This is a genomic window from Psychroflexus planctonicus (assembly GCF_014640195.1).
Taxonomy (GTDB): Bacteria; Bacteroidota; Bacteroidia; order Flavobacteriales; family Flavobacteriaceae; genus Psychroflexus; species Psychroflexus planctonicus.
This window is the reverse complement of record NZ_BMGM01000006.1, coordinates 1-115,343: the sequence shown is the minus strand read 5'-3', so window position 1 is coordinate 115,343 and position 115,343 is coordinate 1. Positions and strand designations below refer to the sequence as shown.

The window sequence follows — 115,343 nt, the reverse complement described above, 5'->3', positions numbered from 1 at the left end:
TAGGCAACAGTCTGGTAATGTTCGCTCTTTTTTTAGGCATTGGTTTTAGTTTTGCCATTACACCATTAATTGCAGAAGCAGATGGAGAAGAAGACTACATTAAAGGAAGACAGGTTTTTCAGCATGGTTTATTAATGTGTGGAGTGCTAGGCATTCTTTTACTCTTAATCTTAGTTTTTAGTAAACCTGTTTTATACTATTTAGATCAACCTGAACATGTGGTAGAACTTGCTATGCCGTACTTGAATATCATAGCTATGTCTATGTTTCCAATGATGCTTTTTCAGGGATTTAAACAATTTGCAGACGGTTTGTCGCTTACTAAATATGCAATGTATGCCACTATTGGAGCTAATTTATTAAATGTGCTTCTAAATTATTTACTCATCTATGGCATCTGGTTTTTCCCTAGATTGGAATTGGAAGGCGCCGCAATTGGAACCTTAGTTTCAAGAGTGTTTTTATTGGTTTTTCTATTTGTAATATTATTTAAAAAACCAAAACTCAAGCCTTATTTTGTGTTGATGAAAAAGTCCTTGCAAAAAATAATTTTTAAACGTTTATTCAATCTTGGTTTTCCAACAGCTTTACAAATGATTTTTGAAGGGGGAATTTTTACCGCCACCGTTTTATTAGCTGGAACATTGGGTGCGCAAGCACAAGCCGCCAATCAAATTGCTTTAAACCTGGCTTCTATGACATTTATGATTGCTGTTGGTTTAGGAGTTACAGCAACCATTCGTGTTGGCAATCAAAAAGGCAAAAAAGATTTTGAAAGTTTAAGAAGAATTGCTTTTTCCATTTTTATGCAAGTCTTTATCATTATGGCAGGTTTTGCTCTTGGTTTTATTGTATTAAAAGACTTTTTACCAACACTTTATATAGATGATATTTATGTAGTAACAATCGCTAGTCAGCTATTGATTATTGCTGCTATTTTTCAATTAAGTGACGGTTTACAAGTAACTATTCTTGGCGCTTTACGTGGAATGCAAGACGTGAAAATCCCAACGCTTATTTGCTTCATCGCGTATTGGATAATTGGTTTCCCTATTTCTTATTTCACAGGAAAAGCCGATGTTTTAGGAAACATTGGAATATGGCTTGGTTTATTGGCAGGTTTAACGGCTTCAGCTATTATGCTTTTCTTCAGATTTAATTATTTAACTAAAAAAATGTTACATTAGCCAACTAACTTTTACTTATGAAAATCCCACGTTTTATTTTAGGAGATGCAACAGAAACTCCAGACGCCATTTTTGTTGTTCATACCGAATTCCCACGCTGTATAATAGATTTAGCGACCGATGAACTCCAATTTTGGGACGATATTTCTAAAGAAGACGAAGACGATTTGCGTCAAGAAACCGAAAACCTTGTTAAAGAAGCCAGCGAATTTTACGATGCTGAGGTTCGTTTTTACGGAGCAGAAGAAAACTAAACTAGCTTATTCTAATGATTGAAAGCTTAGATCAAGAAATCCTACTTGCCTTCAACGCATCAAATTCTTCCTTTTGGGATTACTTTTGGTTGTTTTTTACCGATAAAATTACCGGTACTTTGTTTATAGGAATATTCATGCTTTTCATGTGGAAAAAATCCAACTTTAAAACTGCTTTTATTATTGGTGTTTTTGTAGTAGTAAGCGTAATATTTACAGATTTGTTGGCCACTTTGGTAAAAAATGTAGTAGCTAGACCACGTCCTTGCAGTATAAATTCGGAAATAGCTGACCAAATTAGGTTATTGGCAGATGGCTTGTTTAAAGGAAAAATGATAGATAGCAATGCCGTTAAATGTGAAAAATACAGTTTTTTTTCAGCCCATGCAGCAGTTGCTTTTGCCATGGCTAGCTTCTTGGGAAAATTGTTAAATCGCATTCACAAAGCTTATTTTGGTGTGATGCTGATTTGGGCTTTTTTGGTAAGCATTAGCCGAATTTACTTAGGTTTTCATTACCCTAGCGATATTATTGTAGGTTCTATCTTTGGTTTTGGAGTGGGAATTTTGGTTTATGAATTTTACGACAAAATTCAAATTGCTTTTTTGAAGAATTACCGCTTCAATCCTAATAAATAATCTGCAGCTTCAAAAGGGGTAGTTTCTTGTAGATGAATTTTTTCCAACTGAATTTTCAATTCTTCTTTGATTTTGGGATGATTGTAAAAACGGTTTTTCAGCTGTTCATTGATGCTTTGCAGCAACCAGTATTTGTTTTGCAACTTTCTGTTTTCTTCAAAAAAACCATTGGACTTGGTTTTTTCAAAATAGGACGATAGCATTTTCCAAACATCTTCAACACCTACGTTATTCAATGCAGAACACAACTTCACTTTAGGTGTCCATTGGCTTTGTTTTTCAGGATACAAATGCAATGCGCGTTTAAATTCGGCTTTGGCATGTTTAGCGGCTTTTTCGTTGTTGCCATCGGCTTTGTTGATTAAAATAGCATCTGCCATTTCTATGATTCCTCGTTTAATGCCTTGTAATTCGTCTCCAGCGCCAGCCAGTTTCAATAGCAAAAAGAAATCGGTCATGCTATGTACAGCAGTTTCACTTTGGCCTACGCCAACGGTTTCAATTAAAATTACATCAAAACCGGCGGCTTCACATAAAATAATGCTTTCTCTGGTTTTTCTTGCCACACCACCAAGTGAATCACCTGAAGCAGTAGGTCTGATAAAAGCCTGTTCGCTTTTCACCAATTCTTCCATGCGGGTTTTATCGCCTAAAATACTTCCACCTGAAACTGAACTCGAAGGATCGACAGCCAAAACCGCAACTTTTTTTCCTTGGTTGATTAAGAAATTCCCGAAACTTTCAATAAATGTACTTTTACCAACTCCAGGAACACCGGTAATTCCAATTCGTATTGATTGATTGGCATGTGGTAAACAAGCTGCAATAATTTGCTTCACTTTAGACTCGTGTTTCTGTGCGCTGCTTTCAATTAACGTAATGGCTTTACTGAGTTGCGTTTTGTTTCCGGCCAGCAAACCTTGAATAATTTCATCAGGATTTACTACTTGCTTCCTAATAGCACGGATGCGTTTTTTACTTGCTTCGCTAATATGGTTTTGCCTAGAAGTAGCTTCAGAATTACCCAAAGCAGAAGTAAAGTCAGATTTCTTTTTAGAAGTCAAATTTATGGTGTTTAGCACAAATTTATGAATTCATTTTTGTTCTCAGCAGCTTAAGTTTCTATATTGAACAAAAATAATTTTAGACATGAAAACAATTTATAAAGCAGCAACAAAAACAACAGGAGGAAGGTCTGGACTTGTAAAGTCTGAAGACGGACCTATTGACATGAAGTTAAGCGTTCCCAAAGCCATGGGTGGTGATGGAGGCGACGGAGCCAATCCAGAACAATTTTTTGGAGCAGCGTATTCGGCTTGTTTTGGAGGAGCAGTTAAAGCTGTAGCCGACAAACACAAAATAGATATTGGAGATTACGAGGTTACAGCACACATCAGTTTAGGAAAAACCGATGAAGGTAATTTGCAGCTAGCAGCCGTTTTAGACACCTATTTACCAAAGTTAAAAGATGTTGAAACAGGTGAAAAATTAATCAATGAAGCTCATGAAATGTGTCCATTTTCTAGAGCAACTCGCGATAATATTGATGTTACACTTAATTTGATGTTGGACGAGTAAAAGTGATTACATACTAAACTACAAGCCTCAATTTTATTGGGGCTTTTTTTATGTTGAAATTTTCTATGAAATAATGTAAATGAATCTGAAACTCTCTTTTTAGTGAACTGACGAGCTTTTTCCAACCATAGAATAAATTTGTAGCTTTGTTTTATAAATTTAGCTAAATGTCTTATTTACCAAAACTTAAAGATAACGAAGTCGTCAAAATTTCAGAAAAAAATGAAATTAAACGCTTTACATTTTCAAGTTTAAGTAATCAGGTTTTTCAGTTTTTTAATTTAGAAAAGGGTTTTTTAAATACCATTAAATTACTCATTCAGAATCCAGGGAAACACATCCAGGCTTATTTGAGTATTCATCGAGACCGCTTGGTCAATCCGTTTAAGTTTTATTTTGTCTCGGCTTCACTTTTTATTTTTGTTTTCTTGAAATTTAATACTCAAGAAACTTCCTTAAACAGACCAGAAGCAGAAGAATTTGCTAAAATATTTTACAATTATTTGAGTTTTTGGATTGTGCTTTTTGCTGTATTTATTTCATTTTTTTCCTATTGGTTTTTTAGAAAAAAATCGGGTTACAACTTAGTGGAAAATCTTATTTTAAATCTTTTTGTAATGGGACAAGTACTTGTGCTTGGTCTTATTTTCTTTCCGCTAGCTCTCCACTTTAAACCCTACGGAGAACTATTTGTAAATCTAGTTTCTTTAGCATACTTCCTATATGCTTACATTTCTTTTTTTAAGCAATCTTATTTCGTAATTATACTTAAAACCATTGCAAGCATTATTTTAGGTGTCTTACTAATGGCAATTACCACTGTTTCTATCGGTGTTACTTATGGTCTTTTCCTTGCTTATTTGGAAGCTTAAACTTTCTCGTTTTTCGTTAGTCTTACTATCTGAAATACACACAAATCATGCTTTTTAAAACCTGTTTAAAAGAACTCGATGTTCAGCTTTTGCTCATAGAAAAGGCTACGAACATCAATGATTACGCTGAAGTAGATTTAAGCGAAAACACACTAGCCAATCAAAATATTGATGCGCCTAATCATCAACAGCTTCAAAATTATTTAAATGAAATTCAGCAAAAAGCAAATACAAAAGTTTTGTATGGCGGTTACTTAGAAAAGCGAAATTTGTATGCTAATTCTGCCTTGTTTAATTCAGAAACAATTCGGAATATACACTTGGGTGTCGATTTTTGGGCTACTGCTGGAGCAGGAATTTTAGCTCCTTTAGATGGAACGGTACATTCAGCTTATTACAATGAAGGTGAAGGAAACTATGGCGGAACCATTATTTTGAAGCATCAGTTTCAAGATTTCAGTTTTTATAGTTTGTACGGACATTTAAGTAAAGCTTCCTTACACATTGAAGAAGGAACGCAAGTTAAAAAAGGCAAAGTATTTTGTTATTTAGGGGAAGCGCATGAAAATGGAAATTACGTTCCGCATCTTCATTTTCAGTGGATTTTAACACTTCCAAACGATGCAAAAGATTATCCCGGAGTATGCAGTGCAACTCAAGTTGAGAAATACGCAAAAAACTCTCCTAAACCCGAACTCATAATCAAATAAAGCTAAGTTAATTTACTTATTTTTGCAAAATAGTAAAAACACAATATGCAACTACAGGTTACAAACGAAACAGCAAGATTAAAAGCTGTTATTTTAGGAATAGCCAATTCAAATGGTCCTGTTCCAAGTATAGAAGAAGCTTACGACCCCAAATCTGCTGAATTCATCAAAAAAGGAGAATATCCTAAAGAAGAAGATATGATTCAAGAAATGGAATCGGTTGCTGCGGTTTTTAGAAAATATAATGTAGATGTGTTTAGACCCAAAATTATTGAAAATTATAACCAAATTTTTACGCGAGATATCGGTTTTGTAATTGAAGATAAATTTATGAGAGCCAATATTTTACCCGATCGCGAACAAGAAATTGAAGCCATACATTATGTAATCAATCAGATGAATCCTGAAAATGTAATCGTCTTGCCCGAACAATGCCATATTGAAGGTGGCGATATTATGCCGCATGGCGAATATATTTTCATCGGAACTTATCGCGGTGAAGATTATTCCACTTACATTACAGCGCGAACCAATTTGGCAGCGGTAGAAGCCATTCAACAATTATTTCCACATAAAAAAGTAAAATCCTTCAACTTGAGAAAAAGCAATACCAATGCAAAAGCCAATGCGCTTCATCTAGATTGCTGTTTTCAACCCGTTGGAAAAGACAAAGCCATTATTCATAGAAATGGATTTCTAGAAGAAGCCGAATACCAATGGCTAGTTGATTTCTTCGGAAAAGAGAATATCTTCGAAATCGATGCACAAGAAATGTATGACATGACCAGCAATATATTTTCCATTTCGGAAGATGTGGTTGTTTCAGACCGACATTTTACACGATTAAATACGTGGTTACGAAGTCACGGTATAACTGTTGAAGAAGTTTCCTATCGCGAAATTGCCAAGCAAGAAGGCTTGCTGCGTTGTTCCACTTTACCCCTAATTAGAGCATAACATGAAAAAACAAATAACAGATAGCGTTTTAATGATTCGTCCAGCTTCGTTTAGAATGAATGAAGAAACAGCGGTCAACAATTATTTTCAACGTAAAACCGAAGACATTCACTTAGCAACTAACCACAAAGCACAAGCTGAATTTGATGGATTTGTAGAATTGTTGAAAGCCAAAAACATCAATGTAATTGTGGTGGAAGACGACCCAAAGTTGGACACGCCCGATGCTTTGTTTCCAAACAATTGGATTTCTTTTCATCAAGACGGACGTGTAGCTTTGTACCCGATGTTTGCCGAAAACCGAAGAAGAGAACGCAGAGAAGAAGTCTTACTTCAACTAGAAGAACATGGTTTTAACATTGAAAGCATTGTAGATTATACTTCTGCTGAAGAAGAAGATTTGTACTTAGAAGGAACCGGAAGTTTAATTTTAGACCGCGAAAACCGAAAAGCTTATTGTGCAATTTCAGCCAGAGCAAATGAAGATTTGGTCATTGAGTTTTGCGAAGACTTTGAATTTACTCCCATAATTTTTGAAGCCTACCAAAGCGTAGAAGACAAACGTTTGCCCATTTACCACACCAACGTAATGATGTGTATTGCAGAACATTTTGCCGTGATTTGTTTGGCAAGTATAGACGACAAAAAGCAACGAAAGTTAGTAGTCAACTCATTAAAAAGTGATGGCAAAAGTATCATTGACATTGCCGAAGCACAAATGCACCAATTTGCAGGAAACATGTTGCAGGTAAAATCGGCTACTACAGACCAAACTTATTTAATCATGAGCAAAACAGCCCATGAATCTTTAACGAAAAGTCAAGTTGCAGAAATAGAAAAACACACCCAAATTTTAAGCTCAGACTTAAACACCATTGAAGTAAATGGTGGTGGAAGCGCAAGATGTATGTTGGCTGAAGTGTTTTTACCTAGATAAGCGCTGCAAAGTCTTAGCTTTAACCGTAAAAAAAAAGTTTAAAATGCATAAATCGATGTTTAAAACTTAGATATGCTAATTGGTTAAACAAATAAATAATTCAAAAAACCTCCGCTCAATTTAGAGCGGAGGTTTTATTATTTTTAATTCACTATTTCACTGATCAATTTCAGTTGGTAGAACCAAAACTTACCAAATAATTGACTTAGCAAATAGAAAGCTTACTACTGTATAATTATTTAAAAATAGTTAAGTATCTATAAATCAATGCTAAAGATAAAATGTTAATTGCAGATTTTCTGCAATGTAGATAGAAATAAAGCTTTTATGTTAGTAACATGAAATTTAGTTTTATGTTTTACTTCACACACATACACAAACAGCGATGCTGGATTTTTCAGCATTTGCGGTATAGGTTTTTTACTTAGCATTTTTATTTAAAAGAGAAAACCCAATTTAAAATCTTATCCTAAAATAAATATTAACACTCACTGAATGTGGGTATAAATCTTTTTAAAATGAAAAAGTTTAGAAAACCTTATTTTGCAGCATTGATGTCTACTTTAATTTTATTTGTTTCTTGTGAAGATTACTTAGATGATAGTACGAATGAAACCTTTAAATTTAACAATGAAGTTTATATTGCAAGCTATAATAGTGACTTATTGAATAAAGTAACTATTAATATGAATGTCAATAACAAAAATATTGATGATACATATGAAAGAAATAAAGCTATTTTATCAAGTATAAATATTGAATTAGGCACAAACATAGAACTGCCAGATGAATACTTGAAACTTTCACTTGAAATAGGCGCAGACTCTATTTATAGTGTAGCACTTTCAAATAATTGGTTAAAACAAAGTACAGTTGATCTTACTGAAGATTTTTCTTCAAATATATTTAATTATGGTTTTAACGATGCTTTAAATATTTATAAAGATAAAGTATTAGAATTAAATCTAACAAGTGAAGAATTTGAGAAACATAACCTATTTGTTAATATTGTAACTTCACTTAACGATAAAAGTCCTTTTGTAGCGGCAGATCCTAATAGTAGCTTTGGAAGTGGCTATAGATGTGCACTAGCAACTTTAGCTTTAGCAATAACAACAGCAAATATGTTAAGTTGTGCTACAATTATAGCTTGTGGTGTAGCGATGTTATTACAAGTAAATGCAATGTATGCATTTAACGATCACTGCTTAAAAGATTAAGTTATGATTAATTTTAATAAATATGTATTATTTCTTTTGATATTAATAAGTACGATTGGTGCAGGTATTTCTCTGATTTTTATTGAATGGAACAACATAGTAGACACTTTGACTTTTATCAAAGAAGTGCACTTAACATTAGTATTGTTTTTTGCGGGTTTATTTTTTGTTTTTCCTTATATCAAGAAAATTAAAGAAGAAAATAAAAATAATAAAGAATAAGAATAGATAATATTAGTAATTATTACTCTTAAATACTGATTTATTAAGGTTACAGCTTGGATTTTATCTTACGTAACTTATATTGACAATTGTACTGATTTAACTTAAAATTTGAGAACATGATTAAATTACCAAAAAAAATCGCCTTTGTGTTATTTGTGGGAGTTACTATTTTACTGGCAATAACTTTAACAAATATAGACTGGAGTATTTTTAATGCTCATGTAGATTTAACTGTAAAGTTCAAAGAAATGCGTGAACCCCTTATTTTTTTAATCCTAGCTATTTTTTATATCAATTATTATGTGGCTAGGTTAAAAGGAAGAAAAGTAATATTATAGTATAATGAAGCTCAGCGATGTCTGAGATTTCGCAGCGAATCTTAAAAGCTTAACGAGAGTCAAAAAATTATAATTAAAGTATAATTCATGATTTCAATTATGTCTATAGAAAACATCTTAGCATTAATTGCTTTTTTTCTTTTGTGTATCGTGTTTTATGTTGAATATAAAACGCGCTACCAATCCAATAAATTAAAAATGTATAAAAAGCATAAACGTACTTTTCTTATTTTTTCATTAGTTTTAGTTGTAGCTGCATTCATTATTTTAAGTCTTTTAGATGTAAGTTATTCAATAGGTGAACGCTTATATTTAACAAATCTATTTTTTGTACTTTTTGCAGCTTTGTTTTATTTGTACATACATAGAACTAGAATCAGAAAACTTTTCCAATTTTAAATGAAAGTATAGATTTTAATTCAAAACCCCCGCTCAATTTCGAGTGGATGTTTTATTATTTTTAATTCGCTACTTCGCTGATCAATTTCAGTCGGTAGAACCAAAACTTACCAAATAATTGACTTAGCAAATAGAAAGCTTACTACTGTATAATTATTTAAAAATAGTTAAGTGTCTATAAATCAATGTAAAAACTAAAATGTTAATTGCAGATTTTCTGCAATGCAGTGAGAAACAAAGTTTTTATTTTGATGCCATGAAATTTAGTTCATGATCAACTTCACACACACACACACACACACACATCGCTACTGGATTTTTAAGTATTTGCGTTGTAAAGATTATATGTAGTTTTAGCATCTGTAAATTAGATCTATCTGAAAATTCATATCAAAACTAAATTCTTAGGCTCAAAAGAAAAGAGCAATAAACATATATCAACATGAAAAAAACACTAATTTTAAGTACAATGATATTCTTTTTTCTCGCATGTTCATCAGACGACGATGCTGGAAACACCCTTACTTTAGAGAGCCAAATGTTAGGCACTTGGAAGTATACTGCTGTACAAGTTAACGACACAGATGCAGGTTTAGAAGAAGGAGATTGTATGTTAGAGAATAAGATTACTTACAGAGCTAACAATCAGTTAACTTATGAAGTACATAATGAAGACGCTTCGGGAGATTGTCTGCAACAAAGCTTTACAGATGCTTGGTTTATTGATGAAGAAAATTCCTACATAAGTGTGCAGCCTGGCGACGACGTGGTGATTGAGTTTTTTGTAGATTTCATCGATGAAGATTCTATGTTACTTTCTTATAACGATGATGGCCCCGATATAGCAATTACGCTTGTTAAACTCTAGCATCATGATTAATAAGACCTGTTTTTTATGCGTTGCAATGCTTTTTTTGGGTATTGTTGTAAGTGCTCAAAGTCAAGAGAAAACGACTGATTTCAGCCTTCTTGAAAAGAAAATTTTCAGGTTGAATGTTTTGAGTCCGGGTATGGGCTTTGAATTGAGGACTGGAAAATTTTCCAGTTTGAGTTTTTCTACTGGTGTTACCTATATGGGAAGTGTTAATGGAATGAACGTACGAAGAAAATCTGGGCCAACAGGCTGGAATTATTCTTTTGAACCCTTTTTAAACATAGAGCAAAAGTTTTTTTATAATCTTGAAAAACGCTCAAGTCAGGGAAAAAATACTTCCTTCAATTCTGGAAATTTCGTGGCATTACGCTCCCTTAGCTTAGGGAAGCCTATTGAAGGCAACTTGATTAGGCAAAGTGATTTCGATTTTATGTTTTTAGCTTCATGGGGTTTTCAGCGAAGTTATAATCGTATTCATTTTTTATTTGATACAGGTCCATTGTTTGTTTTTGACGGAAAAGGAAACAGCGGTTTCTTCCCTATTTTTTTTAGAATCAACTTGGGCTATAATTTTTAATGCTTACTTTTATATTATGAAACTACCCAAAAAAATACATGTCGCATTAATTTTACTATTGTTAGTAGGCTTAATTTATTTTACAATGCAAATTGAGTGGTCTAAAATATTAAATCAAACTTTTGAGTGGAAATCACTTCAAGGTTTCCTAGTTACTTTGTTAGTACTATTGGTATTGATTTTTCAATATAAATTCACACATACTAAACAAAAACCGAATGACGGAAATTGAGTATTAATCCATTTAAAACCACATTTTAAATTAAAACCCCCGCTCAATTTAGAGCGGGGTTTTAATTTTTAATTTGCGACTTCACTAATAAATTTCAGTCTGTATAGGCGGAGTTCTTCTTCTTCATAATCTCCGTCAAATTCATCTATAGCATCATTAATGCTATCGCTTTCGGCTTCTAAAAAGTACTCGTGTATTTCTTCTTGTTGCTCTTCGTCTAGAATTTCATCAATCCAATAATTGATGTTTAGTTTGGTACCGCTGTACACAATGGCTTCCAATTCTTCAATAAACTCGGTCATGTTCATGCCTTTACCACTGGCAATATCCGTAAGTGGCAGCTTTCGATCTACATTTTGAATAATGTACAATTTATTGCTAGAATTGGCTCCGGTAGATTTAACCACCATGTCTTCAGGTCTAAAAATATCGTTGTCTTCAACGTAGTTTCTAATTAAATCGATAAACTTCTTTCCAAATTTTTTAGCTTTTCCTTCGCCAACACCATGAATGTTGACCAGCTCTTCCATGGTAATAGGATATTTGAGCGCCATATCTTCTAGAGATGGGTCTTGAAAAACCACAAATGGCGGAACTTCTTTTTGCTTGGCTACTTGTTTTCGCAAAGACTTCAATATTTTAAGCAACTGCTCGTCTGTTGTTGCAGAAGTTTTTCCTACTGGCTCGCCGCCTGTTTCAGAGAAGTCATGATCTTCTGCCATTAAGAAAGAACTTGGGTTTTTTACAAATTCCTTACCAGCATCAGTAACATGAATTACACCGTAAGTTTCAATTTCTTTTTTAAGTAAACCCGCTACAATCACTTGTCTAGTAAGCGCCATCCAATAGGCCTTGGGTTGGTGTTTTCCTTTTCCAAAAATGGGTTTAGCATCAGTTTTATGCGATTTGATTAAAGCGTTGGGATTTCCAATCAACGTGCTAACTACATCTTTTGTTTTGTAAATTTCACCAGTTTCCAATATGGTTTTTATCAGTAAAACCACATCATCTTTAGCTTCTTTTTGTTTTTTAGGATAACGCACATTGTCATCCATATCGCCTCCATCTCCAGTTTCATTGTCAAATTCTTCACCAAAATAATGCAGGATAAACTTTCTTCTGGAAATACTGCTTTCGGCAAAAGCCACAATTTCTTGGAGTAGGGCGTGACCAATTTCTTGTTCAGCCACAGGTTTTCCGCTCATAAATTTTTCTAACTTTTCTACATCTTTGTAGCTGTAAAAAGCAAGGCAGTGGCCTTCGCCGCCATCTCGACCAGCGCGACCCGTTTCTTGGTAATAAGATTCTATGCTTTTCGGAATATCGTTATGTATTACAAAACGCACGTCGGGTTTGTCAATTCCCATTCCAAAGGCAATGGTTGCTACCACTACATCTGCATCTTCCATCAAAAACATGTCTTGATGTTTGGCTCGGGTTTTAGAATCTAAACCAGCGTGATAAGGAATGGCATTTACACCGTTGACTTGTAAGGTTTGGGATAATTGCTCAACGCGTTTTCGGCTCAAGCAATAAATAATTCCGCTTTTACCATCGTTTTGTTTTACAAATTTAATTATATCTGCATCTACGTTGGCGGTTTTTGGGCGTATTTCATAATACAAGTTTGGGCGGTTAAAAGAAGCTTTAAATGTATTTGGGTTTTCCATGCCCAAATTTTTAATAATATCTTCCTGCACCTTAGGGGTTGCTGTTGCTGTAAGCCCAATAATCGGAATATTATCTCCAATTCTTCCAATAATTTTCCGCAGATTTCTGTATTCAGGTCTAAAATCGTGACCCCATTCTGAAATACAATGCGCTTCATCTATAGCTAAAAAGGAAATGGTCTGTTGCTTTAAAAAATCAACATATTCTTCTTTAGTTAAAGATTCAGGTGCAACATATAACAGCTTGGTTACGCCATTGGCAATATCGCTTTTTACTTGTTTAACCTGTGTTTTATTCAAGGAAGAATTCAATACATGCGCAACGCCATTCTGGTCTGAAAGCGCTTCAATAGCATCTACTTGGTTTTTCATTAAAGCAATTAAAGGAGAAACTACAATAGCGGTTCCTTCTTGAATTAAAGCTGGCAATTGATAACAAAGTGATTTTCCGCCACCCGTGGGCATAATCACAAAAGTATCATTCTTACCAATAATGCTTTTAATTACTTCTTCCTGTAGTCCTTTGAATTCATCGAATCCGAAGTACTTTTTCAATTCCTGATGTAAATTGAGTTCTGACAATTTTATAATACTATTTTGTTTTAACTACATTTGCATTTTTAAAGATACGTATTTATTTAAAATGTACAAATGCATAATTCATCTAAAATGAATTCCGATGAAATTCTTCACTTAGCCAAAGATACAATTTTCACGCAATCTAATTCTATTAAGGGGCTAGCCAGTTTGTTAACTACCGATTTTAGTGAAGTTGTTCAGCAAATATATTTTTCTAAAGGAAGAGTAATTATTACTGGAATTGGTAAAAGTGCCATCATTGCAAACAAAATTGTAGCCACGTTAAATTCAACTGGAACACCAGCCATTTTTATGCACGCCGCAGATGCCATTCATGGCGATTTAGGAAGCATTTTAAAAGATGATGTGGTAATTTGTATTTCAAAAAGTGGCAACACTCCTGAAATAAAAGTTTTGGTTCCACTTATTAAGAACTTCAAAAACAAATTGATTGCTATTACAGGTAATGTTGATTCATATTTGGCGAAACAAGCCGATTTTGTACTAAATTCTTATGTAGACAAAGAAGCTTGTCCGATTAATTTAGCTCCAACTACTAGCACTACAGCTCAACTAGTTATGGGAGATGCTTTAGCGGTTTGTTTGTTGAAAATGCGCGGTTTTTCAAGTCAAGATTTTGCAAAATACCATCCTGGCGGTTCACTAGGAAAAACACTTTATTTAAAAGTAAGCGACATTACGCTTAATAATATGAAGCCTCAAGTTACACCTGATGCAGATGTGAAAGAAGTAATAGTAGTGATTTCGCAAAATATGCTCGGAGCTACAGCTGTTCTTGAAAATGATAAAATTATTGGGATAATTACCGATGGAGACATTAGAAGAATGTTGACAGACAATCAAGATTTTATGCATTTAAAAGCTAAAGATATTATGAGTAGTTCGCCTAAAACTATCTCTAATTCAGCACTAGCAGTAAAAGCTTTAGAGTTGCTTGAAAACAACAGTATTTCTCAGGTTTTAGTTGAAGAAGATAATAAATATGCTGGTGTTGTTCACCTTCATAATCTAATTAAAGAAGGCATTATTTAAATGGCAAAAAAGCAAAAGAAAAATGTTAACGAAATGTCTTTCTTAGATCACTTAGAAGATTTACGTTGGCATTTAATCCGGGCTACTTTGGCCATTTTGGTTGCATCTGGACTTGCTTTTGCAGCTAAAGGATTTATTTTTGATGTTATTTTATTTGGTCCAAAAAGTGCAGACTTTTTTACCTACAGAATATTTTGCAATATTTCTCAATACCTTGGTTTAGACGAAAGTCTTTGTTTTTCGGAGTTGCCTTTTCGCATACAAAGCAGGACAATGGCAGGCCAATTTAGCGCTCATATTTGGACATCGATTACCGCAGGATTCATCATGGCTTTTCCGTATGTAATTTATCAGTTTTGGTTATTTCTTTCACCAGGCTTGTACGCCAATGAAAGAAAAAGCTCCAAGTGGTTTATTTTTGCAACATCACTTCTGTTTTTTTTAGGTGTGCTTTTCGGATATTACGTTATAACACCATTATCAATTAATTTTTTAGGCGGTTACCAAGTCAGCGGCGAAGTTTTTAACGATTTTGACTTAAGCAGTTATATTGGTTTAGTGCGCGCATGTGTTCTGGCAAGCGGTTTAATTTTTGAATTACCTATAATTATTTACTTTTTATCTAAGTTAGGTTTAGTAACTCCTGAATTTTTAAGAAATAATAGGAAATATTCTATTGTTTTAATTCTAATTTTGTCTGCTATTATAACTCCACCTGATGTAGCAAGCCAAATTATTGTTACCATTCCGGTTTTAATATTGTATGAAATAAGTATTTTTATTTCGAAAGCGGTTGTGAAAAAAGAAAAACAAAAAAGATAAAAATGAAGGATTTAGTAGATGAATTTGAAGCCTACAGAGCTAGAATGAACGATAAAATTATCAATGATAATAATCGTGTTTTAAAACGAATTTTTAATTTAGATACCAATTCGTTTGCTGAAGGTGCTTTAGATAAGAAGACAAAAGAACTTTTAGGTTTAGTGGCATCTTTAGTTTTACGTTGCGACGATTGTGTAAAATATCATTTAGAATCTTCCCATAAAATGGGTTTTACTAAAGCACAAGTAGTTGAAGCCTTAAGTATTGGAACATTAGTAGGCGGTACAATTGTTATTCCGCATCTCAGAAGAGCCTACGAATATTGGGATGCAGTAGAAGAAAAATACGGTGCCAATGTCTAAACCATCCATTAAGCTAAGAGCAGAAAATCTCGTAAAAGAATACAAAGGTGTTCCCGTTGTAAAAGGCGTTTCGTTGGAAGTAAACCAAGGCGAAATAGTGGGTTTGCTCGGGCCAAATGGGGCTGGAAAAACCACAACTTTTTATATGATTGTGGGATTGGTAAAACCAACTCGTGGTTCTATTTTTCTTAATCAAACGCAAATCACCAAATTCCCGATGTATAAACGCGCCCAAAACGGAATTGGTTATTTGGCACAGGAAGCTTCTATTTTTAGAAAACTGAGTATTGAAGAAAATATTATGAGCGTCTTAGAGCTTACTAAAATGAGTAAAAAGGAAAGACAACTCAAGATGGAAAGCTTAATTGAGGAATTTGGTCTTGGTCACATTCGTAATAATCGTGGCGATTTACTTTCAGGTGGCGAAAGAAGAAGAACTGAAATTGCTCGTGCCTTAGCTACCGATCCAAATTTTATTTTGTTAGATGAACCTTTTGCAGGAGTAGATCCCGTTGCTGTAGAAGATATTCAAAAAATTGTTGCACAGTTGAAGGACAAAAACATCGGAATTTTAATTACCGATCACAACGTACAAGAAACTCTTGCCATTACAGACAGAACCTATTTAATGTTTGAAGGAAATATATTAAAACACGGTAAACCCGAAGAATTAGCCGAAGATAAAATGGTAAGAAAAGTGTATTTAGGTCAAAACTTCGAGCTTCGTAAAAAGAAGATATTTCAATAGGAAACTTACTTTTGTCCTACTAAACAAAATGAAACATTGTCAATCCTTAACTTAAGACTTTAAATGAATTTTTATTTTTTTTCGGATAATGTTGAAATTAACAAGCTATTTTTCTAAGATTGAAGTGAGTGTAGATAAAATTTTGTAGCTTTATTTTCAGAAATACGCTAATGAAACAGAAATTTTATCTAGATACATCGGTTTTTGGTGGAATTTTTGACAAGGAATTTGACAAATTTACGCTACAACTGTTTGAGCGGATTAAACTTGGAAAAGTAACTTGTTTATACTCAGATTTGGTTGAAGCCGAGCTAGTGAAAGCACCAAAAAATGTAAAAAGTCATTTTTACAAGCTTCCAAATAAGAGTATGGAAAAGGTCGAAATAACAGATGATATACTAACTCTTGCAAAAAAATATATTGAATAAGGAGTTGTTGGAGCAACAAGTTTTGACGATTGTGTGCATATAGCAACTGCAACAATTAATCGAGCAGATATTTTAGTAAGTTGGAATTTTAAACATATTGTGAATGTCTATAGAATAAGAGGATATAATTCAATAAATTTGAGAATGAATTATCCAACATTAGAAATTCGTTCTCCAGAAGAAATTATAGATTATGAAGACTAAAAACGAAGAACAAACAAAAGAATTTGATACGGTAAAAACATTCCGTAAGATTAAAGACCAAATTTCAAAAGATTTAAAAGATTTGAGTTTCGATGAAATCAAAGAGTACTTAAAAAAAGAAAGCTCAAAGCTACAAGTCAAGTAGAATTATTCAAAATATTGCAATACACAAAGACTTGTTAATTTTTAAATAGCTTATTCTTTACGAAATAGTAAGGATTAGAAACGAAGCGGTCTTTTATCTATAAATAGCAATACTTAATAAAAAACTACGTCTTCTGCTTTTCCTTTTCAGCAGCAGGAAATAGAATGTTGTTTAAAATTAAACGGTAACCTGGTGAAGTTGGATGCAATTCTAATTCTGTTTTAGGATCGCCTACTCGATGTTGATAATCTTCTGGATCGTGACCGCCGTAAAAGGTAAAAAAGCCTTTTCCTTTAATTCCGTGTATGTATCTCGCTTCACCATTCACTTTATTTTCTCCTAAAATAAGTACATTCGATTTGATTTGGCTTCTTTCAAAACTGGTGGTCTGCCCCATAAAACCTTTTACTAAAGCAGTATGATTCTGATTAAGCATCGTAGGAATTGGATCCCATTTTGCTGAAAAATCCATCAAGGTAAAATAATCTTTGTCTTTTTGAATCTTTCTTTTTTCGGTCATATCTATAGACGAAAATTCATACACATTTGGGTCTTTCACTAAATTAAAATCCTTAAAAGCAAAAGTTTGACCAAAATCTAACTTATTTTGGTAACCAGGATCGCTAGCATCACCATCAAACATGGGTTCGCAAATATCGGTTTGGTGTGCAGCTAAAGCAATATCAAAAGAATCGGTTGCACTACACATGGCAAACATAAATCCACCACCAACTACATAATCTCTGATTTTTTGAGCAACGGCTAATTTTGCTTCAGAAACCTTGCTATATCCTAAACTCGATGCTAACTCTTCGGCTTTCTTTTTTTCTTCAATATACCAAGGAGTTGCTCGATAAGCTCTATAAAATTTTCCGTATTGACCTGTAAAATCTTCGTGATGCAAGTGCAACCAATCGTATAAAAGTAGCTCGTCATTTAAGACTTCTTCATCATAAACTTTATCGTAAGGAATTTCAGCATAGGTAAGCACTAAAGTTACTGCATCATCCCAAGGTGCATTCCCTTCTGGAGTATAAACCGCAATTCTTGGTGCTTTTTCTAAGGTAACGGATTCTTGATTTTTAGATGGACTTTCAATTTCCTTCAAAATGGAAGTTGCATTTTGGTTGCTGATTACTTCGTAGCTCACACCACGAATAGTACATTCTTTTCTCAATTTTTCTGAATCGGGCATTAAAAAACTACCTCCACGGTAATTGAGTAACCATTGTACTTTTTGTCCGCGGTCTAAAGTCCAATAGGTTATTCCATAGGCTTTTAAATGGTCTTTTTGCGATTCTGCATCCATTGGTATAAGTACAAATGAAGCATTTGCAGCCAAAGAAAATAGGAAAAAAAGAAAGATAAAAATTCTGTGAAGCATAAAATTGATTTCTAATTGGGTTAAAAATACAGAAATCTTACCCAAAGCTCTACCGAACAAGTTTTTTTTAAGATTTAAAACGGAAATGGGTCATCATCATCCTGAGTTTCACCAAAAGCTTCACTTGGATTTGAAGTTTTAGGTGTACTAAATGGATCATTTTCATTATTGATTTTAGAGCCAAATTCCAAGTCTTCCGAAATGCTCTTCAGATTTTCAAATCGACCTAAGTTACCGATAAATCGAAGTCGAATATTGTCTAAACCACCGTTTCTGTGCTTAGCTACAATAAACTCACCTTGACCTTCTGTTGGGCTTCCTTCTTCGTCATCCCATTCTTCAATATCGTAATATTCAGGTCTGTAAATAAAGGATACAATATCGGCATCTTGTTCAATTGCTCCAGATTCTCTCAGGTCACTTAAGAGTGGTCTTTTGGTTCCGCCACGTGTTTCTACAGCTCGCGATAATTGAGAAAGCGCAATAACAGGAATGCTCAATTCTTTGGCTAAAGCTTTCAAGTTTCTAGAAATGGTTGAAATTTCTTGCTCTCGGTTTCCTCCTTTGTTATTTCCTCCACCAGTCATCAATTGCAAATAATCTATCACAATAAGTTGAATGCCATGCTGTGAAGCCATTCTGCGTGCTTTTGCTCGTAAATCAAAAATAGAGAGTGAAGGTGTGTCATCTATAAACAAAGGCGCTTGTTCTAAAGCTTTCACTTTTACATTCAGTTGCTCCCATTCGTGTTTTTTTAAATTTCCAGTCCTTAATTTTTCTGAATTCAATCCTGTTTCAGAAGAAATAAGTCGGGTAATCAATTGTACTGAAGACATTTCTAATGAAAAGAATGCCACTGGAATTTTATGTTCAACCGCCATGTTTCTAGCCATAGAAAGTGTAAGCGCGGTTTTACCCATACCTGGACGAGCAGCAACAATAATTAAATCTGAAGGCTGCCATCCTGAGGTAAGTTTATCTAAATCGTCAAATCCTGACGGAATTCCACTTAAACCTTCTTTATTTGAAATTTCTTCTATTCGGTTTAAAGCTTGTTGTACTAAGTTTTGAGCGGTTTCTGAAGACTTTTTGATGTTACCTTGAGTAACTTCATATAATTTTGATTCTGCATGGTCTAATAAATCAAACACATCTGTACCTTCATCGTAAGCTTCTTCAATTATTTCATTAGAAATTTTAATCAAACTTCGTTGAATGTATTTCTGTAAAATGATCCGTGAATGGTATTCAATATGTGCAGAAGATGATATTTTTTGGGTTAGTTGAATCAGGTAATATTCGCCACCGCAAATCTCTAATTTTTTTTCTTTTTTAAGCTGACTAGAAACGGTTAACAAGTCAATTGGTTGCCCTTCTTGAAATAAAACATGAATGGCTTCAAAAATATGTTTGTGTGCATCTTTGTAAAAAGCATCAGGGCTAAGTATGTCAATTGCTTCATCTACCCCTTTTTTATCAATCATCATGGCGCCAAGTACAACTTCTTCTAATTCAGTTGCTTGTGGTGGAAGTTTTCCTTTTTGAAGGCTAATAACGTTGCTTTTTTTGGTTTGATTTTGCGAATATTGTTGTTGTGACTCCATGTTGCGAATGTAAAAAAAAGCTTTCCTAAATGTAAATATATTGTTTCTTTGGTAATCAACAGCTTATCAACATTTTGCGGTTAATAAATTTATTACTGATGTTGATAACTAAAAAAATCCGAAGCAAAAACTTCGGACTTTTTACTCTTGTTGGTTTTGTAATTTATGCTTCTTGAAAAACACCCATTTGGATAAATTTATCCATGCGTTTTTCTACTAATTCTTCTGGTGATAACTTTTTTAATTCTTCATAAGATTTCAAAATACACTTTTCAACACTCTTGAAAGTTTTTTCTCTATCACTATGTGCTCCGCCAGTTGGTTCTTTTAAAATTTCGTCTATTAGCTTTTGCTTTTTCATGTCTTTTGCTGTTAGTTTCAGCGCTTCAGCAGCAATTTGCTTTTGTTCCCAGCTTCTCCATAAAATAGAAGAACAAGACTCTGGAGAAATTACAGAATACCACGTGTTTTCTAACATGACAATTTTGTCTCCAACGCCAATTCCTAAGGCACCGCCGCTAGCTCCTTCGCCAATAATAATTACCGTAATGGGAACTTGAATATTGAACATTTTTTGAATGTTTCTGGCAATGGCTTCACCTTGACCGCGTTCTTCTGCTTCTAATCCTGGAAATGCTCCTGGAGTATCGATCAAGCAAACTATAGGAACACCAAATTTATCTGCAGATTGCATTAAGCGTAATGCTTTTCGATAGCCTTCAGGACTTGCCATCCCAAAATTTCGGTATTGTCTGGTTTTGGTATTAAATCCTTTTTGTTGACCGATAAACATGAAACTTTGGTCTTTCACTTTTCCTAAACCACCAATCATGGCTTTATCATCGCCAAAATTTCGGTCGCCATGCAATTCTAAAAAAGTATCACCACAAATGGCATTTATATAATCCATGGTGTACGGACGATTTGGATGCCTAGACAGTTGAACGCGTTGCCAAGCACTCAAATTTTGATAGATATCTTTTTTAGTTTTCTCTAATTTTTTTTCAATCTGCTTGCAGGTGTCAGAAACATCAACATCGCTGTCTGATCCTATTTTACAAGCCTTTTCGTATTGTTCGTTTAATTCTTTTATAGGTAATTCAAAGTCTAAATATTCCATAATTTAGCGTTGTGATTTGGTAAAGAGTGAGCAGACAAATATAGCAAACTTTAGAAGATGCATTCAATTTTGCTTTCTTAAAATTCAGATTTCAACTTCACCTAGATTGTTGAATTAAAATTATCGTTTTGCTTTTTGAAGCAAATAAATTGATAATATTCCAAATACTACGTTAGAAAACCACACGGCAATAATGGGGGAAAAGGTAGATTCTTCTGCAATGCTTCCAAATACCTTTTCGAAAAATATGTAGCCAAAACCAATTACAATTCCTATGGCTAAGTTTATGCCCATCCCGCCACGGCGCTTGATTGCGGAAACCGAAACGGCAATTATGGTTAATATAAACGCAGAAACAGGAATGCTCCATCTTCGGTAGGCAACTACTTCGTAACGATTAATGTTGGGTGAACCGCGTTTTTTCTCTTGTGCTATAAACGACTTTAACTCATTATAGTTAAGTGTTTCAGCAATATATTCAACAGGGGTTAATTCATCAAAATCAAATGGTAAAATAGTGTCTAATTGATCTTTTTTGATAAAGACATCTTCGCGTTCGCTAACTATTCGTTTTACGTAATTTTTTAAAGTGTAAGTAGAATCTTGGTTTAAAGTTAATCTGCTTGCTTTTATTTTAAATTTCAGCTCTGTGCCTTCAAAATGTTCTAAGGTAAAATTAGAAGCTGTTTTACTTTTTTCTCTGAAATTGCTAGCATAAATAACTTCGTTGTCATTGATTTGCCGGTACACATCTCGTGCTTGGTCACTGGGTTTGGAACGTTTTAAATATTTGTATTTGTATTCGTTAAATCCTTGGCTTGCCGATGGTACAATGTACATGCTTAAAGCAATTGCTAAAGCACAGACAATACTTGCTCCTATAAAATAAGGTCTTAAAAACCGATAAAAAGAAACGCCCGAACTTAAGAAAGCAACAATTTCGGTGTTGTTAGCAAGCTTAGATGTAAACCAAATTACCGATAAAAACAGTAAAATAGGGAAGAGGAGATTGGCAAAATAAATAGTGAAGTTTCCGTAGTAAGCCAAAGTTTCATCAAGCGGAGCTTCATTTGCAATAATCTTGTCTACTTTTTCAGAAAAATCGATGATAATTCCAATAGGAATAAATAGCAATACCATCATGAAAAAGGTAAACAAGTAGCGTTTTAATATGTACCAATCTAAAATTTTCAACTTACAATCGTTTGTTCATTTGTTTTACCATTTTGTCTTTCCAAGGTCTAAATGTACCCGCAATAATTTGCTTTCGGGCTTCTCTTACTAACCATAAATAAAATCCTAAATTGTGTATGGTGGCAATTTGTTTTCCTAATAATTCATTTACGGTAAATAAATGGCGCAAATACGCTTTTGAATATTCAGTATCTACCCAAGTGATGTCCATTTCATCGATTGGAGAAAAGTCGTCATGCCACTTTTTGTTTTTGATGTTTATCGTTCCGTTGGCAGTAAATAACATTCCGTTTCTTGCATTTCTAGTTGGCATCACACAATCGAACATATCTACTCCTAAAGCAATATTTTCTAATAAGTTTATTGGTGTACCAACGCCCATTAAATAACGGGGTTTATCTTCTGGTAGTATTTCAGTTACCACTTCGGTCATGGCATACATTTCATCGTCTGGTTCGCCCACCGAAAGTCCGCCAATGGCGTTGCCTTCAGCTTCTACCGAAGCGATGTATTCTGCCGATTGCTTTCTTAAATCTGTATACGTACTTCCTTGTACAATCGGGAAAAGTGTTTGTTGGTAACCGTATAATTCAGGACTCACTTTTAATTGAGCAATGCAGCGTTCTAGCCAACGATGCGTCATGTGCATCGAACGTTTGGCATAGTTATAATCGCATGGATAAGGAGTACATTCATCAAAAGCCATGATGATGTCTGCACCGATTTCTCTTTGAATGTCCATTACATTTTCCGGTGTAAACCAATGCATAGATCCATCGATATGCGATTTGAATTTTACGCCTTCTTCCTTAATTTTTCGGTTTGCTGAAAGTGAATACACTTGGTAACCGCCACTATCGGTTAAGATGTTGCGATCCCAATTCATGAATTTATGCAAACCACCAGCTTGTTTTAAAATGTTGGTTTGAGGACGTAAATATAAATGATAGGTATTTCCTAAAATAACATCGGCATTGATGTCGTTTTTCAATTCGCGTTGATGCACGCCTTTTACGCTAGCAATTGTGCCAACAGGCATGAAAATTGGGGTTTCAATTACACCGTGATCTGTAGTGATTTTTCCAGCTCTCGCTTTGGAAAGTGGGTCTTTGGCTTTTAAATCAAATTTCATTCAAAAAAAATTCTCGGCAAAGATAGTCTTTTTAAAACGTCTGTGCCTAGATGCTAATTAGTCGTTCCTTAAAAAGTTATAAACATCAGCCTATCAATAAAATATTTTTTTTATTGCTTAAAATTATAAGTTTTGTCTCTTAGGAACTTAACTTGTTCTTTTAAATGAAAGCAAAAAAACATACTACAAATCAAGCTTTTTTCTTCGGTTTTGTAGATGCCCCAAATCAAAACCATCCACTTTATATTCTTACTAAAAAAATTTACTGGGATTTATTTGAAGTATCTTTTTCTTCAAAATACAGTAAAATTATGGAAATAAGCAAAGCCAACTATTGGATGAAACTGAGCAAAGCTCGAAAAGATTTATACCATTTTATGCAAAACAAATGCAGATTTGCCAATAAACTGAATCTACCATCAAGGTGTCAAAAAAGTTAAATAAGCATTTCAAAATGCTTTCAACGGCTAACTTTTCTCCATAAACTCCACATCATCAATCTCCTTCATCAGTCGATCCGTTTCGGTTAAGGCGTCAATCATTTTTTGGTAGTGTATGATGTCCACAAATTTGGAAGTTTTTAAAGTATAAATTTATGTATTTAAAACCTAAGCTTATTGGAGTGATTTGTTTTATTGGAGTTGAAATTTGTTTGAAGTCTAGTTGAAGCCTTGATATCTAAGGTGAAATTTAATTAACGGCTTTTATAAATAAAAGAGTTATTCAAAATAATTTTTTATTTTAAATTGTATATTTTCATAAAGTTGTAGATTTATTTCATGAAACCAATTTTCTATTCAATAATTTTTGCAATACTAATTTCTTCCTGTGCAAGTTTTACAAACCCCAATTCCTATATAGCCGAATCTATTGAAAATGTAGATGAACTTCAGCAATTAAACGGAAAATTTGCTGTTTTTCAAGAAGATTGTTACGAAAGGAACTTGGCATCAATGCTTCATTTTGATACAGAAGTTATATGCATTGAGGAACAAAAAGACAGATATTTTATTGAATTGTCTGTAATTGACAAAAAAGAAGTTTTAGCTAAATTATTTAAAGGTGATTTTCTCTTAGAAGAGAAAAATCTAAAAGGTGGAATTAAGGATAATTATTTTAGAAAAAGAACTGATTTTTATTTTAACATTGCATATGTTATATTCAATATATATACCGAAGACGATACGAGAATCGGGATTCTACAAAACAAGAATTTAACTGTTGATACTACGGGTGGTACCTGTGGTTTATTTATAGTATTCCCTATTTTTTGTGCAGGCGGTGATTCTAATAATAACGAATTTGAACGCTTATATGAATACTAGATTAATCCGTTTTACATTTTTTATATAACTTGTATGTTTTCAGCTACTTTCAAAAAAGCTTTACTGGTTTATTTTTAGTGAATAAGAATGTTTAAAATTTTTCCCTTAAGGGAAATGCCGAAAGGCAAAGGGTGTTTTCGTATTTTAGTTTACACTCATCCCTACTTCCATCAGTGGAAGGGAAGCAGCTTATGCATTGTTTAAATGAAAGATTTTGTTTCAAGTGCCGAAATGAGCATTCTCTTAAAATTCAACCAATTGTAAATTGGTTACTTTACGGAATTCGATCGAAGTCGAGAACCACCATTATCTCGAAGGAGTTTATCCTGAAGAATTGAAGGGCTCGATGCTAGAACAGTACTAAAGTTCTCCCTTTATATTAAATGAAATTATCAAAATTTCCTGAAGTTCGAACATCCATGACAGAATAGGCAGCAGGCTGACATTAGGCAATATATTTTAACTCAAAAAGCACAACGGGTTAGCTTATACTTTAAGCACAAGAATAAATTACTTTGTTGTTTTTAAATTCATATCAGTGAAAACATGATCAACTGGTTCCCAAAGTTGAATTTTGTTTCCATCCAAATCCAAAATGTGTACAAATTTTCCGTATTCAAAACTTTCAATTTCATCTAGTATTTGAACTCCATTTGCTTTCAGTTTTTTTACAAGTCCTTCTAAATTCTGAACTCTATAATTCACCATAAATCCATTTTCAGCAGGAGAGAAAAAGTCTTTTGCATTTCCAATTGGACTCCATTGCAAATAATTGATTTCTTCGGGTCGGTTGGCATTTCTAAATTCAAAATTTGCGCCCCATTGGTCCACTTCTAATTTTAAATTCTTTGCATACCAATTTTTAGTTTCTTCTGGATTTTTTGTTGCAAAAAAAACTCCGCCAACGCCTGTTACTTTTGGTGTTAAATCTTCAGATGAATAACAGAATTTCTCGTTCTTATCTTTTTTCATTAAATGAAATTATTTTTTGGTCTTTACAAACAAAGCAACTAAAGCTGAAGTAATTATACCCATCACCAAAGCCCAAATGGTACTTTGCACTATATACGTTTCTAAATTGAATTGCGCTTCAGCTTCTTCCATATTTTCGTGATAACCTGTTTCAACCGAATAAGCAATTACATTTTTAAAATAATCAGGCGTGATAACTTCCGAAATAATCCATTGATTTAAAGGAGAAAAAAGCGTAACAATTAGGCTAATGATTAAACCTGAGATAAATCCTTGCTTAAAATTCATTTCTCCGTTGTAAAAATTCCTTTTTTTGTCTTTTAATGCCAGGACATAAATCCAAATAGCAGGAATTATATACAATAGGGTTACATATTGGTGCCACTCTAAATATTCATCATGTAACCCAATTTGTTTTTCTAAGACCATTCATAAGAGCAAAGTGATCATGAATATCACAGCCCATTTAATTTCAATTTTAATATTTTTCATCTTTGTTTCATTTTGAGTCTAACAAAAATAGCCAGCTATTTGGAATAACTGGCCAATTTTTTAAAAATAGACAATTCTTAATAGTATGTAAATCTCCTTACTTGACTAACGTATTTTGCAAGACGCATAACTTGATGGCTGTAACCGTATTCATTATCATACCAAACATACAAGACAGCGCTTGTTCCATTTTTGTGAAGTATACTAGCTTTACTGTCAAAAATACTTGGAGCTGAAGAACCTACAATATCACTAGATACTAATTCATTATCTATAGAATATTTAATTTGTTCAACCAATTCCCCATTTAAAGCATAATCTTTTAAACTTGAGTTGATGGCTTCAACATTGGTTTTCTTTTTCAAATTCAGTTTCAAAATAGCTAAAGAGCCGTTGGGAACAGGAACGCGAATGGCGTTGGAAGTTAACTTTCCATCTAAAGCAGGAAATGCTTTGGCAACTGCTTGTCCAGCACCGGTTTCTGTAATCACCATGTTGAGTGCAGCAGCACGACCACGACGGTATTTACTGTGCATATTGTCTACCAAATTCTGATCGTTGGTGTAGGCATGAATGGTTTCTAAATGTCCGTCTTTGATGCCAAAACTTTTTTCCATAGCATACAAAACGGGAGTTATGGCGTTGGTAGTACAGGATGCAGCGGAGTAAATAAATTCTTTGTTCGGGTCCACATCTTTGTGGTTTACGCCGTACACAATATTCGGGATTCCTTTTCCTGGAGCAGTTAAAATTACTCTTTTAGCTCCATTAGACTTCAAGTGACGGCTCAAAGCTTCTTGATCTCGAAAGGCTCCGGTATTATCCATAATTAAAGCATCATGGATTCCATATTTGGTATAATCGATGTCTTCGGGTTGTTTTGCTGAAATAATGTAGACGCTAGTTCCATTAATTACCAGCGCTTTATTTTCAACATCAACATTTACCGTTGCAGAAAAATCTCCGTGAACCGAATCGCTTTTTAAAAGTGAAGCACGTTTTTCTAAAACAGCTTCGGTTATTTCTCCACGAGTTACAATGGCACGCAAACGCATTTGGCTTCCTTTACCTGTTTTGGTCATCAATTCGCGTGCTAACAAGCGTCCAATTCTACCAAAACCGTACAATACTACATCTTGCGGTTTAATTTCGCCTTGTTTTTTTGCTCCTTCCAATTTTTCAGCAACAAATGCAAATGCATTTTTATGACTCGGATTATCGGAGTGAAATTCATAAGCTAATTTTCCGATATCTAATTTCGCAGGCGGAAGGTCTAATTGCAAGATGGCATCAGCCAATTCTACCGTGTCGTAAATCGAAATATTTTTGCCTACAAATTTGCCAGCATATTCGTGCAAATCCAGAATATCACTTACATTTTTGTTGATCAGTGCGTTTCTGAAAATCACCAATTCAATAGATTTATCATACCATAAATCATGAATAGTTTTAATGAATTTCACGCTAGCTTTGCGTTTGTCTGCTTGCAATTTTAGTTGCTTTTCGTACTCATTTTTTGGCATTGGTATAGCTTTTTAAGGTGTTGAAATTATTTGCAAATGTATATATTTCAAACGTTTTCGTTAATAAGTTTTGTGCAGATTTTCTTTCGATTTTTTACTTCTTGAAAACTTTAATTTTTTATGCTAATGAATGCTAAATTTTTAGCAGTAGCATCTACATATTTATTCCTTTTGAAATGAAAAACAGTGAAAAATGTATTTTTGAAGAATTTGGATATGCTAGTTTTTTGATGTGTTATTCTACATTTAGTTTAGGCGAAGTTTTTTCTCAAACTAAGTATTACATTATTGACTTAGACGCATATTTAATAGGTAACTTATTTGCTCTCTATCCATGCATGACGATTTTACTGATATCTATTTTCACCACAGAGACACAAAGTACACAAAGATTTATACATCTAGTATAAAAAATCATATATAAAACTAATAATCAGTATTTTGAAACTAGCATTTAAAAGACTAAGTTAATTAACTTAAATACCGTTTTTTTGAAATGTTGCTAATTCATTTTAATTTTTTGTTCGATTCATCAACTGTTTTAATGCGCCAGTAGACCATAAAGCCCAAAAAATTAATACAGGTTGAAAAAACAAGCGCAGCAAACGCTTAAAGTCGGTATCTAAACCAAAAGCATCAATTGAGTTGGTATATTGAGATATGTTACCCGGAAAGATAAGCACATAAAAAATTGCCAAAGCAATGCCTACTTTTTCTTGGTGTTTCCAAAGAAGTATCATTGCTAAACCCAGCGTGATTTCAACTATTCCAGAAGAAATGACCACAAAATCCATTAAGGCTTGACTTTCTGGGAGCCATTTTGGTACTTGCGCTTGAAACTCTTCTCTTTGAAAAGTGAGATGTCCTATACCTGCAAAAGTCATTAATGCACCTAATAAGATGCGCATAATTTTTTGAAACAAACTTGTTTCCATAAGTCGTTATACATTAAATCGTTCGCAATGTAAATGTGCAAATTAAAATACTTCTTGTATGTTAATATTCTCTTTTAAATTATTCGAATCTATTTCCCGTATATTTGAAGCAAAAAACAATGAAATACGCAATTTTATTCTCCATCTGTTTTTTGTTTGCTTGTTCTTCTGATAATCAAAAAGTGGAAGGAGAAGTAAAGGATGAAAACGGCAAAGCACTTCAAGAAGTTATGGTGCAAGTTATGGGTACAGATTTGTACACCTACACCAATGCAGATGGCTATTTTGCCATTAACACTAAATCCCGTGGAAACGAACTGATATTTAACCTAGAAGGTTACAAACTAGGTAGATATGATGTAAAAGAAGACGAGTTGATGCAAGTTAGCTTAGAAGCTTTACCTCCTAAAATGGAAGTTGAAGCAAAAGTTGAACAAGATTCAATTTCATATTAATTATTCTAGTTTGTTGACCTTATTTATTATTTTGTAGGATTCACCTAGATCAATGATAAAGAATGAATTAACCCTGCAAGCCTTCTAAACGCTTGCAGGATTTTATAATTAAGCAACTCAACCTGCAAGGTTTCTGATACCTTGCAGGTTTCCTATTTATTGCCTTGTATCCACCATGTTAATAATCTTCCAAGCATCATTTAAATAAGCCAGAGTAAACAAATTGATGCCGCTGTGCGATTGTTCATCGTTAACGTAAAATGTATAATCTGTAAACACATCAGCTAAAGGAAAACGCAGGTTTATTTTAACATTGTCAATTTCTTCACGAATAATCAAGTCGTCGGTAAGTCTCCCAATTTGTTTTAAAAACTCGTGTATATTTTCTGAAAATAACTGTTTTTCTCCATCTTTAATCATTAAACTTTTTAAACTTACATCATTCCCTAAAGTAGATTTAATAACTAGCGTGTCTTTGGCATTTAATCCTTTAAAAAAAGTTTCAACTTGTTCAGATATTTCTTTCTCATGATTTTTAGTTTGTGCTGAAGTATTTGCAGAGCATAAAAGAAAAAAGCTAAGACTTAAGGCGTAAATTGAAATAGAAATATTTTTCATAAAGTTGATTTTTTTCTTCAGTTAATGTCGTTTTCCATTCCATGTACCACCGTAGCGGTAATGGGGTTTGGGTTGGTGTTTTTCAATGCAATTTTTGCAAACAAAAAACCATTTTCCAGATTTTTCTATTTGTATCCTGTATAAAATTAAGTGATTTTCATCACAATCAGTACATTTTTTTGTTTTCATCTTTCAAATTAAGCAAAAACTAAATTCATTTTTAAAAAGAATACTGTAAATTTATTCAGAATCAAACCTCATATGGAAAATGTAATTGTAGAACGTGTTGCTGATTTTTTGAAGCAATTTCCACCTTTTCAAGAAATACATTCAGCCGATTTGCATAAAATTGCTGCTCAAGTTCGGGTGCATTATGTGCCTAAACGCAATTTTGTTTTTAAAGAAGGCGACCCCGCGCATACCGAATTTTATGTGGTGCAACAAGGAGCGGTGGGTTTGCGCTCCAAAAGCAGAAGTGCCACAGCATGGATAGACATCTGCGATGAAGGAGATATTTTAGGTTTACGCCCTTTGTTTGCAGACCAAACCTACGCCATGGAAGCCGTTGCCAGAGAAGAATGTGTTCTGTATGCCATTCCTATTGAAGCTTTTAAAAAAGTGTTGGCAAACAATCAAGCGGTGATGGATTTTTTGTTGGAAAGTTTCGCTTCCAATACCCGAAATCCAAAAGCTTCTGAAGCCAAAGGAAAATTGCTTTCTGCCAATTATGCTTCAAATGAAGCACAATCCACCGATTTAGATTTTTTTCAACAAGCCTTCTACACCAAAAATCCCATTTGTCTTACCGCAAAGGCGACCATTCAAAAAGCAGCTTTGTTGATGAACGACCATAAAATCAGTTCGTTGATTATTGAAGAGAACAAGCTTCCCATCGGAATTATAACCGATAAAGATATTCGGCGTTGGGTGGCTACAGGCGAAATGCAAATTGCTGATAAAGTAAGTGAAATCATGTCTAGTCCAGTAAAGTGCGTGCCACCTACAATTCATTTAGCGGAAGTTCAAACTATTTTATTACAACACAAAATCGGACATTTGTGCGTTACCCAAGATGGCACTGACCAAGCTGAAATCATTGGAATTTTGTCTGAACACGACATTGTCACCGCCCAAGCCAATAATCCTGTGGCTCTGTTGAAGCAAATTGAGCGAGTTAGTAAATTGGAGTCCTTAACCCGAATTCGCGAGTCGCTGAGTAGTTTGTTAGAAGCTTACTTAAACACCGCTTTGCCCATGCCATATATCATGAAAGTAAGCGGATTAATCACCCAAGCTTTGATGCATCGCGTAATTGAATTAAGCGAAGAAAAAATAGGAAAAGCACCTGTAAAATTCGCTTGGTTAGGAATTGGAAGTCAGGGCAGAGGCGAACAACTATTACTCACAGACCAAGACCATGCCTTGGTTTTTGAAGATGTTTCTGATGAAGAATTAGAAACTACACAAGCTTATTTTTTGAAATTAGCTAAAGACGTAAGCCGCGTTTTAAATGAATTGGGTTATGTGTTTTGTCCCGCAGAAATGATGGCGAGCAATCCCAAATATTGTTTGAGTTTGAGTCAGTGGAAAAGCCAATTTTCAAAGTGGATTGATCAAGCTTCAACGCAAAATATCATGATGTGCAGTATCTTTTTTGATTATGCAAAAGTTTACGGCGAAGCGGATTTGGTGAAGCAAATCAGCCAACACATTCTTCAAAAGTTGAAAGGCAATCAGAAGTTTTTTGCTTATTTGGCAGAAGATGCGGTAAAAAATCCACCACCATTGGGGTTTTTCAGGCAGTTTATTATTGAAGATGATGGCGAGCACAAAGATGAATTTGACGTAAAAGCGAGAGCTATTCAACCTTTAGTTGATGCCGCTCGTGTTTTAATTTTAGCGGAAGGAATTGAAGGTAAAAACAACACGGTAGAACGTTTTGAAAAGTTGATTGAATTGGAACCCCAAAATGAAGAAGTGTATGCGGGATGCATCAAAAGTTTTCATGTATTGTCTAAATTTAGAGCAGTTGAAGGATTTAAAAACAACTCATCAGGAAGGTATTTGGAACTTTCTAGCTTGAGTAAAAGCGATAAAATGAAATTGAAACGCGCCTTTAAACCCATACAAGAAATTCAGAGTTTGTTAAAAAATCGATTTAAATTATCCTATTTTTTATAATGAATTGGTTCAAAAATTTGTTTTCAAACATCAAAGATTATCCTGAATTTTGGCAGGATTATTTGGCGGAATTTAAACAACCCAACCCGCAAAGAGTAGTGGTGTTGGATTGTGAAACCACAGGCTTGAACCCAAGTGAAGACAAAATCCTTTCTATTGGCGCTGTAGCTTTACACGAAAATGTGATTTGTGTAGAAGATCATTTTTCAGTATTTGTAAAACAAACATTTCATCAAGCTGAAAGTGTAGCTATTCACGGAATTGTTAACAATAAAAAGAACAAATTAGATACAGAAAAAGAAGCCATCAAACAATTGCTTCAATGTATAGGAAGTGCTAAAATTGTAGGACACCACATTCAGTTTGATATTGAAATGATCAATCGAGCGCTTCAGCATATGCAATTACCCAAATTGAAAAACAAAGTACAAGACACTAGCGATTTGTATCTAAAATACAAAGGAATTCACCAACCTATACAAAAAAGCCTTGATGACTTATGTGAAGAATTCAACATTCCGAAGAAAGACCGGCATACTGCTTTAGGCGATGCTTTTTTAACCGCACAAGTGTATCAACGATTGGTTATTCAGTAGCATCTTCGACATTTTCTCTGATGCTTTTTTTGATGTTTTCGGGTAGTTCAAATTCTTCAAAAGAAAGCAAGGTGTCTTTTATTTTCCCCGTTTCATCAATTTCAATATGGTATAAATTGCCGTAGGTTTTTTCGTCTATTTTAGGATATTTTTCATTCCTCAAAATCTCATTGCAAAAATCAGGAGTGGTGTTGTTATGCCCAACAATAACGGTGTTTTGTCCGTATGTATTTTTCCAGAAATCTTTGGTGAATAAACTATCTTCTTCAACTGAAAAAGTTTCTGGACTTTTTTTGTAATGATGCACAATAGGAATTACTGTCTGAAAATTCCGCATGTATTTGGTGGTATAAAATTGATCTAGTGCTTTGTCTTTAAAATATTCTCCCCAGTAGGATGCGCGTTCCAAACCTTCTAATGTAAGTTGTGGGTCATCTTTCGTAGTCAAGTCTTTTTCGGCATGACGGATAAAATAGTAATTGGTTATTTTAGGTTGAATTCCTTCGGGAACTTCAAAATTTACGTAACCTTCTGGAGCTTCCTTGTCAGTTTGACAAGAGAATGAAAGACTTAATAATAGAACTACTGCTAACTTTTTCATTTTAAAAATATATGGTTACAAATATGCAAATAGCATTTCAATAAAAAATGTTTGCTTTGCTTTTTTTGCTTTTAAGAAACTATTCTGCTAACTCCATCCAGATAATTTGCGTAATCTGTTCGCCAAAACTGTTGAAGTTGTTGTCTGATACAAAAAGTAGACTTTTATTCCCATTCGCTAATGTAGGGCCAAAGCAAAGTCCTTCAATATTATCTATTCGTTTAGATGGAAGTTGTTTTCTGGTTTTCTTGAAATCTAAAAGTAAATGTTTATCAGCTGTTTTTACTTGGTCTTTTTTGCTGATTTGTTCCATTTCTAGAGTATTTGAAACGGTTTTGTAGTTGGTAACAAATAATTTCACCCGGTTAGAACGTTTTCCTCTACCAGCGGAATAAGCCCGTTCTATTACCAAAAATTCATCCTGATTTAAAATTAAAATTTCAGTTACACCATTTGTATAAAAAGGTAAAAAAGGTAGGCGCACAATTCGATCTAATTGATATACAAATTGTTGTTGAGCATTACCTGTTGTTGAATTAAACTGAGTAAACCGAACGGGCGAAAAAGTATTCCAAAGTTGTGGTTTTTTGCCGTCATTTTCTAATGGTAATTCAGTTGCAACCCAGATAAAATCTTTATTGAAACTCCATGTCATTCCTTCAAAAACTCGATTATGAAAAGGGAAATTACTTCCATTTACCTGTAGGTGTTTAGGTAAATTCATTTTCATTTTAAAATTGCCATCAGCATCAATTTGAAAAACACTTGCATTTTTCTGTTTTTTGATATTTCCTTCGCTAGTTAACCAAAAGTTTTTGTTTTTGCCAAAACGAATACTTTCTAGATCCATAGACATTTTCCTAAAAGTGGCATCCGTCTCTTTTAAGTTTGTACTTTTTATAAAAACAAGACTGTCTATTTTTCTATCTGAAGCTTCCCATTTTGCGGTATAAATAATTGGTTTTGTAGATCGATCATCGATAAAAATCAGGGTGTCATTTTTGAAGTCAATACCAGACAAACCACCAATTTCGTAGGTATTGAAGAAGGTTTTAGCTGGAATTACATATTCGTCTAGCAGCTTAAGTTGATATTTTGGTTCTTTAGCTATTCTAGTCACACTGCAGGAAATAAAACTAAAACAAATGAGTATAAATAATATATTTTTCATGTTTCAAAAGTAGCGCAAAAGAAAAAGACGGCATATTGCCGTCTTTAACTACATATTAAATTTTGGTAAAGAATTAATCTTCAACAACATCCATTATTTCAACTTCAAACTTTAGTGGAGTGTTGGGTGGAATTGGACCAACTCCACGTTCGCCATAAGCCAATTCGCTAGGAATGATAAAGGTAGCTTTTTCACCTACTTTTAATAGTTGAAGTCCTTCATCCCAACCTGGAATTACTCTTCCAGTTCCTACGTTAAATTCGATAGGTTCACCACGGTCTAAAGAAGAGTCAAACACTTTTCCGTCTAAAAATTGACCTGAGTAGTGTACGCTAATTAAATCTCCAGCTTTTACTTCTTGTCCTGATTCGTTTGCTTCAGTTATTAAGTATCGTAAACCTGAGTCTGTTTTGTCAAAACCTTCAGAAGCTTTGTCTAATTCTTTTTCTAATTTTGCAGCAGCTTCGGCACGTTGTTCTTCAATTTCATTAAACTTAGTTTCAAAAACACTAGTTGCATCAAAGTCTTTTGCTTCACTGCCTTTACGTATGATGTTTACTTTATTAATCACTACATCTTCTTTGGGTTTGTCTGCTTCAGCAGTTTCAACATTACCAATTTTATTAATTATTTCTTGTCCTTTAGCTACTTTGCCAAAAACACTGTGCTTTCCATCCAAGTGTGGTGTTGGAGCAAGTGTTATAAAAAATTGACTTCCATTGGTGCCTGGACCAGCGTTTGCCATAGATAAGATGCCTTCAGAATCGTGACCTAAACCTGAATCTACTTCATCAGGGAATTTGTATCCAGGACCGCCTTGCCCAGATCCAGTAGGATCTCCAGCTTGTATCATGAAATCTTTAATAACCCGGTGAAAAACAATTCCTTCAAAATAAGGTTTGCCTTTAAATTCTTCATCAACCATAGGATGTTTTCCTTCTGCTAAAGCAACAAAATTAGCAACGGTCATAGGTGCTTTGTCGTGGTGTAATTCTACTATAAAATCTCCTTGTGTAGTTTCAAATTGCGCGTATAAACCCTCTTCTAAATCGGGATATTGATCGCAGCTTGTACTAAACAAGCTAAAGCTTAAAACGGCAATTATAATTTTCATTTTGTTCATAATTTAAATTTAATTTACTGATTTCTGATTTTGATTTATAGATTTTAAGGTAATTGTAGATTGAAGTGGAACATTTTTGCCAATGCGTTCTAAATCTCCATAATACCCAAAAGCTTTGTAAGAAGGAAATAGAAAAGTTACTGTTTCTCCTTCACGCATAAGTTTGATGCCTTGTCTGAGTCCTGAAAAAATTCGCTCTTCGTCAATATAATATTCGCGTACTCCAATTTCATCTTTAGAATAAATGGTGTCTCCATCTAATTCTAAAAGGTTGTATTCAAATACAACTAAATCTCCTTTTTCTGGGTAAATACTGTCTTTTTTTGGATTCTTTTCGTGGTAAGTGTACCAAAATCCGTCTGGAGAATTTATATATTCTGTGGTTTTGTTCTCTTCTATAATTTGTAAAATAGCCTTTTCTTCAGCTTCAACTATTTTTTTGTTGATAGCAGCAGATTCTTTTAAGAAGCTTCCTGAACTGTAGCTAACAGGTCTTCTTGCTTCTGGTTGATTGCTAACGCAACTTGCAAAACCGATTATAATGAGTAGTAAACAAACTGTTTTTTTCATCCTTTTAAATCTTCCTGTAAAGATAGTTTTTCTTTGAAATACGAGAGCGTATCTGTTAAATTTTTCATACTTCTCCCGCCTGCAGCGTTTTTGTGCCCTCCACCTTCAAAGTGTTTTCTGGCAAATTGGTTCACGTCAAAATTACCTTTCGAGCGGAAAGATATTTTAATGAGATCTTCATCAAGGCTTTCTATAAAAATGACAGCAAAAACAACATTTTCTAAAGATAAGCCATAATTTACAAATCCTTCTGTGTCTCCTTTTTTATAATTATGCGCTTCTAATTCTTCCTTGCTTAAATGAATGTAAGCAGTTTTGTATTCTGGAATTAAAGTCATGTTTTTTAGCGCTACACCTAAGAGTTGCATCCGCTGATACGAATTAACATCGAAAGTTTGTTGGTGAATTGCCGAATTATCTGCTCCAGCTTCAATAAGTTTAGAAACTACCTGATGTGTTGTGTTTGTAGTTGCAGGAAAACGAAACGAACCTGTATCCGTCATAATTCCTACATAAATACAAGTAGCAATGTCTTTGTCTATTAAATTTATGGCATCCATTTTTTCAAGGAAGTGATAAATCATTTCACAAGTTGAACCCATTTTATCATCGCTGTACATAAACTTCGCATAATCTGCTGGTTGCTGGTGATGGTCGATCATTACAAAATCTGCATTCATATTTTGTAAAGCTTCAGCAACATCTCCACAACGGGATAAATCATTAAAGTCTAAGGTGAAAATCAATTCGGCTGAATTAATGGCGCTTTGACTTTCATCTTTGTTTTTGTCAAAGCGAAGTAATTCTTCTTGATGCGGAATCCATTTTAAAAAAATCGGAAAATCATTGGGTACGATCGCAGTGACTTGATGATTCATTTTTTGAAGTGCCAATTGCAAGGCTAAACTTGATCCAACAGCATCTCCATCTGGATTTTTATGTGTTATAATACAAATTTTACGCGGTGTTTGCAGTAAAGCTTTAAGTTCTGCTAGATTTTCCATGGCTGCAATAATAGTAAAATATCTTTTCTTATGTTTTAAATGATAGGTTAAACTCTTGTAACTTAAAAGCTAATTTAATTTCTAAAATAGAATAAAGACGTGTGTTAGTGTTTTGGTTTTATTACTTTTGCGCAAAATTTTAAAAATAAAAAAATGTCAGGAAACCGTACATTTACTATGTTGAAGCCAGATGCTGTTGAAAAAGGACACATTGGTGCTATATTACAACAAATTACTTCTTCAGGATTTAGAATTGTAGCTCTAAAGTTGACGCAAATGACTGAAGATGATGCTAAAACTTTTTATGAAATTCATAAAGAGCGCCCATTTTATGGTGAACTAGTTGAATATATGACACGCGGACCTATTGTTGCTGCTGTTTTAGAAAAAGAAAATGCCGTTGAAGATTTTAGAAGCTTAATCGGTGCTACTAATCCAGAAGATGCAGCTGAAGGTACAATCCGTAAAAAGTTTGCTGCTTCTATTAGTGAAAACGCAATTCACGGAAGTGATAGTGATGAGAATGCAGAAATTGAAGCTGCTTTTCACTTTTCAGGAAGAGAGCAATTCTAAAAATAGAATTTACTTTTACATAAAAAAGCCTTTTGCTTCTGCAAAAGGCTTTTTTGTTTTAGTTTATTATTCGAATCTTACTTAGCGACGTTAACAGCTCTAGTTTCTCGAATTACAGTAACTTTTACTTGACCCGGATAGGTCATATCGGTTTGAATTTTTTGTGAAATTTCAAAAGATAGAGCGGCTGCTTTTTCATCTGAAACTTTTTCGCTTTCTACCATCACACGTAACTCTCTACCCGCTTGAATAGCATAAGCTTTGTTTACGCCATTAAAACCAAAGGCAATGTCTTCTAAATCCTTTAATCGTTTTACGTAGGAGTCTAAAACTTGTCTTCTGGCTCCAGGTCTTGCTCCGCTTATGGCATCACACACTTGAATGATAGGAGAAAGTAGCGATGTCATTTCAATTTCATCGTGGTGAGCACCAATCGCGTTACAAACTTCAGGTTTTTCGCCATATTTTTCAGCCCATTCCATTCCTAAAATAGCATGTGGTGTTTCCGTTTCTGTATCGGGGACTTTTCCAATATCGTGAAGTAATCCAGCCCGTTTAGCCAGTTTTGGATTCAAACCTAATTCCGCTGCCATGATGCCACATAAATTAGAAACTTCTCTAGAGTGTTGCAATAAATTTTGGCCGTAAGAAGAACGGTATTTCATGCGTCCAACGGTTTTTACCAGTTCTGGGTGTAAGCCGTGAATTCCTAAATCTATTACAGTTCGTTTTCCAATATCTACAATTTCGTCTTCTATTTGTTTTTGTGTTTTCTTGACCACTTCTTCAATTCGTGCAGGGTGAATTCTACCATCGGTTACTAAACGGTGTAGCGAAAGTCTTGCAATCTCTCTTCTTACCGAATCAAAACAAGAAAGGATAATGGCTTCTGGCGTATCATCTACAATAATTTCAACACCAGTAGCGGCTTCAATTGCACGTATATTTCTTCCTTCACGACCAATAATTCGTCCTTTTACATCATCGCTTTCTAAATTGAAAACAGAAACACAATTATCGATGGCTTCTTCTGTTCCTACACGTTGAATGGTGTTAATAACAATTTTTTTAGCTTCCTGTTGGGCCGTTAATTTGGCTTCTTCTACTGTGCCTTGTATTAAAGCCATGGCTTCAGATTTAGCGGTTTCTTTAAGCGACTCCATTAATTGTTCTTTGGCTTCTTCTGCACTTAAACCACTAATTACTTCTAGCTGTTTTATTTTTTGTTGAAGCACTTTGCTAATCTCTTCTTGTTTTTTATCTAAAAAGCTCAGGCGTGTATTGTAATCTTCAGATTTGGCTTCAAGTTGTGTGTTTAAATTTTTGTTTTTAGCTAATTCGCTAGACAGTTTCGACTCCTTATCTTTAACACGTTTTTCAGCATCGGCCATTTTTTTGTCTTTGCTGTTTATTACTTTCTCGTGTTCAGCTTTTAGCTCGATAAACTTCTCTTTGGCTTGAAGAATTTTATCTTTTTTGATGCTTTCGCCTTCTTTTTCGGCGTCTTTTAGAATTCGTTTTGCTTCTTTTTCAGCATTTGCTAGAGTGCTTGTTGCTTTGTTTTTTTCGGCAGATTTGGAAATTAAAAATCCAATTGCAAAGCCTATAATTATAGCAACTACACCAATTATTATAGTTGTTGTTTCCATGGTTGAGTATAGTTATAAAAAAAGCCTGTATTAGTATTTAGTTTTGAAATAAACTCCGTAAAAACAGGATTAGGGCTACACAACTGATCAAGGATCCCCTCAAAGGAGGCTTGCTTTTACAATTGAAACTCACCCTTTTTATTTATTTAAGTGTTGAGTTTATCAAAAAAGGAACTAATACAGGCAGTATTGTTTTTGTTATATGTAAAGAACGTTATTTAATTCAAATTATTTTTCACCAAATTATGTAAAACTTCTAATCTTAAATTTACTTCTTGATCGCCATCGGTTTCACGAAGTTTTTTTTGTTCATTATCTGCAGCAAACTGTAAAGCACACATGGCTAAAACATCTTGTTTATCTTTAACGGCATAACTTTGCTCATATTTTTTAATTACCGCTTCTATATTTTTTGCTGCTTTACGCAAGCTTTCTTCCTGAGATGCTTTAATGTTTAGCGGGTAAACCCGATCTGCAATTGAAATTTTTATTTTTAATTTCTCATCCATAGCATTACTCAGCAAGTTGAACTATACATTGATCTATCTCCTTGATTAGACTATTTATCTTTAATTTGGTTTCCCTTTTAAATTCAGTACTACCTAAAATGGCATTTGCGTTTTTAAGCGTTTGGTTTTCTTTCTGTAAACGTTCAATCTCATTAAATAAAGCTTTTTGTTGATTTGTAACAGACGCTAATTCAGTCTTCAAATCTTCATTTTCAGCTGCCAAGCTTTTCTGCTTATCAATGAGCTTTTTTATGTTAACTTCAAGTAAATCAATATACGCTATGGTACTTTTCATCTTAATTAACACAAATTTCCATTAGCGCAAATTTAGCATTCTTATCTTAATTTGTAGCTTTTTTAGAAAGAAATGATTTTGATTTTTTTAATTATACCAATTTTTCATCCGCTCAGTTTCATATTTTCAATGTTTTCAAGCTTTTAATTTAACAAAACATTTGTTTAGCTTTTTATTTAAAAGATTAAACAATAGCTATCTTTGTAATCAAAGATTTAGATTATGCCAACTAAAACAAAAACCAAGAAAAAATTAGATAAACAAAGTTTAATTACCTTGTATATGGATTATGTGTTGACTCACGAAAAATATCCAAAATCGGTTTACAAATTCGCTAAAGAACAGCATTTTGAAGAAAATGAATTCTATCAATTCTTCGGCAGTTTTGAAGCATTACGTAATGGAATTTGGTCTGCTTTTTATCAGAATACAACAGATTTAATGCATCAAAATGAAGAAGTTGCACAATACGGAAGCCGCGAAAAAATGCTGACGTTCTTTTTTACTTTCTTCGAAATTCTTTCAGCCAACAGAAGCTATGTTTTAATGGCTTTAGACGAGCATGAAGACATGATGAAAAACATGAACCAATTGAAAGGGCTTCGTAAAGACATTAAATCTTTCGCTAAAGATTTAATTGAAGACGACAATGATGAAAAGAAATTCAAATTTTTGAAAAACTCCGAATCCGTATTTTCTGAAGGCGCTTGGATTCAATTTTTGTTTTTGTTGAAATTTTGGAAAGATGATACATCACCAAATTTTGAAAAAACAGATGTGGCTATTGAAAAATCAGTAAACACCATTTTTGATGTGTTTGATAATACGCCATTAGAAAAAGTATTCGATTTTGGAAAGTTCTTATACAAAGAACAAATGAACCGATAATTTACAGATGAAAACTTTAGACAAAATACCAACAGGCAAACTTAGCCGAACTTCCAAGTTAGTTTCTACAGGAGCTAAAATTGGAGGAAATTACCTTAAATATTATTCTAAAAAAGCATTCAATTCTGAACTTACTCGCGAAGAATTAGATGAGAGTAACGCAACAGATATTTATGATGGTTTAAAAAGTTTGAAAGGAAGCGCTTTAAAGGTAGCACAAATGCTTTCCATGGAAAAAAACATATTGCCTAATGCGTATGTTGAAAAATTTTCTTTGGCACAATTTAGCGTTCCGCCGTTGTCAGCTCCTTTGGTTAGAAAAACCTTTAAGCAATATCAAGGCGATTATCCTGAAAATATATACGATCAGTTTACACCAGATTCGGTAAATGCAGCCAGTATTGGTCAAGTGCACAAAGCTGAAAAAGATGGGAGAAAACTTGCTGTGAAAATTCAATATCCTGGTGTAGCTGAAAGTATTAGTTCAGATTTAAAAATGGTAAAGCCCGTTGCTTTAAAAATGTTCAACATTAAGGGAAAAGATTCTGATAAATATTTTAAAGAAGTTGAAGATAAATTGCTAGAAGAAACCGATTACATTCTAGAAGTAAAACAAAGTAAAGCTATTTCTGAAGCATGTAAACACATTTCAAACTTGAAGTTTCCTGTTTATTACCAAGAAATGTCCAGTGAGCGAATCATTACCATGGATTGGATGCAGGGAATACATTTGTCTGAATTTGCTAAAACCGATTTTACGCAAGAGCAAGGCAACAAAATTGGGCAAACTTTATGGAATTTCTATATGTACCAAATTCATCATTTAAAAGAAGTGCATGCCGATCCACATCCGGGTAATTTTTTAATCAATGATAAAGATGAATTAATTGCGATTGATTTTGGTTGCATGAAGAAAATTCCTGATGAATTTTATACGCCTTATTTTGAATTGGCAGTACCCAAAAACATCAATAATCGAGTATTTTTTCAAGAAAAATTGAAGCAATTGGAAATTTTACGACCAGACGATAAGCCTGACGAAGTGGAATATTTTACCGATTTGTTTCATGAAATGTTGAGCTTATTTACCCAACCATTCCACAGTGAAACCTTCGATTTTGGAGATGAAGAATTTTGGGGTAAAATATCCAATTTAAGTGAAAAATACAGTAGTGATAAACAATTGCGTAAAATGAATGGTAATCGTGGAAGCAAACATTTTCTATATATCAATCGTACATTTTTTGGATTATACAATTTGCTAAACGATTTAAAAGCGAATATTCAAGTAAACGATTACAAACAATACATCGATTAAAAGATTGGTTAGGTTGGTTGGGAAGCACGTTGATTCTGTTTAAGATGAAGCGTGCTTTCTTTTTTACATTTCAATTTACTATTGATTTTTAGTTGTTTATCGAAATATTTTTTAAATTCGTTTTAAAATCATCCAATTGTTATGAAAAAACTAACTTTATTGTTTGTTTCCTTTTTCCTATTAAGCTGTAGCGATGATACAGTAGGTTACTACGAGCATCAAAATGTGGGTGCTTATGTGTTAACCAAATACGAAGCCAAAACCCCAATCTATATTTTAAATAACCAAGAAGCTGAAACCGATTTGTTAGCGGTTTGGAATTTACCCGATCTTGCACTTTGGAATACAGATTGGGAAGCTTTAAATTTTATCTGGAGCACTTCAAATAAAACGGATATTTCATTAAATTTACCAGTATATAAAGAAAGACCTGGGCAAGCTTTTTTTTCACATGGCATATTGAGAGTTGGCATACTTTTAGAAGAAAAATATTCCAATGAAATAGTGCATTTAGATATTTCACAATCCTATAATTATACCGACTTGTCCGACGAAGATTTTTTGATGTATGAAGATTTGGAACCTGTACCTTTAGAAATTAATATTATAGATGAAGAGCACATTCACGCCACTTTTTTACTTCGCCTTTTCGATCATCAAAAAGATGATTTTGTTGTTACCGAAGTTGATGCTGAGTTTTTAAAAGTACGCGGTAGATATAGAGATTAACACTCGTGTTTTAAATGCTGTATTACTAAGTTTCATAGCATTTATATTAATGTGGTCAATATTATAATGCAATTAAAAATGCTATATTAGCAATATGAATTTAAGAGAATCCATTAAAAGTAAGATGACGGAATTTTTATCTTTATGTAAATCACATAATGTTAAAAGTTTATATGCTTTTGGTTCTTCAATAACCGATCAATTCGATGAAGAAACGAGCGATATCGATTTATTGATTGAAATAGACAATGAAGATGCTCTAGAACGCGGGGAAAATTTAATCAACATTTGGGATAAATTCGAACAGTTTTTCCAGCGAAAAGTTGATTTGCTAACGAGTAATTCAATTAAAAATCCTATTCTTAAGAAAAATATCGATGCAACTAAAATATTAATTTATGACGGAAAAGAACAAAAAATATCTTTTTGATATTTTATCAGCCATAGATTTGATAGAAAAGTTTACCGTTGATATATCTGATTTCAATACCTACCAAAGAGATTTAAAAACACAAAGCGCAGTAGAAAGACAATTGGCTATTATTGGAGAAGCTTTAAACCAACTTAAAAAGAACAAACTAGACCTTAAAATTGAAAACGATAAGCAAATTATAGGTTTTAGAAATAGATTAATTCATGCTTACGATAGCATCGATAATTCAATTGTTTGGGTTGTTTTAAATCGGCACTTAATGAAATTAAAAGACGAAATTCAAAATATGGCATCATAAATCTCTGTAGTTAATCTTAAAGGCTAATTATTAACCTTATTTAGGCATTCAGACATGCAATTTCTATGTTTTATAGAAATTGATGCTCAGTTTTAAAAGTACGCGGCAGTTACAAAGTTTAGTAACCCGTTGTGCATTTTGAGTTAAAATAGATAGCATAATGTGAGACTGCCTGTTCAGTAAGACAGGATCGAGCCATAGAAAATCTTGGAAATTTTATTTAATGGGAAGTGATAATTAATTTTTTTTAACTAAACTATGTATCAGCTTCTTCCCTTCCATTGATGGAAGGGTAAGGGATGGGTGTAAACTAACATGCTAAAACACCCTTTGCCTTTCGGCATTTCCCTTAAAGGGAAAAATTTTTAATCAAACTTATTCGTTAATGGTAAAGCCAGTAAAGCTATTTGAAAATAGCTGAAAACAGACAAATTATATAAAATATCAATTAGTAGTGATATTTTGATAAAAAAATCGTTTCGAGAACCAATTCATATCCAAAAATTCTTTTTCTTGATACTCCCGACACTTCGGGATCAATCATTTCAAATGTGAAATTCGTTCGAATTGACAGAATTTTATCAAAATGCACAACGGGTTTTAGTAATAAATTTATCTTCACTTACTTTTTAATTTCAACATTTATTAAATATTCTGTCCTTAACTTATCAAAATCATAATATTCCGTATATTGGGAGCTTAATTATTTGAAATTTTTCAAGCTTATGTTTCAGTCAAAAATTGCAGGATTAGGAAAATACGTGCCCGAAAACGTGGTTACTAATCAAGATTTATCCAAGATAATGGATACTACAGACGAATGGATAACCGAGCGTACTGGAATAAAAGAACGCAGACACATCGATAAAAATACGGAAGATACTACAGCGGTTATGGGTAAAAAAGCCGCATTACAAGCCATCGAGCGTGCAAAAATCAACAAAAATGAAATTGATTTAATCGTGTTTGCTACCTTAAGTCCAGATTATTATTTTCCAGGTTGTGGTGTGCAAATTCAAGATATGTTGGGCATAAAAACTTGTCCAGCCCTAGATGTGCGTAACCAATGTTCAGGTTTTATTTACGGATTGTCGGTAGCCGATCAATTTATCAAAACCGGTATGTACAAAAATGTGTTGGTTATTGGAAGCGAAAACCATAGTGGAGGTTTAGATTTTACCACGCGTGGTCGTTCGGTTTCCGTAATTTTTGGAGATGGAGCAGGAGCAGCGGTATTAACTCGTGCCGAAGAAAATGGGAGCGGAATTTTATCTACCCATTTACACTCGCAAGGAGAATTTGCTGAAGAACTTTCGCTGATAGGACCAAGTACCAATTATTGGGTTCCAGAAATCATGAAGGATAACCCACAAGAAAATATTCCATATTATCCGTATATGAATGGCCAATTGGTTTTCAAAAATGCAGTGGCTCGTTTTTCTGAAGTAATTCATGAAGGTTTAGCTTATAATGAACTGGATGTTTCAGATATCAATATGTTGATTCCACACCAAGCAAACTTGCGGATTTCTCAATTTATACAGAAAAAGTTTCAGTTGAAGGATGAGCAAGTCTACAATAACATTCAGCGATACGGAAATACAACGGCAGCTTCTATACCCATTGCTTTAACGGAAGCTTGGGAAGAAGGAAAAATCAATTCTGGCGATGTAGTTGTATTAGCTGCTTTTGGAAGTGGTTTTACTTGGGGAAGTGCTATTATTCGTTGGGCTTAAGATATAGTTAAACAAAAAGAAGGAGTTGAATATTCATCCAACTCCTTTATATAAACAAAAATGAATTTTTAGTTATTTAGAATGGCTAATTCAAATAAGTTGTTTCATTTATTACTTATTAAACGAATCTAATTGCAGAATGTTACAATTTTAACTAATTTTAACTTACTGTATATCAAACACTAAAGATGATTAAACAAAATTTATTTTCATCAGAAACTAAACCCAAAACTCTAATTTTAGGTGCTTCTACCAAACCCAATCGCTATGCTTATTTGGCTTTGCAAAGCTTGTTGAAAAACAATTATCCGGTAGTTGGTGTAGGCATAAAAGCTGCTGAAGTTAACGGAGTAAAAATTTACAAAGACCAAAAAGAGTTCTCAGATATAGATACAGTCACGCTTTATTTGAGTGCAAAAAACCAAACTGATTTTTATGATTATTTGCTTCAACTGAATCCTAGGCGTGTAATTTTTAATCCAGGTACAAATAATCCAGAATTGGAAAATATATTAGAAGAAAATCAAATTGAAGTTGTACATGCTTGCACCTTAGTCATGCTTTCTACGCAGCAATATTAATCCTAAAAAGGTTAATGCTCCGTTTACAATCAGTAATTCGTAATTGAATTGATAGCCACCAAAAAAATCTGCAGGAAGACTACCTAAACCAAAAGTTATGGCCACGGAAATCAATGCTACCAACCAAACCCATTGATCTTTAATTTTGTATTTGGTGAAAATTCCAAAACTAAACAAGCCTAAAAGTGGTCCATAGGTATAGCTCGCTACTTTCAGTAAATTATCAATTACATTGCTATCTAATAGATATTTAAAAGCAATAATTACAATAATCAATACAATACTGATCAACACATGTACTTTTTTACGTAAGCTTTTTTGTTTGAGTGCTTCTCTTTTTTCAATGGCTAAAAAATCTACACAAAAACTAGTAGTAAGCGAAGTTAGTGCGCTATCTGCACTTGAATAAGCCGCAGCGATTAAGCCCAAGATAAAAATGACACTTAATCCCACAGGTAAACCAGCATTTAAAGCAATTTCAGGAAAAAGTAAATCGGTTTTGGCTTTTCCATCTAAAACGGGAACAGCAATGCCTTGTTGTTCAGCATAAATAAAAAGCAAAGCCCCTAAAAATAAGAAAGCCAAGTTTACGGGAATAAACACCAATCCGTAAGAAAGTACATTCTTTTTAGCATCTTTCAAGCTTTTACAGGTTAAGTTTTTCTGCATCATATCTTGGTCTAAACCCGTCATACAAATGGTGATGAACATTCCACTAATAAAGGATTTCCAAAAATAATTTTTATCTAAAATAGAGTTGAAATGAAAAGTTTTGGTATAGGCTTTTAATTCTTCAGCTTGCAAAAAATCAGTCCATTGCCAATTCAACTCTGCACTGATATAATATACCGCAATAACCACCGAGCCTAACATGAAGAAAGTTTGTAAAGTATCGGTCCAAACAATGGTTTTGATGCCACCCCGCGCGGTGTAAATCCAAATGAGTAAAATGGATAAAATAACCGTTACAAAATAAGGAACGCCCCAACTTTCAAATACAAAATACTGTAAAACCGTAGCTACCAAAAACAAGCGAAACGAAGCGCCTAAAACCCTAGAAATAAAGAAAAAGAAAGCGCCTGTTCGGTAACTTACCATTCCAAAACGCTGTTCTAAATACTGATAAATAGAAGTTACATTAAGTGAATAATAAATGGGTAAAAGCACGTAAGCTATAATTATATAACCTACCAAATAACCCATTACCACTTGCATGTAGCTAAATTGTGCATCGCCAACCCAACCGGGTACCGAAATAAAAGTTACGCCAGATAAGGACGCGCCCACCATTCCAAAAGCAACGATGTACCAAGGCGATTTTCCTTCAGCTTTAAAAAATGCAGCATTGGAATCATCTTTTCCAGTTAAATAGGAAATCAAAATTAAAACGCCAAAGTATGCGCCGATTAGCGCCAGAATGTAAATGGGTTGCATAAATGTAAATATGCCTACAAAATTAGCAAATTAGATTAGCAAGGCTAGTATTTATTGTATTTTTGAAACAGAATTAAATGAAATGGATTTTTCGTCGAAATTATTAGAAAACGCAGTTGAAGAAATTGCGTATTTACCTGGAATAGGAAAACGTACCGCATTGCGATTGGCTTTGCATTTGCTTAATCAACCTGTAGAACGAACTACCGATTTAGCTCAAGCATTGGTCAATTTAAAAACGGAGATTAAACACTGTGAAAAATGCAATAATATAAGCGACAGCAAAATTTGTGAAATTTGCGCTAATCCCAATCGCAATCATACATTGGTTTGTGTAGTAGAAGATATTCGCGATGTGATGGCCATTGAAAATACCAATCAATACAAAGGCGTTTACCATATTTTAGGTGGAAAAATTAGTCCGATAGACGGAATTGGTCCCAACCAATTAGAAATTGCGAGTTTGGTAGAAAAAGTAAGCAATGGAAGCGTTGATGAACTCATTTTTGCCTTGAGTAGCACAATGGAAGGCGACACAACTAACTTTTATATTTACAACCAAATCAAGGAATTCAATATCACTACTTCTACCATAGCACGTGGAATTTCGGTAGGTGATGAGTTGGAATTTGCCGACCAAGTTAGTTTAGGCCGAAGTATCGTAGACCGCGTTCCTTTTCAGAATTCACTAAAAAACTAAACCGTGGAGTTATCGGTTATTATTTTAAACTACAAAGTTCCCGCACATTTGTTATTGTGTGTAGATTCTGTGGTGAAGGCAATAGCCGAAATTGATGCTGAAATTATTGTAGCCGATAATCATTCGCAAGATGAAAGTTTAGCACTTTTAAGTCAGTTTTTTCCCGATGTGAAGCAAATTCCCATTCCAGAAAACTTAGGTTTTTCGAAAGGAAACAATAGAGCTATACAACAAGCCAAAGGAAAATACATTTGCTTGCTTAACCCCGATACGGTAGTTGCTGAAAACACCTTTATTGAAGCACTTCAATTTGTAAAAAAGAAGAAAGATTTAGGTGCTTTAGGTGTTCAATTGCTTGATGGAAGCGGGCATTTTTTACCCGAATCTAAACGAAATATCCCTACTCCAAAAGTGGCTATAACTAAATTATTGGGTCGCGATCAATCCTATTATGCAAATCAACTTAGTAAAGATGAAACCGGTGAAGTATCCATTTTAGTTGGCGCTTTTATGTTGATGCTAAAAGATCGCTATCATCAAGTTGGCGGTTTAGATGAAGCCTATTTTATGTATGGCGAAGACATTGACTTAAGTTATCAATTTTTACAGCATAATTTCAAAAATTATTACTTAGGAAATGTTTCGTGTCTTCACTTTAAAGGTGAAAGCACAGTAAAAGATAATGCATTTAGACAGCGGTTTTTTGGTGCTATGCAGCTGTTTTATAAAAAACATTTTAAAAGCAATTGGCTTACCGCATTTGTAGTCAATTTAGGATTGCAATTAGCGCAAAGCTTCAATTTGGGTGTTGCCGCTTCAACTGAAACGAAATTTAGGTTTCAAGATGCTTGGTTGCTTTCCGATAACCAGCAAGTATTAAAAAAAATACCCAATCAATTCAATGTTCAACTTGTTTCCAAAGCAGAATTACTTCAACTAAAAGATAAAAAAGGATATTTGCTTTTTGATGCTACCTACTTGAGTTATACTGAAATTATTCAAATGATTAGCCACTTTTCAACTTCAAATTTACAATTTCGAATTATACCCAGAACCCATAATTTAATGTTGGGTAGCGACACAAGCACTCAAAAAGGCGAAGTAACTTATTTTTAGAACTGAAGCTTTAATTCTATTTACTTATAATGTATAAAGGAAACTTAAAAGCTTTAATTTTGAAATTATTGATTATTTTGAATACTTATGAATTCAGGTTGCAAAAAGACGCAAATAGATGAATTCTTGTAATTCTTTTTATTTTAAAATATTTTAAAATAAAAGACGCGTATTTTTATTAAATTCGCAATTTAAATTTAAAATCACCAGAAAGGTTAAAGATATGGCAAAATTCGAACTTAAATTACCAAAAATGGGGGAAAGTGTTGCAGAAGCAACCTTGACCAATTGGTTGAAAGAAGTGGGCGATACCATTGAAGCTGACGAAGCAGTTTTAGAGATTGCAACCGATAAAGTTGACTCTGAAGTTCCCAGTGAAGTAGATGGAAAGTTAATTGAAAAACGCTTTGAAGTAGACGATGTAATTCAAGTTGGTGAAGTAATTGCCATTATTGAAACCGATGCGGATGTAGAAAATTCAGATGAAGATGATTCAACTGAAAGTAATGAAACCGAAGATACAAGCACACAGGAAGCGGCAGAAGTAGCTGAAACTTTTGTAGACCAAGGTAAATCTACCGCAGAAAATAATTACTCAGATAGCGACCGATTTTATTCGCCACTGGTAAAAAATATTGCTAAAACCGAAGGAATTAGCATAGCAGAATTAGATGCTATTACAGGTTCTGGTTTAGAAGGTAGGGTTACTAAAGATGATATTTTACAATATGTAGAAGATAAAAAACAAGGAAAAGTTACTCCAACAAGTACAAAACCTTCAACCGAAGCTAAGCCAAGTACTGCTGCAACACCTAAACCCGCTTCAACGCCTGTAAATGTAAATGCAGAAGACGAAATTATTGAGATGAGCCGCATGGGTAAAATGATTGCTCACCATATGGTAGCCAGCACACAAACTTCGGCACATGTGCAATCTTTTATTGAAGTAGATGTAACCAACATTTGGAATTGGAGAAATAAACATAAAAATGAATTTCTGAAAAGAGAAGGAGAGAAGCTTACTTTTACTCCCATTTTTATGGAAGCCGTTGCTAAAACCATTAAAGATTTTCCATTGATTAACATAGCGGTAGATGGAGATAAAATTATAAAACGCAAACGCATTAATTTAGGTATGGCAGCAGCTTTACCTGACGGAAATTTAATTGTTCCTGTCATTAAAGATGCAGATCAATTGAATTTATTAGGTATGGCTAAAAAAGTAAACGACTTAGCCAACCGAGCTAGAACGGGGAAATTAAAACCAGACGATACTCAAGGCGGAACCTACACAGTTACCAATGTAGGTACTTTTGGTAGCATTATGGGAACCCCGATTATCAATCAACCACAAGTTGGTATTTTGGCTTTAGGAGCTATCAGAAAAGTTCCTGCGGTTATTGAAACACCAGAAGGCGATTTTATTGGTATTCGTTATAAAATGTTCTTATCGCATTCTTATGATCATCGCGTGGTAAACGGCGCATTAGGAGGGCAATTTGTGCAACGCGTTGCTCAATATCTAGAAGCTTTTGATACCCATCGTGAGATTTAAATAGTACCATTTATATCCATCAAAAAAGCCGCTGAAAAGCGGCTTTTTTAGTTATAACTGAAAAAATTATAAGAACTACTCTTCATCCATTTCTGGGAATAAATTGTCTAAATACATTTCCTTATCAAAATCATATAAATTTTTAATCATGGCATTATCAGGAAAACGAACTTCAAGTTCTTCGATTAATTCATTAGATTTATTTTGTTTTTCCAAAAGTATGTAAGAAAAAATGATATTGATTTCATCTTGAAGCGGTAAGTCATGATTTTCTGTTTCATCAATATTTTGTTTTTCTTCATCTAAACGTTTTTGAAACCATTTGATGCTTTCATTGTAATACGAAAAAGCTTTTTCTTTATCGCCTTTTTTTTCGGTAAGAATTCCTGCTAACACCCAGTTTTCTGCTTCATCTGGAGCTTTTTCAATCACAATTTCGCTTTCATGCAGAGCTGCATCAAAATCAGATTCATTTAAATAGATATTAATTAAGTGTGCGTGAGGTTCAGCGTAGGTATCATCAGCTTCAATTGCAGAATTCAGTAATTCAGTAGCTTCATCAAAGTTTTGTTTTTGAAGTTGGTCTACGCCTTCGTTATTGAGTTGCTCTGCTAATTCTCTGTCGTTTTCTTTTGTATTGCAAGCAGTAAAAATACTTACTACTGCTAGTAGGATGAATATATTATATTTCATTTTTTATTATTCTGGGTAAGTTGAGTCTAGGTAATCAGCAGTTCCATTACCATTGCTATCTGGAAAAACAATTGTTCCATCTTCTTCTATGGTAATTTCATCACGAGTAGGAACACCATCGCCATCGTCATCTTCATCAAGGTAATTAAATATTCGGTCACCGTCTGTATCTACATCGTTTAGTCTTCTTGTTCCGTTGAGGTCTTCCATGTAAGAAGGAATTCCATCACGGTCGTGGTCAATTAATCTAGATCGGTATAATTGATAAGTAAATACAATAGGTTTATATCTTTCAATACCAGAGTTGATAGGTGGTGTAGCAAAATAGGCTAAACCTGATGGTATAATAACTGCACCAATTCCAAAGTCGTCGTTAAATGCAAAACTTCCATCTGGGTTTTCAACAAAACCGCTGGAACCACGATACTCCGTCATTGCTTCTCTAAATCCAACTACAAGGTTACTTCCATCTAACCAAATCGGGTTTGGTGTTCCGTCAAATAATTCATTCTCTATGGTATATCCTTCATAAGTTACCAAAAGCGAATCTGCAAATGTAGGTTTGCGTTCTGAAGCTGCGCCTTCTCTAATTTGGACATAAAATAAATCGTATTCAATGTTATTTTGTGTAATTGTTTTAGATTTTAAAAGCTCAGAGTCTTTTACAGCCACCGCGTCAGAAGGTGCATCAGGAGAGTTAATTGGCTTAAAAACAATGCGATCAAAATTTGGATTGGCTTGGTTGGGTTGCTGTTCTATGTAATGGTCTTCTAAAAATTGATTAATAGTAATCTCATTTTCTAGCCTAACTTCGTCAGCATCACGTAAAGGTTCGCTGGTAGGGCCATCATCGTCATCATCGCAACTAGCAAAAATTAGTATTATACTAGATAAAAGTAATATTGATTTAAACTTATTCATTATTCGTCTTTAATTTGGGCGCAAGATACAATTTTCTCTTATTTTTGTTGGTATAACGAAGTTTAGATGTAAAGATTATGCGAGTAGATAAATACTTATGGTGTGTACGTTATTTTAAGACCCGAACAATAGCTACAAATGCGTGTAAAAAAGGGCAGGTAAAAATAAACGATGAATCTGTAAAACCTTCTCGTGAAATTTACCCGACTGACATTATTCAAGTAAGGAAAAATCAAATTAATTATAAAATTGAAGTATTGGATATGCCGCCATCTCGAGTAGGAGCAAAGTTGGTTAGTATTTATGCTTTAGACATTACACCAAAAGAAAATTTAGAAAAATTAGATTTATTGAAATATTCTAAAGACTATTACCGCAAAAAAGGAGCAGGTAGACCAACCAAAAAAGACAGAAGAGAAATAGATGATTATTTAGATGATGATAATTTAGACTTAGACTGGTAATGATTTTGGAAACAACAAAGAATATTTCTGAATATTGGGATGATAGATATCAACGAAAGGATATAGGATGGGATTTAGGTGTAGTTTCTCCACCACTAAAAAATTTTATTGATCAACTTCAAGATACTTCACAGCACATACTCATTCCTGGAGCAGGAAATGCTTATGAAGCAGAATATCTTTTTAGTCAGGGATTTAAGAATGTATATGTACTTGATATTGCTGAAACCGCACTTCAGGATTTTAGAAGAAGATGCCCCTGGTTTCCTGAAAGTCAACTTCTACATCAGAATTTTTTTGATCTGCAAATGAAGTTTGACTTGGTTTTAGAGCAAACATTTTTTTGTGCTTTAAATCCAAACTTGAGAAGTGAATACGCCTTAAAAATGTCTCAAATTCTTCCAAGAGAAAAAAGCTTAGTGGGTTTATTATTTGATTTTCCTTTATCAGAAAAAGGGCCACCTTATGGTGGAAGCAAACAAGAATACCTTAGCTACTTTGAACCTTATTTTATAATTGAAACCTTCGAGAGAGAAGAATTTTCTCACGTAACCCGAGAAGGCAAAGAACTATTTATTAAATTGAAAAGAAAATGAAAAAAAACAACACCAATATTATTTTAAATGCAATACAAATTCAACAGAAAACCAAACGCATTGCATATCAAATTCTAGAAGACCATTTAAATGAAGACAATCTGGTTTTGGTTGGAATTCAGAAATCTGGTTACGCATTTGCTCAAGCTCTTGTTGAAGAATTACGTACTATTTCGTCTTTACAAATTACTTTAGGAAGTTTGCGAATCAATAAGAAAAATCCCTTAGAAGCAGTTGAGTGTAGTTTAAAACTTTCAGAAGTAGAAGGAGGATCTGTTGTTATTGTAGATGATGTCTTGAATTCTGGTGCAACTTTAATTTATGCGGTAAAGTTTTTTTTAGAAATCTCATTAAAACAATTAAAAACAGCTGTTTTAGTAGATAGAAGCCATAAAAAGTTTCCAGTTAAAGCTGACTACAAAGGAGTTTCCTTATCTACATCTTTAAATGAAATGGTTCAAGTAAAGTTTGGTGAACATGCAAATGTGCAGTTGTATTAGTTGTATTTCATTCAAAAGCAATGTTTCGTGAAATTAAAAACTTAAAAGTAAATTGATCAGAAACTCGTTTTTAATTTAGCAAATTTACTAAGCTGCATTTGGTATATACTGCTTCTCTATTTTTAATTCATTTTCAATTATGGGATATTCAAAATTTGAGACATTTTCTTTTTTAAAACAAAATTTGAAGGCGTTTATATCTTTTTTTTGATAAATAATGCTAAAAAGTATCAATATTTATGCAGTGTTTGTTTTGTTTTAAATAAAAAATTTATATTTACCAAAAATATATACATATGAAAAAAATTACTTTACTATTAGCGCTTTCAATTATTTCAATTGGAGCATTCGCACAAGAAACTTTATCTCACTCAGTGAGTCAAACTTCAGCAGGTGGTGGTGTTGCATGTGCATCAGACCCAGATGAAACTGCGGGATCTGGAGATGAAGGTGTATCAGATAATATCTTTTACAGATCTTACACTCCATCAGATTTTGATTTTACAGGAGATTTTGAAGCTATGGGTGTTGGTTTTGTTGCACGATTTGTAGATGTTGGAGGAAGTAATCCTACAGTAACTAACACAGTTAGATTATTCACAACAACAGGAACATTTCCTAATGGAACTTTGACTGAAGTTGCATCTCAAGATTTTGATGTTTCTGCTGCTGATGATGGTGAGCTTTTTGAAGTTATGTTCGATACACCTTTTATCGTAGATTCTTCAACAGAACTTATTGTAGCTGTAGACATTCAGGCTAGCCCAGAATTACCAAACAACTACGATTTTAGAATTGGAGTGAATGATGCAGGACAAGATGCACCTAGTTATTTATCATCTGAAGCTTGTGGTCTTACTAGCCCAGGAACATTTGCAGCTATTAACTTTCCAGATAACCATCTTATCTTGAATTTAATTGGAGATACAAACTTAAATACTGATGATTTTTTATTATCTCAAATTTCAGTTTATCCTAACCCAGCAGATAATATTTTAAATGTAAAGTTACCATCAAATCTTATACTTAATGATGCTTCTTTACATGATTTATTAGGAAGAGATACTGGAGTGAAAATGAGCAATGGTTCAATGGATGTGGCTAAACTTTCAAGTGGGATTTACATCCTTAATATTGAAACAACAGGAGGTTCTTTATCACAAAGAGTTATTGTTGAATAATTTCAGATTGTAATTTTTATATAATATTTAAAAGACTGCCTATAAGGCAGTCTTTTTTTTGAAGTATATTTTTCTCTTATCTTGGCTTAAAGTAAAATAGACCTATTGACATAACATATGATAAAGAAAATATCTACTCATTAGATTTGTAAGACTCTTAAAATAGGGTTGATTTAACTTTGTTCTTAGGCTTTAATTTTGAGATAGGTATTTGCATTCGCTTCAATAAAAAACCCTTGAAAACTTTTAGGTTTTCAAGGGTTTTTAGCATCTGTACTTTTTAAGAATCTCAGAATGTTATTCTCCCATAAATGGATAACGGTAATCTGTTGCAGGAACAAAAGTTTCTTTTATCAATCGTTGAGATACCCAACGCAATAAATTTAATTTAGATCCAGCTTTATCATTAGTTCCGCTATTTCTAGCTCCACCAAATGGTTGTCTACCTACAACCGCACCGGTACATTTATCATTTATGTAGAAGTTACCAGCCGCGTTTTCTAAAATTTTTGTAGCTAAGCTTGCGGCATATCGGTCTGTTGAAATAATAGAGCCAGTTAACGCATATTGACTTGTTTCATCTACCAAATGAAGCGTTTCTTCAAATTTAGCATCATCATACACATAAATTGTCAACACAGGACCGAATAGTTCGGTTTCCATGGTTTCATATTTAGGATTGGTAGTTACAATTACGGTGGGCTCTACAAACCAACCTTTAGACCTATCATAATTTCCTCCAACAATAATTTCTGCTTCATCTGAAGCTTTAGCTTGGTCGATATATTTTGCCAATTTATTAAACGAACCTTCATGAATAACGGCTGTAATAAAATTACGCATATCTTCTGGAGATCCCATTTTAAAAGATTTTACATCTTCAACTAAGAAATCTTTTACCTTAGGCCATAAACTTTTTGGAATGTAAGATCTTGAAGCGGCTGAACATTTTTGTCCTTGGAATTCAAAAGCTCCACGAGATAAAGCGGTAGCTACTACTTTAGCATCTGCAGAGCCGTGAGCTACGATAAAATCTTTTCCTCCTGTTTCACCTACAATTCTTGGGTAGGTTTTATATTTTGTGATATTTTGTCCAATTTTTGACCAAATTCCTTTAAATACTTCTGTGCTTCCGGTGTAGTGAACACCAGAGAAATCTGGATGGGCAAGTATGGTATCTGTAATCATTTCAGGATCTCCTACAATCATATTAATCACACCATCTGGAATTCCAGCTTCTTTGAACACATCCATCACAATTTTAGCCGAAAACATTTGGCTATCGCTTGGTTTCCAAACACAAACGTTACCCATCATGGCTGCACTTGTAGGAAGGTTTCCAGCAATTGCAGTAAAATTGAAAGGTGTAATTGCGTAAATGAAACCTTCAAGCGGTCGGTGTTCTACTCGATTCCAGGCACTTGAGTCGGATTCAGGCTGATCGTCATAAATTTGCGACATATATTCTACGTTAAAACGTAAAAAATCCGCCAATTCACAAGCTGCATCAATTTCGGCTTGATAAATATTTTTAGATTGACCAATCATAGTCGATGCGTTTAATTTGTATCGGTAAGGACCAGCAACTAAATCAGCCGCTTTTAAAAATACAGCTGCACGTTGTTCCCATGGTAAATCTGCCCAAGCTTTTCTTGCTTCTAGTGAGTTTTCAATTGCATCCTGAACATGTTTTTTTTCAGCAGTGTGATACTTGCCTACAATGTGTTGATGATCGTGTGGAGGAAGAATATCTTTTGTTTTTCCTGACTTTATTTCTTTGCCACCAATAAAAAGTGGTATTTCAACTTGAGACTCCCACATTTTGCGATAGGTGCTTAATACAGCATCGCGTTCTGGTGTTCCTGGAGCATATGTTTTTACCGGCTCGTTAACAGCTGGCGGTACGTGAAAAAATCCTTTTCCCATTATTTATTATTTTTTTTGAATTGACTTCAAAGATAAATATTTTAAAAGGAAACAAAAATCTTAGATGGTAAGGTTTATTTAAGAAGTGTTAAGCTTTTGAAAAGTTCTTACTTTAGTTGATTATATTTCGAGAATTACCACTTCCTACACCTATAAGTCGGTCAAATCTTGCGCCAATTTCTCGGTAGTAAACTAAAACTGTGTAATCGTTTTCAGTTACATCGTGATTTCCGCTGACATAACCACTATCAAAATTACCTTCAGGGCTCAGGTAAACGTACTTAAAATTATAGAAACCTTGTTTGAGTAGCAATTTTGTTTCATAAAGTCTAGAAGCTTCATTGTAAACAAGATGCGTATCATCATCAATTACATAATTATTGAACCTTCCATATAGATGAAATTCTCCACCGTTTTCTTGTTTGTCTTCATTTAACCTAAAATGAACCCAAGCATATTCTGCTTCTCTGCGCTTATCATCTCCTTGTTGTGTATTGATTTTAAAGCCACCGTTAATGTCTGGATTAAAAACGTATTTATTGTTATACCTTGGTCCATGAACACGTAAATAAGTGTTATATAATTCTTTACCCAGTTCGATACGGTCAATTCCTTGTGATGCTAATCTTATGTCAGAATTATCAAAAAATCGATATTCGTTTCCGCCCCAAAATGAAGCTTCTTCATCATATCTGTAAATCAAATTATTTCCAGAAGTGTATTGTGGTTTCAGACCGTAAATGGCTTCATTTAAATCGTTGTTTTGAATGATCGTGGTTTTTATGGTTTGCTCAGGATTTCTAAATATTAAATCTTCACTATTAACACTAAAGTATACTACTTGCTTCTCTCGGATGTACTCTAAATCACGAGAACGTCTAATTTCAACAGGTACCTTGGCTAAGTTTTCATAAACTATAAACCGTCTAGAAAACACGGTGTCTCCGTTGTAATTCAGGATTTTAATTTTATAATTACCACTTACATTTATGCTTCTTACATTTTGATTAGGAATTTTTAATTCGTAATGAGAGTAAGATTGTAGGGTGTTAAAAGAATTGGTGTAATCAAAAATCCTTTGATTATCAAAGCCGTCTATGTATTCATTTTTAGAAAGTTTAGAAGGAGTCCAATCGTAATTAAAGTGCTCAATTACATAATAATAGTCTTCTTCAGCAGCACGGATATCGTCAAAACTCAAGGTGAATCCCGAGCCGAGTCGAATAATAGGTGTACCGTTAAATTCATTTTCACTGCTGAGCAATTGTACAGTTTTAATGTGTTTCGGTGGAATTACTTCAAAAACTTGGGAATTCACTTTACTTAAAAATGTAAACATGAATAGTAATAAGAAAGCTTTTTTCATTTTGATTTTAGTTTTTGTAAAGGTATTAAATTCTAAATAATCTTATTTAGAACAATTAAAAATAGCAGGACATAAATATTTGTTTAAGTTGAATTTGAATATTAAATTATTATTTTTGCAACGCTTAATAAAAAGTGATAATAGATGTCTATAGACGTTAGAGTTAAACGCGGATTAAAGCTTAATCTAAAAGGTGAAGCTGAAAAGATTTTAGTAGACGCACCAATTTCAAAAACAATTGCCGTACAACCACCTAATTTTCATTCCATTGTTCCTAAAATGGTAGTTAAGGAAGGAGCAAAGTTGAAAGCTGGAGACGAATTGTTTTTTTCGAAATATTCGGATAAAACAAGATTTGTTTCTCCTGTTAGTGGCACTGTTAAAGAAATTGTTCGTGGCGAAAAAAGAAGGATATTACAAATCGTGATTTCTCCTGACAAAGAACAAGAATTTAAAGAATATCCTACAATGGATCCTTTAAAAACAGATGCTCAAAAAGTAAAAGATCATGTATTTTCTTCAGGCTTAGGAGCATTGATAATGCAACGTCCTTATGACATTTTAGCAAATGGAGAAGATACTCCAAAAGCTATTTTTGTTTCAGCAGTAGATACAGCTCCTTTGAGCGCTTCTCAAGAATTTATTTTGAAGAACAAAATGAATTTTTTCCAAACAGGAATCAATGTATTAACTAAACTAACTTCTGGAAAAGTTCATTTAGGTGTAGATAAAGATTCAACTGGTGAAATTAGAAATGTCCAAAATGTAGAATTGATTACTGTTAAAGGTCCACATCCAGCGGGTAATGTGGGTGTGCAAATACATAAAGTAAATCCTATTAATCAGGGTGAGCGCGTTTGGACAATTCGTCCAGAAGACGTTGCTATTATTGGTGAACTCTTTGAAACTGGTAAATTTAACGCAGAACGAACTGTTGCTGTAGTTGGTAATGCAGCTAAAGAAACCAAATATTTCAAAACAATTATCGGTGCAGAAGTAAAATCCATTTTGTCTGAAGAACCTGAAAATACTAGAATTATATCAGGTAATGTTCTGTCAGGTCAAAAAATAGATTACAATAATTACATCAATTACCACGCAAACGAATTAACACTAATACCAGAAGGAAATCAATACCGTATGTTTGGTTGGATTCCTTTTACATATAACAATATTCACTCCATGTCAAAAACATCGCTTTCTTGGTTATTCCCCAACAGAAAGTACGATGTAAATACCAACCTTAATGGAGAAGAAAGAGCATTGGTTGTTACCGGTGAAATGGAAGAAGTAATGCCTATGGATATTTACCCTATGCAATTGATTAAAGCTTGTATGGCAGGTGATATCGAGAAAATGGAAAGCCTTGGAATTTATGAAGTTATTCCTGAAGATTTCGCGCTTATAGATTATACAAACACATCTAAAATTGAAGCGCAAGACATTATCAGACAAGGTTTAGATTTAATGATAACAGAAGTTGGTTAAAAAAGAATGACTATGAATTGGATAAGACAAAAACTTGATCAAATTAAAGAACCCTTTCAGCCAGGAAATAAATTTGAAAAATATGCTCCAGCAGTAAATGCTCTAGATACTTTTTTATTTGTTCCTGATCACACTACTAAGAAAGGTGCACATATCAGAGATGCAGTAGACTTAAAGCGAACAATGATAACGGTTGTTTTGGCTTTAATTCCTGCTTTAATATTTGGAATGTGGAACACAGGTTACCAATATTATTCGCAAACAGGAGAAGAATTTGGCTTTATGGACGCCTTTATTCATGGTGCATGGAAAATTGTACCTATGATTGTGGTTTCTTACGGAGTTGGATTAGCTTTAGAATTTGCTTTTGCCATTATGCGTGGTCACGAGGTTAATGAGGGTTACTTGGTAACTGGATTATTAATCCCGATGATTATGCCCGTTGATATTCCACTTTGGATGGTTGCTTTATCAGTAATTTTTGCAGTACTGATTGGTAAGGAAGCTTTTGGTGGAACAGGAATGAATATTTTAAACCCCGCATTAACAGCAAGAGCTTTTGCTTTCTTTGCTTACCCAACCTACATGTCTGGTAACGAAGTATGGGTTTCTGAAGCTGCTAATGTAGATGGTGTTTCAGGTGAAACTATATTGGGCTCTTTAGCTGCAGGTAAAGATGCTATTACTGAAATGGGATTATCTTCTGCACACATGTTTACAGGAATGATTCCGGGTTCAATTTCAGAAACATCAACTCTTTGTATTTTAGCAGGCGCATTGTTAATCGTGCTTACTAAAGTGGCAGATTGGCGAATTATTGTAGGTGGTGTTGTTGGTGCTGCAGCCATGGGATTATTATTAAATGCTTTGCCATCCTTAGGTGTTGATGGAAACGCATTAACCAACTTTGCTTGGTATAATCATTTAATAGTTGGTGGTTTTGCTTTTGGAATTGTCTTTATGGCAACCGACCCAGTTAGCGCAGCACAAACTATGAAAGGGAAATGGATTTATGGAATTTTAATCGGCTTAATTGCTATTTTAATTAGAACATTAAATCCAGCATACCCAGAAGGAATTATGCTTTCTATTTTATTAATGAATGTATTCGCTCCAACTATAGATCATTATATAGTTGAAGCTAACGTGAAGCGACGTAAAAAACGTATGCAAACCCAAACAGTTAAAACAGCATAATATTATGGATAAGAATAGTAATCAATATACAATTTTATTTGCTATTGCTATGGTAATTGTGGTTGCAGTAGCCTTGAGTTTTGCGGCAACTTCTTTGCAGCCAATGCAAGCAGAAAATGTGCGTCAAGAAAAAATGCAAGACATTTTATCAACCTTTATTGGAGACTCAATTGTCTTAGACGGAAAAAAAGTTGAGCTAGATAGAGCAGTGGCATCAAAAGTATACAAAGAATATGTTTCTGAACAATTAACTTTAGACCACGAAGGAAATCAACTTGATGATGTAGATGCATTTCAAGTTAATCTAGCAAGAGAACTAAAAAAACCAGTTGATGAGCAAGTTTTTCCATTATACGTTGCCAATTTTGAAGGAGAAACCTATTATGTGGTACCGTTACGCGGTAAAGGTTTATGGGATGCTATTTGGGGTTATGTTGCTTTAAAAGAAGACATTAACACTATTAAGGGCGTAACTTTTGACCACAAAGGAGAAACTGCTGGTTTAGGAGCGGAAATTACTACAGATTGGTTCCAAGAGCGCTTTACCAACGAAGAGGTATTTAATGACGAAGGAGAATTAGTTGGAGTAATTGTTGAAAAAGGTTACTCAGCTAATAAAAAAGGTGATAATCGTGTGAATTCTATATCTGGTGCAACAATTACTGGAGACGGAGTTACAGATATGATGCAAGAACGATTAAGCAGATATCTACCTTATTTTAAAACAAAGAAGAATTCTAAACTCGCAACTCGATAATTATGAAAGAAACAAACGAGATCAAGTCTGAAAAAAAATATTCAGATGAAGAGAAAAAGAAAGAAATGATATTGTTTCTTTCCAGTTCTGAAGAAAAAGAAGGTTTGCTTTCAAAAGCGAATAGAAAACTTTTGTCAGACCCTTTAAATGATAACAACCCCATTACAGTTCAAGTTTTAGGTATTTGTTCAGCTTTAGCGATTACCGTTCAGTTAAAACCAGCTATTGTTATGTCTTTAGCGGTAATGTTTGTAATGGCTTTAAGTAATGTAATTATTTCTATTTTACGAAATTCTATTCCTAGTAGAATACGTATTATTGTTCAATTAGTTGTTGTAGCTGCTATGGTAATTTTAGTAGACCAAATACTAAAAGCCTATGCTTATGATGTAAGTAAACAACTCTCTATTTTTATTGGTTTGATTATTACTAACTGTATTATCATGGGTCGTTTAGAAGCTTTTGCTTTAGGTAATGGCGTATACAAATCATTTTTAGATGGAATTGGAAATGCTGCAGGTTATGGCTTAATATTAATTGTGGTAGCCTTTTTTAGAGAATTATTTGGATCTGGAAAACTTTTTGGTGTTCCTGTAATTCCAGAAGCATTTTATGAAGGAGGATATGTAGATAACGGATTCTTTTTACTTTCGCCAATGGCTTTGATTGTAGTAGGTATTGTAATTTGGGTTCAAAGAAGTAGAAACCGTTCACTAATTGAAGAAAACTAAATTCTCAAAAAACTATTTTAAATTATGGATTTAATTAATTTATTTACAAAGAGTATTTTCATAGAGAATATGGTTTTTGCCTATTTCTTGGGAATGTGTTCTTACTTAGCGGTTTCAAAAACAGTTAAGACTGCAGTAGGTTTAGGAGCGGCAGTAATATTTGTGCTTTTTATTACCGTTCCAGTAAACTACTTAATTGACAACTATTTGTTACAACCAGGTGCTTTATCTTGGTTAGGTGCTGAATTTGCAGAAGTAGATTTAAGCTTTTTGTCATTTATTATGTTTATTGCTGTAATTGCATCAATGGTGCAGTTAGTTGAAATGACAGTTGAAAAATTTGCTCCAGCTTTATATAGCTCACTAGGTATTTTCCTACCGCTTATTGCTGTAAATTGTGCTATTTTAGGTGGCTCATTATTTATGCAGCAAAAAGATTTTATAGGAATACACGAAGCAGGAGTTTATGGATTAGGAAGTGGAATTGGATTTTTTCTTGCAATTTTAGCAATTGCGGCAATACGCGAAAAAATTGCATATTCTAACGTTCCAGCTCCGTTAAAAGGCTTAGGAATTACCTTTATAATTACCGGATTGATGGCGATTGGATTTATGAGTTTTATGGGAATCGATTTATAAAAGAAAAAATTATGACAGTTATATTATCAAGTATTGTTGTTTTCTTAACCCTAGTTTTATTATTGGTGGTTATTTTATTAACAGCTAAAGCTAAACTTTCTCCTTCTGGACCAGTTACAATTAATGTAAATGGCGAAAAAGATATGGAAGTAGGATCAGGTTCTACTTTGCTTTCTACTCTAGGCGACAATAAGTTATTTTTACCTTCTGCTTGTGGTGGTGGTGGTACGTGTGTACAATGTAAATGTATCGTGAAAGATGGTGGTGGAGCAATACTTCCCACCGAAAAACCACACTTCACCAGAAAAGAAATTGCTGAAGGCTGGAGATTAGGTTGCCAAGTGAAAGTAAAGCAAGACATGAAAATTGAAATTCCAGAAGAGATTTTCGGAATTAAAAAATGGGATGCTACCGTAGTTTCAAACTATAACGTAGCTTCTTTTATCAAGGAATTTGTTGTTGAAATTCCTGAAGATATGGATTATAAAGCAGGTGGCTATATTCAAATTGAAGTACCCAAGTGTACAGTTGATTTTAAAGATATGGATATCACTGCTCATCCAGAAGAACATCCAGATCATAAAGACAAGTTTCAAAAAGAATGGGACAACTTTGGTTTATGGCCATTGACTATGAAAAATGATGAAGTTGTAGAGCGAGCCTATTCCATGGCTTCTTACCCAGCTGAAGGAAGACGAATCATGCTAAATGTGCGTATTGCTACACCACCATGGGATCGCGAGAAAAACGGCTGGATGGATGTAAATCCAGGCGTGGCATCATCTTATATTTTCAATTTAAAAGAAGGCGATAAGTGTGTGATTTCTGGCCCTTACGGGGAATTCTTCATCAACGAGTCTGAAGCAGAAATGCTATATGTAGGTGGTGGTGCAGGAATGGCGCCTATGCGTTCACACTTGTATCACTTATTCAGAACTCTTCAAACGGGTAGAAAAGTAACCTATTGGTATGGAGGTCGTTCTAAACGTGAATTGTTCTACACAGATCACTTTAGAGCTTTAGAGAAAGATTTCCCTAACTTCAAATTCTATTTAGCGCTTTCTGAACCTTTAGAAGAAGACAATTGGAAAGTGAAAAAAGACTTAGAAGACGATGGTGATGGTTTCGTAGGTTTCATTCACCAATGTGTGATTGATAATTATTTGAATCACCATGAAGAACCAGAAGAAATTGAATTGTATTTCTGTGGACCACCATTGATGAACCAAGCTGTTCAAAAAATGGGTGAAGATTTTGGAATCCCAGATGAAAACATTCGTTTTGACGATTTTGGTGGATAAACCTAAAATCATATATAAATTTAACCCGAGCTTTTTATTCGCTCGGGTTTTTTATTTTATTTTGTAATATGGCAATACTCGACGAACAACAACTGCATAATTTAGCAATGAATATTGTAGGAAAAGATTTAGAAAAACAAGGATATGAATTTCTTGGTGTAAATTCTAAATTGAAAAAAAATCCCCAGTTTGTTGCACTTCGTGATAAAAAACTCCATTTCGTAGTGGTTAGGGCAGTAAGGTATCCAAATGATCCTGCTTTATATGATGAAAAATTAATGACTAAAATGAAAGATCATGCTGACAAGTTCAACGCCAGAACCTTTTACGCTGGTGTAGGTTTAGCTCATCAAGCTAACTACGAATTGCCAGTTAATTCTGATGATGATTATGTGGTTCAATATGCAGGTTTAAAAGAAATAGTCTGATATGAAAAAAATATATTTCTTATGTATTACAGTAATTCTATTTTCGTGTGAATTAGATAAAAATCCAAGTCCACAAGTATATTCAGGAAATGCTTTAGGAACTACTTTTCAAATTCAGTTTTTTCATGAAAACGAATTGGAAATAGCAAAGCAAATCGATTCTACTTTTACAGTACTTAATCAGTCTTTGAGTACGTATATACCTACTTCTGATATTTCTAAAATCAACCATGGTGATTCTACTATTGTTGTTGATCAACAATTTGTTACAAATTTCAACACGTCTAAACAAATTTTTGAAATCACTGATGGTTATTTCGACCCTAGTGTAGGAATTTTAGTAAATGCGTATGGCTTTGGACCCGTAAAGTATAATATTCAAATGAATGATAAAAACATCGATTCATTAATGACTTTCGTAGGTTTCGATAAAGTTATTATGGATGCTAATAATCATGTAATAAAAAAGCATCCTAAAACTTTTTTAGATTTCAATTCCATTGCAAAAGGCTTTGCAGTAGATCGTCTAGCTGCTTTGTTAGACCAACTGCAAGTTGAAGATTATTTAGTTGAAGTTGGAGGTGAGTTAGTAGCAAGCGGCAAAAACCTAGCAAATAACAGTTCGTGGCGAGTTGGAATTGATAAACCCAGTTCAAATGAAACTGATCAGAGAGAACTGCTTCAATTTATAGTCCAATTAGAAAACCGTGCCATGGCAACTTCAGGTAACTATAGAAAGTTTAAAACCGATTCCTTAGGAAATAAATTTGTACATACCATCAACCCAAAAACAGGTAAAAGCGAAGCGTCAGATATATTAAGTGCAACCGTTTTTACTAAAAATTGTATGACTGCCGATGCCTATGCTACCGCATTCATGGCTATGGGTTTTGATAAAACAATTGATTTAATTCCGAAACTTGAAGATATCGACGTTATTTTAATTCATGCAAAAGGACAAGAAGTGGAAACCTATATTTCAGATAATTTAGCTGATTTTATCATTGACTAGATCAATTTTTCATTCACTTCAAAATAAATCTTTTAAAGTAATTCAATTTTAAGCCTTATAACAAACCGGTAAAATTTCTCCTTTTGCCAATCGGTATTTTTCAATTTTCTGTTCAGATAATTTTGAAGTGTAATCTACTTTATCTACTGTAAAGCCAACTGTTCTTAATTTATCAAAATAATCTCTTCCATAAACGCGAACATGGTCGTATTGACCAAAAATTTCAGCTCTTTTTTTTGGGTCGGTAATACTATCATCTTCAAAAGTTTCAGCTCTATTTAAATCCTGTGGAATTTGCAAAATCGCCATTCCACCAGGCTTTAAAATTCGGAATAACTCCTGCATCGCTTTTTCATCATCAGGAATGTGTTCTAAAACGTGATTACAAAAAATACAATCGAAGGTATTTTCATCAAAAGGTAAATCGCAAATATCGGCTTTTACATCGGCTAAAGGTGAATTTAAATCGGTTGTGGTATACTCCAAATGCTTCATTTGCTTGAAACGTTTGTAAAATGCTTGCTCTGGAGCAAAATGCAATACTTTTTGTGGTTTAGTGAAAAAGTCGGTTTCATTTTTCAACCACAGCCATAGTAATCGATGCCTTTCTAAAGATAAAGTTGAAGGCGAAAGTACATTGGGTCTTTGTTTTTCGTATCCATAAGGTAAGAAACTCCGAAACTGCTTCCCATCAATTGGGTCTTGGTGTTTATTTCCTTTGTAATACAAAACCAACAACGGCCGAACCCAATAACTCAAGCGAATTAAGAATGGTCTGGGAATGCTATTCAATACAAATTTGAAGATGCGCTTCAATATTATAGTTTTTGCGAAAATACAACTTTCGATTTCAGATTTCTGATTTTCGATTTCTGATTTTTTATAACATTATATTTCACACAAACCTGCCTGCCGGCGAGGCAGGGTTCACAGAGTCTGAGCACAAAGAATCGCAAAGTATTTTTTATCTCCAATAATTTTCTAAACTCTCGCAAAGCCGCAAAGCCGCAAAGTTTATGTCTCATTTCTTATCTCTCACCTCTCATGTCCCCAATCTACAATCAGCAATCAAAAATCTACAATCAGAAATCTACAATTCGCAATCAAAAATCATCAATCGCCAATCCCTAAACCACTTCCAAACTAGAATAACCCTGTCCGTTTTTACTGAGTTTTATTTGCGTTTGAATGCGTTCTTTCAAAGCTTCTACATGGCTGATGATGCCGATGGTTTTGTTGCTTTCGGCTTGCAAGCGTTCTAAGGTGTCCAGAGTTTGGTCTAAAGTTTCTGGGTCCAAAGTGCCAAAACCTTCATCGATAAACATACTGTTTATGCTTACATTTTTCGAAGCCAAATCTGAAAGTGCCAATGCCAAGGCTAAACTCACCACAAAAGTTTCCCCACCCGACAAAGTTCTTACCGACCTGCGCTCATTACCCATGTGGAAATCTACCGCCACCAAATCATCACCTTCATCTTTTGTTGGTCTGTCCAATTGATACCGGTCATTCAATTTGAATAATCGCTTGTTCGCCATACTCAACAAGTGTTGCAAACTTAAATCCTGTGCAAAATCATTGAATTTCTTGCCCGTTTTGTCGCCAATTAGTTCATTCATTAGCAGCCAATTTTCATTTTTAGCTTGGGTTTGTTCAATTTGTTTTTGTAGAGCTTGTATTTCTTTTTTGAACTCTTTTTGGTTTTCAATGGTTCTGGAAAGTTCAAGAAGGAGCTTCTCAGTTTCTTTAAGCTCTAGTTGTTTTTCTTGAATGTTTTGTTGAAGATGTTCAAGGTCTTCAATTGTAATTTTTCCTTTGAGTTCTTCAATGGCTTGTTGTGTATGTTTTACATCAATTTCAGCTTGTTGTTGAGTTTGAGTAAGTTCGGTAAGTTGATTTTGGAGCGCTTGGTAATCCAATTCTTTTAAGCGTGAAGCAGCAGCTTCTTCAATATTTTGGAAGCCTTTTTCCTTCACTTGAAGCAATAAATCTTGTTCTGCTTTTTCAAGTTTTGATCCTAAATTCTTTGCATCTTCTGATATAGTTTGTTGACTTTCTTCTTTTATTCGAAGATTCTCAAGCAACTTATCCCAATTGGATTTTAAGGAATTTACTTCGTTGTCAATTTCTTTTCCATTGTAAATTGAAGCCAATTCAGCTCTCACTTTTTTGCCTTTGATGGCAATTTTCTGCAAATCGTTCAGATTTACTAAAACCGAATCTATTAAACTAATTTGGTTTTTCAACTTGCTTTTTCTTTCTAAGGCAGTTCGTAATGCTTTCAATTTGTCAATAAATTCAGTCCATTGGGAATCTGCTTTTTGCTCAGCTAAGGATTGGAATCTTTCTTTCCAAATTTGTTGACTTTTTTCCAGTTTTTCTAGGTTTGCTTTTAACTGTTTTTGAAAACCTTCCAACTTGGTTTCACCTTGATTAAGCTTTCTTTTTTGCTCTTGATGTTGTTTTTCTAGTGTATTAATCTCTGTTTTTTTCTTTTCAATTTTAGCTGAAATTTCACCTTTATTTTCAGGATTTTCTTCAGCAAACGGATGTTCCAAGGAGCCACAAAGCGGGCAAGCTTCACCATCTTTTAAATTGGCTCGGTGTTTTTCTAAACTGGCTTTTAAAAGTTCTTGTTTTTCTTGAAGTTGAAGGTTTTCCAGTTGAAGCTTACTCAATTTCAAATCGGTTGCCAACTTTTCGAGTTGCTTCGGAAGAGCTGCTATTTCGCCTTCTGTTGCTTTTGATTGTTCATTTAATTCATCTTCCTGCTCTTTCAAATTTGAAATGGTCTGGTCTAGCTGTTTTGCTTCAACTGCCATTTCAATTTGGTTAGAAAGCTGATTTACATCTTGTTCACCAATTGCATTTTGATTTAATAAATTCTCAATTTCATTCAATTCATTTTTTAGCGATGAAGCACTTTGTTTGATTTTGATTTCAGCCTCTTCAAGTTTATTTAAATCGCAAGTGATACTTAAACTTTCCAAATCTTGTTGAAGCGGTTTTTTGATGAAGGAATATTCACTTCTTACTTCCTTTAAATCACTTTCTAAAGCTTTTACTTTTTGTCGAAAATCTTCCAATTTCACACTGAAATTTTCAGCTGATAAATCCGATTGCACCAAATTACTTCCAACTTTTAAACACTTTTCTTTGTCTTCTTTTAGCTTTTCAATTTCATTGGAAACTTGTTTGATTTGTGCATTGATGTGGCGAACTTCTTCGTTCCATTTTTGCCAATCTTGCAAGTCTTCTGCAAAAGCTTGGGTGTGTTGATGCTTCTGCATTTTAGTTTCATTGGCTTCGTTGAATTGTTTGATATTCACTTTTATCTTCGCTAACTTAGCTTCAAATTGACTGAATTTAATTTGCCATTTTTTCTGCTCGTCCACCAACTCTTTTTGCTTTTGCAATGCGGTTAATTCTTCTACTAGTTTTTCTTTTTCATCTTTTTTTAGTTGAAAAGCCTGCTGTTTTTTGTGGTACACTTCATCTTCCCATAATTTTGCTTCCACATCAGATTTGCGTTGTTTGTTTAGTGCGATTTCTTGCTGAATGGCTTTTGCCTTTTCATACGCCAACATGCCCAATTTTCGGTAGATGGCTGTTCCTGTAATTTGTTCTAAAATCTGTTTTCGCTCGCTGTCCTTGGCTTGTAGAAACTTCGCAAATTCACCCTGCGCCAACAAAATTGATTTTATGAATTGCGTATAATTCAAACCGATTAATGCTTCATTTTTAGCTGGAACTTCACTGCGTTTGATGTCCAATTCTTCATCGGTAATCAAGTTTCTAATCCGCATTTCGTATTCATTCAAATTGTTGTTTCTATTGTATTGAATATCCCAATGTGATAGAAATTTCCCAGCTGCAGATTCATACACCACTTCAGCAAATGCTTCTTTTTGGTGCCGAGTAATTACCGCTCCCGTTTTGGTCAATTCTGCTTTTGAAACTTTGTTCATGCGTGGAATTTGATTGAACAGCGCCAAACAAATGACATCCAGTAAAGTGCTTTTTCCGCTTCCGGTAGGTCCAGTAATGGCAAACAAAGAATTGGATTGCAAAGGTTCGGCTTCAAAGTCGATGAAATGCTCACCTTTTAAAGAGTTTATGTTTTTAAATTTGATTTGTAAAATTTTCATTTTTTGATATTTTAAGATGAAACAATTTCATCTTTCTCATAATGTTTAATATTAATTCTTATAATTCAGCCATCCACCCGCCTAAGGCGGGCGGGTCAAAGATGGCTAGGTTCTTACTGGTTTTCTTCAATTTCCTGAAGCAATATTTCAAAATTAGACATCAAGTTTTGTTTTTGTTCGCTGTTGAGTTCCGTTTCCGCAATGCGTTTTTCAAACACATCTTTGGCTTTCATTTCATCTAAATTTTGGTCGGGATGTGCAACTTCGCTCAAGCCTTTTTGCTTTTCTTCAAAATGAATGCGGTGTTTTACAATGCTGTATCCAGCAAGTTGAAAGTTTTCCATCAAGTTATTCAATAAGAATACAATTTGTGGATTGTGTTTTTTTTCAATGAGTTCAATTTCAATAAAATGGGTGAGTCGGTTATTAGTTTCTAAGTTGGCTAATTTCTGTTGAATTTCATTCAAATTTCCTTTCAACTTAATCAATTTTCGGAAACTCGGAACAGCAATTGAAGTGGGTACAAAACCATTTTTTGTATCGATGAGTAAAACCCTTTTTTCATCTTTACGTTCACTAAACGAAAGTTGAATTGGCGAACCGCTGTAGTAAATTGGAATTTCCGCTTTTACTTGTTGGGGTTGGTGAATGTGTCCCAACGCCACATAACTAAAATAATTTCCAAACTGCGAAGCTTCTACACCTGCTTGATTTCCGATTTGGATATCGCGTTCGCTTTCGGAAGTGCTCACGCCGTGGGTAAACAAATGTCCCATGGCAATGCAGGGAATTTCAGGATAGTTGGTTTGGGCAATCTCGGCAGCTTCTGTATAATAATTGGCAATGGCTTCTTTCAAATTTTGCAGTCGTTCTTCGTAGGTTTTGGCTACTTCTGCACTTTGTAAATCCTTGTTTCGTAAAAATGGAATGGCTGCCACCACCAATTCAATTTCTCCATTTTTTGAAGGGATAGGAATCAAAACTTCTTTCAATTTTTCAGGAAGACTTCCCATGACTTGCACATTGAGTTCGTTTAAAATGGCCTGTGGAGCATTCAACATGGAAGGCGAATCGTGGTTACCACCCGTGATGATGATTTGCAATCCTAGGTTTCTGAGCTTCAATATAGATTGATAATACAAGCGTTTTGCTTCGTTTGAAGGATTTGCCAAATCGAAAACATCACCAGAAACCAGTAGTACATCTACTTGCTGTTCATCAATTTCTTTGCAAAGCCATTGTATGAATAACTCAAAATCTTCCGATAAATCTTGTTTATGTAGCTTTTTACCAATGTGCCAATCGGCGGTGTGAAGGATTTTCATCTTGCTTAATTTTGAAGATGAAAATACATAAAAACTATTATTTTACTGAAATTGTCTCCTCGTGTTTTTCAAATTTATACTGGGGCTATTTCATCTCTTGCTTCAAAAACAGAGCGGCAATCAAAATAAATCCAACTCCCGTAAGCAAAGGTGGTAACATGTCGTTTTTTGCTCCTAAAACAATCATTACTACTGCAATCACAATAAGTAAGCTGATTACTATTTTTTTCACTTTTGAGAATTTTGGTTGAATGTAAGGAAAAATATAGGAATTTAATTTTACAGTTCGACTGTAAGAAAAAATTACACTAAATACATATTTAAAGTACAAAAACACGGCAATTATAGTTATTTGCCGTATATACACATCATAATAGTGTAAATGGCTGTTATACATATCACAGAACAAACAATTATGTTTGTAGTCGATATACTTGGTGAGAAAATTGAATTAGAGATAGAAATTAGACAGAATTCAATAACCTATCTTTGCTAAAAATCAACACAATTTGAATTTATCGTATTGGGAGCAAAGAATTTGGTTTAGCAATGTAGATTTTTGCATTGTAGGTAGCGGCATCGTAGGCTTATCTTGTGCACTTCAACTAAAAAAAAGGCATCCCAAAGCTAAAATTATAGTCTTAGAAAAAGGAATTTTACCCCAAGGTGCTAGTACCAAAAATGCAGGTTTTGCCTGTTTTGGAAGCGCAAGCGAATTACTTTCAGATTTAAAAAACCACAGCGAAGAAGAAGTTGTGAATTTAGTAAAACAACGCATCGATGGACTAGAGTTGTTGAAATCTACTTTAGGTGAAAAGCAAATCGATTACCAACAAAACGGCGGTTATGAAGTTTTTTTGAAGAAAGACAAAGCCTTGTTTGAAGAATGCAAAGCCAATTTAAATCGGCTCAATAAATTATTGAAACCTGTTTTTAAAGCGGATTTTTTTCAGTTGAAAACCAACAGCTTTGGATTTAAAAATACATTAGAACAATTGATTTTCAATCCTTTTGAAGGGCAAATCGATACGGGAAAGATGATGCAAACTTTATTGCAAAAAGTGCAAAGCCAAGGTGTTTTTGTTTTGAATTCGGTAAAAGTCAAGTCTTTTTCAACGGAAGCCGAAGCAGTACATATTCAGTTGAATAATTTCAGTTTCAAAACCAAGCATTTCTATATCGCCACCAATGCTTTTGCATCTGAATTACTAAATTTGGAAGTTACTCCTGCAAGAAACCAAGTCTTGATTACTCAACCTATTCCAAATTTACACATAAAAGGTACTTTTCATTTGGATGAAGGTTTTTATTATTTCAGAAACATTCACCATCGGATTTTGCTTGGCGGCGGCAGAAATTTGGATGAAGTAGGGGAGACCACTTCGGTTTTAGCTACCACAGAACGCATTCAAAATGCGTTGGAAAATTTGCTTCATCAAGTAATTTTACCTGATCAACAAGTTGACATTGACCAACGTTGGAGTGGAATTTTAGGTGTTGGAAATCAGAAAAAACCCATTGTAAAAACAGTTGAAAATCGGGTACGTTGCGCTGTGCGTTTAGGCGGAATGGGTGTGGCGATTGGAAGCAATATAGGTAAAGAATTAGCAAATTTAATTGATTAATGAAAAACGATTTAGACCTAGGATTGAAACAAAAAGCAAAAGCAGCTTGTTTAGGAAAATTACAAGTCAGAATGCAAGTCTGCCATAATCAATTGAATGAGATTCAAGCTGATTTGGCCAACGAAAGCAAAAGCAGCGCAGGCGATAAATACGAAACTGGTCGTGCTATGCTGCAAATTGAACGTGAAAAACTAGGGAAACAACTAGCCGAATTGGAACAATTGGAGCAAGTTTTGTTTTCGATTTCAACTGAACAAAAACTCCACAAAATTCAGTTGGGTAGTTTCGTAAAAACTACCCAACATAACTATTTTATTTCGGTAAGTTTAGGTGAAATAAAACTAGATGATATTTCGTTTTATGCCATTTCGAAACAAACGCCCATCGCACAGGAATTATTGGGAAAAGTGGAAGGTGACAAAATAAGTTTTAGGAATACTTCTTTTGAGATTCAGCATATAGTTTAGCTTAACTCTAAAATATTTTTAAAGCTTATTTTTTTCAAATCAAACAAAATCTGACTAATACATGATGAGTAGAAATCCTTTTTTATTGAATTTTTTAAGGTTTTAAAATTTTAAATCGTAATTTTATTATCTAATATGTAAAAGTTTATGAAGAAATATTTATTTTTCACAGCTGTATTTTTTGCTTTTTATACTTGCTTAAGTGCTCAAGAATTTATTACAACTTGGGCAACAATAAATAGTAATTCATCGATTACTTTTGAAGTTACGACTGATGGCCCCGTTAGCTATACATGGCAGGCTTTAAACTCATCTGAATCTGGTTCAGGAAGTTTTGAAGGTCCAGTAGTGACACTTTCTGATTTGCCTATCAATCAAAATTTTTCCTTGGCAATGGAATCTGAAAACCTTAAGGCATTTAAAAATGTGTTCGGTTTTTTTGCTTACAGATTGAAAAATGTTAGTCAATGGGGTGATGTTGAATGGGAAACCATGGAAGACGCTTTTGTGCAAATTGAATCAGTTACAGCAACAGATATACCTAATTTATCCAATTGTACTAGCCTTAAAAATATGTTTAAAGGTAGCATATTATTGAATTCACCTTTCAATATTAATTTTTGGGATGTTTCAAACATTACAAATATGTCAGGAATGTTTCAAGGTTGCCGAGCCTTTAACCAAGCCTTGAGTCAATGGGACGTTTCAAGCGTAACCAATATGTCGAGCATGTTTCAGGATGCTAGACTTTTCAATCAAAATATCGGCAGTTGGAATACGTCTAATGTAGTTACAATGCGTAAAATGTTTAAAGAAGCTCAGAGTTTTGACAGAAACATTAATAATTGGAATACAGAAAATGTAACCGATATGTCTGAAATGTTCTTTGGTTTAACAAATGCGTCTATACCATATCAATTCAATAAAAATCTTGGCGACTGGAATACTGCTAATGTTACAAACATGTCTGGTATGTTTCGAGGTGCAGCTTTTTTTAATCAAGATATTGGTAATTGGGAAACATCTAGCGTAACCGATATGTCTGATATGTTTAGAGAAGCATATTCTTTTAACCAGAATATTGGCAATTGGGATATGGCTAACGTAACCAATACCGCCCGAATGTTTTTTATTCCCATTTTTTCTAATTTGTCCTATGATAGTAATTTCAATAATGGTGGAAGTTCATCTATCGAAAATTGGGATACATCTAACATTGTAAACATGTCTGAAATGTTTTTAAAAGCAGAATCTTTTAATTACAATCTAGGGAATTGGAATTTAAATGATGATGTAGATTTATTTGGAATGTTGGACCGATCAGGATTAGACTGTGGAAATTATAGCCAGACTTTAATTGCATGGAACAACAATCCCAATACACCCAATAATAAAATTTTAGGAGCAACTTTCTTGGAGTATGGCCCTGAAGCAGAAGATGCTATTGAAAATCTTGTGGTAAATAAAGGTTGGGGATTTTCGGGTCATGACGTGTTAAGTACAATTCCTAATTTTTCGATAAATAATTCAATTTGTGAAGGTGAAGAGGTTTCACCATTGCCATCCATTTCTGATGATGGAATTACTGGTACTTGGTTTCCAGAATTTAATTCCACTGAAACAACTACGTATACATTTACTCCAAACGAAGGAGAATGTGCTCTAGAAACAAGCCTTAGCATTAATGTGAATTCGGTCGAAAATCCAACCGGAGAAGCTCAACAAACTTTTGTTTCAGGCAGCACACTAGCCGATATAGAAATCAATCCATCTACCATAGTTTGGTATGCAAGTTTAGAAGATGCGGTAGCCAACACAAACGAAATTCCGATAACTACCGAACTAGAAGATTCAACAGATTACTTTGCTGTTAATGATGATGGCTTATGTAGAAGGGAACCATTTGCGATTACTGTTTTTTTAACCTTAAGTATTCAAAATAATGATTTTGTTTCCTTGCAATATTTTCCAAATCCGGTGAAAAACAACCTACGGATTGTTAATGCTGAACCTATTCAACGGGTTAAGATATACAACCTTTCGGGTAAGCTTTTGCTCGAAAAGCAATTTAATAATGCTGAAATAGATATTAATCTAGTACGGCTTTCAACATCAACTTATATTGCCGTTGTAGAAACTGAAAATCAATCTACAAGCTTTCAAATTATAAAACGATAATGTAAATTTCCAAATCAAAAATCATCAATATCAAAAATTTTTATTTCTTCTCTTCCTTATTGAAATACACCAAATAATAATACATCTGTCGATCTTCGTCCCAGCCTTTTTCAATGAATTTCTCTGCACTTTCGCCACTCACAAAATCCATTTTGATTTGCACATGCGTATCTAAGTTGATAACGCTTTTTACCTTTTTCCGTGCATCGGTAACGGCTGAATTGGAAATGGGAAAATTGGCTAAGTCTTCAATTTTATATTTGGGTGCTTGTTGCTCTTTGTAGTGTTTAAACTCCGGTTGTAAATCTGGATTTTCGATGACTTCGCCGATAAACTTTTGCTCATCAAAATTATCATTACTCGCAAAATGATTCATCGCACGATTCATAAACAAAACTTCTTGCTGCTTGTCTTCGGCTGGTAAAACTACATCTTTGGCAAAGTTCTCACAGAACTTTAAATACTTCTTTGTGTAGAAATTTTCATCTTGAAAAAAGTCGACTCCCAAGAAGCTTTCCAGCCAATATTTGGTGTCGTATTTATTGGAATCTACCGAAAGAATTTTGTAGCCTTTGTCTTGCTCTTTGTTGATAATCAGCGCACCTTTGTCTAACTTGTTCAAATACACGCCTTGTTGAAGAATGATGTCTAGGTTGTTTTCTTTTTCAGTAAATTGAAGGAAATCGTGCTTCAATTCTGATTTAAAAATACCCACAGCATCTACCTTTTCATTGTCGATGATTACATTTTCAAAATAAGTCACATACACTTCTCCACCTTTTATGTGTTGGTGAAGCGATTGCTCGTACAACAAGGTGGTAATTTTTTTAGAAACTTCATGCGCTTGTAAAGGATTCAAAAAAATCTCGTTTACTAAATTGTACAAAGCATGAAATTCTAAATCGGTTTCATGTACAAATTGGTAGTAATTTTCTTCTTTATCGCGAAACGATTTCAAGAAATACTCTTTAATAAGCGGATTCAATTCGTCTGAAAGTGGATAAGCTTCTTTTGAAATAAATAAGTTTTCATTTCGGCTTTTATTGCCCACACGGTGAACAGAAAGGCTTTCAATTTGTGCTGAAAATAAGTTGATCATCGAATTTTAATTTTGCGCAAATATGCAAAATCTTACCCAGCTATTGTAGGCTTGTGAATAACTTAAATTGCTAGGTGTTTTTACTTAAAACGTATTTCAGTTCAAGTGATCTTGCATTTTTTGGTAGATTGTATTCCAATAAATTATAACAAAATTGCTGACTATCAATATGTAAAGAGCCTGAAAACTTTAGTTATTTCATGAAATGGAAACAATGAAAATAAACAGAATAAATAATGAATCAAATAAAATCATTATTTTTGAGATAAATTAAATCGAATTATTATGGATACAACCGCTCAAATAAAAAATGACTTGATTTCAAGAATTAAGGAGTCAGAAGATTTAACTTTCCTAAAAGCGCTACAAACCATAATTGATTCATCTGAAAAAGCTTTATATCAATTGTCTACAGGACAAGAAAATTCGATTTCGATTGGTAGAGCACAAATTAAAAATGGTCAGTTTTCTCTAAATGAAAAGGTAATTTCAGAAATGAAAGAATGGCTAGAAAAAAAATAATTTGGTCCGATATAGCGAAAGCAGAATTCAAAGAAAATTTAGAATTTTACACAGAAAGAAATAAATCTGCTGAGTATAGTCTGAAATTACTTGCTAAAACAGAAAATTTATTAAACACCTTAGCTGAAAGTGAGTTTATAGGTCGATTAACTTCAAATAGGAAAACCCGTGTAATACCAATGAGCGTATTTCTGATTTTTTATGAAATACATAAAGACACCATTGAAATTGTATCATTTTGGGATAATAGACAAGACAATTTTAAACGAAAATTTTGAAGTAGTCCGAAATTTTTCTCTGAGCTTTGAGACTTCGTGGTTTGATTATCTCACCACAGAATTTTTTGCCTACATATTAGGGACAAAGAGTTCATAAAAGCAAAAGAGTAAAATTGCAAGCAAATAAAATTCAGTCCTAATTGATGATAAAATAATCAATCAAAACTAATTCCAATTTTGGTCAAAATCAAAATCGTCTAAATTTTCAAAATCATCATTTTCAAAGCCATCTTCAAATTCGTCATCAAAATCGTCTAATTTTTCAGCTTCAAATTGTTTTTCTGGTGGCGAATCAGGCAGTTGACCTTGAGCAAAAAGCAAGTTGGGGTAATCGGTAGTATCAACTGGAGTGGCAATGTCGGCTAATTCCACATAGAACGTCCACATGTTTAAAAAATCGTACACGTAAATCAGCTTGGTTTGTTCTTTAGATAAAACATCACTTAGCTTGGTTTCGTTCATTAAACGTGAATTAGCTTGACCTTCACCCACATCAAAAAGGACGATTTCTTCGCCTTGATTCCATTCTTCATCGCTTACGTAAAACGAAGCCATTTCGGTACCATCAAAACCGAAAGATTGGTTGATGACGTTGTGTAAATCTTCTAAAGAGTTGTCTTCTTTGATTTCGATATCTCTAAAAACATCGTCTAAAACATCTAATATTGCGCGAATTCTGAAAATTCTCATGTTGTAATCTTTTGTTTTGTTGAAATTATGCGGTCTTCAATTTGGCTTTGTAAGCTTGCATAAAGATATAAAATTGTACGCCAAAAAACAGAGCTGCCATGACTAAATGAAGCGCTTGCATACCAAATAGGAAATCTAAATAATACATGGCAATTCCTGAAAGCACTTCTATTCCTATGAAAAGGATGAGCAAGTTTGTCCATGAAAAGCCTAAATTCTTCTTTTTGTTGATGTACCAAATTCCCAAATTAATCAATACCACCAAAATAGAAAAGGAACGGTGAATGTAAAATTTGATTCCAGGGTCGTCTATCCAAAGTATTTTCCCTTCACTTCCGTTGGCACGAACCATTTCGTCTACGCTTTGGCGTACTTGCGTTCCTAAAGCAACTTGTATCAACGAAAGCAAAATCCCGATGCCCAGTAAGTTTCTAAATAATTTTGTGGATACTTGATTTTCGTTTCTTTCTTTGGTTGTACTCAGCAAGTAAATTAACAAGGCTGTAATAATAAGCGCTACCAACATGTGCATGGTAATTCTTGCAGGCAATAATTCAGAATATACCACGGTGGCACCTAACCAAGCCTGAAACAACAACAAGCCTAAAGTAAAAAAAGAAACCAAAGTAATGCGTTTTTTCACTTTCCATTTTTTAATGGAAAGCAAAGCCATAATCAACACGGCTAAGCCCGATAAAGCACCCAACAAACGATTGATGTATTCTATCCACGTATGGGTGGCATTAAAAGTAGAGTAGGAGTGTTTCTCGTATTTTTTCCAGTTAGTTGTATTGAATTCTTTTGAAGAAGTAAAATCGCTTTGTGCTACTTTTAAGCTTTCTTCATAGACAATAATTTGTCCTTCAAAATAATCTTGGTTGGCTTGCCAGGTAATTTCAGCTTCTTCTGTAGGTGGAATTAAATAGCCAAAACATTTTGGCCAATCCGGACAACCCATTCCGCTGCCAGTCATGCGCACCACAGCACCAGCTACAATCACCAAGTAAACGATAATTAATGATATTTTAACCCATTTTCTATACATCTTCTTTCTTTTGTAAGGCAATGCCTGATTTTTCCGCTTCTTGCATCAAAAATTCCTTTGCCGCTTCATATTCATTGGGAATCTCTCCGTCTAAAATGGCTTCTTTTACTTTTGATTTCAATTCACCAACTTCTCTTCCCGGACTTAAATCAAACCATTCAATAATCTCTGTACCTGAAATGGGTGGTTGAAAATTTCGAACATGGTCGCGTTCTTCTACTTCTTTTATTTTCTGACGAACCTTTTTGAAATTTTCATGATATCGTTTGAAACGTTTAGGATTTTTGGTAGTGATATCGGCTTCGCAAAGCATCATTAAATCTTCTAAGTAATCTCCTGCATCAAAAATAAGTCTGCGTACTGCAGAATCGGTGGTTTCTTCATCGACCACTGCAATTGGTCTTGAACTTAGCAAGACTAATTTTTGAACAAACTTCATTTTATCATTCAATGGGAGCTTCAGACGTTTAAAAATTTGAAACACCATTTTGGCTCCCATAAATTCGTGACCATGAAAAGTCCAACCGTTTCTTTTGGTGAATTTTTTGGTGGGTGCTTTGCCTATATCGTGAAGCAATGCCGCCCAACGCAACCACAAATCGTCGGTTTCTTGTGCAATGTTATCTACCACTTCTAAAGTATGCCAAAAATTGTCTTTGTGCCGCTGACCATCGATTTCGTCAATTCCTTTTAAAGCGATGAGTTCAGGTAAAATTGTATGCAACAAGTTGGTTTTGTGCATCAATTTTAAACCCACCGAAGGAACTTCACTCAACATAATTTTGTTGAATTCCGTCATTAACCGTTCTTTAGAAACAATTTTTATGCGGTCTGCATTTTTGGTAATGGCATCTAAAGAATGATTTTCAATTTTAAAATTCAATTGGCTTGCAAAGCGAATGGCGCGCATCATTCGTAAGGGATCGTCAGAATAAGTTATATCTGGATTCAATGGAGTTTTAATCAACTCTTGACCTAAATGTGAAATGCCATCAAATGGATCCAACAAATCGCCAAAATGCTTTTGGTTAAGTTGAAGCGCAAGTGCATTGATGGTAAAATCACGTCTATTTTGGTCGTCGGTTAGCGTTCCTTGTTCTACTTCTGGATTGCGGGAATTTTCGTTATAGGATTCTTTTCTAGCACCTACAAATTCAATTTCGGCATCAAAAGCCTTCAACATGGCCGTGCCGTAGGTTTTAAAGATTTGTACTTTGGGTTTGTTCGGAATTTTTGCAGCTACCAATTTAGCCAATTCAATTCCGTTGCCCACCGCAACAATATCAATATCGTTTTTATTTCCGCGTTTCAAAAAAAAGTCTCTAACAAATCCACCGATAACAAAAGCAGGCAAATTCAATTCATCTGCAGCTTCGGATACAATTTCAAAAATGGGATGCGTTAAGGCTTCTTTATAATTTGGTGTAGGCATACTAATTACTTTCTAATCACTTCTACTTTTCCGTCGAGGTCTAATTTAATTATGGTTGATGGTTTGTTGTTTTTAACATCTCTATCAAAATCAACAATATAATCTACACCATCTTTTATGGTTTGGCTTATTTCATTGAAATGTAGAGGTGTTGGCTCACCACTAATGTTTGCTGAAGTTGAAACCAATGGTTTTCTGAATTTCTTCAATAGCTTATTGCAAAAAGCATTTCTACAAACCCGAATTCCTAATGTGTTGTCGTCGTTAATTACATTCATCGCCACACGAATAGGGTCGGGATAAATAATGGTGGTAGGTTTATCGGCATACTTCAAAATATCGTATGCCATTTCAGGGATTTCTTCTACATATTGATTCAGCATTTTGAAATCGCTTACCAAGCAAATTAAAGACTTGGCTTCGGCTCTTTTTTTCAAAGCAAAAACTTTATCTACTGCTTCGGCATTGGTAGCGTCGCAGCCAATTCCCCAAACGGTATCGGTAGGATATAAAATAAGTCCGCCGCGTTTAAGGACTTGTATGGTTTTTTCGATTTCTTCGCGCATTTCAATTTTTTTGCAAAGTTAAGCCTTTGAAGTTTATTTAGCTTGTAATAGAAGTGCTTTAAGGAAAAAATTAAACTTATATAGTCATTTTTGAATGAAATGCTATTTGAGCAAAATAAAATCTTATTCCTTGTTTTTTTGCTGAAGCTCATAAAGCTTTAGGTATTTCAGAAAAGTAGCATGAAAAGCTTGTACACAAATGACAAATCCGTAAAGTCCGTCTAAGAAACCAAGTTTTAAAAAATAGGACTTTAAAAATGCCCAAGTTGGTCTAAAAACGATTTTCCAAACGGAAGATTTTTTCCCTAATTGATAATATGCATTTGCTGAAATAGTTGAAAATCGATCTACTTTTTGGTTGTGTTCTGTGAAATCTCGGTAAATCCAATGCAGAATATCACCTTTTAGTTTCCCGATGCTTTTGGAATTGTAAACGCAGTAACAATCATGCGGATTAATGCCTTTCCATTCGCCTTTTCCCTTTTTAAATAAGCGAATTTTTTTATCGGGATACCAATGCGAATGCTTTACCCAATATCCAGCATAATTGTTTCTTCTATTGCAAAAATATGCATCGTATTTCCAATCTTTTTTGATCGCTAGAATGGATTCTTGTAACTCTTTAGAAAGTGCTTCATCTCCATCTAAGGACAAAATGTAGTCATGTGAAGCTTTGGTAATTGCAAAGTTTTTTTGCTCTAAGTAACCAAGAAATTTTTGTTCGATGAACTTGACTTCAAATTTTTGACAAATCTGTTTTGTGTTGTCGGTTGAATACGAATCTATTACTACTATTTCATCTGCAATTCCTTGTAGAGATTGCAAGCATTTTTCCAGATGCTCTTCTTCGTTAAAAGTAATGATAACAGCAGAAAGTTGATGCATATTAAAGGATCAGTCAATTTGGTATTGATAAAATACTTTGCCAAAAGTACTATATAAACTAATTAAACTAAAATTTAGTTTATGGATTGTATACAAATCTACTTTACCAAAAAGCTTTTTAAAAAAAAGTATATTTGCGGGATTCAATATAACTATGAAACATCACTTTCAAATTCAAGAACAATTCAAATCCATTGAAAGAGAAATCCTTTCTTTTATAGATAATTTTGATAATGAAGGCGAAAGCATTTACAAAGGCACTCGAAACGAATTAAAAGTGAAACCAATAGGTAATTTGAAAGTGAACATTAAACGCTTTAAAAAACCGCATTTGGTAAACCAAATTGCATACCGTTGGTTCCGAAAATCGAAAGCGGAACGTTCTTATTTATTTGCTAATTTACTTTTAGAAAAACAGGTTGGAACTCCACTGCCTTTAGCGTATCAGGTAAATTTTACATCTTTTGGAATTGGAAAAAGTTATTATGTAAGTGTGCAGCAAGCACACGATTTAACCTATAGAGAATTAATACATAATCCAAACTATCCCAATCGAGAAAAAATTTTACGGGCGTTTACACAATTTACTTTTCACTTTCACAACCAAGGTGTATTTTTCTTGGATCATTCCCCTGGAAATACCTTAATTGAAATTAAACAAGATGGAACCTATGGGTTTTATTTGGTTGATTTAAACCGAATGCAGTTCAAAGTTTTAACCTATGAAGAACGCCTAAGAAATTTTGCTAGACTAACGCCTAAAAAGGAAATGTATCGCATTATGGCAGATGAATATGCTAAACTGATTCAAAAAGATCCAAAGCAAGTTTTTGAACAAATTTGGAGTGAAGTGGAAGCCTTTAGAACCAAATTCAATAAAAAACACGAACTCAAAAGTAAGCTGCGTTTCTGGAAGTAATTTTTAAGTTTAAAAATGATTACCAAAAGGATACATTAAAAAAGCCCAACAGAAAATGTTCAGTTAGGCTTTTAAATTTTGTACTTGTATTTTAAACAGCTACATCATACGTTCGTAACGCATCGTTTAAGGATGTTTTTTTGTTGGTGCTTTCTTTGCGTTTTCCAATGATTAACGCACAAGGAACATTAAATTCTCCAGCAGGAAATTTTTTGGTGTAACTACCTGGAATCACTACTGAACGAGCTGGAACAATTCCTTTCATTTCTTTGGGTTCGTTGCCAGTAACATCTATAATTTTGGTAGAAGCCGTTAAAACAACGTTTGCGCCTAAAACTGCTTCTTTTTCTACGCGAACGCCTTCAACTACTATGGAACGCGATCCTAAAAATGCATTGTCTTCAATAATTACAGGTGCAGCTTGTAAGGGTTCTAAAACACCACCGATTCCAACACCACCGGAAAGGTGAACGTTTTTTCCAATTTGTGCACAACTTCCTACAGTTGCCCAGGTGTCTACCATAGTTCCTTCATCTACATAAGCACCGATGTTTACGTAGCTCGGCATCATGATTACTCCGCTAGAAATATATGCACCATGTCTAGCAACTGCATTCGGTACTACACGAATCCCACGTTCTTTGTAACCTGTTTTTAAAGGCATTTTATCATGGTATTCAAAAATTCCCGCTTCCATGGTTTGCATTTTTTGGATAGGGAAGTACAAAACCACTGCTTTTTTAACCCATTCGTTTACTTGCCAGCCGTTTTCAGTAGGTTCTGCACAACGCAATTTACCTTGGTCTAAAAATTCAATGGCTTCTCGAATGGCAGAAATAGTCTCGCTTTCTTTTAACAATTCTCGGTTATCCCAAGCTTTTAGGATGGTTTCTTTAAGTGAATTCATTTATTTTTTTTTGCAAATATAAAGCTTCAATTAGCAAAAGTATTCAATTGTTACAGAAGTATTACCTTTGTGCAAAATTTTGAAAATGGGTCGGATAATGGCAATCGATTTTGGAATGAAACGCACAGGTATTGCTGCAACTGACGAAATGCGTTTGATTGCTTCTGGTCTTACTACGGTTTTAACCAAAGACTTAATGTCCTATTTAGAAGATTACTTCAACAATGAAAAAGTTGATGAATTGGTTGTTGGTGAGCCTACTAATGCCAACGGAACAGCTTCACCCATAGAACGAAATATCGCTTTTTTTATCGAAGATTTTCAGAAGAAGTTTCCGAGCATTTCAGTAAAAAGAGAAAATGAACGCTATACTTCAAAAATGGCATTTCAAACCATGATTGATGGCGGATTGAAGCGAAAAAAAAGAAGAGACAAAGCAACGGTTGACCAAATTAGTGCTACGCTAATTTTACAATCTTACATTCATTAATACATGCCGCATTTTTATAACAAACAAGAACAATATTTTATAAGTGTGAATTTTAAAGTCATGTATTCCAGTTTACGAATACAAAAGCACTTAAAAAAAATCAAACTCTTTTGGTTGCGGCTAAGTTCAAAACCAAAATACGTCATTGGTAGAAATCCGTATACGCGATTGGAATCCTTTTATCGAGACAAATTAAACAAAGATTTAGACCAGACGGATTATTGGTTACGCAGTCAAAAAATATTTTTTAAACCTTTAGAAATTAAAAAATCAGCTTCTATTGAAAAAAAATATACAGCTTTAAAAAACATCAGTTTTAAAGAATTTATTCATTTCTTGCCAGAAGTGTATATGAATAATAGGCATTTGCATCCGCAATATAAAATTTTCAAAAATTTAAAAGTCGAAAAGAAATTCAAAATGGAAGCTGAAGAAGATAAACATTTCATCGAAGAAAATTTGAAATTAGACTTGAGTAAAAAGGCAAATACAACCGAAAAAGCTAAATTTGATTTGCAGTGGAATGATACCATGTACAAAATTGTAAATAAACTCTATAAAGACGATTTCGAGTATTTTAATTACCCAAAAAAATAATCTATGATACTTCCTATAATAGCTTACGGAAATCCAGTATTAAAAAAGAAAGCTAAACCCATTACACCTGATTATCCTAAATTGAAGGAATTAATCGAAAACATGTGGGAAACCATGTACAACGCCAGCGGTGTTGGACTGGCAGCGCCACAAATCGGGCTTCCAATTCGCTTGTTTGTTATTGATGCTTCGCCTTTTTCAGAAGATGACGATTTGATAGAAAACGAACAAGAAGATTTAAAAGACTTTAAAAAAGTATTCATCAATCCTACTATTTTAGAAGAAGAAGGAAACGATTGGGATTTTAATGAAGGTTGCTTGAGCATTCCAGATGTTCGGGAAGATGTGTTCAGAAAACCCAAAATTAAAATTGAATATTTTGATGAAGATTTCAATAAACATGTTGAAAAATTAGATGGTTTAGCTGCGCGTGTGGTTCAACATGAGTACGACCATATTGAAGGCGTTTTGTTTACTGATAAACTTTCTGCTTTCAAAAAAAGATTAATCAAAGGCAAATTGGCTAACATTGAAAAAGGAAAGGTTAATGTAAGCTACAATATGAAGTTTCCAAAAGCCAAAAAAAGAAGATAATTAAAAATAAGGGCAAATAAAATATGGCAGTTAACAACTTAGATTGCATATTTGCCAACCAAAAAAAATAAACATGGACATCAATAAAATTTTATCCATAGGAGGACGCCCAGGTTTATGGGAAATGAAAGCGCAAACCCGCGGTGGTGTGTTAGCTGAATCTTTGATAGATGGAAAAAAAATACCGGTTAACGTAAAAAACAACATCAGTATGTTGGGTGAAATTTCCATTTATACCTATGCTGAAGAAATTCCGTTACGTGAAGTATTTCAGAAAATAGGAGAAAAGGAAAACTTTGAAAAGAGCATTGATCCGAAGACTTCTAAAAATGAAATGATTGCCTATTTCAGAGAAGTTTTACCTGAATTTGATGAAGATCGCGTTTACCAAAGCGACATCAAGAAAATCATTCAATGGTACAATACCTTAATTGAAAAAGGATTTACCACTTTTGTTGAAGAAGAAGATGAAACCGAAGAAGAAAAAGTAGAAACCCAAACAGAAGAAGAAAATTCTACTGAAAAGTAAAAAATAAATTAATTGTATTTTTAAACGGTCTAAGCAAATTTAGGCCGTTTGTTATTCTAGAATCTTTTGAAATTAAAACAACTAAAACAAGACTTTGCTGCAGAACTAGTCAGCATATATCCTCAAACTGAAATAAGAACTTTCTTTAATTGGCTAGTTGAAGCTTATCTAGGCTGGAATACTACTCAAGTTTTATTAAAAGCTGACGAAACAATTGCAGATGAAAAAATTAAACTTTTTGAACAGGCTTTAACAGAATTGAAGAAGCAAAAACCCATTCAATATATCTTAGGCGAAACCGAATTTTTTTGTTTGCCTTTTCGAGTTACCGAAGCGGTTTTAATTCCACGTCCTGAAACGGAAGAATTAGTTGAATGGGTTTTAGAAGATTATAAAAACCATGATAGAAGTCTTAAAGTTGTTGAAATAGGAACAGGCAGCGGTTGCATTGCTATAAGTTTGGCAAAGAACAACAAAAACTTACAACTCACCGCCTTCGATATTTCTGCGGAAGCACTTGAAATTGCAAAAGAAAATGCAAAACTAAACCAGGTAAAAATCGAATTTATACAGCAAGACGTGTTGGCTTTAGAAAACCTTCCCATGCAAACAGATGTTATTGTTTCTAATCCGCCTTATGTAAAGCAAGACGAAAAACACGGCATTAAAGCTAATGTTTTAGATTTTGAACCGCATTTAGCTTTATTTGTGGAAAATGAATCTGCTTTGGTGTTCTATGAAAAAATTATTGAATTGGCTCTAGCACAAGAAAAAGTGCCTGCGGTTTATGTAGAAATCAATCAGGCTTTAGGTGAAGAATCCAAAAATTTATTCAGTCAAGCTGGTTTTAAAAAAGTGGTGTTAAAAAAAGATATCTTCAACAACCCGAGAATGATTAAAGCTGAGTTTTAAGCTGTAAGTTAATGGGTATTTCTATATTTCTTTAAAATAGAAAGGAATCGTTTGGCGACTTCTACTTCATTGTATTCTGTGCGCAATAGCTTTTCTGCTGCCACGCCTATTTTTTTAATCTGCTCAGGATTTTCTTTTAAATCGGTTATTTTCTTTGCCATAACTTTAGGCGAATTTTCACAAAGTACAATGTTTTCATTTTCAGTAAAAAGCTCCTTAATACCATGTGTGTCTTTACTTAAAATGCATTTTCCGATGGAAGCATAATGATAAACTTTGTTGGGAATCACCATATCACTTTTTTTAGAATCTCCAAAAATACCCAAGCAAATATTAAAAGTGTTGATTAACGGACTTAGCTCTTCGTAACTTACTTTTCCATGAAAATGAATATTGGTAAGTTTCCATTTTTTGGCTAAGGCTTTGGCTTTTTTAAAGGTGTAGCCGTTTCCAATAATTTCGAAAAAAATATCTTTTCTATCTCTTAATTCATAAGCTGTTTCCACAATTTTATCAGTTCCTTGTAAGGGAATGAAACTGCCATAAAATCCAACTACTAATTTTTTGTCTTTATGTGTTTCTTTTTCTTGTTTATAAAATGTTTGTGTGTCTGCACCGATGTATAAGGTATGTACTTTTTGTGCATTCAACTTAAATTTTTCGATAAAATAAGAACGATGTGCATTGGTATCGCTCAGAAGAATATCGGCTTTGGTAAACGGAATTTTATCTAAATAATATTTAACAGGCAATTTCCAAAATTGTCCATAATCAGCTTTGGTAAGGTATTTTGAAATTAAAGGGTCGAATACAATGGGTTTTGAAGTATGTTTTTTTACATAGCTAACATCGCTATGTCGCATTGGCGGAATGTAAATAAAATCGACTTCGTTACTTAATTGCTTTAATTTATTTAGATTCTCGGCATTGCCTTTTACAATTTTGAATTCGATGATTTGCACATCTTTTAATTGTGCCAATCCAGCTTTTATTACTTTCACTCGATTGTAATCTAATTTTGATTTGCCTGCAAAAAGTATCTTCATGTTTTGTTTCTAAAATTAAAACAAAGGTAGTAGTTATTGTTTGTATAAAGAAGCGAACTTAATCTGCCTTATTTTTTGTTTTAAGTTGTAACACGCGCAAGGGATTGAAATGTTAGCCTGCAGCGAAAAACACTTTAGTTTTGTTGTGGTTTTGGGGCGACTTTAGAAGCTACTTAACCACTTATAAAACTTTGTTTTTGCGAAGCCTATGAAATGGAAAGCCCGACCCCGATTAACAATCGGGGTTGCGCCCAAAAAAACATTCTAATTTTAGTGCTGTACAAAAATGGAAGTTTTTGTATTTTCGTTTGATGAATGCGCAAGATTTAAAAGCTCCAATTGAATATTTAAAAGGCGTTGGTCCCGCTCGGGCCGATTTGTTGCGCACTGAACTCAATATCCATTCGTTTCAAGATTTGTTGAGTTTGTTTCCCTACCGTTACATAGACCGTACTCAGTTTTATAAAATTTCGGCTTTGCAAAACACCAATGCGGAAGTGCAGATTATCGGTAAAATTACGGCTGTGAAAATGGTTCCACAAAAGCGTGGAAAGCGTATGGTAGCTGTTTTTGAAGACGAAACCGGTCAGATGGAACTGGTATGGTTTCAAGGTCATAAATGGATTCGAGAAAACATAAAAACCAACACGCCTTATCTGGCTTTTGGAAAGTTGAAATGGTTTGGAAACAAGCCCAGCATGCCGCATCCTGAATTGGATTTGTTGGAAGATTTTGAAAAAAAGAAAGCACAACGCATGCAACCGGTTTATCCGTCTACTGAAAAATTGCAAAAACGGGGTTTAACTAACCGGAAAATGAACACGATGACCTTCAATTTGTTGAAGCAGTGTACCAAAGGATTTACCGAAACTTTGCCTGAAGAAATCCGTGAAAAACATAAGTTAGTTTCGAAAACCAAAGCCATTTTTGATGTTCATTTTCCGGCATCGGTACAAGATTTAGAAAGAGCTCGGTTTAGATTGAAGTTTGAAGAGTTTTTTTATGTTCAGCTGCAACTCATTCGTAGAAATTTAGTTGCCAAACATAAAATTAAAGGCTTTCCCTTTCCTGAAGTAGGTGATTATTTTATGGATTTTTATAAAAATCATTTGCCTTTTGAACTTACCCATGCTCAAAAACGAGTTTTGAAAGAAATCAGGAAAGATTTGCGCAGCAACGCACAAATGAATCGTTTGTTACAAGGCGATGTAGGTTCAGGGAAAACCATTGTTGGTTTTTTAAGCATGCTCATTGCCATCGGAAATGGATACCAAGCTTGCATGATGGCGCCTACCGAAATTTTAGCGATACAACATTTTGAAGGCATTTCTGAATTAGCTGAAAAAGTTGGGTTGAACGTGAAATTACTTACGGGTTCGACTAAAACCAAAGAAAGAAGATTATTACATGAAGAGTTAGCTTCTGGCGAATTGCACATCTTAATCGGTACCCATGCGTTAATTGAAGACAAGGTGAAATTTAAAAACTTGGGCTTAGCCATTATCGATGAGCAGCATCGTTTTGGCGTGGCTCAACGCGCTAAACTCTGGAAGAAAAATAGCTTACCGCCACATGTAATGGTCATGACGGCAACACCAATTCCACGGACTTTAGCCATGAGTGTGTATGGCGATTTAGATATTTCGGTGATCGATGAATTGCCACCCGGTCGAAAACCTATAAAAACAGTTCATCGGTATGATGCAAATCGTTTAAAGGTTTTTAAATTTTTAAAAGATGAATTGACCAAAGGCAGGCAAGCTTATGTGGTTTATCCATTAATTGAAGAATCGGATAATTTTGATTACAAAGATTTGATGGATGGTTACGAAAGTATTGTGCGGTATTTTCCCAAACCCGATTACCAAGTTTCCATAGTTCATGGTAAAATGAAACCCGAAGATAAAGCTTTTGAAATGCAGCGTTTTGTAGAAGGGAAAACCCAAATTATGGTGGCTACAACGGTAATTGAAGTCGGCGTAAACGTGCCCAATGCCAGTATTATGCTAATTGAAAGTGCGGAGCGTTTTGGCTTATCGCAATTGCATCAGTTGCGTGGTAGAGTAGGTCGTGGAGCAGAACAGAGTTATTGTGTTTTACTTACGGGCCACAAATTGAGCAAGGACGGAAAAACCCGACTTGAAACCATGACCCAAACCAACGATGGTTTTAAAATTGCTGAGGTAGATTTAAAATTACGCGGTCCTGGCGATTTGATGGGAACTCAACAAAGCGGTGTTTTGCAATTAAAAATAGCCGATTTGGTTCAAGATGGTTCCATTTTGGCATTGGCCAGAAAAGAAGCTCATGTATTGTTGAAAGAAGATCCTAAAATGCTGTTACCGAAGAATAGCATGGTCAATTTTACCTATCAAACCAACATGAAAAACAAGCAATTGTGGAATTATATTAGTTAGCCTAATTTTCATTAAAGATTTTTCTTCGTGTTCTTTGCGAATCCTTTGCGGACTTTGCGAAAAAAAAAGGGATTTCTTTATAAACTGTTGAATTTTATTGTTTCCTGAAATTATGTCGCTCCTAACGGAGCTATTGTGATGTTGCTCCTCACGGAGCTATTAATTGTATTTATTCAATGAATTTAAATAAATATTTTTCATCATAATCAATTTCAAATTTTTCTAAAAATTCAGTATATTCATCTTTGAAGGTTTTCACTTTGTGATGTTTTTCTTGGTTATTGATATACTTAATTACAGTATCTAACTGAGATTGTGCATATGAAAAAGCTCCAAAACCACCTTGCCATTGAAATTTCCCTAAAACCAATCCTTTTTCATTGATCCATTTAGATGAATTTGCCTTTATGCTCCTTACCAGTTCTGAAATTGAAATATTTGGTTTTATACTCACCAAGATATGTATATGATCAGCAACTCCACCAATAGCATAAACTTTTTGTTGCTTAGCATTGACAATACCACATATGTATTTATATAGTTCATCTTTCCATTTTTTATGAATTAGATTTTGTCTACCCTTAACAGTAAATACGATTTGTATATAGACTTGTGTAAATGTATTAGCCATAATTTATCTTTAAATAAAAGCTAGTTAATCAATTGCAAAACAACATATTAAAATTCAAAAAATAAAGATAGAAAAAATAATATTAAGCTCTGTAGGAGCGAAATAACAATAGCCCCATTAGGGGCGAAATATCATTAACAAAAGCATGGTAAAGTAATTCAACCCCGTTAGGGGTGACATTCCCAATTCTGAATTTACCTAATCCCTAATAAAATGATAATCTTTAGATGTAATTCACCATCTACCTTAATTTTGTTTAAAAATAAAGCATTTGATTACAAAAAGCATTCAAGAAGATATTCAAGAAATAAAAAGCAAGTTAAAGCAGTCCTACATTATAAAAGAAAAAACCACTGCTTTTACGAGGAAGCTATTTTTATGTTTATTCGATTCCGATACTGCGGTTAATGAAACCCTACAAAAACTGGAAACATCTTTTGAAGAATTAGCCGATTTAGTTTGCTACAAACCAGAGCAGACTTGTAGGAATATTTGGGAAGATTACATTTCTGAAATTCCCAAAATACAAAAACAACTTAATGAAGATGCGCAGTTTATATTAGAAAACGACCCAGCAGCACATTCCTTAGCAGAAGTATATCTTGCCTATCCAGGTTTTTACGCCATTGCTACTTATCGTTTAAGTCATGCATTGCTAAAATTTGGTCTTCCATTGGTTCCAAGATTAATGGCAGAATGCGCTCATAGTACTACTGGAATTGACATTAATCCGGGAGCAGAAATTGGAGTTCCATTTTTTATAGACCATGGAACCGGAGTTGTAATTGGGGAAACATCTCATATTCAAAATCATGTAAAAATTTACCAAGGAGTAACTTTGGGAGCACATTCAGTAGATAAATCTATGCAAGAGACCAAGCGCCATCCAAGCATTGAAGATCATGTTACTATTTATGCCAATGCTACTATTTTAGGAGGTAAAACAGTAATTGGGAAAAATTCAGTTGTTGGAGGAAATGTATGGTTAACTAGTTCTGTGGCGCCAAATTCTATTGTTTCAAATCAGAGTAAAACCGATATTAAAACACAAAAGCATGTCGACTAAGATTATAGATTTAGTAGGAAACACTCCATTAGTAGATGCATCTAGTTTATTGGAAAATAAAAATGTAAAACTATTATTGAAGTTAGAAGGTCACAATCCTGGTGGTAGCGTAAAAGATCGTGCAGCTTTAAACATGATTCAATCTGCTTTAGAACGGGGAGAAATTGATAAAAACACAAAATTAATCGAACCCACTAGTGGTAACACAGGCATTGCTTTAGCTATGATTGCAAGTGTTTTCGGCTTATCCATTGAATTGGTCATGCCCGAAAATTCAACTATAGAACGGGTAAAAACCATGCGTGCTTTTGGAGCAAAAGTAACTTTAACCAGTGCTGATGTTGGAATAGAAGGTGCAAGAGATTTCGTTGAAGATAAAGTGAAAACTGGTAATTATTATATGTTCAACCAATTTGCCAATCCTGATAATTGGAAAGCACATTATAAAACTACAGGACCTGAAATTTGGCGAGACACAAACCAAAAAGTTACCCATTTTGTTTCTTCTATGGGAACAACCGGAACCATCATGGGAACATCTACTTTTTTGAAAGAGCAAGATAAAAACATTCAGATTGTAGGAGTACAACCAAGTGATGATGCTCGTATTCCTGGTATTAGAAAGTGGAAACCCGAATATTTACCTAAGATATTCGATGCATCTCGAGTAGATCAAATTATAGAAGTGAATGAAGATGATGCTCGACAAATGGCAAGAAAGTTGGCTTCACAATTGGGTGTTTTTTCCGGGATGAGTAGTGGTGGAGCTACAACTGCCGCTATCAAATTAGGTAATTTCTTAGAAAGTGGAGTGATTGTGAGTATTGTCTGTGATCGTGGAGATCGATATTTGTCATCAGATTTATTTGAATATTAGCAACTTGTATTCTTATAAAATGCAGTAAGCAATTTAATCAGACGAAATGAATAATTTTTGTTCAAAAAAAAGTTTGAGAACTCAATAAAAAGATTAAATTTGCACCCGCAATAAAAGTTCATATACATTATGCGAAAGTAGCTCAGGGGTAGAGCATCACCTTGCCAAGGTGAGGGTCGCGGGTTCAAATCCCGTCTTTCGCTCAAAGAACATATCCTGCTCGGATGGTGGAATTGGTAGACACGTTGGACTTAAAATCCAATGGCCATTATGGCCGTGCGGGTTCAAGTCCCGCTCCGAGTACAAAGCCTGCAATTTTTTGCAGGCTTTTTTTTTGTTCAATAAATTTTTATGCGGGTTCCCCCGAAGTTTCGGGGCCGCTCCGAGTGCAAAGCCTGCAATTTTTTGCAGGCTTTTTTTGTTACAGTAAATTTTTATGTAGGTTCTTCCGAATTTCTGGAGCCGATTCGAGTACAAGAACTTGTTAATCAGTAATTAACAAGGTTTCCTTGTTTGCAATATATTCTATCGTTCTTTTGCTTAAAATTTTTAATCTCCCCTAATCAATTTATCAGTACTTTTAAATCTTCACATTTAATAGCTGTATTCTTATGAAAAAACTACTCATCCTTAGTTTTATATTTTTGGTTTCCTGTAGTCTTAACTTCTCAAGCGACGATCGGTATATGTGGATGGAAAATGACGACAAACAGCTAGCAGCATGGCTTCAAAAACAAGATGAAAATTACATTAAATTTAAATCGAATTACGAAGACACATCTCTTTTTTTCAAAAAACAAAATGAAGAAGTTAAATCGGATTCTTTAGTACTTAATCTTAAAACAACAATCGGAAACTACTTCTTTTATGAAGCCCAAGATGGGATTTATTACCAGCATGATGAAGAAACAGAAAAACCCACTTTGTTTTTAAGTTCAGATGCGCTTCAATTTGAACCAAAGTTATTGGAAACTAATTTCAGCAATTATTTAATTATAAAAGGGTCTCGTTTTTTAAATGATGAAGTAGCTCTTCAGGTTTGGGATATTGAAAATAAACAGCTGATTGCAGATTTCATTATTTACGATTTTCCTAAGGCACAAGCAACTTCTAAATTTCTTTATTTCTTTGAAGCTGACGATGAAGGCAAGACTGTGCTTAAGAAATTTGATTTTGAAAAGCAAACTATAGATTTACTGGATTTAAAAAGTAAATTCTCTTTACAAGTTATCAATTCTTCAAGTCTTATTACTCAACTAAAAAACGAATTTTACTTGTATACAGATCAGACTGAAAAGGATGAACCCAAAACAATTGATTTTGAAAATGAGTTCGATTTTTTCGGTGCAAGCGATGAAACTTTGTTTTTTTATGACAATCAAATGGATTTTACTGCCTTTTATAGCTACGATTTGCAGAATGATAAAGTGAAGGAAATTTTTAAGATGGATAAAAAAATTAGCATCGAAAAATGCATTCTCAATAATGGATTTATCTACTTCAGTTTTATTGAAAAAGGGAAAAGCAATTTATTCAGTTTTGATATTCATAATCATAATTACAAGCCGATTTTTAGAAATGAATTAGCAAGAATTCAATTTAAAAAATATACAGAGACATCGATTAAAATTGACTACACTTCTTTTCATATTCCAAATATAAGCTATGAATTGAAAGCAGATAGTTCTTTAGTTAAAATCACAGAAAATTTGACACCTGAGTTATCCAATTTCAAAATTGAACAAAAGTGGGTCAAAAATCAAAGTGACAGTATACCAATGATTTTCTACTACAAAGACTCCTTATTAAACAGCAATTCGCCTTTGCTTTTACATGTGTACGGCGGCTTCAAACAAAGTGTAATGCCAGCTTATTCAGAACATATCAATTTATTTGTACAAAATGGTGGTGTTTATGCTATTGCAGGAGTACGCGGCGGTGGAGAAAATGGAATTAGCTGGCATACTTCCGCTACGCTAGAAAACAAGAAAAATAGCTTTGCTGATTTTGGAAAATGCTTAGATTTTATTTCAGAACATAAGATTTCTAAACCAAAAAAAATCGGAATTTATGGATTTTCAAATGGAGGGTTAATTATTAACGATGCCATTTTAAACCACAGCGAAAAATTCAAAGTTGCCGTAAGTATATTTGGTTTGTCAGATATGGTCAATTTCGATAAATATGACCAGCCCAAATGGTATAATGAATTTGGCTATCCAAAAAATAGATCGATAAAAAAATACCTAAAAACTTATTCGCCTTTGCATCAATTGAAAAAAATCTCGAATCAAAATTTAGAAGTTTTACTCATTACTGGTGATAAAGACGATCGCGTATCGCCATTTAATTCCTATAAATTTGTACATGGTTTGCAAGAATTTGAAAATGAAGCTTACTTGAAAGTTTTTCAAGATGTGGGTCATCATTTCAAGGGTGAAAAACTAAACCAACTCTACGATGAAGCATATTCGTTTATGTTATATAATTTAGAGACGTGAATTTTAAGTTAATGTTGGATAGTACATGACAAAAACTCGAATCTAATTCTAAATGTTTGATCAGCAATACTTCACAGGTCATTGAGACCTGTGAGGTCTAAATCGCATAAGATTAAAAACCTGTATGTACATGATTAAGTGATTTTTTTATCGTGTACTAAGCTAATATTGATAATCAATTAGTTATAAATAAATCTCAATTCTTATTTCTAACAGCACAGCGGTCTATTATCTTTTTGGAATTATAAAGTTTAAGGAAATAAGACAAGTAGTTTGGATATATTCCAAAATAAACTATATTTGGTAGGTAAATACATTTGATATGAAAGCTGACTTACCCTTAGAAGTAAAACGTTTTAAACAAATCCGTGAAGAGCAAAATTTAACCCAAGCTGAATTTGCCGAAGTACTTGGCATCAAAAATTCTACTGCCGATATTGAACGCGGAAAAACCCGTTTATTAGGAAGTGTGGTAGCTCAACTTTTAAAAGAATATCAAATTAATCCGCTTTGGTTGTATGGCGAAAGTTTTCAGAAAGAAATCAGTCTGCAAAACCAAAGTATGATGCCGAAAGTGGTAACGGTGAACAATAGCGACCAAGAAAACTTATTGTTGGTCAATCAAAAAGCGGCGGCGGGTTATCCGCAAAACCTTCAAAACAACGAATACTACCAACAACTTCCTGCTTTCGATTTGCCTTTGCCGCAATTTAGAAATGCTACTTATCGTGGTTTTCAGGTTGAAGGCGATTCCATGTTACCCGATTTGCGTCCAGAAGATTGGGTGTTGGCAAAAGCAGTAGAAAATTTAGCGGAAGCCAAACAACATAAAATTTATGTTTTTGTATTACAAGATTCGGTTTTGGTGAAGAAGTTGCACAAAACCCAAAATCCAAGCACGGTGGTTTTATTATCCAGCAACGAAACTTACCCACCTTACGAAGTGGAAATATCCAGTATTCAGGAATTGTGGGAAGTAAAAAGTAAGCTTACTTTCACCTTAAATGAAAATTCAGAAAATACGGTGTTAAAAAAGTTAGAAGCTTCTATGGAAGATTTAAAAGAACAATTAGCTTCGTTCAAACAATCTTCTTAATTACAAACTATGGATTTTAAATCGCTTTTTTCCTTTTTGGAAAAACTCACCAAAAATAACTCCAAAGACTGGATGGATGCACATCGAGACGAATATGAAAAAGTTCGTGATGCGTATATCGAGTGGCTCAATAACATGGACATTAAGTTGGCAGAAATCGATGAAGATTACTACCACACCACGGGGAAAAAAGCCATCAACCGCATAAACAACAATCTGTTATACCATCCCAACAAACCTACTTACAAAGATCATTTTGGTGCAGGATTAGACAAACGACCAAAAACCAGCGATTTTTATATTCACTTGGGTGTAAATGAATGTTTTCTGGCTGGGGGATTTTATAGACCTAAAGCAGAATTTTTAAAAAGTATTCGCGATGCCATTGATTACAATGGGGAAGTTTTGAAAGAAATAATTGAACAACCCCAATTTCAAAAACTGTTTGGTGGTTTAATGGAAGATGAAAAGTTGAAAACTTCCCCCAAAGGATTTTCAAAAGATCACCCACATATCGAATTGCTTCGGCATAAAAGCTTTGCAGCGCACCGGCCTATTTCAAGAAAGCAAGTGTTGAGCAAAGATTTTGATGAATTGGTTATAGAAACTTACCAAGCCATGCTACAATTTAGAAGGTATTTGAACAAAGCGGTAACGGTTTAGAAACTAGCTAAAATAATCATCAAAACAATGAAAAAATGGGTGTAAAATGAAAAAGCAACTTAAAAAAGCCATTAAAATAACCGATGATTTCAACAACGAAGAACGTATTATTCTTCGTGATCATTTGGCTTTAGAACGAACTAAACTTGCCAACGAAAGAACTTTACTATCGTATTTGCGAACTTCTTTGTATTTGTTTTTGGGTGGCTCGGCTTTAATGAGAATTGATAATGAAAGCCTAGGAAACCTTAAATGGGTGGGAGTCGTTGGTATTTCGTTTAGCTTCTTGTTTTTTGTGATTGGTGTTTACCGTTTTGCAATTTTAAAAAGGCATCTCAAAAAGTTTGTAAAGTAAAAATTAGCCGATTTTTCCCACTATTTTTTCAATGATAAGTCGAGTCGCACCAGCTCTAGCTTCTACAAAATGTCCAGCAATCATTCCAGTTTGTTTTCTGAGCTGATGATTTTTAACTAATTTAGAAGCTATTTTGCTAAACTCACTTGCATTTTCTACACTAAACAATCCTGCGTATTTTCTAAGTTCAATGGCTTCTGGAAATTTTTGAAAATTCTTGCCAATTACAATAGGAACCCCAAAAGTGGCGGGTTCTAAGATGTTGTGCAAACCGGCATTTCCCATTCCACCACCTACATAACCGATGTCTGCATAAGCATAAATTTTGGATAATAATCCAATGCGGTCAATTACCAAAACTTCAGCTTCAGCTAGATTTTTATTTTTCATCTTGCTGTGCAAAACCACTTTCTTATTCAGCTTTTCAACTAAACTTTGCACTTTTTGTGCTTTGATTTCATGTGGAGCGATGACAAATTTTACATTGGTAGTTGAATTGATAAAATCCATAAAAACAGCTTCATCTTCTGGCCAAGAACTCCCGAAAACAAAGCAGATTTTATCCTGCTTAAATTCATCCATAAAATCCAATTGATTGTCCATTTGTAATTGTTGCGTAACACGGTCGTAGCGCGTATCGCCAGAAATACTCATGTTTGTGAAACCTGCCTGTTTCAATTGATTTAATGAACTTTCATTTTGTACAAAAATGTGTTCAAATTGATATAAAGCTTGTTTCAAAAATTGACCAATCGGTTTAAAATAAATTTGTTCTTTTCTGAATAAAGCCGAAATTAAATAAGTAGGAATTTCAGCTTTAGCTAATGCATTTAAATAGTTTGGCCAGATTTCATATTTTACAAAAATGGCAAGTTTGATGTTTAGCGATTCTACAAAGTTTTTCGCATTGGATTTGGTGTCTAATGGCAAATAAAAAACAAAATCGGGTAGTGGGTCTTTCTTTTTAACTTCAAAGCCTGAAGGCGAAAAAAAGGTGACGAGCAATTTATGGTCTGGAAATTTAGTTTTGAGTTCCTTCATCACCGGAACGGCTTGCTCATATTCGCCTAAGGAAGCGGTATGTATCCAAATGATTTGGGTCGCTTCAATTGATTTTAATTGCTTCCAAACCGACTTTCTGCCTTCAACAAATTGTTTCTGTTTCGGGCTAATCCAAGTGGTCAACGGAAGAATCCATTCCAAAAATTGAATTAAAGCTGAATAAATACTTTTCAAATTGCTAAATTTTCGACTAAAATAAGTTTTTAATACAAAATGAATTGCGCTTAGTGGGCTTATTTGTTAGCTTTGTTAAAGTGATGTTTTTAGACATTCAGTACAATCGATATAATTTTACACATGAAAAAATTACAAATGGTTGACCTAAAAGGTCAATACGAAAAAATAAAAGAGCAAGTAGACCAATCTATTATAGAAGTAGTAAACTCAACAGCTTATATCAACGGTCCAGAAGTACATGGATTTCAAAAGGAAATGGAAGAATATTTAGGAGTAAAACATGTCATTCCATGTGCTAATGGGACAGATGCTTTACAAATTGCCATGATGGGTTTGGGTTTGCAACCCGGCGATGAAGTAATTACAGCCGATTTCACTTTCGCTGCTACGGTTGAAGTAATTGCACTTTTAAATTTAACGCCTGTTTTGGTTGATGTAGACCCAAAAACCTACAACATCGATGTGGATGCTGTTGAAAAAGCCATTTCACCTAAAACCAAAGCCATTGTTCCTGTGCATTTATTTGGACATGTTGCCAATATGGACGCGGTGATGGATTTGGCTAAAAAACACAATTTATTTGTTATTGAAGACAATGCACAAGCTATTGGTGCGGATTACACCTTTAAAAATGGAAAAAAACAAAAAGCAGGAACTATAGGCGATGTAGGAGCAACTTCATTTTTTCCATCTAAAAATTTGGGTTGTTATGGCGATGGCGGAGCAATTTTTACCAATAATGATGATTTAGCCCATACCATTCGTGGAATTGTAAATCACGGAATGTACGAGCGTTATCACCACGATGTGGTAGGCGTAAATTCTAGATTAGATAGTATTCAAGCGGCAGTTTTGCGCGCTAAATTACCCAATCTAGATACGTATAATGCCGCTCGACAAAATGCAGCCAGAAAATATTCTGAAGCTTTATCTAAGTCAGAAAACATCATTACACCTACAACTTTCACTCACAAAAGTTGCGATGTAAAATGCAGCATTTGCGATACTTGCGATTGCCATGTTTTTCATCAATACACCTTGCGAATTACGAATGGAAAACGAGATGAGTTAGTAAAACACTTCCAAGAAAAAGGAATTCCACATGGAGTTTACTACCCAATTCCTTTGCATTTGCAGAAAGCTTATGCAGATGAACGCTATGATGAAGCCGATTTTACCGTTACCAATCAATTGGTGAAAGAAGTAATTGCCTTACCGATGCATACCGAATTGGAAGATGATCAAATTGAATACATTACTACTGAAATTTTGAAAGTGGTAGACTAAATTTAATATTATGAAAAAGAGTATTTTTTTATTGGCGCTTTTACTTACCAATTTTTGTATTGCACAGCAAACCTTGATTCATGTCAAGAATTATATTGATGTTGAAAAAGGAAAAATTATAGGCGAATCCAGCATTATTATTGAAGGTAATAAAATAGTTTCTATTGAAAAAGGCTATGCTGATGAAGCTGATTTTGAAGAATACATCGACTTGAAAAAGCATACTTTAATGCCAGGTTGGATAGATATGCATGTGCATTTAGAAAGTGAAACCAATCCGAAAAAATACTTAGAAAAATACCAAGATGAAGAAGCAGATATTGCTTATAAATCTACGGTTTTTGCCAAACGAACTTTGCTTGCTGGATTTACCACGGTTCGCGATTTAGGCGGAACAGGAGTAAACATCAACTTACGCGATGCCATTAATCGTGGTGATGTGATTGGTCCACGTATTTTTACCGCAGGAAAATCCTTAGCATCTACCGGAGGTCATGCAGATCCGACTAACGGAAGCAGCCGAAGATATATTTCAGATCCTGGTCCAAAAGAAGGCGTAGTGAACGGTGAAGACGATGCCAAAAAAGCGGTTCGGCAGCGTTACAAAAACGGAGCTGATTTAATTAAAATCACTGCAACTGGCGGTGTTCTGAGTGAAGCCAAAAGTGGTGATAATCCACAATTTACCTTAGAAGAAATAAAAGCCATTTGCGAAACAGCAGCAGATTATGGTTTTCATGTGGCAGCTCACGCACATGGCGATGAAGGTATGCAACGCGCTATTTTAGGTGGCGTTAAAACCATTGAACACGGAACCAAAATGAGCGACGAAACCATGGAACTGATGAAAAAATACAATGCGTATTATGTGCCAACTATCAGCGCAGGTAAATTTGTTTCTGAAATGGGAAAAAAAGAAGGGTACTATCCAGAAATCGTTAGACCCAAGGCTTTAGAAATTGGTCCAAAAATACAATCTACTTTTGGAAGAGCTTATAAAAAAGGGGTTCCCATTGCATTTGGTACCGATGCAGGTGTTTTTTATCATGGAGATAATGCACTAGAGTTTCAATTTATGGTAGAAGCAGGAATGCCGTTGATGGAAGTATTACAATCGGCAACATTAACCAATGCTAAATTGCTTCAAATTGATAATGAAATCGGACAAGTAAAAGAAAACTTCATCGCTGATTTAGTCGCAATTGAAGGCGATTTTGATGAAAAAAATCTGGATGCTTTTATGAAACCTGTCTTGGTGATAAAGGAAGGGGAAGTGGTGAAAAATGAGCTTTAATTCTTTATTGTAGAAATATTTTTTTTGATGCCACTAACGCACTAATACATTAACATTATTATTGCAATAGTTGCTTTGTGTTTTTACAAAAGAGCATCAATTTGTTCTCTAACTTTTATTATTTTCATTAAAAGAAGAAGGCAGTAGTTTTGGAATAAAGCGGATGATGATAGGAAGCAAGATTCCACCGCCTGGAAGCGCAAAAATGGCTAGGGAAGGAATGCTTTTAAAGATGTCAAAAAGTTGTTCTTTCACTTTTTGTTTTTCATTGTTATTTAAATCTCGTACAGTAGAGGCTTTCAACAAAAGAAACAACTCTTTGCTTTCCATGATTTCTTGAATCAATCTTTTTTTGTTTCTTCTTAATAAAACTTGTGTGTTACGCTGCGTTCGATTATAGAAAGTTTGCAATGGATTTTTATAATTGAAATAAGCAATTTTAGATTTATGATTTTGTACGAACTCTTGCAATGCTGAAATAGATTTTTTTACTTCAACATGGGGTAAGTCAATTTTTGTTGCTAGTTGAAAAACAAATTCAGATTCTGATACTTCAATCAATTCGTCACTATACATCGCCATGCAAATTAAATCTACAGCATATTTTTTAATGGAATAATGATCGATGATGTCAAAATTCATTTCATCGAAGGCAAGCATTTCGTTTTGGGTTTGCTTTTCATAGCGCAAAGAAGATTTTAGCAGCTTCATGATTAATTCTTCATACTTGCCTAATTCTGTTTTTTCTTGAATAGCGAGATATACCAAATTGATTAAAATGCCTTCTAATTGAATGGCAAACTTGTTCAGTTTTTCAGGATGTTCCAACCAAAGTTGAAAGCAAAGCACATCGATAAACAGCATGGCATTGGTAAGTAGCTTGCTGAAGTTTTTTTGAAGCAAACCGCCTTTTGGTTGAATGCGATGGTGAATTATTTTTTCTAGTTCGTTGGATTCATTTTTAGCGGAAAATGAAATACCAAAACTAGATTTAGAATTGGAGGTAACTTGATTATAAAAAGCTATTATTTTTTTAATTTCAGCTCCGTCATTTTCTTTCGATTGATACACCTGAATCAATGCGTACATCAAGTTGAGCTTTGCTAACTCTTCTTGCGTGTAGCTTAATTCACTTTTTAAATGTGGATTGATACAATTTACATTTGTACCATAAATGAAACCTGATTCTAGTAAAGTGTAGTACAAATCTTGCTCGTTCCAACTTTTTACTTCTTCAAAAAAAAGCTTAGATTGTAACTGTAATTTATCAATCCAACCTTGAGTTGATGGGTTCATAAAATAAATTAATTGGTAAAGATAAATGAAACTTTTGCGTTTAAATAAAAAAAGCTGTCTCTTTTAAAAGACAGCTTTATCATTTTAAATATACAGAAATATTACATTTCCATTTCGTTTTCTTCTTTATCGGCTTCTGCTAAAGTAAATGTTCTTTCAACTTTATTGAATGGTCCTTCAACAAAATTTCCATCTGCATCAACCAATTCTAGTGCAACGGTATTTTCGCCTAACGGCAAACCTTCCATTACATAAGGCACCCAATTGTCTAGCATAAATTCTTCTCCATTAATGGTAGCTTTTACTTTGTGTCCGTCTGCTGCTAATTCAGCATTCAACAAGAAAAAGTCTAGCAAAACTTTATCGGTTTGCTCTTTGCCTTTGTAAGTTCCTTTTGGTCTGCTATAAAACAAGTGTGGCGCTTCAAAATCTACATCTAATTTTTGTTCTTCTGTAGGTTCACCAACACTCAATTTAGCTAAAGTGTAGGATTTTTCGTTTTTTACTGACTCGTGATAAGATCGTGATAAAAATGCCAAAACTACATGTTCTCCTTCTGGAAGTTCTTTAATAAAAGCATCTTCATAGTGAGCAGAATAAGGTCCGTTATTTAAAATAAAATGAACGTGCTGGCCGTGGTGAGAATTAGCTAAACCGTTTTCACCAGCATTTTCTGTTTGATCTTTCAAATTATAATTTTCAACTTGAAAAGCAAATTCTACTTCTCCAGCTTCCACATTAGGTGAAGTTGGTGAAAGCATAGAAATTTCAGCATCAGGAAATTCTGGAGAACCTTCAAGCTCGTAAACTTTAATGCTCTTCTCTTTCTCTTCCATTTTTGTTTCACTATCCTTTTCACTAGATGTATTTTCCTTTTTTGGAGCATCTTCACATGCTACAAACAATGCCATTAATGCAAAGGCAATTAAAAAGTTTAATTTCTTCATATTTGTTATATTTTCACCAAAATTACTATTCTTAACTCATTATCCATTGGATGCAATAAAACCTTAACAGTTTATTGAAGTTTGGTTTCTATATTAATGTCGCTACTTAAGGTTTTATGGACGGGACATTTGTTTGCTATTTCTAATAGTTTTTGTTGTTGTTTTTCGTCTAAATTTCCTTTCAGAACGATTTCTCTCGAAAACGTGTCTATTTTTTTACTTTTTTTGTCCTCACAATTCTCTGCATCTTCTGCATGCACTTTTTGATAATTTATGTGGATTTCCACATCATTTAAATTCCAATTTTTTTGCTTGGCATACATTTGTAGTGTCATGGCAGTACATGCTGCTAGACCAGAAGAAACTAATTCATATGGAGATGGTCCTAAATTTTTGCCGCCAAAATCTTCTGGCTCGTCTGCCTTAAAATAATGTATACCTGCCTTCATTTCAGTTGTAAAGTCATCACCCTTTTCTAGATTTGCCATTACTTGATGCTTGGTTTTTAAATCTTTAGTTTCATCAGTTGTATCTAGGTATCGACTAGACCAACTGGCAATTACTTCTCCAACATATTTAGAATCATTTTCATTAGTTAGTAAATGGTTGGCTCCATCTAAACTTATAAAACTTTTTGGGTGTTTAGCTGCTTTGTATAATTTTTCCGCATTAGCAATACCCACAATTTTATCTTGTGGAGAATGCAATATTAGCAAGGAAGCGGTTAAGTTATTAAGGGCATTTTTTTCACTTTGTTTTTCGATATCGGTAAGAAAAGATTTTTTTATTTTAAAGCCTCTGCCACCAATATTTACATGAGCTTCCCCGTTTTCGTTTATTTCATCAATATTTTCTTTCAGTAATCTTTTTACATGCTCTGGATCGTGTGGACTTCCTATGGAAACTACTGCTTTACAGCTTTTAACTTCTAATGAAGCATAAATACAAGCTGTACCTCCGAGCGAATGACCTACCAATAAACTTGGTGATGAGTAATTTTCTTTTAAATATTCAACTGCGGCTAACAAATCTTGAATATTGTGACTGAAATCTGTATCTGAAAATTCTCCTTCGCTTTCTCCTAAGCCTGTAAAATCGAAACTAAATACGCCAAAACCTTTATCGGTTAAAGATTGGCTGATGTTTTTTATATTTTTGAAATTTTTATTGCAAGTGAAGCAATGTGCAAAAATTGCATATGAATGAGCTGCTCTTGTTGCAGGAGTGTATAAAATTGCTTTTAAATTTTCTCCCTTGTTGTTTTTGAAACTAATTTTTTCTTTTTGCATTGTTGTTTTTTTATGAAATGAAACAAAAAAAGCCTTTTCAAATGTAATGAAAAGGCTTTTTTAAAACGATTTATTTTCTGCTTAAAAAGGATAGGTGTTTTCGTCAACTACTTTTTTAGCTACTAATTCTTGTAATGCAATAATATTAGGGTAATTTTCGTATTTAGTATAGCGTTTTAACCCCATTAACATCATTTTTTGCTCATCGCCTTCAGCAAAAGAAATAATTCCTTTTTTGGCTTTTTCGTTTACTTTCTCAACTGCATAATATAAATACAATTGCGCCATGGCAATTTGATATTTATTTTCATCTTCGCTTAAACGATCTGCATTTTTCCTAGCTCTTAAAATGGCTGACTCAGCCATATAAATTTCCATTAGAATGTCAGCCGAAGCCATCAATAATTCTTGGTGATTTTCAATATCTTCACCATATTTCTGCATGGCTCCACCAGCTACCATTAAAAATGCTTTTTTCAACTTCTTGATCATGGCAGTTTCTTCTGAAAGTGTAGCCGAGTAATCTGGCGTATCAAAAGAAGGAATTCCTGTTAACTCGTCTTTTACTTCACTTGCTGGGCCTAATAAATCAACTTGGCCTTTCATGGCTTTTTTGATTAACATTCCTACGGAAAGCATTCGGTTGATTTCATTGGTGCCTTCATAAATTCTAGAAATACGCGCATCTCTCCAAGCCGATTCCATTGGAGCATCAGCTGAGAATCCCATTCCACCAAAAATTTGAATTCCTTCGTCTGTACAAGTTTGGCAGTGTTCAGAAACAATAACTTTTAAGATGGAACATTCAATGGCATATTCTTCAACCCCTTTTAATTCAGCTTCTTGATGTGAAGCTCCGCTTTCTTTTCTAGTGTTGATTCTATCTTCTATATCTTTTGCAGCACGGTAAGAAGCCGATTCATCTACAAAAGCACGTGTTGCCATTTGTGCTAATTTTTCACGAATAGCACCAAAACTCGAAATAGGAGTTTTAAATTGAACGCGATCATTTGCATATTTTACAGCTCCATCAATTACTCTACGTTGCGCATCTAAACAAGCAGCAGCTAGTTTAATTCGACCTACGTTTAATGCATTCATCGCTATTTTGAAACCGCCACCGCGTTCGCCTAACATATTTTCAACTGGAACTTTGGTATCGTTAAAAAATACTTGACGAGTAGAAGATGAGTGAATTCCTAATTTTTTCTCTTCTTCACCAAGTGAAATACCATTTTCTAAGTCTTTTTCTACAATAAATCCAGTGATGTATTTATCATCTTCAATTCTAGCAAATACGATAAAGAGATCACAAAATCCAGCATTTGAAATCCACATTTTCTGTCCTGTAATATTGTAGTGATTACCATCATCAGAAAGAACAGCTTTTGTTTTTCCTGAATTGGCATCAGAACCTGCACCTGGTTCGGTCAAGCAATAGGCACCAAACCATTCGCCTGTAGCTAATTTGGGAATGTATTTTTGCTTTTGTTCTTCGGTTCCGTATAGCGTAATAGGTAAAGTGCCAATTCCAGTGTGTGCGCCAAATGCAGTCGCTACCGAACCTGTTGCACCCGAGATATAGTCACATACCAACATGGTTGAAACAAAATCCATCCCTAATCCTTCGTATTCTTCAGGAACAGCCACGCCTAGAAATCCAAGCTCTCCTGCCTTGCGCATTACTTCTTCGGTTAAGGCATAATTTTTCTTTTCAAACTCTTCTTTTTTAGGCCATATTTCACGGTCGACAAATTCTTTCACCGAGTCGCGCATCATTTTTTGTTCTTCTGTAAAATCTTCTGGAGTGAAGATGTCTTGTGGCTGAGCTTCTTTTACTAGAAACTGCCCACCTCTAATTACTTGTTTTTCTTTTGTTTCCATCTTGTTTGTTTATTAATATTGTTAAAGAATTTAGATATGAGAAATGAGAGATTAGATTTATAAAGTCTCAATAAAACCTATAGTCATTCTTTGAAATTCATTATTTTTATCGTCTAGTTCTTTGAATTCTAAATCAGTAATATATTTTGCATGATGAGCTGCTATTAATTGTGTTCCAAGCTCAAATGAAGAACCTAAAGAAATATCTAGAAAATGATTGAAAGCTTTGTCAGTTCTTGCAGAACCTTCAGCTATGTTTGAAGGTATTGATACTGCACAACCTGTAAGTTGAGAGGTTAATCTGAAATCTTCTTTTTTAGGAAAATTTGAAGTAATATCATACACATCTTTCATTATCTCAGTCCCAAGCTGCCAAATTCTTAAGTTACGATGATTATGTCTTTTCCTTTTTACCATATTAAAAACTTCAATATTTCTAGTGTATTATTTCTAATCTCTAATCTCTTATACTTTTACAGGTAATAGCTACCAACTAGAAACTAACTACTAAAACACCTCATAAATTCCAGCAGCGCCTTGTCCTGTTCCTACGCACATGGTTACCATTCCGTATTTATTTTTAAGTCCACGTTGATTCATTTCGTCAAACAATTGAACTGAAAGTTTCCCTCCCGTACAACCTAATGGATGTCCTAATGAAATAGCTCCACCATTTACGTTCACGATGTCTTGGTTCAAGTCTAATTCTCTGATTACAGCTAAAGATTGAGATGCAAAGGCTTCATTCAATTCGATTAAATCGATGTCTTCTTTTTTCAATCCAGCCTGTTTCAAGGCTTTTGGAATAGCTTTTACTGGGCCAATTCCCATAATTTTGGGTTCAACACCAACAGTAGCGTAACTAACTAACCTAGCAATAGGTTCAAGGTTGTGTTCTTTCATAAAAGCTTCACTAACTACCATTACAAAAGCAGCTCCATCACTGGTTTGTGAAGAATTACCTGCGGTTACGCTACCACCTTCGGCAAATACGGGCTTAAGTTTGCTTAAAGCTTCTATATTTGTTCCTTTTCGCGGTCCTTCATCTTGGGTTACCGTGTAATTTTTCTTGGCTTTTTTTCCGTTATCATCTACAAAGACTTCTTCCACATCAATAGGAACAATCTGATTTTTAAATCGATTTTCTTCTTGTGCTTTCAAAGCTTTCATATGAGAGTTGTAGGCAAATTCATCTTGGTCTTCTCGACTCACTTTGTATTTGTTGGCGACAGCTTCGGCGGTAAGACCCATTCCCCAATAGTAGCTTTCGTTTCCTTCTTTACCGAGTTGGTAATTCGGAACGGGTTTGTAACCACCCATTGGAATATAACTCATACTTTCTGCACCACCTGCAATAATGCAATCTGCCATTCCTGAAGAAATTTTTGCACTTGCCATGGCAATGGTTTCAATTCCAGATGCGCAATAACGGTTTACGGTTACGCCAGGAACTTCTTCGGTTTTTAAACCCATAAGTGAAATCAATCTCGCTACGTTTAAACCTTGTTCGGCTTCTGGCATGGCATTACCTACCATTACATCGTCTATTCTAGTTTTGTCGAAATCTGGCAATTTCTCCATCATATATTGAATGGTTTCTGCTGCCAAATCATCTGGTCGTTTAAATCGGAAAACGCCTTTGTTTGCTTTTCCTACTGCGGTTCTGTATCCTTTTACTATATATGCTGTTTTCATAAGATGCCCCCTATCCCCCGAAGGGGGAACAACTATTAGGGGTGAATAGGGTTTTATGTTATTAAAATCATTTTCATTTCTTATTTCTCCCCCTAAGGTGAGATGCCTTAGGCAGATGGGCCGTTAATTTCTCAACGGCTTCCCTTTCTTGATCATATGCTGTAAACGCTCAAGCGTTTTTCTTTCTCCGCAAAGGGATAAGAAAGCTTCGCGTTCTAGGTCTAATAAATATTGTTCGCTTACCATGCTTGGGGCAGATAAATCTCCACCAGACATTACGTAAGCCAATTTATTGGCTATTTTCTTGTCGTGTTCACTGATGTATTTTCCAGCTAACATTTGGTCGGTTCCTACTAAAAATGCTCCTAAGGCTTGACGACCCAATACTTTTACGCTATTGGTTTTTACGGGTTTGGTATAGCCGCTTTCTGCCATTAGCAAAGCATGTTTTTTAGCGGTTGCAATTCTTCGGTTGTCGTTTACTTCTACAACATCTTTTCCTTTTTGAAGAATATTCAAATCGTAAGCTTCATGAGCAGATTTAGCTACTTTTGCCATTCCGATGGTTAAGAAATGTTCGCGTAAACGATTCAATTCTACATCATCTTTTTGAAAAGTTTGAGCGGCACGAAGCGTCATTTCTTTTGAACCGCCACCGCCAGGAATTACGCCAACACCAAATTCAACTAAACCGATGTAGGTTTCTGCTGAAGCAACTACTTTATCAGCATGCAAACTCAATTCGCAACCGCCACCTAAAGCCATTTGATGCGGTGCAGCAACGGTTGGAATAGAAGAGTATCGCATGCGCATCATGGTATCTTGGAAATATTTAATGGCGGCGTGTAACTCTTCATATTCTTGCTCTACGGCAAACATGAAAATCATTCCGATATTGGCGCCAACCGAAAAGTTCTGTCCGTTGTTTGCCACGACTAATCCTTGGTATTCTTTTTCAGCTAAATCAATGGCGTGGTTCAACCCGTTGAGTACATCGCCATCAATGGAATTCATTTTACTTCTGAATTCTACATTCAGAATACCATCGCCTAAATCTTGAACGGAAACTCCTTTGTTTTCAAAAACTTTTTTGCTTTCGCGGATGTTGTCTAAGATAATGAATGCATCCTGACCCGGCACTTTGGTTTGCTCTTTTGAAGGAATATCGTAAAAATAGGTGTTACCATCTTTTACGGTGTAGAATGTATTTTGGTTTGAAGCCGATAAATCTTGTATCCATTGGGCTACTTCATAACCATCTTCCTTCATCAATTCGATGCCTTTTTCTAAACCAACGGCATCCCAAATCTGAAACGGTCCATGTTGCCAACCAAAACCAGCTTTCATGGCATCGTCTATTTTGTATAATTCTTCTGAAATTTCAGGAATTCTATTTTGAACATAAGCAAACAATGCAGCAAAGTTTTTTCGAAAGAATTTTCCTGCTTTGCTGTCGTCTTCAATTAAAATTGGAAAACGTTTAGCTACATTATCAATCGATTTAGTTTTGTCCATGATGTCAAATCGTGGACTTTGTTTATCGCGGTATTCCATGGAATCTAAATCCAAGGATTTAATTTCACTGGAACCGTCTTTGTTTTTCACTTTCTTGTAAAAACCTTGACCCGACTTGCTTCCTAACCATTCATTTTCCATCATTTTGTCGATGAAATCGGGAAGTTTGAACAATTCATTTCGTTCATCATCTGGACAATTTTCATGCAAACCGTTAGCTACGTGCACTAAAGTGTCTAGACCAACCACATCAACTGTTCTAAAGGTAGCTGATTTGGGTCTTCCAATTAATGGGCCAGTCAGCTTGTCGATTTCTTCAATGGTCATGTCTAAATCTTTCACCTGGTGGAAAAGCGACATGATGGAAAAAATACCTACTCGGTTTCCGATAAATGCAGGTGTATCTTTTGCGACTACTGAAGTTTTTCCTAAGAATTTTTCGCCATATTCATTTAAGAAATCAATCACTTCATTAGCAGTGTCTGGACCTGGAATTACTTCGAAAAGCTTTAAGTAACGCGGTGGATTAAAAAAGTGTGTACCACAAAAATGTTTTTTGAAGTCGTCGCTTCTTCCTTCATTCATAAATTTGATAGGAATTCCAGAGGTGTTGGAAGTGATTAACGATCCTGGCTTTCTGTGTTTTTCAAGATTATCGAAAACTTTCTTTTTAATGTCAAGTCGTTCAACTACCACTTCTATGATCCAATCTGCATCCTTTACATTTGAAATATCGTCTTCTAAATTTCCTGTTGAAATTCGGTTTGCAAAATCTTTATGATAAATAGGTGAAGGATTGGATTTTAAGGAAGCTTGAAGCGCTTCATTAACAAGGCGATTTCTCACTTGTTTGTCTTCTAAAGTCAATCCTTGTTTTTTCTCTTTTTCATTGAGTTCTCTGGGCACAATGTCTAGCAAAAGTACTTCGGCTCCAATATTGGCAAAATGGCAAGCAATACCACTTCCCATAATTCCTGAGCCAATGACTGCTACTTTGTTGATTCTTCTTTTCATGAACTATAAAATTTTAGTTATAAATTTTTCGATTTGCAATTAAGTCTGATATGGTATTAGCCACTTCTTTAAAGGTTTGTAAATCTTCACTTGGAATTTTTTCCTGCACCTTTTCATCAAATTTTAAAACCACTTGTTTGGAGTAATTTCGCATTTCTACGCCAAATTCGGTTAGTTTAATGAGCACGCTTCTACCATCTTCAGGATTCCTTTCTCTAGATATTAAGCCTTTATTTTCCATGGTTTTTAATGTTCTAGAAAGACTTGTGGCTTCCATTCCCATCAATGGACCAAGTGAAGTAGAAGGAGTGCCATTTTCAGGATCTATATTTAATAACACAAAACCCGTAGCCATTGTACTTCCTTGTTTTCCAGCTTCTTCGTTGTACATTTTGGCAACTGCCATCCAAGTGGCACGCAAAACATAATCAATGGTTTTTTCTTTCATTTTTAAAATTGAATTTCAAATGTAAGCATTTTTTATTATGCGTGCATAATAAAATTGTAAAATAATTGTAAAATAATTTATATTTATTAGTTGCGAAGTATTCAAAACGAAAAGGTTTAGTATTTGGTTTTTGAGTATTCAATTTTCAATGTATACGCAACAGTTTACTGCTAAAGAAAAGGTTTTAGTAAACCTTTTTAATTTTCTATGTTTGCTATTTAAGATTATATACTTTGTATAGCTTCAAATATTTAAAATATGCTTCATTCATTTATCTCAAGATTTTTATTTTTTTCAGTTTTTTTGATAAGTAATTTTACTTCTATTCAAGCACAGAATTTACTGAACAATGGAGATTTTGAAGAAGGTACTATAACTGGGTTTGATATAAATGGCCAAGGTTATAATCAATTATTTCCGCCTTTTGCAGGTACTACAAATCCTGGAGATTTTGCTTTTGTAGCTAATCCGCAAGTTATGAATACCAATTTTTTTATAAATGGGGGTGATCATACTTCTGGAACAGGTTTAATGATGGCTTTTGATGGAAATGATATAGGTGGTGAGCAGCGTTTTTGGAGAGCTGGAAATAATGGAAGTGGAGTAGGCGGATTAATCCCGTTTGAAGAATATCAATTCAGTTTTTGGATAAAATCTATTGCTACATCTGTCCAGAATCCAAGCACACAAGCAAGTATAGATATTCAGGTTAATAATGCAACCAATCTAATACTGGAAAGCGGAAGCGCCTTAGCTCCACTTCCCAGTGAAGGCTGGCAACAATTGGTTTTTACTTTTATTCCAACTAGTCAAAATATCAACATTGAACTGTGGAACACCAATACAAACCCCGTTGGAAATGATTTTGCTATAGATGATATGCAACTCATTTCTTTAAATAATTCACTAGATGTAAGTTTTTCAAAAGTAGATGAAACTTGTGCAGAACAGCAAGATGGTTTTATTGCTTTGTATGCTGAAGACGGAGTTGCACCTTATACTTACACTATATTATCGCCGATTAATGAAACCAATACCATTGGTTTTTTTGAAAATTTACCTGCTGGAGATTATCAAGTTCAAATAAGCGACTCAAACGGTGACTCAAGTGTTTTACAAATTCCAATTGAAGCTGCAACTGGTCAAGAATTGACAGTTTCTGAAGATCAACTAATATGTAATGGAGAATCAGCTACCATTGAAGCTTTTACAGATCTCGATGTTACATGGACATCTACACCTGAAGATGAAAGTATAGCTGATGCAAATCAAAATCCTATTGAAGTAAGTCCAAATGAAACTACAGTTTATCTGGCAGAAACAGAAACAACAGAAGAGATAGATTTAATTTACAACGGAGATTTTTCACTTGGAAACCAGGCTTTTGAAACCGATTATAATTACCTTCAAAATAACCCAAGTGGAAGTCAAGGCGCTTATTCAATTACCAGCAACGCAAACGATTGGTTTTTTGCTTTTGAAGATTGTACTGCTTTTCAGCCTGACGATGGAAACTTTTATGTTGCAGATGGCTCAATTTCTAATGACGGAAACGATCGTGTTTGGTGTCAAACAGTTGCTGTAACACCCAACCAAGAATATGAGTTTATTTATTGGATACAAACTGTAGTTGGTTTTGATAATAACCCAGCTAATATGGAAGTTGAAATCAATGGCGTTTCTATTGGTCAAGACTTTTCGCCAACTAATGGATGCGATTGGCAAGAACGAAATTACACATGGAATTCTGGAGCCAATAATTTAGCTGAAATTTGCATTTACAATCGAGAAACAGCTGTAGATGGAAACGATTTTGGTCTAGATAACATTCAATTTTTGACTACTCAAACCTGTGTTGAAACCCAAGAAGTAACTGTAGAAGTTGAAGACTGTTTCTGTCCAGAAATAACTAATCCACAAGGTTTTCAGACCAGTTGCTTAAATGAAGCACTTTCACCTATTAGTGTAGATTTAGTTCTTGAAGATGCTACACCCCAAGAAATTAGTTTTGTTTATTTTACAACTCCACAAGTTGGCGACGAAATGTATCAAAGCGGTGTTGAGTTAGGTCAAGATTCAGCTATTTCAACTGCCTCTTATAATTTTCCACCACTAGGCGAAGCCAATTCGCTACCTAATTTACCAGGTACTTATTATGTATATGCCATTTTAGGTGAATTACCTACCAACCAAAATTGTAGACCTTCAGCTGAAATTATAATTACTATTGAAGACCCGCAAATTCCTGATTTTTCTTTTCCAAATGAATTTTGCGAAGGAGATAACTTTACGCTTCCTAACACATCAGATAATACTATTGAAGGAACTTGGAGCCCATCTGATGAAGTGCTTTCATCAGGAACGTATACGTTTACACCCGATGCAGAAGAATGTGCTGAACCTTTTGAAATTGAATTAACTGTTCTTCCAGATGAAGCACCCGAATTTGATTTACCAACTTCAATTTGCCAATCAGATATAGTTGAGTTTCCAGAAGTTTCAAACAACGGTTATCAAGGAACTTGGAGTCCAGATTTCAACTCAGATGAAGATACTACTTACACCTTTACTCCTTTAAATAGCGAATGTTCATCACAAAGCTTCAGTATTACTATTGAAGTTTTAGAAATTGTATTCAATGACGAATTGGCTCCTTTAGAAGCCTGTGATGAAAATAACGATGGTTTTTTTGCTGGCTTTAATATCAATTCCAAAATTGATGAAGTTAGTTTTAATAATCCTGATTTAGAAGTGTCTTTTCATTTAACTGAAAGCGATGCACTAACCGATATCAATGCAGTTGAAAGTCCTTATGCCAATGTAAATCCTTACGAACAAACGCTTTTTGTTCGAATTGAAAACCCGGAAAATGACTGCGTTCAAACCACCACCTTAGATTTATTCGTTTATGATTCACCTTTACTAGAAGAAATCGAACCACTTATCGCCTGCGACACGAATGAAACGGGTAAACAGTTTTTCGATTTAACCCAAGTAGAAGCAGATTTATTTGTCGAAGGTCAAAACACCGAAGACTTTGAGATCAGTTACCACCTAAGTGAAAACGCTGCCAACAACAACAGCGGATTGATCGGCACCCCGACCGCTTACCAAAACCAAACATCCCCACAAACGGTGTATGTACGCGTAAGCGATCCCACATCACCGCTAGACTGCTTTAATATCGAACCGATAGAACTCATTGTCGACCCACTCCCAGAAATCACCCCACCAACCTTATTAGCGGAATGTGACGATGTAGAGAGCGGCAGCACCACCGATGAAACATCGAGTTTCGACTTAAGTCAAAAAATCGAAGAAATCACCAATAATAACAACGCCTTAAACGTAGTCTTCTACGCCAATGAAAGCGATCAGGAAAACAATAACCCAATCACCGATATCGAAAACTACCAAAACACCGATAACCCACAAACCATCGAAATAAGTGTGTTTAGTGATGATACGGATTGTGTAGCGACGACAACTTTAACTTTAGTGGTAGATCCACTACCCACGATTCCAGCACCCGAACCTTTAGTAGTTTGTGAT

116 protein-coding genes, 2 tRNA genes and 1 other RNA gene (1 of these 119 running past the window's edge) are annotated in these 115,343 nt (G+C 34.2%); 70 read left to right on the top strand and 49 right to left on the bottom strand.

Translation table 11 applies throughout. The features are described from left to right. The 3 genes in view from IEV72_RS07860 to IEV72_RS07850 are tightly spaced (at most 17 nt apart) and all read left to right on the top strand, a layout consistent with a single transcriptional unit that may run on beyond the window. A protein-coding gene (locus IEV72_RS07860) for an MATE family efflux transporter (protein ID WP_188458548.1) crosses the window boundary here: on the top strand, nucleotides 1–1,187 show its 3' portion. The gene continues 148 nt to the left of window position 1, outside the view; the window shows 1,187 of its 1,335 coding nt (coding positions 149–1,335); its start codon lies off the left edge, out of view; it ends in the stop codon at nucleotides 1,185–1,187. Nucleotides 1,188–1,204: 17 nt separating this feature from the next. Beyond that, nucleotides 1,205–1,441: a DUF8828 family protein gene (locus IEV72_RS07855; protein ID WP_188458547.1), complete on the top strand. Its 237-nt coding sequence runs from the start codon at nucleotides 1,205–1,207 to the stop codon at nucleotides 1,439–1,441. Between the two features lie 14 nt (nucleotides 1,442–1,455). Then, entirely contained in the window at nucleotides 1,456–2,079 is a 624-nt protein-coding gene (locus IEV72_RS07850; RefSeq protein WP_188458546.1) for a phosphatase PAP2 family protein, read from the top strand. On the opposite strand, the gene meaB is transcribed toward IEV72_RS07850, so the two are convergent. Further along, the gene (gene meaB, locus IEV72_RS07845) at nucleotides 2,055–3,143 is read right to left on the bottom strand and encodes a methylmalonyl Co-A mutase-associated GTPase MeaB (RefSeq protein ID WP_188458545.1); all 1,089 of its coding nucleotides are present in this window, start codon (nucleotides 3,141–3,143) and stop codon (nucleotides 2,055–2,057) included. The genes IEV72_RS07850 and meaB overlap by 25 nt on opposite strands. 85 nt (nucleotides 3,144–3,228) lie before the next feature. On the opposite strand from meaB, the gene IEV72_RS07840 reads away from it, so the two are divergent. The 10 genes from IEV72_RS07840 (at nucleotide 3,229) to IEV72_RS07795 (ending at nucleotide 10,766) form a co-directional block, all read left to right on the top strand. After that, entirely contained in the window at nucleotides 3,229–3,657 is a 429-nt protein-coding gene (locus IEV72_RS07840; protein WP_188458544.1) for an Ohr family peroxiredoxin, read from the top strand. A gap of 167 nt (nucleotides 3,658–3,824) precedes the next feature. Then, nucleotides 3,825–4,529 (top strand): DUF3667 domain-containing protein, encoded by a 705-nt coding sequence (locus IEV72_RS07835; RefSeq protein WP_188458543.1) that lies wholly within the window; start codon nucleotides 3,825–3,827, stop codon nucleotides 4,527–4,529. A 47-nt stretch (nucleotides 4,530–4,576) separates the two neighbouring features. Continuing rightward, on the top strand, nucleotides 4,577–5,239 hold the full coding sequence (locus IEV72_RS07830) for a peptidoglycan DD-metalloendopeptidase family protein (protein ID WP_188458542.1): 663 nt from the start codon (nucleotides 4,577–4,579) through the stop codon (nucleotides 5,237–5,239). Nucleotides 5,240–5,284: 45 nt separating this feature from the next. Then, nucleotides 5,285–6,196 carry a dimethylarginine dimethylaminohydrolase family protein gene (locus IEV72_RS07825; RefSeq protein ID WP_188458541.1) on the top strand — a complete coding sequence of 304 codons (912 nt, stop codon included), beginning with the start codon at nucleotides 5,285–5,287 and terminating at the stop codon, nucleotides 6,194–6,196. 1 nt (nucleotide 6,197) lies between these two features. Then, nucleotides 6,198–7,133 carry a citrulline utilization hydrolase CtlX gene (ctlX, locus tag IEV72_RS07820; protein WP_188458540.1) on the top strand — a complete coding sequence of 312 codons (936 nt, stop codon included), beginning with the start codon at nucleotides 6,198–6,200 and terminating at the stop codon, nucleotides 7,131–7,133. 518 nt (nucleotides 7,134–7,651) lie between these two features. Beyond that, entirely contained in the window at nucleotides 7,652–8,353 is a 702-nt protein-coding gene (locus IEV72_RS07815; protein ID WP_188458539.1) for a hypothetical protein, read from the top strand. Nucleotides 8,354–8,356: 3 nt separating this feature from the next. Then, nucleotides 8,357–8,575 (top strand): hypothetical protein, encoded by a 219-nt coding sequence (locus IEV72_RS07810; protein WP_188458538.1) that lies wholly within the window; start codon nucleotides 8,357–8,359, stop codon nucleotides 8,573–8,575. 119 nt (nucleotides 8,576–8,694) lie between these two features. Next, nucleotides 8,695–8,916 carry a hypothetical protein gene (locus IEV72_RS07805; protein ID WP_188458537.1) on the top strand — a complete coding sequence of 74 codons (222 nt, stop codon included), beginning with the start codon at nucleotides 8,695–8,697 and terminating at the stop codon, nucleotides 8,914–8,916. Nucleotides 8,917–9,757: 841 nt separating this feature from the next. After that, entirely contained in the window at nucleotides 9,758–10,183 is a 426-nt protein-coding gene (locus IEV72_RS07800) for a lipocalin family protein (RefSeq protein WP_188458536.1), read from the top strand. A gap of 4 nt (nucleotides 10,184–10,187) precedes the next feature. Beyond that, nucleotides 10,188–10,766: a hypothetical protein gene (locus tag IEV72_RS07795; protein WP_188458535.1), complete on the top strand. Its 579-nt coding sequence runs from the start codon at nucleotides 10,188–10,190 to the stop codon at nucleotides 10,764–10,766. Between the two features lie 300 nt (nucleotides 10,767–11,066). Here the strand turns inward: IEV72_RS07795 and IEV72_RS07790 are convergent, their stop codons facing one another. Further along, entirely contained in the window at nucleotides 11,067–13,250 is a 2,184-nt protein-coding gene (locus tag IEV72_RS07790) for an ATP-dependent DNA helicase RecQ (RefSeq protein WP_373283999.1), read from the bottom strand. Between the two features lie 87 nt (nucleotides 13,251–13,337). Between IEV72_RS07790 and IEV72_RS07785 the strand changes: the two genes are divergently transcribed. The 6 genes from IEV72_RS07785 to IEV72_RS07760 all read left to right on the top strand — a co-directional run bounded on the left by IEV72_RS07785 (nucleotide 13,338) and on the right by IEV72_RS07760 (nucleotide 17,009). Beyond that, nucleotides 13,338–14,300 carry a KpsF/GutQ family sugar-phosphate isomerase gene (locus IEV72_RS07785; protein ID WP_188458654.1) on the top strand — a complete coding sequence of 321 codons (963 nt, stop codon included), beginning with the start codon at nucleotides 13,338–13,340 and terminating at the stop codon, nucleotides 14,298–14,300. Then, nucleotides 14,301–15,122: a twin-arginine translocase subunit TatC gene (gene tatC / locus IEV72_RS07780; RefSeq protein WP_188458534.1), complete on the top strand. Its 822-nt coding sequence runs from the start codon at nucleotides 14,301–14,303 to the stop codon at nucleotides 15,120–15,122. Between the two features lie 2 nt (nucleotides 15,123–15,124). After that, nucleotides 15,125–15,484, top strand: a complete 360-nt coding sequence (locus IEV72_RS07775) for a carboxymuconolactone decarboxylase family protein (RefSeq protein ID WP_188458533.1) — start codon at nucleotides 15,125–15,127, stop codon at nucleotides 15,482–15,484. A gap of 7 nt (nucleotides 15,485–15,491) precedes the next feature. After that, entirely contained in the window at nucleotides 15,492–16,232 is a 741-nt protein-coding gene (gene lptB / locus IEV72_RS07770; protein ID WP_188458653.1) for an LPS export ABC transporter ATP-binding protein, read from the top strand. Nucleotides 16,233–16,402: 170 nt separating this feature from the next. Beyond that, nucleotides 16,403–16,660 (top strand): PIN domain-containing protein, encoded by a 258-nt coding sequence (locus IEV72_RS13655; protein WP_229731840.1) that lies wholly within the window; start codon nucleotides 16,403–16,405, stop codon nucleotides 16,658–16,660. Between the two features lie 193 nt (nucleotides 16,661–16,853). After that, on the top strand, nucleotides 16,854–17,009 hold the full coding sequence (locus IEV72_RS07760) for a hypothetical protein (RefSeq protein ID WP_188458532.1): 156 nt from the start codon (nucleotides 16,854–16,856) through the stop codon (nucleotides 17,007–17,009). 124 nt (nucleotides 17,010–17,133) lie between these two features. Here IEV72_RS07760 and IEV72_RS07755 read toward each other — a convergent pair whose 3' ends face one another. From IEV72_RS07755 to tgt, 5 genes are all read right to left on the bottom strand, one after another. Beyond that, complete coding sequence (locus IEV72_RS07755) at nucleotides 17,134–18,393, bottom strand: asparagine synthetase B (protein ID WP_188458531.1); 1,260 nt, start codon at nucleotides 18,391–18,393, stop codon at nucleotides 17,134–17,136. 74 nt (nucleotides 18,394–18,467) lie between these two features. Beyond that, nucleotides 18,468–19,997, bottom strand: a complete 1,530-nt coding sequence (gene dnaB, locus IEV72_RS07750) for a replicative DNA helicase (protein ID WP_188458530.1) — start codon at nucleotides 19,995–19,997, stop codon at nucleotides 18,468–18,470. Between the two features lie 163 nt (nucleotides 19,998–20,160). Beyond that, a complete protein-coding gene (locus tag IEV72_RS07745; RefSeq protein WP_188458529.1) occupies nucleotides 20,161–21,117 on the bottom strand; it encodes an acetyl-CoA carboxylase carboxyltransferase subunit alpha in 957 nt (318 codons plus the stop codon). 120 nt (nucleotides 21,118–21,237) lie between these two features. After that, on the bottom strand, nucleotides 21,238–22,311 hold the full coding sequence (locus IEV72_RS07740; protein ID WP_188458528.1) for an LptF/LptG family permease: 1,074 nt from the start codon (nucleotides 22,309–22,311) through the stop codon (nucleotides 21,238–21,240). A gap of 1 nt (nucleotide 22,312) precedes the next feature. Next, complete coding sequence (tgt, locus tag IEV72_RS07735) at nucleotides 22,313–23,443, bottom strand: tRNA guanosine(34) transglycosylase Tgt (protein WP_188458527.1); 1,131 nt, start codon at nucleotides 23,441–23,443, stop codon at nucleotides 22,313–22,315. 164 nt (nucleotides 23,444–23,607) lie between these two features. Between tgt and IEV72_RS07730 the strand changes: the two genes are divergently transcribed. Continuing rightward, the gene (locus IEV72_RS07730; protein ID WP_188458526.1) at nucleotides 23,608–23,883 is read left to right on the top strand and encodes a hypothetical protein; all 276 of its coding nucleotides are present in this window, start codon (nucleotides 23,608–23,610) and stop codon (nucleotides 23,881–23,883) included. 339 nt (nucleotides 23,884–24,222) lie between these two features. Then, complete coding sequence (locus IEV72_RS07725; protein ID WP_188458525.1) at nucleotides 24,223–24,768, top strand: hypothetical protein; 546 nt, start codon at nucleotides 24,223–24,225, stop codon at nucleotides 24,766–24,768. 510 nt (nucleotides 24,769–25,278) lie between these two features. Here IEV72_RS07725 and IEV72_RS07720 read toward each other — a convergent pair. From IEV72_RS07720 to IEV72_RS07705, 4 genes are all read right to left on the bottom strand, one after another. Next, nucleotides 25,279–25,740: a VOC family protein gene (locus IEV72_RS07720; RefSeq protein WP_188458524.1), complete on the bottom strand. Its 462-nt coding sequence runs from the start codon at nucleotides 25,738–25,740 to the stop codon at nucleotides 25,279–25,281. A gap of 9 nt (nucleotides 25,741–25,749) precedes the next feature. Beyond that, on the bottom strand, nucleotides 25,750–26,169 hold the full coding sequence (locus tag IEV72_RS07715) for a DUF4199 domain-containing protein (RefSeq protein ID WP_229731839.1): 420 nt from the start codon (nucleotides 26,167–26,169) through the stop codon (nucleotides 25,750–25,752). A gap of 140 nt (nucleotides 26,170–26,309) precedes the next feature. Beyond that, a complete protein-coding gene (locus tag IEV72_RS07710; protein WP_188458523.1) occupies nucleotides 26,310–27,755 on the bottom strand; it encodes a glyceraldehyde-3-phosphate dehydrogenase in 1,446 nt (481 codons plus the stop codon). A gap of 512 nt (nucleotides 27,756–28,267) precedes the next feature. Beyond that, a complete protein-coding gene (locus IEV72_RS07705; protein WP_188458522.1) occupies nucleotides 28,268–28,690 on the bottom strand; it encodes a DoxX family protein in 423 nt (140 codons plus the stop codon). Between the two features lie 119 nt (nucleotides 28,691–28,809). Between IEV72_RS07705 and IEV72_RS07700 the strand changes: the two genes are divergently transcribed. Further along, on the top strand, nucleotides 28,810–29,145 hold the full coding sequence (locus tag IEV72_RS07700; protein WP_188458521.1) for a carboxypeptidase-like regulatory domain-containing protein: 336 nt from the start codon (nucleotides 28,810–28,812) through the stop codon (nucleotides 29,143–29,145). 156 nt (nucleotides 29,146–29,301) lie between these two features. Here the strand turns inward: IEV72_RS07700 and IEV72_RS07695 are convergent, their stop codons facing one another. Beyond that, nucleotides 29,302–29,763, bottom strand: a complete 462-nt coding sequence (locus IEV72_RS07695; RefSeq protein ID WP_188458520.1) for a hypothetical protein — start codon at nucleotides 29,761–29,763, stop codon at nucleotides 29,302–29,304. 21 nt (nucleotides 29,764–29,784) lie between these two features. Continuing rightward, complete coding sequence (locus IEV72_RS07690) at nucleotides 29,785–29,952, bottom strand: DUF8622 domain-containing protein (RefSeq protein WP_188458519.1); 168 nt, start codon at nucleotides 29,950–29,952, stop codon at nucleotides 29,785–29,787. 72 nt (nucleotides 29,953–30,024) lie between these two features. Here IEV72_RS07690 and IEV72_RS07685 point away from each other — a divergent pair, with 72 nt between their 5' ends. Further along, nucleotides 30,025–31,944, top strand: a complete 1,920-nt coding sequence (locus IEV72_RS07685) for a DUF294 nucleotidyltransferase-like domain-containing protein (protein ID WP_188458518.1) — start codon at nucleotides 30,025–30,027, stop codon at nucleotides 31,942–31,944. Beyond that, complete coding sequence (locus tag IEV72_RS07680) at nucleotides 31,944–32,540, top strand: 3'-5' exonuclease (protein ID WP_188458517.1); 597 nt, start codon at nucleotides 31,944–31,946, stop codon at nucleotides 32,538–32,540. Before IEV72_RS07685 ends, IEV72_RS07680 begins: the two co-directional genes overlap by 1 nt. Here IEV72_RS07680 and IEV72_RS07675 read toward each other — a convergent pair. From IEV72_RS07675 to IEV72_RS07655, 5 genes are all read right to left on the bottom strand, one after another. Further along, entirely contained in the window at nucleotides 32,530–33,141 is a 612-nt protein-coding gene (locus IEV72_RS07675; protein ID WP_188458516.1) for a histidine phosphatase family protein, read from the bottom strand. The genes IEV72_RS07680 and IEV72_RS07675 overlap by 11 nt on opposite strands. A gap of 79 nt (nucleotides 33,142–33,220) precedes the next feature. Continuing rightward, nucleotides 33,221–34,312, bottom strand: a complete 1,092-nt coding sequence (locus tag IEV72_RS07670) for an esterase-like activity of phytase family protein (RefSeq protein WP_188458515.1) — start codon at nucleotides 34,310–34,312, stop codon at nucleotides 33,221–33,223. Between the two features lie 73 nt (nucleotides 34,313–34,385). Next, a complete protein-coding gene (locus IEV72_RS07665; RefSeq protein ID WP_188458514.1) occupies nucleotides 34,386–35,435 on the bottom strand; it encodes a peptidylprolyl isomerase in 1,050 nt (349 codons plus the stop codon). Nucleotides 35,436–35,444: 9 nt separating this feature from the next. Then, nucleotides 35,445–36,005: a gliding motility-associated peptidyl-prolyl isomerase GldI gene (gldI, locus tag IEV72_RS07660; protein ID WP_188458513.1), complete on the bottom strand. Its 561-nt coding sequence runs from the start codon at nucleotides 36,003–36,005 to the stop codon at nucleotides 35,445–35,447. Continuing rightward, on the bottom strand, nucleotides 36,002–37,009 hold the full coding sequence (locus IEV72_RS07655; RefSeq protein ID WP_188458512.1) for a DHH family phosphoesterase: 1,008 nt from the start codon (nucleotides 37,007–37,009) through the stop codon (nucleotides 36,002–36,004). The genes gldI and IEV72_RS07655 overlap by 4 nt, the downstream gene beginning before the upstream one ends. 153 nt (nucleotides 37,010–37,162) lie before the next feature. On the opposite strand from IEV72_RS07655, the gene IEV72_RS07650 reads away from it, so the two are divergent. Then, a complete protein-coding gene (locus IEV72_RS07650; protein WP_188458511.1) occupies nucleotides 37,163–37,582 on the top strand; it encodes a nucleoside-diphosphate kinase in 420 nt (139 codons plus the stop codon). A gap of 77 nt (nucleotides 37,583–37,659) precedes the next feature. On the opposite strand, the gene rny is transcribed toward IEV72_RS07650, so the two are convergent. The 4 genes from rny to IEV72_RS07630 all read right to left on the bottom strand — a co-directional run bounded on the left by rny (nucleotide 37,660) and on the right by IEV72_RS07630 (nucleotide 40,035). After that, nucleotides 37,660–39,231: a ribonuclease Y gene (gene rny, locus IEV72_RS07645; RefSeq protein ID WP_188458510.1), complete on the bottom strand. Its 1,572-nt coding sequence runs from the start codon at nucleotides 39,229–39,231 to the stop codon at nucleotides 37,660–37,662. A gap of 50 nt (nucleotides 39,232–39,281) precedes the next feature. Further along, nucleotides 39,282–39,390, bottom strand: a non-coding RNA gene (ssrS, locus tag IEV72_RS07640) — 6S RNA. Between the two features lie 59 nt (nucleotides 39,391–39,449). After that, nucleotides 39,450–39,740 (bottom strand): cell division protein ZapA, encoded by a 291-nt coding sequence (locus IEV72_RS07635; RefSeq protein ID WP_188458509.1) that lies wholly within the window; start codon nucleotides 39,738–39,740, stop codon nucleotides 39,450–39,452. 4 nt (nucleotides 39,741–39,744) lie between these two features. Next, nucleotides 39,745–40,035: a coiled-coil domain-containing protein gene (locus tag IEV72_RS07630; RefSeq protein WP_188458508.1), complete on the bottom strand. Its 291-nt coding sequence runs from the start codon at nucleotides 40,033–40,035 to the stop codon at nucleotides 39,745–39,747. A gap of 222 nt (nucleotides 40,036–40,257) precedes the next feature. On the opposite strand from IEV72_RS07630, the gene IEV72_RS07625 reads away from it, so the two are divergent. The 7 genes from IEV72_RS07625 to IEV72_RS07595 all read left to right on the top strand — a co-directional run bounded on the left by IEV72_RS07625 (nucleotide 40,258) and on the right by IEV72_RS07595 (nucleotide 46,018). Then, nucleotides 40,258–40,923, top strand: a complete 666-nt coding sequence (locus tag IEV72_RS07625; RefSeq protein WP_188458507.1) for a TetR family transcriptional regulator C-terminal domain-containing protein — start codon at nucleotides 40,258–40,260, stop codon at nucleotides 40,921–40,923. 7 nt (nucleotides 40,924–40,930) lie between these two features. After that, a complete protein-coding gene (locus IEV72_RS07620; RefSeq protein WP_188458506.1) occupies nucleotides 40,931–42,241 on the top strand; it encodes an ABC1 kinase family protein in 1,311 nt (436 codons plus the stop codon). Between the two features lie 141 nt (nucleotides 42,242–42,382). Then, complete coding sequence (locus IEV72_RS07615; RefSeq protein ID WP_188458505.1) at nucleotides 42,383–42,970, top strand: hypothetical protein; 588 nt, start codon at nucleotides 42,383–42,385, stop codon at nucleotides 42,968–42,970. Between the two features lie 94 nt (nucleotides 42,971–43,064). Then, the gene (locus tag IEV72_RS07610; protein ID WP_229731836.1) at nucleotides 43,065–43,400 is read left to right on the top strand and encodes a nucleotidyltransferase family protein; all 336 of its coding nucleotides are present in this window, start codon (nucleotides 43,065–43,067) and stop codon (nucleotides 43,398–43,400) included. Continuing rightward, nucleotides 43,369–43,701 (top strand): HepT-like ribonuclease domain-containing protein, encoded by a 333-nt coding sequence (locus IEV72_RS07605; protein WP_188458504.1) that lies wholly within the window; start codon nucleotides 43,369–43,371, stop codon nucleotides 43,699–43,701. The genes IEV72_RS07610 and IEV72_RS07605 overlap by 32 nt, the downstream gene beginning before the upstream one ends. A 725-nt stretch (nucleotides 43,702–44,426) precedes the next feature. Next, nucleotides 44,427–45,437 carry a 3-oxoacyl-ACP synthase III family protein gene (locus tag IEV72_RS07600; protein WP_188458503.1) on the top strand — a complete coding sequence of 337 codons (1,011 nt, stop codon included), beginning with the start codon at nucleotides 44,427–44,429 and terminating at the stop codon, nucleotides 45,435–45,437. 188 nt (nucleotides 45,438–45,625) lie between these two features. Beyond that, the gene (locus tag IEV72_RS07595; protein WP_188458502.1) at nucleotides 45,626–46,018 is read left to right on the top strand and encodes a CoA-binding protein; all 393 of its coding nucleotides are present in this window, start codon (nucleotides 45,626–45,628) and stop codon (nucleotides 46,016–46,018) included. Here the strand turns inward: IEV72_RS07595 and IEV72_RS07590 are convergent. Continuing rightward, nucleotides 45,989–47,452 carry a sodium:solute symporter gene (locus IEV72_RS07590; protein WP_188458501.1) on the bottom strand — a complete coding sequence of 488 codons (1,464 nt, stop codon included), beginning with the start codon at nucleotides 47,450–47,452 and terminating at the stop codon, nucleotides 45,989–45,991. The two genes, IEV72_RS07595 and IEV72_RS07590, sit on opposite strands and share 30 nt — an antisense overlap. Before the next feature lie 82 nt (nucleotides 47,453–47,534). On the opposite strand from IEV72_RS07590, the gene recR reads away from it, so the two are divergent. The 3 genes from recR to IEV72_RS07575 all read left to right on the top strand — a co-directional run bounded on the left by recR (nucleotide 47,535) and on the right by IEV72_RS07575 (nucleotide 50,823). Then, nucleotides 47,535–48,152: a recombination mediator RecR gene (recR, locus tag IEV72_RS07585; RefSeq protein ID WP_188458500.1), complete on the top strand. Its 618-nt coding sequence runs from the start codon at nucleotides 47,535–47,537 to the stop codon at nucleotides 48,150–48,152. A 3-nt stretch (nucleotides 48,153–48,155) separates the two neighbouring features. Continuing rightward, nucleotides 48,156–49,268: a glycosyltransferase family 2 protein gene (locus IEV72_RS07580; RefSeq protein WP_188458499.1), complete on the top strand. Its 1,113-nt coding sequence runs from the start codon at nucleotides 48,156–48,158 to the stop codon at nucleotides 49,266–49,268. A gap of 223 nt (nucleotides 49,269–49,491) precedes the next feature. Beyond that, a complete protein-coding gene (locus tag IEV72_RS07575) occupies nucleotides 49,492–50,823 on the top strand; it encodes a dihydrolipoamide acetyltransferase family protein (protein WP_188458498.1) in 1,332 nt (443 codons plus the stop codon). Nucleotides 50,824–50,898: 75 nt separating this feature from the next. Here the strand turns inward: IEV72_RS07575 and IEV72_RS07570 are convergent, their stop codons facing one another. Next, nucleotides 50,899–51,516 carry a tetratricopeptide repeat protein gene (locus tag IEV72_RS07570; RefSeq protein ID WP_188458497.1) on the bottom strand — a complete coding sequence of 206 codons (618 nt, stop codon included), beginning with the start codon at nucleotides 51,514–51,516 and terminating at the stop codon, nucleotides 50,899–50,901. Nucleotides 51,517–51,522: 6 nt separating this feature from the next. Further along, the gene (locus IEV72_RS07565; RefSeq protein WP_188458496.1) at nucleotides 51,523–52,437 is read right to left on the bottom strand and encodes an FKBP-type peptidyl-prolyl cis-trans isomerase; all 915 of its coding nucleotides are present in this window, start codon (nucleotides 52,435–52,437) and stop codon (nucleotides 51,523–51,525) included. Between the two features lie 77 nt (nucleotides 52,438–52,514). Between IEV72_RS07565 and IEV72_RS07560 the strand changes: the two genes are divergently transcribed. From IEV72_RS07560 to IEV72_RS07545, 4 genes are all read left to right on the top strand, one after another. Then, the gene (locus IEV72_RS07560) at nucleotides 52,515–52,901 is read left to right on the top strand and encodes an RNA-binding S4 domain-containing protein (RefSeq protein ID WP_188458495.1); all 387 of its coding nucleotides are present in this window, start codon (nucleotides 52,515–52,517) and stop codon (nucleotides 52,899–52,901) included. A gap of 5 nt (nucleotides 52,902–52,906) precedes the next feature. Beyond that, the gene (locus IEV72_RS07555) at nucleotides 52,907–53,497 is read left to right on the top strand and encodes a class I SAM-dependent methyltransferase (RefSeq protein WP_229731835.1); all 591 of its coding nucleotides are present in this window, start codon (nucleotides 52,907–52,909) and stop codon (nucleotides 53,495–53,497) included. Continuing rightward, on the top strand, nucleotides 53,494–53,997 hold the full coding sequence (locus IEV72_RS07550; protein ID WP_188458493.1) for a phosphoribosyltransferase family protein: 504 nt from the start codon (nucleotides 53,494–53,496) through the stop codon (nucleotides 53,995–53,997). The genes IEV72_RS07555 and IEV72_RS07550 overlap by 4 nt, the downstream gene beginning before the upstream one ends. A gap of 296 nt (nucleotides 53,998–54,293) precedes the next feature. Then, the gene (locus IEV72_RS07545; protein ID WP_188458492.1) at nucleotides 54,294–55,178 is read left to right on the top strand and encodes a T9SS type A sorting domain-containing protein; all 885 of its coding nucleotides are present in this window, start codon (nucleotides 54,294–54,296) and stop codon (nucleotides 55,176–55,178) included. A gap of 297 nt (nucleotides 55,179–55,475) precedes the next feature. Here IEV72_RS07545 and pruA read toward each other — a convergent pair whose 3' ends face one another. Together pruA and IEV72_RS07535 are read right to left on the bottom strand one after the other, a co-directional pair. After that, entirely contained in the window at nucleotides 55,476–57,104 is a 1,629-nt protein-coding gene (gene pruA, locus IEV72_RS07540) for an L-glutamate gamma-semialdehyde dehydrogenase (RefSeq protein ID WP_188458491.1), read from the bottom strand. 112 nt (nucleotides 57,105–57,216) lie between these two features. Next, complete coding sequence (locus IEV72_RS07535; protein WP_188458490.1) at nucleotides 57,217–58,470, bottom strand: type IX secretion system plug protein; 1,254 nt, start codon at nucleotides 58,468–58,470, stop codon at nucleotides 57,217–57,219. Between the two features lie 144 nt (nucleotides 58,471–58,614). On the opposite strand from IEV72_RS07535, the gene IEV72_RS07530 reads away from it, so the two are divergent. The 8 genes from IEV72_RS07530 to IEV72_RS07495 all read left to right on the top strand — a co-directional run bounded on the left by IEV72_RS07530 (nucleotide 58,615) and on the right by IEV72_RS07495 (nucleotide 66,023). Beyond that, nucleotides 58,615–59,958, top strand: a complete 1,344-nt coding sequence (locus IEV72_RS07530; RefSeq protein ID WP_188458489.1) for a Na(+)-translocating NADH-quinone reductase subunit A — start codon at nucleotides 58,615–58,617, stop codon at nucleotides 59,956–59,958. Between the two features lie 12 nt (nucleotides 59,959–59,970). Then, nucleotides 59,971–61,155, top strand: a complete 1,185-nt coding sequence (locus IEV72_RS07525) for an NADH:ubiquinone reductase (Na(+)-transporting) subunit B (RefSeq protein ID WP_188458488.1) — start codon at nucleotides 59,971–59,973, stop codon at nucleotides 61,153–61,155. Nucleotides 61,156–61,159: 4 nt separating this feature from the next. Next, nucleotides 61,160–61,912: an NADH:ubiquinone reductase (Na(+)-transporting) subunit C gene (gene nqrC, locus IEV72_RS07520; RefSeq protein WP_188458487.1), complete on the top strand. Its 753-nt coding sequence runs from the start codon at nucleotides 61,160–61,162 to the stop codon at nucleotides 61,910–61,912. Nucleotides 61,913–61,914: 2 nt separating this feature from the next. Continuing rightward, nucleotides 61,915–62,643: an NADH:ubiquinone reductase (Na(+)-transporting) subunit D gene (locus IEV72_RS07515; RefSeq protein ID WP_188458486.1), complete on the top strand. Its 729-nt coding sequence runs from the start codon at nucleotides 61,915–61,917 to the stop codon at nucleotides 62,641–62,643. A 24-nt stretch (nucleotides 62,644–62,667) separates the two neighbouring features. Continuing rightward, nucleotides 62,668–63,282, top strand: a complete 615-nt coding sequence (gene nqrE / locus IEV72_RS07510) for an NADH:ubiquinone reductase (Na(+)-transporting) subunit E (protein WP_188458485.1) — start codon at nucleotides 62,668–62,670, stop codon at nucleotides 63,280–63,282. An 11-nt stretch (nucleotides 63,283–63,293) separates the two neighbouring features. Continuing rightward, entirely contained in the window at nucleotides 63,294–64,583 is a 1,290-nt protein-coding gene (gene nqrF, locus IEV72_RS07505; protein WP_188458484.1) for an NADH:ubiquinone reductase (Na(+)-transporting) subunit F, read from the top strand. Nucleotides 64,584–64,651: 68 nt separating this feature from the next. Then, nucleotides 64,652–65,011 carry a DUF8840 domain-containing protein gene (locus tag IEV72_RS07500; protein ID WP_188458483.1) on the top strand — a complete coding sequence of 120 codons (360 nt, stop codon included), beginning with the start codon at nucleotides 64,652–64,654 and terminating at the stop codon, nucleotides 65,009–65,011. A gap of 1 nt (nucleotide 65,012) precedes the next feature. Continuing rightward, on the top strand, nucleotides 65,013–66,023 hold the full coding sequence (locus tag IEV72_RS07495) for an FAD:protein FMN transferase (RefSeq protein WP_188458482.1): 1,011 nt from the start codon (nucleotides 65,013–65,015) through the stop codon (nucleotides 66,021–66,023). Nucleotides 66,024–66,071: 48 nt separating this feature from the next. Here the strand turns inward: IEV72_RS07495 and IEV72_RS07490 are convergent, their stop codons facing one another. The 4 genes from IEV72_RS07490 to IEV72_RS07475 all read right to left on the bottom strand — a co-directional run bounded on the left by IEV72_RS07490 (nucleotide 66,072) and on the right by IEV72_RS07475 (nucleotide 71,728). Further along, a complete protein-coding gene (locus tag IEV72_RS07490; RefSeq protein WP_188458481.1) occupies nucleotides 66,072–66,839 on the bottom strand; it encodes a class I SAM-dependent methyltransferase in 768 nt (255 codons plus the stop codon). Nucleotides 66,840–67,150: 311 nt separating this feature from the next. Then, nucleotides 67,151–70,171 (bottom strand): AAA family ATPase, encoded by a 3,021-nt coding sequence (locus tag IEV72_RS07485; protein ID WP_188458480.1) that lies wholly within the window; start codon nucleotides 70,169–70,171, stop codon nucleotides 67,151–67,153. A 113-nt stretch (nucleotides 70,172–70,284) separates the two neighbouring features. Continuing rightward, nucleotides 70,285–71,496: an exonuclease SbcCD subunit D C-terminal domain-containing protein gene (locus IEV72_RS07480; protein ID WP_188458479.1), complete on the bottom strand. Its 1,212-nt coding sequence runs from the start codon at nucleotides 71,494–71,496 to the stop codon at nucleotides 70,285–70,287. 85 nt (nucleotides 71,497–71,581) lie between these two features. After that, nucleotides 71,582–71,728, bottom strand: a complete 147-nt coding sequence (locus IEV72_RS07475) for a hypothetical protein (protein WP_188458478.1) — start codon at nucleotides 71,726–71,728, stop codon at nucleotides 71,582–71,584. Nucleotides 71,729–72,005: 277 nt separating this feature from the next. Between IEV72_RS07475 and IEV72_RS07470 the strand changes: the two genes are divergently transcribed. The 3 genes from IEV72_RS07470 to IEV72_RS07460 all read left to right on the top strand — a co-directional run bounded on the left by IEV72_RS07470 (nucleotide 72,006) and on the right by IEV72_RS07460 (nucleotide 75,766). After that, complete coding sequence (locus IEV72_RS07470) at nucleotides 72,006–73,121, top strand: NAD(P)/FAD-dependent oxidoreductase (protein WP_188458477.1); 1,116 nt, start codon at nucleotides 72,006–72,008, stop codon at nucleotides 73,119–73,121. Then, nucleotides 73,121–73,588: a 3-oxoacyl-ACP synthase gene (locus IEV72_RS07465; RefSeq protein ID WP_229731833.1), complete on the top strand. Its 468-nt coding sequence runs from the start codon at nucleotides 73,121–73,123 to the stop codon at nucleotides 73,586–73,588. Before IEV72_RS07470 ends, IEV72_RS07465 begins: the two co-directional genes overlap by 1 nt. A 147-nt stretch (nucleotides 73,589–73,735) precedes the next feature. Further along, entirely contained in the window at nucleotides 73,736–75,766 is a 2,031-nt protein-coding gene (locus IEV72_RS07460; protein WP_188458476.1) for a BspA family leucine-rich repeat surface protein, read from the top strand. A 40-nt stretch (nucleotides 75,767–75,806) separates the two neighbouring features. On the opposite strand, the gene IEV72_RS07455 is transcribed toward IEV72_RS07460, so the two are convergent. Next, nucleotides 75,807–76,865, bottom strand: a complete 1,059-nt coding sequence (locus tag IEV72_RS07455) for a nucleoid-associated protein (protein WP_188458475.1) — start codon at nucleotides 76,863–76,865, stop codon at nucleotides 75,807–75,809. A gap of 285 nt (nucleotides 76,866–77,150) precedes the next feature. Here IEV72_RS07455 and IEV72_RS07450 point away from each other — a divergent pair, with 285 nt between their 5' ends. Together IEV72_RS07450 and IEV72_RS07445 are read left to right on the top strand one after the other, a co-directional pair. Next, nucleotides 77,151–77,387 (top strand): hypothetical protein, encoded by a 237-nt coding sequence (locus tag IEV72_RS07450; protein WP_188458474.1) that lies wholly within the window; start codon nucleotides 77,151–77,153, stop codon nucleotides 77,385–77,387. Further along, the gene (locus tag IEV72_RS07445) at nucleotides 77,369–77,665 is read left to right on the top strand and encodes a type II toxin-antitoxin system RelE/ParE family toxin (protein ID WP_188458473.1); all 297 of its coding nucleotides are present in this window, start codon (nucleotides 77,369–77,371) and stop codon (nucleotides 77,663–77,665) included. The genes IEV72_RS07450 and IEV72_RS07445 overlap by 19 nt, the downstream gene beginning before the upstream one ends. A 165-nt stretch (nucleotides 77,666–77,830) precedes the next feature. Here IEV72_RS07445 and IEV72_RS07440 read toward each other — a convergent pair whose 3' ends face one another. The 5 genes from IEV72_RS07440 to IEV72_RS07420 form a co-directional block, all read right to left on the bottom strand. Continuing rightward, entirely contained in the window at nucleotides 77,831–78,355 is a 525-nt protein-coding gene (locus tag IEV72_RS07440) for an IS1096 element passenger TnpR family protein (RefSeq protein WP_188458472.1), read from the bottom strand. Between the two features lie 25 nt (nucleotides 78,356–78,380). Then, entirely contained in the window at nucleotides 78,381–79,400 is a 1,020-nt protein-coding gene (locus tag IEV72_RS07435) for a COX15/CtaA family protein (RefSeq protein ID WP_188458471.1), read from the bottom strand. Beyond that, the gene (locus IEV72_RS07430) at nucleotides 79,393–80,832 is read right to left on the bottom strand and encodes a CCA tRNA nucleotidyltransferase (RefSeq protein ID WP_188458470.1); all 1,440 of its coding nucleotides are present in this window, start codon (nucleotides 80,830–80,832) and stop codon (nucleotides 79,393–79,395) included. Before IEV72_RS07430 ends, IEV72_RS07435 begins: the two co-directional genes overlap by 8 nt. 5 nt (nucleotides 80,833–80,837) lie before the next feature. Continuing rightward, nucleotides 80,838–81,398 carry an L-threonylcarbamoyladenylate synthase gene (locus IEV72_RS07425; protein WP_188458469.1) on the bottom strand — a complete coding sequence of 187 codons (561 nt, stop codon included), beginning with the start codon at nucleotides 81,396–81,398 and terminating at the stop codon, nucleotides 80,838–80,840. Nucleotides 81,399–81,521: 123 nt separating this feature from the next. After that, a complete protein-coding gene (locus IEV72_RS07420; RefSeq protein ID WP_188458468.1) occupies nucleotides 81,522–82,283 on the bottom strand; it encodes a glycosyltransferase family 2 protein in 762 nt (253 codons plus the stop codon). Between the two features lie 154 nt (nucleotides 82,284–82,437). On the opposite strand from IEV72_RS07420, the gene IEV72_RS07415 reads away from it, so the two are divergent. Continuing rightward, the gene (locus tag IEV72_RS07415; protein WP_188458467.1) at nucleotides 82,438–83,202 is read left to right on the top strand and encodes a Kdo domain containing protein; all 765 of its coding nucleotides are present in this window, start codon (nucleotides 82,438–82,440) and stop codon (nucleotides 83,200–83,202) included. Nucleotides 83,203–83,293: 91 nt separating this feature from the next. On the opposite strand, the gene IEV72_RS07410 is transcribed toward IEV72_RS07415, so the two are convergent. After that, nucleotides 83,294–84,109, bottom strand: coding sequence for a 2,3,4,5-tetrahydropyridine-2,6-dicarboxylate N-succinyltransferase (locus IEV72_RS07410; RefSeq protein WP_188458466.1), 816 nt, complete (start codon nucleotides 84,107–84,109; stop codon nucleotides 83,294–83,296). 85 nt (nucleotides 84,110–84,194) lie between these two features. Between IEV72_RS07410 and ruvX the strand changes: the two genes are divergently transcribed. The 5 genes from ruvX to prmC all read left to right on the top strand — a co-directional run bounded on the left by ruvX (nucleotide 84,195) and on the right by prmC (nucleotide 87,231). After that, nucleotides 84,195–84,599 carry a Holliday junction resolvase RuvX gene (ruvX, locus tag IEV72_RS07405; protein WP_188458465.1) on the top strand — a complete coding sequence of 135 codons (405 nt, stop codon included), beginning with the start codon at nucleotides 84,195–84,197 and terminating at the stop codon, nucleotides 84,597–84,599. 3 nt (nucleotides 84,600–84,602) lie between these two features. Further along, on the top strand, nucleotides 84,603–85,196 hold the full coding sequence (locus IEV72_RS07400) for a sulfotransferase family 2 domain-containing protein (RefSeq protein WP_188458464.1): 594 nt from the start codon (nucleotides 84,603–84,605) through the stop codon (nucleotides 85,194–85,196). Nucleotides 85,197–85,199: 3 nt separating this feature from the next. Beyond that, nucleotides 85,200–85,790 (top strand): peptide deformylase, encoded by a 591-nt coding sequence (def, locus tag IEV72_RS07395; protein ID WP_188458463.1) that lies wholly within the window; start codon nucleotides 85,200–85,202, stop codon nucleotides 85,788–85,790. A gap of 73 nt (nucleotides 85,791–85,863) precedes the next feature. Further along, a complete protein-coding gene (locus IEV72_RS07390; RefSeq protein WP_188458462.1) occupies nucleotides 85,864–86,319 on the top strand; it encodes a DUF5606 family protein in 456 nt (151 codons plus the stop codon). Nucleotides 86,320–86,385: 66 nt separating this feature from the next. Then, entirely contained in the window at nucleotides 86,386–87,231 is an 846-nt protein-coding gene (gene prmC / locus IEV72_RS07385) for a peptide chain release factor N(5)-glutamine methyltransferase (RefSeq protein WP_188458461.1), read from the top strand. A gap of 8 nt (nucleotides 87,232–87,239) precedes the next feature. On the opposite strand, the gene IEV72_RS07380 is transcribed toward prmC, so the two are convergent. Next, nucleotides 87,240–88,277 carry a glycosyltransferase family protein gene (locus IEV72_RS07380; RefSeq protein ID WP_188458460.1) on the bottom strand — a complete coding sequence of 346 codons (1,038 nt, stop codon included), beginning with the start codon at nucleotides 88,275–88,277 and terminating at the stop codon, nucleotides 87,240–87,242. Between the two features lie 311 nt (nucleotides 88,278–88,588). Here IEV72_RS07380 and recG point away from each other — a divergent pair, with 311 nt between their 5' ends. Then, nucleotides 88,589–90,694, top strand: a complete 2,106-nt coding sequence (gene recG / locus IEV72_RS07375; RefSeq protein WP_188458650.1) for an ATP-dependent DNA helicase RecG — start codon at nucleotides 88,589–88,591, stop codon at nucleotides 90,692–90,694. 169 nt (nucleotides 90,695–90,863) lie between these two features. Here recG and tnpA read toward each other — a convergent pair whose 3' ends face one another. Next, nucleotides 90,864–91,325 (bottom strand): IS200/IS605 family transposase, encoded by a 462-nt coding sequence (gene tnpA, locus IEV72_RS07370; protein ID WP_188458459.1) that lies wholly within the window; start codon nucleotides 91,323–91,325, stop codon nucleotides 90,864–90,866. A gap of 271 nt (nucleotides 91,326–91,596) precedes the next feature. Between tnpA and epsC the strand changes: the two genes are divergently transcribed. The 8 genes from epsC to IEV72_RS07330 all read left to right on the top strand — a co-directional run bounded on the left by epsC (nucleotide 91,597) and on the right by IEV72_RS07330 (nucleotide 97,883). Next, on the top strand, nucleotides 91,597–92,391 hold the full coding sequence (epsC, locus tag IEV72_RS07365) for a serine O-acetyltransferase EpsC (RefSeq protein WP_229731832.1): 795 nt from the start codon (nucleotides 91,597–91,599) through the stop codon (nucleotides 92,389–92,391). Continuing rightward, entirely contained in the window at nucleotides 92,381–93,268 is an 888-nt protein-coding gene (gene cysM / locus IEV72_RS07360; protein ID WP_188458458.1) for a cysteine synthase CysM, read from the top strand. Before epsC ends, cysM begins: the two co-directional genes overlap by 11 nt. Nucleotides 93,269–93,399: 131 nt before the next feature. Next, nucleotides 93,400–93,471 (top strand) — tRNA-Gly (locus IEV72_RS07355). 15 nt (nucleotides 93,472–93,486) lie between these two features. After that, a tRNA-Leu gene (locus IEV72_RS07350) sits at nucleotides 93,487–93,571 on the top strand. Between the two features lie 308 nt (nucleotides 93,572–93,879). Then, nucleotides 93,880–95,769, top strand: coding sequence for a prolyl oligopeptidase family serine peptidase (locus tag IEV72_RS07345; RefSeq protein ID WP_188458457.1), 1,890 nt, complete (start codon nucleotides 93,880–93,882; stop codon nucleotides 95,767–95,769). Nucleotides 95,770–96,091: 322 nt separating this feature from the next. Further along, complete coding sequence (locus IEV72_RS07340; RefSeq protein WP_188458456.1) at nucleotides 96,092–96,865, top strand: LexA family transcriptional regulator; 774 nt, start codon at nucleotides 96,092–96,094, stop codon at nucleotides 96,863–96,865. Nucleotides 96,866–96,874: 9 nt separating this feature from the next. Then, the gene (locus IEV72_RS07335) at nucleotides 96,875–97,528 is read left to right on the top strand and encodes a DUF2461 domain-containing protein (protein WP_188458455.1); all 654 of its coding nucleotides are present in this window, start codon (nucleotides 96,875–96,877) and stop codon (nucleotides 97,526–97,528) included. 46 nt (nucleotides 97,529–97,574) lie between these two features. Further along, complete coding sequence (locus IEV72_RS07330; protein WP_188458454.1) at nucleotides 97,575–97,883, top strand: DUF202 domain-containing protein; 309 nt, start codon at nucleotides 97,575–97,577, stop codon at nucleotides 97,881–97,883. A 3-nt stretch (nucleotides 97,884–97,886) separates the two neighbouring features. On the opposite strand, the gene IEV72_RS07325 is transcribed toward IEV72_RS07330, so the two are convergent. Next, nucleotides 97,887–99,119, bottom strand: coding sequence for a 3-deoxy-D-manno-octulosonic acid transferase (locus IEV72_RS07325; RefSeq protein ID WP_188458453.1), 1,233 nt, complete (start codon nucleotides 99,117–99,119; stop codon nucleotides 97,887–97,889). A 123-nt stretch (nucleotides 99,120–99,242) separates the two neighbouring features. Here IEV72_RS07325 and IEV72_RS07320 point away from each other — a divergent pair, with 123 nt between their 5' ends. Together IEV72_RS07320 and IEV72_RS07315 are read left to right on the top strand one after the other, a co-directional pair. Then, nucleotides 99,243–100,409 carry a DegT/DnrJ/EryC1/StrS family aminotransferase gene (locus IEV72_RS07320; RefSeq protein WP_188458452.1) on the top strand — a complete coding sequence of 389 codons (1,167 nt, stop codon included), beginning with the start codon at nucleotides 99,243–99,245 and terminating at the stop codon, nucleotides 100,407–100,409. Between the two features lie 10 nt (nucleotides 100,410–100,419). Then, the gene (locus tag IEV72_RS07315; protein ID WP_188458451.1) at nucleotides 100,420–101,703 is read left to right on the top strand and encodes a metal-dependent hydrolase family protein; all 1,284 of its coding nucleotides are present in this window, start codon (nucleotides 100,420–100,422) and stop codon (nucleotides 101,701–101,703) included. A 108-nt stretch (nucleotides 101,704–101,811) separates the two neighbouring features. Here IEV72_RS07315 and IEV72_RS07310 read toward each other — a convergent pair whose 3' ends face one another. The 8 genes from IEV72_RS07310 to IEV72_RS07275 all read right to left on the bottom strand — a co-directional run bounded on the left by IEV72_RS07310 (nucleotide 101,812) and on the right by IEV72_RS07275 (nucleotide 111,791). Further along, nucleotides 101,812–102,999: an LETM1-related biofilm-associated protein gene (locus tag IEV72_RS07310; protein WP_188458450.1), complete on the bottom strand. Its 1,188-nt coding sequence runs from the start codon at nucleotides 102,997–102,999 to the stop codon at nucleotides 101,812–101,814. Nucleotides 103,000–103,100: 101 nt separating this feature from the next. Continuing rightward, nucleotides 103,101–103,946, bottom strand: coding sequence for a hypothetical protein (locus IEV72_RS07305; RefSeq protein WP_188458449.1), 846 nt, complete (start codon nucleotides 103,944–103,946; stop codon nucleotides 103,101–103,103). A 71-nt stretch (nucleotides 103,947–104,017) separates the two neighbouring features. Further along, on the bottom strand, nucleotides 104,018–105,235 hold the full coding sequence (locus IEV72_RS07300; RefSeq protein ID WP_188458448.1) for a bifunctional alpha/beta hydrolase/OsmC family protein: 1,218 nt from the start codon (nucleotides 105,233–105,235) through the stop codon (nucleotides 104,018–104,020). An 81-nt stretch (nucleotides 105,236–105,316) separates the two neighbouring features. Next, a complete protein-coding gene (locus IEV72_RS07295; RefSeq protein ID WP_188458447.1) occupies nucleotides 105,317–107,119 on the bottom strand; it encodes an acyl-CoA dehydrogenase FadE in 1,803 nt (600 codons plus the stop codon). A gap of 57 nt (nucleotides 107,120–107,176) precedes the next feature. Then, a complete protein-coding gene (locus IEV72_RS07290; RefSeq protein ID WP_188458446.1) occupies nucleotides 107,177–107,536 on the bottom strand; it encodes a four helix bundle protein in 360 nt (119 codons plus the stop codon). Nucleotides 107,537–107,626: 90 nt separating this feature from the next. Further along, nucleotides 107,627–108,814, bottom strand: a complete 1,188-nt coding sequence (locus IEV72_RS07285) for an acetyl-CoA C-acyltransferase (RefSeq protein ID WP_188458445.1) — start codon at nucleotides 108,812–108,814, stop codon at nucleotides 107,627–107,629. A gap of 123 nt (nucleotides 108,815–108,937) precedes the next feature. Next, nucleotides 108,938–111,343, bottom strand: a complete 2,406-nt coding sequence (locus IEV72_RS07280) for a 3-hydroxyacyl-CoA dehydrogenase/enoyl-CoA hydratase family protein (protein ID WP_188458444.1) — start codon at nucleotides 111,341–111,343, stop codon at nucleotides 108,938–108,940. A gap of 13 nt (nucleotides 111,344–111,356) precedes the next feature. Continuing rightward, nucleotides 111,357–111,791 carry a MarR family winged helix-turn-helix transcriptional regulator gene (locus IEV72_RS07275; protein ID WP_188458443.1) on the bottom strand — a complete coding sequence of 145 codons (435 nt, stop codon included), beginning with the start codon at nucleotides 111,789–111,791 and terminating at the stop codon, nucleotides 111,357–111,359. A gap of 258 nt (nucleotides 111,792–112,049) precedes the next feature. Between IEV72_RS07275 and IEV72_RS07270 the strand changes: the two genes are divergently transcribed. Continuing rightward, nucleotides 112,050–115,343: FIDD domain-containing protein (locus IEV72_RS07270; protein ID WP_505891262.1), on the top strand; the 3,294-nt coding region annotated here is incomplete at its 3' end.

Bases quoted from the DNA above. Each gene is read 5' to 3' on its own strand.
- IEV72_RS07855 (WP_188458547.1), top strand. From the start codon at position 1,205: ATGAAAATCCCACGTTTTATTTTAGGAGATGCAACAGAAACTCCAGAC.
- IEV72_RS07850 (WP_188458546.1), top strand. From the start codon at position 1,456: ATGATTGAAAGCTTAGATCAAGAAATCCTACTTGCCTTCAACGCATCA.
- IEV72_RS07840 (WP_188458544.1), top strand. From the start codon at position 3,229: ATGAAAACAATTTATAAAGCAGCAACAAAAACAACAGGAGGAAGGTCT.
- IEV72_RS07835 (WP_188458543.1), top strand. From the start codon at position 3,825: ATGTCTTATTTACCAAAACTTAAAGATAACGAAGTCGTCAAAATTTCA.
- IEV72_RS07830 (WP_188458542.1), top strand. From the start codon at position 4,577: ATGCTTTTTAAAACCTGTTTAAAAGAACTCGATGTTCAGCTTTTGCTC.
- IEV72_RS07825 (WP_188458541.1), top strand. From the start codon at position 5,285: ATGCAACTACAGGTTACAAACGAAACAGCAAGATTAAAAGCTGTTATT.
- ctlX (WP_188458540.1), top strand. From the start codon at position 6,198: ATGAAAAAACAAATAACAGATAGCGTTTTAATGATTCGTCCAGCTTCG.
- IEV72_RS07815 (WP_188458539.1), top strand. From the start codon at position 7,652: ATGAAAAAGTTTAGAAAACCTTATTTTGCAGCATTGATGTCTACTTTA.
- IEV72_RS07810 (WP_188458538.1), top strand. From the start codon at position 8,357: ATGATTAATTTTAATAAATATGTATTATTTCTTTTGATATTAATAAGT.
- IEV72_RS07805 (WP_188458537.1), top strand. From the start codon at position 8,695: ATGATTAAATTACCAAAAAAAATCGCCTTTGTGTTATTTGTGGGAGTT.
- IEV72_RS07800 (WP_188458536.1), top strand. From the start codon at position 9,758: ATGAAAAAAACACTAATTTTAAGTACAATGATATTCTTTTTTCTCGCA.
- IEV72_RS07795 (WP_188458535.1), top strand. From the start codon at position 10,188: ATGATTAATAAGACCTGTTTTTTATGCGTTGCAATGCTTTTTTTGGGT.
- IEV72_RS07785 (WP_188458654.1), top strand. From the start codon at position 13,338: ATGAATTCCGATGAAATTCTTCACTTAGCCAAAGATACAATTTTCACG.
- tatC (WP_188458534.1), top strand. From the start codon at position 14,301: ATGGCAAAAAAGCAAAAGAAAAATGTTAACGAAATGTCTTTCTTAGAT.
- IEV72_RS07775 (WP_188458533.1), top strand. From the start codon at position 15,125: ATGAAGGATTTAGTAGATGAATTTGAAGCCTACAGAGCTAGAATGAAC.
- IEV72_RS13655 (WP_229731840.1), top strand. From the start codon at position 16,403: ATGAAACAGAAATTTTATCTAGATACATCGGTTTTTGGTGGAATTTTT.
- IEV72_RS07760 (WP_188458532.1), top strand. From the start codon at position 16,854: ATGAAGACTAAAAACGAAGAACAAACAAAAGAATTTGATACGGTAAAA.
- IEV72_RS07755 (WP_188458531.1), bottom strand. From the start codon at position 18,393: ATGCTTCACAGAATTTTTATCTTTCTTTTTTTCCTATTTTCTTTGGCT.
- dnaB (WP_188458530.1), bottom strand. From the start codon at position 19,997: ATGGAGTCACAACAACAATATTCGCAAAATCAAACCAAAAAAAGCAAC.
- IEV72_RS07745 (WP_188458529.1), bottom strand. From the start codon at position 21,117: ATGGAATATTTAGACTTTGAATTACCTATAAAAGAATTAAACGAACAA.
- tgt (WP_188458527.1), bottom strand. From the start codon at position 23,443: ATGAAATTTGATTTAAAAGCCAAAGACCCACTTTCCAAAGCGAGAGCT.
- IEV72_RS07730 (WP_188458526.1), top strand. From the start codon at position 23,608: ATGAAAGCAAAAAAACATACTACAAATCAAGCTTTTTTCTTCGGTTTT.
- IEV72_RS07725 (WP_188458525.1), top strand. From the start codon at position 24,223: ATGAAACCAATTTTCTATTCAATAATTTTTGCAATACTAATTTCTTCC.
- IEV72_RS07720 (WP_188458524.1), bottom strand. From the start codon at position 25,740: ATGAAAAAAGATAAGAACGAGAAATTCTGTTATTCATCTGAAGATTTA.
- IEV72_RS07715 (WP_229731839.1), bottom strand. From the start codon at position 26,169: ATGGTCTTAGAAAAACAAATTGGGTTACATGATGAATATTTAGAGTGG.
- IEV72_RS07710 (WP_188458523.1), bottom strand. From the start codon at position 27,755: ATGCCAAAAAATGAGTACGAAAAGCAACTAAAATTGCAAGCAGACAAA.
- IEV72_RS07705 (WP_188458522.1), bottom strand. From the start codon at position 28,690: ATGGAAACAAGTTTGTTTCAAAAAATTATGCGCATCTTATTAGGTGCA.
- IEV72_RS07700 (WP_188458521.1), top strand. From the start codon at position 28,810: ATGAAATACGCAATTTTATTCTCCATCTGTTTTTTGTTTGCTTGTTCT.
- IEV72_RS07695 (WP_188458520.1), bottom strand. From the start codon at position 29,763: ATGAAAAATATTTCTATTTCAATTTACGCCTTAAGTCTTAGCTTTTTT.
- IEV72_RS07690 (WP_188458519.1), bottom strand. From the start codon at position 29,952: ATGAAAACAAAAAAATGTACTGATTGTGATGAAAATCACTTAATTTTA.
- IEV72_RS07685 (WP_188458518.1), top strand. From the start codon at position 30,025: ATGGAAAATGTAATTGTAGAACGTGTTGCTGATTTTTTGAAGCAATTT.
- IEV72_RS07680 (WP_188458517.1), top strand. From the start codon at position 31,944: ATGAATTGGTTCAAAAATTTGTTTTCAAACATCAAAGATTATCCTGAA.
- IEV72_RS07675 (WP_188458516.1), bottom strand. From the start codon at position 33,141: ATGAAAAAGTTAGCAGTAGTTCTATTATTAAGTCTTTCATTCTCTTGT.
- IEV72_RS07670 (WP_188458515.1), bottom strand. From the start codon at position 34,312: ATGAAAAATATATTATTTATACTCATTTGTTTTAGTTTTATTTCCTGC.
- IEV72_RS07665 (WP_188458514.1), bottom strand. From the start codon at position 35,435: ATGAACAAAATGAAAATTATAATTGCCGTTTTAAGCTTTAGCTTGTTT.
- gldI (WP_188458513.1), bottom strand. From the start codon at position 36,005: ATGAAAAAAACAGTTTGTTTACTACTCATTATAATCGGTTTTGCAAGT.
- IEV72_RS07655 (WP_188458512.1), bottom strand. From the start codon at position 37,009: ATGGAAAATCTAGCAGAACTTAAAGCTTTACTGCAAACACCGCGTAAA.
- IEV72_RS07650 (WP_188458511.1), top strand. From the start codon at position 37,163: ATGTCAGGAAACCGTACATTTACTATGTTGAAGCCAGATGCTGTTGAA.
- rny (WP_188458510.1), bottom strand. From the start codon at position 39,231: ATGGAAACAACAACTATAATAATTGGTGTAGTTGCTATAATTATAGGC.
- IEV72_RS07635 (WP_188458509.1), bottom strand. From the start codon at position 39,740: ATGGATGAGAAATTAAAAATAAAAATTTCAATTGCAGATCGGGTTTAC.
- IEV72_RS07630 (WP_188458508.1), bottom strand. From the start codon at position 40,035: ATGAAAAGTACCATAGCGTATATTGATTTACTTGAAGTTAACATAAAA.
- IEV72_RS07625 (WP_188458507.1), top strand. From the start codon at position 40,258: ATGCCAACTAAAACAAAAACCAAGAAAAAATTAGATAAACAAAGTTTA.
- IEV72_RS07620 (WP_188458506.1), top strand. From the start codon at position 40,931: ATGAAAACTTTAGACAAAATACCAACAGGCAAACTTAGCCGAACTTCC.
- IEV72_RS07615 (WP_188458505.1), top strand. From the start codon at position 42,383: ATGAAAAAACTAACTTTATTGTTTGTTTCCTTTTTCCTATTAAGCTGT.
- IEV72_RS07610 (WP_229731836.1), top strand. From the start codon at position 43,065: ATGAATTTAAGAGAATCCATTAAAAGTAAGATGACGGAATTTTTATCT.
- IEV72_RS07605 (WP_188458504.1), top strand. From the start codon at position 43,369: ATGACGGAAAAGAACAAAAAATATCTTTTTGATATTTTATCAGCCATA.
- IEV72_RS07600 (WP_188458503.1), top strand. From the start codon at position 44,427: ATGTTTCAGTCAAAAATTGCAGGATTAGGAAAATACGTGCCCGAAAAC.
- IEV72_RS07595 (WP_188458502.1), top strand. From the start codon at position 45,626: ATGATTAAACAAAATTTATTTTCATCAGAAACTAAACCCAAAACTCTA.
- IEV72_RS07590 (WP_188458501.1), bottom strand. From the start codon at position 47,452: ATGCAACCCATTTACATTCTGGCGCTAATCGGCGCATACTTTGGCGTT.
- recR (WP_188458500.1), top strand. From the start codon at position 47,535: ATGGATTTTTCGTCGAAATTATTAGAAAACGCAGTTGAAGAAATTGCG.
- IEV72_RS07575 (WP_188458498.1), top strand. From the start codon at position 49,492: ATGGCAAAATTCGAACTTAAATTACCAAAAATGGGGGAAAGTGTTGCA.
- IEV72_RS07570 (WP_188458497.1), bottom strand. From the start codon at position 51,516: ATGAAATATAATATATTCATCCTACTAGCAGTAGTAAGTATTTTTACT.
- IEV72_RS07565 (WP_188458496.1), bottom strand. From the start codon at position 52,437: ATGAATAAGTTTAAATCAATATTACTTTTATCTAGTATAATACTAATT.
- IEV72_RS07560 (WP_188458495.1), top strand. From the start codon at position 52,515: ATGCGAGTAGATAAATACTTATGGTGTGTACGTTATTTTAAGACCCGA.
- IEV72_RS07550 (WP_188458493.1), top strand. From the start codon at position 53,494: ATGAAAAAAAACAACACCAATATTATTTTAAATGCAATACAAATTCAA.
- IEV72_RS07545 (WP_188458492.1), top strand. From the start codon at position 54,294: ATGAAAAAAATTACTTTACTATTAGCGCTTTCAATTATTTCAATTGGA.
- pruA (WP_188458491.1), bottom strand. From the start codon at position 57,104: ATGGGAAAAGGATTTTTTCACGTACCGCCAGCTGTTAACGAGCCGGTA.
- IEV72_RS07535 (WP_188458490.1), bottom strand. From the start codon at position 58,470: ATGAAAAAAGCTTTCTTATTACTATTCATGTTTACATTTTTAAGTAAA.
- IEV72_RS07530 (WP_188458489.1), top strand. From the start codon at position 58,615: ATGTCTATAGACGTTAGAGTTAAACGCGGATTAAAGCTTAATCTAAAA.
- IEV72_RS07525 (WP_188458488.1), top strand. From the start codon at position 59,971: ATGAATTGGATAAGACAAAAACTTGATCAAATTAAAGAACCCTTTCAG.
- nqrC (WP_188458487.1), top strand. From the start codon at position 61,160: ATGGATAAGAATAGTAATCAATATACAATTTTATTTGCTATTGCTATG.
- IEV72_RS07515 (WP_188458486.1), top strand. From the start codon at position 61,915: ATGAAAGAAACAAACGAGATCAAGTCTGAAAAAAAATATTCAGATGAA.
- nqrE (WP_188458485.1), top strand. From the start codon at position 62,668: ATGGATTTAATTAATTTATTTACAAAGAGTATTTTCATAGAGAATATG.
- nqrF (WP_188458484.1), top strand. From the start codon at position 63,294: ATGACAGTTATATTATCAAGTATTGTTGTTTTCTTAACCCTAGTTTTA.
- IEV72_RS07500 (WP_188458483.1), top strand. From the start codon at position 64,652: ATGGCAATACTCGACGAACAACAACTGCATAATTTAGCAATGAATATT.
- IEV72_RS07495 (WP_188458482.1), top strand. From the start codon at position 65,013: ATGAAAAAAATATATTTCTTATGTATTACAGTAATTCTATTTTCGTGT.
- IEV72_RS07485 (WP_188458480.1), bottom strand. From the start codon at position 70,171: ATGAAAATTTTACAAATCAAATTTAAAAACATAAACTCTTTAAAAGGT.
- IEV72_RS07480 (WP_188458479.1), bottom strand. From the start codon at position 71,496: ATGAAAATCCTTCACACCGCCGATTGGCACATTGGTAAAAAGCTACAT.
- IEV72_RS07465 (WP_229731833.1), top strand. From the start codon at position 73,121: ATGAAAAACGATTTAGACCTAGGATTGAAACAAAAAGCAAAAGCAGCT.
- IEV72_RS07460 (WP_188458476.1), top strand. From the start codon at position 73,736: ATGAAGAAATATTTATTTTTCACAGCTGTATTTTTTGCTTTTTATACT.
- IEV72_RS07455 (WP_188458475.1), bottom strand. From the start codon at position 76,865: ATGATCAACTTATTTTCAGCACAAATTGAAAGCCTTTCTGTTCACCGT.
- IEV72_RS07450 (WP_188458474.1), top strand. From the start codon at position 77,151: ATGGATACAACCGCTCAAATAAAAAATGACTTGATTTCAAGAATTAAG.
- IEV72_RS07445 (WP_188458473.1), top strand. From the start codon at position 77,369: ATGGCTAGAAAAAAAATAATTTGGTCCGATATAGCGAAAGCAGAATTC.
- IEV72_RS07440 (WP_188458472.1), bottom strand. From the start codon at position 78,355: ATGAGAATTTTCAGAATTCGCGCAATATTAGATGTTTTAGACGATGTT.
- IEV72_RS07435 (WP_188458471.1), bottom strand. From the start codon at position 79,400: ATGTATAGAAAATGGGTTAAAATATCATTAATTATCGTTTACTTGGTG.
- IEV72_RS07430 (WP_188458470.1), bottom strand. From the start codon at position 80,832: ATGCCTACACCAAATTATAAAGAAGCCTTAACGCATCCCATTTTTGAA.
- IEV72_RS07425 (WP_188458469.1), bottom strand. From the start codon at position 81,398: ATGCGCGAAGAAATCGAAAAAACCATACAAGTCCTTAAACGCGGCGGA.
- IEV72_RS07420 (WP_188458468.1), bottom strand. From the start codon at position 82,283: ATGCATCAACTTTCTGCTGTTATCATTACTTTTAACGAAGAAGAGCAT.
- IEV72_RS07415 (WP_188458467.1), top strand. From the start codon at position 82,438: ATGAAACATCACTTTCAAATTCAAGAACAATTCAAATCCATTGAAAGA.
- IEV72_RS07410 (WP_188458466.1), bottom strand. From the start codon at position 84,109: ATGAATTCACTTAAAGAAACCATCCTAAAAGCTTGGGATAACCGAGAA.
- ruvX (WP_188458465.1), top strand. From the start codon at position 84,195: ATGGGTCGGATAATGGCAATCGATTTTGGAATGAAACGCACAGGTATT.
- IEV72_RS07400 (WP_188458464.1), top strand. From the start codon at position 84,603: ATGCCGCATTTTTATAACAAACAAGAACAATATTTTATAAGTGTGAAT.
- def (WP_188458463.1), top strand. From the start codon at position 85,200: ATGATACTTCCTATAATAGCTTACGGAAATCCAGTATTAAAAAAGAAA.
- IEV72_RS07390 (WP_188458462.1), top strand. From the start codon at position 85,864: ATGGACATCAATAAAATTTTATCCATAGGAGGACGCCCAGGTTTATGG.
- IEV72_RS07380 (WP_188458460.1), bottom strand. From the start codon at position 88,277: ATGAAGATACTTTTTGCAGGCAAATCAAAATTAGATTACAATCGAGTG.
- recG (WP_188458650.1), top strand. From the start codon at position 88,589: ATGAATGCGCAAGATTTAAAAGCTCCAATTGAATATTTAAAAGGCGTT.
- tnpA (WP_188458459.1), bottom strand. From the start codon at position 91,325: ATGGCTAATACATTTACACAAGTCTATATACAAATCGTATTTACTGTT.
- cysM (WP_188458458.1), top strand. From the start codon at position 92,381: ATGTCGACTAAGATTATAGATTTAGTAGGAAACACTCCATTAGTAGAT.
- IEV72_RS07345 (WP_188458457.1), top strand. From the start codon at position 93,880: ATGAAAAAACTACTCATCCTTAGTTTTATATTTTTGGTTTCCTGTAGT.
- IEV72_RS07340 (WP_188458456.1), top strand. From the start codon at position 96,092: ATGAAAGCTGACTTACCCTTAGAAGTAAAACGTTTTAAACAAATCCGT.
- IEV72_RS07335 (WP_188458455.1), top strand. From the start codon at position 96,875: ATGGATTTTAAATCGCTTTTTTCCTTTTTGGAAAAACTCACCAAAAAT.
- IEV72_RS07330 (WP_188458454.1), top strand. From the start codon at position 97,575: ATGAAAAAGCAACTTAAAAAAGCCATTAAAATAACCGATGATTTCAAC.
- IEV72_RS07320 (WP_188458452.1), top strand. From the start codon at position 99,243: ATGAAAAAATTACAAATGGTTGACCTAAAAGGTCAATACGAAAAAATA.
- IEV72_RS07315 (WP_188458451.1), top strand. From the start codon at position 100,420: ATGAAAAAGAGTATTTTTTTATTGGCGCTTTTACTTACCAATTTTTGT.
- IEV72_RS07310 (WP_188458450.1), bottom strand. From the start codon at position 102,999: ATGAACCCATCAACTCAAGGTTGGATTGATAAATTACAGTTACAATCT.
- IEV72_RS07305 (WP_188458449.1), bottom strand. From the start codon at position 103,946: ATGAAGAAATTAAACTTTTTAATTGCCTTTGCATTAATGGCATTGTTT.
- IEV72_RS07300 (WP_188458448.1), bottom strand. From the start codon at position 105,235: ATGCAAAAAGAAAAAATTAGTTTCAAAAACAACAAGGGAGAAAATTTA.
- IEV72_RS07295 (WP_188458447.1), bottom strand. From the start codon at position 107,119: ATGGAAACAAAAGAAAAACAAGTAATTAGAGGTGGGCAGTTTCTAGTA.
- IEV72_RS07290 (WP_188458446.1), bottom strand. From the start codon at position 107,536: ATGGTAAAAAGGAAAAGACATAATCATCGTAACTTAAGAATTTGGCAG.
- IEV72_RS07285 (WP_188458445.1), bottom strand. From the start codon at position 108,814: ATGAAAACAGCATATATAGTAAAAGGATACAGAACCGCAGTAGGAAAA.
- IEV72_RS07280 (WP_188458444.1), bottom strand. From the start codon at position 111,343: ATGAAAAGAAGAATCAACAAAGTAGCAGTCATTGGCTCAGGAATTATG.
- IEV72_RS07275 (WP_188458443.1), bottom strand. From the start codon at position 111,791: ATGAAAGAAAAAACCATTGATTATGTTTTGCGTGCCACTTGGATGGCA.